The sequence below is a fragment of the Kribbella sp. NPDC026611 genome (genome assembly GCF_040638345.1).
Classification (GTDB): domain Bacteria; phylum Actinomycetota; class Actinomycetes; order Propionibacteriales; family Kribbellaceae; genus Kribbella.
In genome coordinates this window covers 112,011-224,833 of sequence record NZ_JBEZYC010000014.1, presented here as the reverse complement: position 1 = coordinate 224,833, position 112,823 = coordinate 112,011, and the positions used below count along the sequence as shown (strand labels likewise).

Below are 112,823 nucleotides of genomic sequence, written 5' to 3'. Positions count from 1 at the left end.
CGATGTTGCCCGTGCCCAGATCGACGAGCGGCACCGCGTCGCCGCGCAGGCGCGCCGCGCGCACGCCGTCCCGTCTGCCTGGCGCCGGCTGCTGACCCGTCACATCCGCCACAGCTGACCTCTTCGTCCGCGACCGGTGCACCCTCGGTGAGCCTCCCGAGGCCACCGGTCGCTGTTGTGTCGGTGGGTACGAGATAGGCTTCGCTTCATGTTCACGACCCTGGTGCCGCACGTGGTTGCTCTCGAAGGAGCCACCGAGGCTTCGCACATCTCCAAGTGGTGGTTCGGCGGGTTCGCCTTCGTGGTGTTCCTGCTGCTGCTGGCCGTCACGCTCATCATGGGCAAGGGCCGGCCGCACAGCTGAGCGGCATGAAGGGCTGACGTGGCTGCTGTGGACCGGGTTCGACGCATCGGCGTGATGGGTGGCACGTTCGACCCGATCCATCACGGGCACCTGGTCGCGGCCAGCGAGGTGCAGGCGTACTTCGACCTGGACGAGGTGATCTTCGTCCCGACCGGCCAGCCGTGGCAGAAGTCGGACCGGAACGTGTCCCCGGCCGAGGACCGGTACCTGATGACCGTGATCGCGACCGCGTCGAACCCGCGGTTCTCGGTCAGCCGGGTCGACATCGACCGGCCCGGTCCGACGTACACGATCGACACCTTGCGCGACCTGGCCAAGCTGTACCCGGACGCCGAGCTGTTCTTCATCACCGGCGCCGACGCGCTGGCCCAGATCCTCACCTGGCGGGACGTGGACGAGATGTTCAAGCTCGCCCAGTTCGTCGGGTGCACCAGACCCGGGACCGAGCAGCTCGAACTGCCGCTGGACCAGCTGCCGATGAACAGAATCACCCTGCTCGAGGTGCCGGCGCTGGCGATCTCGTCGACCGAGTGCCGGGCGCGGGTCGCGAAGGGCAACCCGACCTGGTACCTGGTGCCCGACGGCATCGTCCAGTACATCGCCAAGCGTGAGCTCTACACCAACCGTTAGGAACCGAATGCCAGCCAGTGAACGCGCCATCGAGCTGCTCACCGCGGCGGCCGATGCGGCCCACGACAAGAAGGCCGAGAACGTCCTCGCCTTCGACGTGTCCGAGCAGCTCGCCATCACCGACGCCTTCCTGGTCGCGTCCGCCTCCAACGACCGCCAGGTCCGCGCGATCGTGGACGCGATCGAGGAGAAGCTCCGCGTCGACTTCGACGCCAAACCGGTCCGGCGCGAAGGCGCCCGCGAGGGCCGCTGGGTCCTCCTGGACTACCTGGAGATCGTCATCCACGTCCAGCACGACGAGGAGCGAGCCTTCTACTCGCTCGAGCGGCTGTGGCGCGACTGCCCGATCATCCCGCTCCCCGGGCCCGACGGCACGATCTCCGGTACGACGTCTGCTCCCGGCTCGACCTCCGGCACTGCGTCCGCCGTACCTGGCTCCCCGCCTGCCGCCGTACCTGGATCTGCCTCGGAGGCCACGGCCGGATGAGCGCGGGCCGGCTGATCGTCTGGCGCCACGGCCGGACCGAGTGGAACCTGCAGGACAAGATCCAGGGCCAAGCCGACATCCCGCTCGACGCGGTCGGCCTCGGACAGGCTCGGTCCGCCGCCGCACGCCTCGCCGCGTTGGCCCCCACCCGCCTCTTCGCCAGCGACCTGAAGCGAGCCGCCGCGACGGCCGGTGAGCTGGCGGCGTTGACCGGCCTCGAGATCGAGTACGACGAAGCTCTCCGCGAGATCGACGTCGACGACTGGGCCGGCCTCACCATGGCCGAACTCGCCGCGATGAACCCCGAGGCAGCCGCCCGCATCCGCGCCGGCGAACCCCAACGCCGCGGTACAGCAGGCGAAACGGTCGAAGAGGTAGCCACCCGCTTCGCCAAGGCCCTCACCCGCATCGCCGAAGAAGGCACCCCCGAAGACACCATCGTGGTAGCCACCCACGGCCTGGCGGCCCGAGTCGGCATCTGCCTGTTCCTCAACATCCCCCAAACCAACTGGCCCGCCTTCGGCGGCCTCGCCAACTGCAACTGGATCTCCCTACTCCCCGGCCGCCACAGCTGGCGAATAGAAGAATGGAACGCCGGCTCCCTCCCCGAACCAGTAATGAGCGACGACCCCCAACGCTGATCTGGTACTGCGCTCTCCGAACACCGCCTCAGGACAACCGCCCGCGAAAGGACACCGCTTCGCGGCGGCTGTCTTTCTGCCGCCTCCGGCGGGCCCCCAAGCGCCTCCCGCCACCGCTCTCCCGGCGAGTGACGGCTGATACCGGCGCAACGGACGTCGCTTCGCGACGGCTGTCTTACTGGCCGCCTCCGGCGGCGCCGTGAAGCACATCTCGCCCACCGCACTGCCGCGGGCGAACGGTGATACCTGGAAACGCTGCTGGTGGCGGGGCTGACCCGCCGAGACTGGTGCCTACCGCCCCGCCCGCGACCGTGCGCGGCGCGGACTGAATCGCCGCGGACACAGACCGCACGCGTTAGACGGAGCGGCCTACCGGGTCGCGACATGCGTCCCTGCCAGGCCCAAAGGTGTCGCTTAGGCGCCGTACATGCAGCTGTCAGACACACCACCCCGGAACGCCTGGAACGCCCTCTTAGGCACCTGCGTAAGCACACCAACCGAGCCACCCAGCGGTGTCGCCCACCTCACCAGCCCCAGGGTCTAACCGATTTTTCTTTGCCGCCCTCCATCCGCTAAACTTCCGGAGTCCGCAAGACACCGCGGGGCTTTGGCGCAGTTGGTAGCGCGCTTCCATGGCATGGAAGAGGTCAGGGGTTCGAATCCCCTAAGCTCCACCAGCAGTAACCGCAGGTCAGGAGGCACTTTCGCCCCTGACCTGTTTTCGTTTGTGGGGTCTGTGGGAGAGATTTGGGAGAGAACCGCTCGGCTCCCACCACCTTGTCCGCCAGCTTCTCGGCCTCTTGCGGGGCCTTCTCGACGGTGTCCTTGATCACGGGCACCCACGCGAGCAGCTTCTCCCGCTCGCCGTCGTCCAGGGCGAGCACCGAGGACAGGAAGCGCTCGTCGAGCGCTTCCAAGATCTGCCGCTCCATCTCAGGTGTCACGTGGTCGTACATACGACCCATGCCCTTCATCTCGTGTCCGAGTCGCGCACGGCGCGCAACCTCCACAATGCCGTCCTCGGTCAACCAAGTCGCGTGAGTATGTCGACCTTCATGGAAGGTGAAACCGGACAGGGTCGTCGGACGATGACGCTTCGATGCCGGGTCGTCCGCGTCAACGCCGTCCGGCTCCATGCGAAGTCCACCCGACCGTGGTTCTATCGTCGGAGGGTCATTGTCGTCGAGACGCCGTCGCCAGCGTGCGGCTGTGGAGGTTCGGGTGAGGTACTACTACGCCGAGCACGAGGATGCCTATCGGCGGCTTCAGCAGGAGGGGATGACCCAGTGGAGCGAGCTCTTCGAGGAAGGGAGGGCTGCCGATTTCGGCGCCTTTCCGAACCGGGAGTTCCTCGAGCACGCGCTTCGTTGCCTCGACCTGCCCGCGACGTCGGAGGTCGACGTACTGGAGTACGGGTGCGGGACGGGGCCGGCAGCGTGCTTCCTGGCGGCACGCGGGTTCCGGGTGGACGCGATCGACCTCATTCCGCAGGCGATCACAGTAGCTCGCCGGTTCGCAGCGGAACGTGGTGCCGACGTCAGGTTCAGCGTGCAGGACGTCTGCGCGCTGGCCGACGAGCCCGTCCGGAAGCAGTACGACGTCATCGTCGACAGCTACTGCCTTCAGTCGATCGTCACCGACGCCGACCGAGGCCGCCTCTTCGCCGCTGTCCGCGCTCGCCTGAGGGACGAGGGCTACTACCTCGTCTCCACAGCCATGTACGACGCGGAGCGCGTGTACGAACCCGGGTTCCGATACGACCCGACCACGGGTATCTGCTACGAGGAGGCGCCGTACGCCGCTTCGAGGCAAGACATGATCGAGATCGACGGCACGTCGTACCTACCTCATCGGCGCCACCTGCAACCCATGGCACTTCGTGACGAGCTCGAGAGCGCCGGCTTCCACGTCGTATCCCAAGAGGGCCTGCTCAAGGGCGATGTCGTTGCCAGATGCTGACGACTGCATCCGCCACGTCGTCGATGGTCCGCCCGCCTGTGCGAACCGACAAGTCGCTGACGTCATCGGGTGGCTAGCTGAGCGGACAGCTCGGATGCGTGTGCTACGAGCTTCGCTACGTCGGAGTCCAGAGCACAACCGTAGATGCGCTGTGCGATTTCCGCGCTGACGGACGAGTGCCGCGCATCACCCAACAGACCACACGCCTGACCTGCTCTGGATCCGCGAACAAATCCGCGACATATCCGCCAACGGATGTGCGACCGGCTAGAAGTCTGCCGTCGACATGACGGAGCCACGCACTGATCTGCCGCGATCCGTGCATTCGCCTGTCGCAGATCACCTGGCGGACGAGTGTCGCGCATCTGTCGACGGAGGACACCTGATTGTCTGACGTCGCCTGACAAGTTTCTCTACGTCTTCAAGTTTCTCTACGTCTTCAAGACGGGCCCCTCCAGGGCCCGAAGCGCGCGATGATCGCCGCTCCCGTGCCGAGCCGGATGGCCAGGGCCACCTGCCAAGAGTGGCTGGCCGCACCGTCAGCCAATCGCGGTTCCACGCGACGGTCTGTGTTCACTCGCGAATCATCGCAGGCAGGCACCTGGGAGCGGAACTCGTTGCCACCCTCCCCACGTCCCCGGGCTCGGGCGTGCGCGGAACGCGGCAAATCAGTGCGTTCTTGGTTGCTATCTAGGACGGGCGAGGTCTGCGCGGGTGGTGTCCCGCCGAGGCCCTGCAAGCGGGTCGTGTGCTGTCTACGGCGTGATGGTGATGTCTAGCGGCGCCGATAGCAGGTTGCCGCTAGGGGTGTGTAGCGCGATGACCAGCCCCCATTGTCCTGGCGGGACTGCGTACCCCAGGTCGGGAACTATCGAGGCTGTACCGATCAAGACCGGGACCGTGCGGCTCTGGTGAGGTTCGATCGCCAACTCCACCCGGCGCGCGTTGTGCGGGCCGACGTACAGACCGACGATGCTGCCGGAGCCGTCGGTCACCGCTGAGGTCAGCGAACCGTTGGTGATGAGTACTTGCTCGTGCGCGGTTCGATTGGTTACCAGCACGTCCTCGTGCGCGTACCGGCCGGTTCGGACCGACAACGGCGTCGTGGCTTCCACCTCGAGGCCGGCGGGTTTGGCGGATGCTCCGCGTAGCTGGGGCAGGTCCTCGCTCACCCATAGCCGTCTGGCCGGAAAGGTCATCGCTCCGACGTATAGATCCAGGAGGCTCCTGTACTTCGCGTTCAGCGTGGCCGCGATGTCGGTTGCCCAGGCGGCTAGCTGGATGTGGATCGGCAGTTCGCGCCGCTCGCTGTCGGGGCTGGGTACGACCACGAGTGCACCTGGTGACTCTTCGAGCAAGCGGCGCAGATCCACACGCAAACTCTCCCAACCAGTCATAGCCAGACGGTATCGGAACCGCGCGCTCGCCCGGTCGCAGCGGAGGACGATCAAGACGCCGAAGGAACGTCCTGAATTCGGCAGATCCGTGCGTTGGTCGGCGCAAAGGTGATCGGCAGGCCAGCCTGTCGCGGATCTACCGGCTGATCAGAACCTGAGTGTCTAACTGAGTGACTATCGGTTCACAGGCAGCAGCATTTCCATCGCCTCGGTTCCCTCGGTCGAGACCGGCTGGAGTTGGTGGCGGTAGACGGTGACCTGGCTGCTCTTTTGTGGCCGGCCAGGAGCGAGATCTGCTCGATGCTCGGACCGCTCTCGGTGCGCAGTGACACGAAACTGTGGCGTAGCTCGCGCGGCGTCCAGTCTGCGCTGTTCAGACCGGGGGCAGGTCAACGACGCCGGCGGAAATCACGCCGTACGTTGGCCGCGGTCGAGTTCGGTTCGTGTCGATGTGCTCCGCCGGTCCAACGATGGCCAACGCTTGCCGAAGAACGCCGCTGGAACACGTTTGCCGCGCTGCCAGGTGGCGGCTTGCGCTTCGGCGCTGGGTCAGGTTGGGGGTTCGTGAGCCGGGAGTTGAGGGTCGCGCGTGTTTACCGGGCGGTGGATTCGATAGCGTTCTGGCAACTGACGGCACGGAGGGGCTTGGATATGGCTGTGCAGGCGATCGACCTCCAGGTAGACGACGTTCCCGGGGCAACTAAGTTGCTGTCCGAGGCATACGGATGGCGTGTCCTGACGGAGGATCCAGACTTCGGCGAGCTTGACGCCGGGGGCATCCGAGTGATGCTCTCTCGAGACGCCATGATCGCCTGGGGGAAGCTCGACGGCCTGATCATTCACCATTACGTCGACGATGTGGCTGCGGCTGTCTCCCGCGCCGTTGACGCGGGAGCAGAGTTGGTCGCTGGCCCTCTCCAAACCGATTGGGGTACTGAAGCCGCTTACCTTCGCGGACCGGGCCGGCTCATCGTTGATGTGTGTCGCGATGCCTGATCCGCGCGTGTACGCCGAAGGAATCCGACTGCTCGGTGGCGTTGATGCCCTCCCGTTAGCTGAACAAGTCTGGCTGTGCTACGACGCGGTCTTCGGCGATTCCGCCGATTTCGATACCTGGCGTTCGGATCTCTTCGAACGCCACGCCGCCCGCGATGGATACCGGCTTGCGATCGCGGCTGACGAGGGCCGCGTGGTGGGCTTCAGCTGGGGTTACGTCGGACAACGAGGTCAGTACTGGTCGGACCTCGTCTGCAAGGCGCTCCCGCGCGAGCTCGCCGACGAGTGGGTCGGGAACCACTTCGAGATCGTCGAACTCGCCATTCTTCCTTCGCACCGACAGCGCGGCCTGGGGCAAGCCCTCCACGACAGGATCCTTGAAGGCGTGGACCGGCGGTGCCTGCTCAGCACAAGTGCTGACGGCAACGACCCGGCGGTGCGCCTCTACCTGAGGTCCGGATGGCGCCACCTAGGCATGCTCCGCCCAGGCGTGCAAGTGATGGGAAGACACCAGACCTGACCCCATCGGTGGGCGCACCAGCCCTGGTAGCAGGGCATCGTTATGCGGCGCGGCTGGTGCGAGGAGGACGCTGCGCTGCCGGTGAGCTGGTGGCGATGGAGTTCTGTGGTTCAGTGTGCGCGGCGGTAGTGCATGGCTACTACGCCGTTGTGGAGCGGCTCGGCCGAGAGTAGGTCGAGTTGGCGGGTGCTGGGGAGGCCGCTCTGGTACAGCGTCGGGCCGTGGCCGGCGATCCGGGGGTGGATGAGGAGTTTGTACTCGTCGATCAGGTCCAGGCGGTCGAGCTCGGTGGCGAGCTTGCCGCTTCCGAGGAGGACGCCTGCCGGGGTTGCGTCCTTGAGGTTCTGTACGCCCTCGCGTAGATCGCCGGCGATGTGGTGGGTGTTGGCCCACGGGAAGTCCTTGCGCGTCGAGGACACGACGTACTTCGGTTTGGCCTCCAGCTTGGTCGCCCACTCGCGCAGGGCCGGCGGCGCTTCCTCGTCGCCGCGGGCGACGGCCGGCCAGTAGCTCTCCATCAGCTCGTAGGTGACGCGACCCCACAGCATGGCGCCGCTCTCGCCCATGAGACGGGTGAAGTAGGCGTGCGTCTCACCGTCGGCGATCCCCTCCTGGTGGTCGACGCAACCGTCCAGGGTGAGGTTGAGGCTGAAGGTGAGAAGTCCCATGGCCGGCGAGTTTAACGCCAGTACGGCGGCGCGTCCGTCGTACGCCGGACCGACTCGGTGAAGTCCGACGATGACCGTGGTGCGAAGACTGGTGCACGATCCGGTGGCTACGCCGTGAGGCGGTCGGCTTCGGTCAGTAGGAGATTGCCGAAGGGCTGGAAGCCGATGCTGCAGGCGTAGACGCCGCTCATGACGCGGTGGATCGTTCCCCATTCCCAGATGGCGGTCGCGTCGACGCCTGTGCGAGAAGCCAACTGTTCAGTCCGCGTCCGGAGGTCGTCGCCGAGGTCCGGGTTGCAACGGACGATGGTGCCGAGATCGCACGCCGGTTCGGCCCGCAGGCCGGCTGGATCGATGAGCTTGTAGCTGCCGTCACTCGCCTGCAGGGCGTTCAGCTCGTGGATATCACCGTGGACAAGAACCGCGGACCGATCGTCGTGGGCGGCGCGACGACGATCCATGCAGTTCAGCGCGTCCGCGACAGTGGCCGGCGAGCACGGTCGTCCCGCTTGCTCCCACAGTTTCGGCAGCCGATCGGCGTACTGCGCAGCCAACGTCGCGCCGGTTGGAAGATCGATGTCGGGACCGATCGGACGCCACAGGCGAACCGCCACGTCACACAGCAAGTTGTGGCGGCTCGCAGGGTCGGCCACGAGGTCGTACATCGGAGCTCCGAGGCGCTCCAGCAGAAGGGCTTGTTGGCCCCGGTCTTCGCCTAGCAGTTTGGCGCAGCCGTCTCCGTTCGCCAGGCGCAACACCGTGGCCTCCTGCGTGACGTCCCGACCTGGCACACCGATCTTGAGGACCGCCGGAGTTCCGTCAGCGCGCGTCACCTCGACAACCAGCGCGACATGACCGCCCGCGAAGCTGGCCCCGACCACCAGAGACCACTCCTGCGCCAGCGAGTCGACCACGTCCGGCAGTTCATCCAGCCAGAATTCGTTGCCGTCGGCTATGACCGTCTTGCGAACTTGGTCAGGAATGTCGAGTCTCATACCACCAGCCTAGTGAGAGCCGGCTCGGTCAAAGGCGTGTGGCTGTGAGGATTTGGTGGGCGAGGGCTTTCGTGGGGTGGGTGGTTGTGTCCAGTTCGAGGTTGTAGGGGATGCCTTGGTGGACTCGGGTGTGGGACCAGCGGGATAGGCCTGGGGGGTTCTTTCGGGTGGTTTCTCGGTGTTCTAGTTCGGGGAGGTCGCAGTGTAGGCCTATCCAGAGGACGTCTACGTTGGTGAGGGTTTTGGTCCAGTGGTCTCGGATTTCGGGGCCTAGCATCATTTCGTCGATGATGACGGGGTTGCCTGCTGCTACGAATTCGCGGACGGCGCGGTGGAAGCCTTGGAGGATGCGTAGGCCGATGGGGCCGTAGGAGATTCCGCAGACGGGGTGGCCATTTTCGGGCGGGTGGTCGACGTATGCGAAGCCTTGCGCTCGGTGGGCGCCCTTGGGGCCGCCGGCCCATTGGGCGGGGACGGTTGCGAAGCAGGTGTCCAGGCCCATCAGGAGATAGGGCACGTCGAGGGCGTCTTGGAGGGCTCTGCCCAGGGTTGTTTTGCCGGCGGAGGAGGGGCCGTTGAGGAAGATGACCGAGGGTAGGGAGGTTCGTGGCACTGCGCGAGTCTAGCGAAAACGCCTTGTAGGTAAGGGATAATTAAAGCTTGGCCGCTAGGGCTTGGTACGCCGGGACCAGTTCTTTCCAGCGTGTTTCGGTGTCGGCGCGTTCAAGGCCGGCGAGGTACGTGGCCAGGTTTTCGGCGTGGATTTGCCAGCCGGCGCCGTAGAAGGCGATCTTGTCGACGGGCATGCCCTGGATCTCGAGGACGAGGACGGTCTGGTCCTCGGCGGCGGTCAGGGTGGCCTCGATGATTCCGTCGTACGGCGCTGCGCCCTGGCCGCGCCGGTACGACTCGTCGGTCTCCCGGGTGGTGACTCGCAGGCGGTGTGGGGGTTCGCAGGCCTCGATCTGGCCGGCGCTCTCGATGTCGTTGGACGCGACGTACGCGCGGAACTTCCCGCCGGCCTGCAGGTCGCCGGAGATCTCGCCGTACCAGCGGGTGAGGCGGGCCGGGTCGGTGATCGCTTCCCAGAGGTCGTCGATCGTGGTGGCGTAGCTGTCCTCGATGCGGACGACGCCAGTACCACCGGCTGAGCGCAGGCTGCCCAAAATGCGGTCGTTCATCGGGAGCTCCTTCGTTGGCGTTTTCCGCGGGCTATCTCGGTGTGGAGGGCGTCCAGCCGCTGTTGCCAGAGGGTTCGGTACGAGCCGAGCCACTCGTCGATCTCGGCCAGGGGTTCGGGGCGCAGGCTGTAGACGCGGCGCTGGGCGTCGGTGCGTACGTCGACGAGCCCGGCCTCCCGCAGTACGCGGAGGTGCCGCGAGACGCCGGGTCGCGCGATCGGCAGCAGCTCGGCGAGCTCGCCGGCGGTGAGCGGGCCGCGTGACAACCGCTCGAGCATGATCCGTCGGCTCGGATCGGCGATCGCCTTCAGCGCGGCTTCCATGGAGCGAATGTACCCAGATGGTTACGTAACCGTCAAGGTACACAAGCTACTCCCGGCCGAGCCAGGTAGCGATGCAGGCCTCGTTGCCCTCGGGGTCAGCGAGGACCCACCACTTCGGGGCGTGGGTGTCGGTGACCAGGCGGCCGCCGGCGGCTAGGGCGGCGGCGATTCGGGCTTCGGCCTGGTCGTGGGGTACGGCGACGTCGAGGTGGATGCGGTTGCGTTGCGGGCGCGGGGCGTCCATGGGCTGGAAGCTGATGCCGGGGCCGCGGCCCTGCGGGTCGTACAGGTAGTCGTCGTCGAGCTGACCGTAGCCGAGGAGCGCGCGCCAGAACGGGAGAACGTCCTCGATGACGAGCGCGTCGATCGAGACGTTGAGGACTTGGACGGCGGTCGGGTCCGCTGGCAGGTCGAGCGCTCGCGCGGCGGCTGAGATCTTGCGGGCCAGGTCCACATCGCGGCGTAGCAGACTCACGGTGACACCGGCCGGCCGCAGATCGATCTTCAGCTCGGTAGCGCCGGCGAGCCGACCGATCTCGTCGACGAGTGCGATGCCTTTCCCGAGCGAGCTGGTCCAGAAGTACGCCGAGACCAGGTGATACAGGACCCGCCAGTCGTCCACACCCTCCGCCGAATGGAACGCCTTGGCTGTGATTCGCGCAGTCATGCCGCTCAAGTTAACCGGTCCGGCTGACGCTGCGGTTGGTAATGCTGGTGACCTGCAGGGCTGGAGCTGCCTAGGATGCGCCGGGTGGAGGAGTTTGGGGAGTTGGCGGAGGGCTCGCATCGGGAGGTTGCGACGCGGCTTGTTGCGAGTGGGTGGAATGTTTGTGGAGTGGGGGACTGGGCAACGGTTTGGCGGTCGCCGGATGGGCTGCGGGTTGCCCGGGTTTGTCCGTTTGAGCTGGTGTACGAGGTATTTGTCGGGCTCTGCCGGAGTCTTGCCGGGAGTGCGTTGCTGCCGACCATCGAGTTTGATGCTCCGCTGAGTGGTGGCGGGCGATTGACGGTGATGGAGTTTCTGCGGCCCGCGGAGGTGGCTGAGGTCGAGGCGGTGTTGAAGCGGTGGTACGCCGGGGAGTCAGGCGATCCCGTCTCCGCCGTACGGGCCGAGGCTGAGCGGCTCGATCGTGTGTGGGCCGACGTGATCCCGTACTGGGGTGGCGTTGACCTCAACCCCGCCAACGTGATGCTCGACCTGACCGGGCAGATCAAGTTCGTCGACCTCTTCGCGTCGGCCGGTCACAAGATGTTCGCTGCGCTTGTCGAGGATCCGGCGGAGTTCACCGCACGAGTTCCGGCGAATCGCCGCCAGTTCATGACCGAAATCGGCTATGCGACCCGGGTCTGGACCCCCGCACAGATCACGGCGTACCGCCAGGCCGCATCCGCACTGCCTTAGGAGCGGTGAAACTGTCGCCGGGGCCTGGTATTTGTTGGGGGTGCCTTCAGTCGTCGAGTTTCGGGAGATTCGGCCGTACGGCGTTCCTGGTGGGCGGGCGGACGGGTTCGAGGAGCTGACCTCGATCCTTATCCGTGACGGGCTGGTCGACTGGCCGGAAGGGACCGTGTTTCAGCGGTTCGGCAACCCGGATGGCGGGCGCGAAGGGCAAGGTGTGCTGCCGAACGGTGACGTGTGGGCGTGGCAGGCGAAGTACGTTTTCGGGTTCGGTGCGAGCGAGATCGGGCAGGTCACCAAGTCGGTGCTCCGCGCCCTCGACACCGAGCCGAACCTCAAGCGGTACTACGTCACGCTGCCGTACGACCTGCCCGCCGGCGACACCGCGACCAGGAAGTCTGCGCACACCAGGTGGCTCGAGAAGAAGGCCGAGTGGGAGGCGCTGGCGACCGCGCGTGGGATGACGGTCGAGTTCGTCTACCTCGGTGCTCACGACCTGCTGAGCGAGCTGACCAAGCCGCATCAGGCGGGCCGGCTCAGGTACTGGTTCGACGCGTCGACCCTGTCCCCGGACGCGATGAAGCAGCGGCTGGCGGACGTCGTCGCCAAGGCGGGCCGTCGCTACAGCCCCGCAGTGCATGTCGAGGTGGAGACGGTGCGGGCGCTGGAGGGCCTCGGCCGGACCGACGCCTACCTGATGCACGTCCAGGTCGCGCTCGCCGGACTCCGTGCGCTGCGGTCCGAGGGTTGGTACCCGCCCGACGACGAAGAGATGCTCCGCGAGGGCATCATGAAGACCCGGGAGCGTTTGCTGGCGGCCGAGCTCGCCGTAGCGGGTCTGCTGGAGGCGCTGCGGTCGGGGGAGCCGCTGCCTGAGATCTCCGAGGAGTTGACGGCGGCCGACGCGCAGGTGGAGGTTGTCACCCGGTTGCTGCGCGACCAGCACCTCCGAGACGGCCGGTACCTCGACCGGGCCGGCGCGTTGTACGGGACCCTCAACAGGTCGCGGCAGGCCGTTCGGACGACGCGTTCGTTGCTCAAGGCCCCTGAAACGCAAGCCGCGCAGTCCGGCCGGCTGCTGCTGACCGGTCGTGCCGGCACCGGCAAGACGCACCTCTTCTGCGACGTCGCCTCCCGAAGGATCGCCGACGGCTCACCGACGCTGATCGTTCTCGGCCAGGACTTCGACGGACGCCCGCTGCTGCGCCAGATCGGTGACCTCGTCCAGCTCGACGGCACGCTGGACGAGGTACTCGCGGTCCTCGACGCGGCCGGTGAAGTGGCCGGCCGGCGCGCGCTGCTGATGATCGACGCCCTCAACGAGGGCACAAACGCGGAGCGGTGGTCGGACGACCTCCGGGTCCTCGCACAAGCCGTCGACAGGCATCCGCACGTGATGCTTGCCGTTTCCTGCCGGACCGAGTTCGTCGCCCCAGTCGTTGGCGACGCCAACGGGTTCCCGCGGGTCGCACATCACGGGTTCGCGGAGGCGACCGCCGCGGCGGTCGACCGCTACACGGCGGAGTACAACCTCGAGCGCCTGACCTTCCCGGTGCTCAATCCGGAGTACGGCAACCCGCTCTTCCTCAAGCTGGCCTGCGAAGCGCTGTCGACGCTCGGCGTGGGCAGGTTCACCCTCGGATCAGCGAGCCTGACGACCGTGTGCGACGCATTCCTGGCCGCAGTCAACAAGCGGCTCGCCGGCCCGACCCGCTGCGACTACGACGAGGCGACCGACCTCGTGCAGACCGTCGTCCGTGAGCTGGCTACCGTCGGCCCCGGCCCCTACAACAGCGCAGTGGTACGTCGAATCACCGAGTCGCTGCTGCAGGGCCGGCCCTGGTCGAAGAGCCTGCTGCTGGGGCTCAAGCGCGAAGGCGTCCTGATGGACACCTTCGACAACCAACTCGCGTTCAGCTACCAACGGCTCGGCGATGTTGCCCGGGCGATGTTCCTTGCCGAGCAGTCCGCCGAGGAACTCAAGGCCTGGTACGCCGGACTCGGCAACCGCAGGTGGGCAGAGCAAGGCACCATCGGCGCGCTCGCGGTGATCGCACCGGAGCGGCTCGGTGCCGAGATCGTCGACCTGTTCAAGGACGGCCGCCGGATCGCGCGCGACCTCCTGGATGCGTTCGTGGAGAGCCTGGTACTGCGGGGCGCGCAGCACACGACCGATCGAACCGTGCGCATCGTGCAGCGGCTACTCGAGCTCGATGAGTGGACGGACCGGACGTGGGAGCAGCTCGTCCGGCTGGCCTGCGTACCGGGCCATCGCCTCAACGCGGACTGGCTCCACAGCCTGCTCACCGCCCGACCGCTGCCGGAGCGGGACGCGACCTGGTCGGAGTGGCTCGTTGGCGGGACCAGCCGGGGAGCTGACAGTGCGGTGATCGTCCTGCTCGACTGGGCGGGCCATCCGGACCGTGCGTTCACCGACGACACGGTCCGGCTCGCGAGTCTCGTGCTCGGCTGGATGCTGGCCGCGTCGGACCGAAGGGTCCGGGATCGCGCCACGAAGGCGCTGGCCGGCGCGGGCGAGCGGGCGCCGACCGGGTTCGCGGCCGCGGTCCGGTCGTTCCGCGGCTGCGACGATCCGTACGTCGTCGAGCGCCTGGCCGCCGCGGTGTGCGCGGTCGCGCTGCGTGCGTCCGACCCGACGACGGTCGTCGCGATGGCGGAGGCCGCGAGTGACCTGGTTGCCGACGGGTGGCCCGAGCACCTGTTGACGCGTGACTACCTTCGCCGGACGCTGCAGGCTGCGCGCGGCCACGGCTGGGACGGGCCGGACGGTTCGCCTCCGTACGGCGCGACCTGGCCGGTCGAGGCGATGTCCGCCGAGGCTATCGCGCAACGGACGGCCGGTTCGGCGTACCGGACGATCTGGAGGTCGCTGCAGCGAGAATACGGAGACTTCGGCCAGTACGAGATGGGGCCGGCGCTCGAGCGCTTTGGTGCGGTCGATCGGGACCTGGTCGAGCGGGCCGTGTTCAGTCGGGTCGTCGAGCTCGGCTGGACGGCCGAGCGGTTCGGTCGTCTGGATGCGGACCGGCGCGGCGGCCACGACGGTCCGGTCGAGCGGTACGGGAAGAAGTACCAGTGGATCGGCTTTTACGAGGTGCTCGGTCGGCTCGCGGACACGTACCAAGTAGACGGGCTGTCACCGTACGAGTTTCCGGAGCAGGTCGTGTGGCGCGACCTGGACCCGACGGTTCTCGCCCCGGCACCACAGGCCTGGTACCAGCCGGTCCGGGCCAGCTTTCCCAGCGAGGTGACGACCGAGTATCCGAGGGACCTGTCTGGTGTCCCTGACCCGCTTGACCTCATCGCGCACGACCCTGAGTGGCTCACGCTGGTGCGGCACTCCAGCGCGACGCAGGACCTTCCGCCCGAGATCGCCGCACTCCAAGCGCCGATTCTCAACATCTGGATCCAGGTCCGCGGTTACCTCGTCCCTGCGGAGACTGCAGCCGCCGTCCGCGACTTCGCAGCCGGCCAGGACTCGGACGGTCGCTGGATGCCGGAGAACGTCGATGTCCACTCCCGCCTGCTCGCCGCGCATCCATCCGCACCCGACTGGGGCCTGGCGGACGGGACCGCGGAGCCCGGGCGCCCCCGTCGTCGCGACGACCCGCAGCTCTTCCAGCCGATCGCCTGGTACGGCGGGACCGGTACGTCGCGGGGGAGCGCTGGTGGGGAGGAGCCGACCGGGTACGTGCCGAGCCGCCTGCTGTACGACGCCCTCGAGCTCAACCATGGCGTCGACTTCCGCTGGACCGATGACGGCGGGTTGGCCGTTGTCGATCCGACCGCGGGCAGTGCCGACGCGTCGACGCTGCTGATGCGGCGTGAGCTGGTCGGCAGGCTTGCCGGCAAGGGGTACACGCTCTTCTGGACTGTGTTGCTCAACAAGCAGCTCAACGATCGCAGCTACAACCGGCAGCGCGACAAGGTGCGCTGGATCAGCGCGAGCGCGTCGTACCTGCTGACGGGTGACACCATCGAGCTGGTGTCCGCGCAGGCCTCACGCCGCAGGCCCGGTGGTGAGGCGGAGCCGGTTGAGTGGGTGGTTCGTAACAGCGGCTGAGATGAGGTCCCAGCGGCATACCAGCGCTGTGTGCGCGGCCTTTGACATGTTGTTCAGGTGCCTTGGACAACAATGAAGGAGCCACATATGAAGCTGTACGACGTGGTGGTGGTCGGAGCCGGGCCCGTCGGGCTGTTCCTGGCGACCGAGTTGGGTCTGGCCGGCTGTTCGGTGGTCGTGCTCGAGCGGGACGCCGAGCCGTCGCCGCTGAAAGCGATGCCGTTGGGTATGCGCGGGCTGTCGGCGACGTCCGTGCAGGCGTTCTACCGGCGGTCGATGCTGGCCGACCTGCAGGCGGCGAACGACTCGCGCCCGGAGCCGGCGGCGGAACGACCGCGGCGGGTTGGGCACTTTGCCGGGATCATGCTCGACCCGGAGAAGCTCGACCTCGACGCGTTGCCATACCGGATCCCGGGGCCGGCGCAGGACGGCGAGATGACCTCGCTCGCGGCCCTGGAGGAGGTGTTGGCGGCGCGGGCGGTCAAGCTTGGCGTCGAGATCCGGTACGGCGCTGCGGTCACCGGGCTGCCGCAGGACGACGAGTCGGTCATCGTGCGGGCCGGCGAGGAGGAGTACGCCGGGCGCTGGGCGGTCGGGTGTGACGGCGGCCGGAGCGTGGTGCGCGGGCTCGCCGGGTTCGACTTCGTCGGCACCGAGCCGCTGCTGACCGGCTATGTCATGGACGCCGTGGTCGCCGACCCGGAGAAGCTGCAGCCCTGGTTCAACGTGACCCCGACCGGCATGTACATCCGGATGCGCCACATGCCCGGGTACGTCGGCATGATGGACTTCGACGGCGGTGCGTACGACCGCACCCAGCCGCCGACGCTCGAGCACCTGCAGTCGGTACTGCGACGCGTGTCCGGCACCGATGTAAGTCTCGAGAGTGTCCGGCTCGCCTCGAGTTTCACCGATCGCGCGATGCAGGCGACGACGTACCGCAACGGCCGCGTCCTGGTCGCGGGCGATGCCGCGCACATCCACTCGCCGCTCGGCGGGCAGGGGCTCAACACCGGTCTCGGCGACGCGATGAACCTCGGTTGGAAGCTCGCCGCGACGATCCGTGGCGACGCGCCGGACGGCTTGCTCGACACCTACACCAGTGAGCGTCATCCGGCCGGCGCGTGGGTGCTCGACTGGACGCGGGCGCAGGTGTCGGTGATGCAGCCGGGCCCGCAGGCGAGTGCGCTCCAGGGCCTGGTCTGCGACCTGCTGCAGACGCGCGACGGGACGACGTACGTGTTCGAGAAGCTGTCGGGCTACGGGCTCCGGTACGACCTCGGCAGTGAGGATCCGCTGGTCGGCCGCAACGCGCCGGACTTCGAGCTCACCGACGGCCGCCGCCTCGGCGACCTGATGACGGACGGCCGCGGCGTCCTCCTCGACTTCACCGGAACCCTCCGCGACCAGGCAACACCGTGGGAGAACAGCATCCGGTACGTCGGTCTTCCCGCGACCAACGACCTCGGGTACGACGCCGTACTGGTCCGCCCCGACGGCGTCGTCGCGTGGGCCGGCGAGCGCGACTTCGAGCACGCCGCCAGCACCTGGTGGCGGGGTCGTAGGGTAGTGGTATGAGTCGGGTGCCGGACCTTCGCGAACTGGTGGAGGTTGGGGTGCGTGTGCGGGGGACGCGGCAGTTGTTGCGGCAGAACCGGGCTGGATGGACTGATCTGTTGCCGTTGTGAGCTGACGGCGAGGTTCATTCTGGTGCGAAAGGTCTGGTTGTGACGACTGTTCTGTGTGTGCCGCAATGGCAAGGTTCGGCCGCGAAGAGTGCGCGGCAGTTGGTTGTGGGAGCGACGCGGAGTGCCGAGGCGCTTCAGCTCGGCACTGTGGTGACGGTGCCGGTGGTCGAGGGTGCCTTGGAGATCACCGACGGGATCCGGGCGTACGGCGCTCTGGTGGAGAACGTCCGGCTGACCGGCGAGCTGCTCGCCGGAATCGACGACTTCGTGATCACCGTTGGTGGTGACTGTGGCGTGGAGGTCGCCCCGATCGAAGCCGCCCGGCAGAGGTACGGCGATGAGCTACGCGTGCTGTGGATCGACGCGCACGCCGACTGCTACGGGCCGAATGACCTGCGATCGGGTGCGTTCCACGGGATGGTGGTGCGGACGCTGCTCGGCGACGGTCCGGCGTTGCTGACTCCGCATCATCCACTGAATCCGGAGCAGCTCGTTCACGCCGGGCTGCGGGTCGCCGCGGACGTCGAACGCGAGTTCATCCGCACGACCGGTGTCCGCGGGTACGGCGTCGACGACCTCGAGCGGGCGGCTGACGGGCTCGACGGTCCGACGTACGTGCATATCGACCTGGACGTCCTCGACCCTGCCGAGTTCGGATCGGTCGGCTATCCCGAGCCCGGTGGCGTCCCGGCCCAGAGGTTGATCGAGTTCGTGGCAGGTCTCGGCAACGTCGTTGGTGCCGGGATCACCGAGCACGCCCCGAGCACCGACAACGCCAATGAGACCGCGATCATCCACAACCTGGGCAGAGCGCTTAGCTGACGGCTTTCCGCACCAGCGCGACGAGTCGCTGCTCGACCGCTGGGGTCCACTCCTTCAGGGCGTAGGCGACCGGCCACAGGTCGCCTTCGTCCAGGGCGGCGGAGTCGTTGAATCCGATAGTGGCGTAGCGCGCCTTGAACTTGGCGGCGTCCTGGAAGAAGCAGACGACCTTGCCGTCCTTCACCCAGCCGGGCATGCCGTACCAGAGCTTCGGCGTGAGCTCCGGGACCTCGGCCTTGATCAGCTCGTGCAGCCGGGTCGCCATCGCCCGGTCCTCGTCGGCCATCGCGGCGATCTTCTGGAGCTGCGCCACCTCCGGGTCCTCCTTGCCGCCGCCCTTGAGCTCCTTGGCGCGGGCCTTCATCGCGCCGCGCTCGGCCCCGGTGAATCCGTCGTACGACTTGGTGGTGGTCATGTCCAGCTCCTGATCATCGGGTCCGTTGCCAACACCTCAGATGCTAGGAACGGACCCGTACCGACCGCTTCTCGAAAACTGATCGATTGGGAGGAGTCCCATGGAGTTCCGCTCTGCCGGTGCCGAGGATGCCGAGCAGGTCGCGATGCTGCACGCCGACAGCTGGCGGCGGCACTACCGCGGCGCGTACGCCGACGCGTTCCTGGACGGCGACGTGGTCACCGACCGGACCAAGGTCTGGTCCGAACGACTCTCCGCCCCGGCCGGAACCGCCACGGTCCTCGCCGAGGAGGACGGGCACCTCAAAGGCTTCGTGCACGTCATGTTCGACCACGACGAGCAGTGGGGGAGCCTGGTGGACAACCTGCACGTCCACTACAGCCAGCAGCGCACCGGCATCGGTCGGCAGCTGATGACTCGAGCTGCTCAGGCAGTGATCGAGGAGGCGACCAGCGAAGCGATGTACCTCTGGGTCCTGGAGCAGAACACCAGAGCCCAGGCTTTCTACCTCGCCACCGGAGCCACCAACGCCGGCCAGAAGGCTGTCCCCCCACCCGGCGGCGACCCCACGCGCCTCAACGGCACTCCGCAGGCCTTCCGTATGGTCTGGCCGGACGCCTCGCGGCTCAAGTGAGCACGGTGAGGCCCGGGCGGCGTTGGGTGAGGTAGGCGAGACGGATGATGGTCTCCTTGTAGCGGGCGGCCGCGCGGCCGGTGAGGACGGTCTTGCGTCGTGAGTCGTCGGCGTGCACGAACTGGATCAGGGCGTCGTTGCGGCCGAGGCTGATGCACTGATTGAGGTAGCGGAAGCGGAGCGGCTTCGCCTCGCGTCCGTCCAGCCGTGCGTTCAGCGACCGTACTGCGCACGCCGCAGCCGGCAGACCGGTCGCGCAGGCCATGCGCAGCTCCTGCCCGGTCGACCGGTGTACGGCGGCCGCATCACCGACGGCGTACACATCCGGATGCGAGGTCGAGCGCAAGGTCGCGTCCACCTGCATCCGCCCATGCGGGTCGACTGCAAACCCAGCCTCCGTAGCAAGCGGCGAGACCTCGAACCCGGTCGTCCACACCACCACATCTCCAGCTACCTGGTCGCCGTCCTCCAGCTTCAGACCATCGCCGTCGACCGCAGCCACGCGCGCGTTCTCGATCAGGTCGATGCCTAGGCGGGCGAAGGTTCTGCGTAGGTGTCGGCGGCCGCGGTCCGAGAGGTTTGCGCCGAGGGTGCCGCTGGTCACCAGTTTCACGACGCGATCGGGGTACGTCTCGGCCAGTTCGGTTGCGGCTTCGATGCCGGTCAGGCCGCCGCCTACTATCGCGACGGACCCGGGCCGACGCAGCCGATCGCGGAGTTTGCGGGCGTGGTCGACGTCCGCGACCGTGTACGCGTACTCGCTTGCCCCCGGCACCGACGTCAGATCGGCGCGGCTCCCGAGCGCGTAGATCAGGACGTCGTACCGAAGCTCCCGCCCGCTCAGCACGACTGTGCCCGACGCCGGATCGATCCGGACCACCTGGTCCGCGACGAACTCGACCCCGGTCCCGGTGACGAGGTCCTTGATCGGCCGCTCCGGCAACGCCTGCCCGGACGCGAGCTGATGCATCCGGACCCGCTCGACGAACGTCTCCCGAGCGTTCACCAGCGTGACAGTTGATCCGGTACGGCGGGCAGCCAGCTTGGCCGCGACCAGACCGGAGTACCCGGCCCCCAGTACGACGATGTGCGTCATCTGCACACTCCTTTCGACACCCACCTGACCCGCGGCATGCGTTCGAATGTGACGTGACAACGATCACGTCACCAACCGCACCGGATGCCGCCGCGACGCGGGCCGACTCGGACTCAGCCGTCGGTGTAGAGGCAGAACGGATGGCCGGCCGGGTCGAGCAGCACTCGCACCTCCTCCTGCGGCTGGAAGTCGGCGAGGGTGGCGCCGAGGTCCAGTGCGTGCGCGACGGCGGCGTCGAGGTCGCCCACCTCGATGTCCAGGTGCATCATCATCTGTTGCTGACCCGCCTCCGCCGGCCACGTCGGGCGCACCCATGGTGCCGAGTGCTGCAGTTGAAAGGCCAGATAGGTCTGGGAGTTGCCAGGCACTGCCAGCGTGAACTGATCGGGCTCGTTGGTCGCGATCTCCCAGCCCAGGACCGCGTGGTAGAAGAGCCCGAGCGCCTGCGGATCCGGCGCGTCGAGCACCGTGCCGAACCAGTGCCCGTGTTCAGAGCGTCCTCGAAGCGTCATGACCAGCACACTAGGACCGTGAACCGACAGGATGACCTGCTGGCCGACGGTGAGCCCGAGAAGGAGTTCAATCCTGGGATCGCCGCGCGGTTTCCGAAGAAGACCGTGGCCGGTGGGGCGCTGATTCGCGACCGGGCCGGGCGGATCCTCTTCCTCGAGCCGACCTACAAACCCACCCTCGACATCCCCGGCGGGATCGTCGAGTTCGACGAGTCGCCGTACGACGCCTGTCGGCGGGAGGTGCGGGAGGAGATCGGGCTCGACCTCGAGATCGGCGCGCTGCTGGTCGTCGACTGGGTGCCGGCCCGGGGCCCGTGGACCGACTCGATCGCCTTCGTCTTCGACGGCGGCGTCCTCGAGCAGACCGAGCTCACCCTGGACGCGACCGAAGCCCGTGCGCACTACTTTCTCACCCTCGACGCGGCCGCGCCTCGCCTCCGCCCGTCGATGACGCGCCGGCTCGCCCTCGCCCAGCAGGCCCTCGCCACCGGCCATCCGAGGTACTCCGAGTTCGGTCGCTGAAGTTGTTGGCCACGCCAACAAGAAAACACTAGCCATGTAAATAGTAGCCATGTACTGTATCTGTCATGAGCAACAACCCAGTGACCCCCGGCCACCTGGTCTGGCGGTTGTCGATGAAGTGGCGGGTCGCCGTCGACCGGGCGCTCGCGCCACGCGGCCTCACCCACGCGCAGTACGTCATGCTCGCGTCGCTCTACGGCCTGGAGCGTGACGGGCACGCGCCGAGTCAACGTGAGCTCGCCGACCACACCGGTCTGGAGCCGCTGTATGTCTCCAAGCTCGCCCGCAGCCTCGACGCCGACGGTCTGATCCAGCGCACCCGCGACGCCGTCGACACGCGCGCCGTACGCCTCGAACTGACCGCCAAGGGTCGCGAAACCATCCAGCCCGCGATCGCCGACGTCGCCGGTCTGCTCGACAAACTGCTGGCCCCGCTCGGCGGCCGCCGCGGCGCACGGACCGCCGGGTTCGTACGCGATCTGACCGAACTACTCGACACACCTCTGTGAGGACTCCGTTATGCCTGAGCTCGCCGTACTCGACTCCACCATCCACTACGAAGAGACCGGCAGCGGTACGCCGATCGTCTTCCTGCACGGCAATCCCGCCTCGTCGCACGTCTGGCGCAACATCCTTCCGGACGTCGGCCCCGGCCGGTTGCTCGCGCCCGACCTGATCGGAATGGGCCGCTCCGGCAAGCCCGAGCTCGACTACACCTTCGCCGACCACGCGCGGTACCTCGACGCCTGGTTCGACGCGCTCGAGCTCGACCAGGTCGTCCTCGTCGGCCACGACTGGGGCGGCGCACTCGCCTTCGACTGGGCCCGGCGCAACCCCGGCCGTGTCCGCGGTATCGCCTTCTTCGAGACGATCATCAAGCCGATGGCGTGGGAAGACCTGTCACCCCAAGCGGCCGAACGCTCCCGCCTGATCCGTACGCCGGGTCCCGGCGAGGACCTCGTCCTCGAACAGAACCTCTTCGTCCGCCAGGCCTTCACCGGAGGAGTCCGCACACCTGTCAGCCCGGACGACCTCGCGACGTACCTCGCTCCGTACCCGACGCCCGAGTCGCGGAAGCCGATCCTCGCCTGGGCGCGCCAGCTCCCGCTCGGCGGTGATCCGGCGGCACTGGTCGCGAGGATCGAGGCGTACGACGACTGGCTCGCCGCGAGCTCCGACGTGCCAAAGCTGCTGCTCACCTTCGAAGGCTCGCCCACCCTGCTGATCGGTCCCGACCTGCGCGACTGGTGTGCGGCACACGTGGGGGCGCTCGAAACCGTCCACGCCGGCGAGGCCGGCCACCACGCGGCCGAGGATCGCCCGAAGGAGATCGCCACCGAAATCTCCACCTGGCTGGATCGCAAGAACCTCCGCTGAGTTGACCTCAACGTAGGTTCAGGTTCTAGCGTCGAAGACCTGACCAACGTCGAGGAGGTTCGTGGTGCGGGTTGTGCGAGTGACGCAGTTCGGTGGGCCCGAGGTGCTGGAGGTTTTTGAGGCTCCGGCGGCGGAGGCGGGTGCTGGCGAAGTCGTCGTGGAGGTTGAGGCGGCCGAGGTCCTGTTCCTGGATACGCAGCTACGGGCCGGGTGGGGGCAGGAGTTCTTCAAGCTCGAGCCACCGTTTGTCCTGGGAGCAGGGGTCGCCGGAACAGTAGAAGGTCAGCGAGTGATTGCAGGGACCGGTGGCATCGGGACCTACCAGGGAGGTGGATACGCCGAACAGGCCGTCGTACCGGCGGCTGAAGTGTTCCCGATCCCGGATGGTGTGCCGACCACGGTCGCACTTGCAGCGTTGCATGATGGTGCGACTGCCTTGGCGCAACTGGAGCGCGGAAAGCTCACCGGTGGTGAGCGGGTGCTGGTGACAGCGGCGACCGGCAGCCTCGGCAATTGGCTGGTTCCGTTGCTCGCGGCAACCGGTACGACGGTGATCGCAGCGGCGCGTGGTACCGAGAAGTTGAAGCGGGCCAAGGAGCTGGGCGCGCACGAGGTCGTGGACTACTCGGTCGCCGGGTGGGCCGAGCAGATCGGTGCGGTCGACGTGGTGTTCGACGCGACCGGCGGCGAGATCGGTCGGGCGGCGTACGCGATCACGGCGTCCGGTGGGCGGTTCCTCGCCTATGGTTCGGCGAGCGGCGAGTTCACCGCGGGCGACCGTGACGACGTCGACGTCGCCGCGCTCTTCCAACCGGAGCCGGATGAGTGGCGGGAGCTCACCCGGCGAGCGCTCGACGTACTGGCGCGGGGCGAGCTCACGCCCACCATCGGTCAGGCCGTTCCATTGACAGCGGCCGCGGCGGCACACGCAGCGATCGAGGCGCGGACGACGCTCGGCAAGACGCTGCTACTGCCCTGATCAGAGCTCGTGTGACTCAGCCGGGTGGCGACGGGTGGGAAGGAGTGACGAGTCTGCGTTCGTAGGCGGCGATGACGAGTTGGGCGCGGTCGCGGGCGTGCAGCTTGGCCAGCAGGTTGCCGATGTGGGTCTTGACGGTCCCCATCGAGATGACCAGGGTCTGGGTGATCTCCTGGTTGGACAAACCGCGGCCGACGAGCGTGAGGACCTCCGCCTCGCGCTCGGTGAGCAGGGCCGGCGGCTCCGTTGCCCTGGGCACCGATCGGCCGAGGTAGTGCTCGACCAGCCGGGTCAGGATGCTCGGCGCGAACAGCGACTCGCCGGCGTGTGTCCGACGTACGGCGTCGACCAGGTCTGCGGGCTCGGCGTCCTTCAGCAGGAAGCCGGCGGCGCCCGCGCGCAAGGCCGCGTGCACGTACTCGTCCAGTTCGAACATGCTGAGCACCAGCACCCGGGTTGCCGTTAGCGCTGGGTCGTCGACGATCCGCCGGGTCGCGTCGATGCCGTCGCCGCCGGGCATCCGGATGTCCATCAGTACGACGTCCGGCCGCGACGCGCGGGCCTGCGCGACCGCCTCGGCCCCGGTCCCCGCTTCGCCGACGACCGAGAGGCCGTCCGCGCCGTCCACGATCAGACGCAGGCTGTGCCGGATCAGCGGCTGGTCGTCGACCACCAGCACCGAGGTGCTCATCCGCGGACCGGTTCGGGCAGGCGTGCGACGACCTCGAAGCCTGGACCGTGGGCCGCGGCCTCCAGGGTGCCGCCGAGGGCAGTGACCCGTTCGTGCAGGGTGGCGAGCCCGATGCCGGCGCCCGGGTGCGGCGACCAGCCCGCGGCGGGCCCGTCGTCGGTCACCGTGGTGAGGATCGTGTCCCCGTCCCGCCGGACGACGATCCGGGCGCGGGTCGGGCCTGCGTGCCGGGCGGCGTTCGCGAGCGCTTCGCGGACGACCGCGCAGACGGTCAGCTCGGTACCGGCGGAGACAGTGCCGAGCTCGCCAACCGACAAGGCCGCGGCCAACCCGCTCCGGCGGGCCAGGTCGATGAGCCGGGGCAGGTCGGCGAGCGACTCTGCCGGGCGCATCGAAGGGTCGTCGCCCGGCCTCCGCAGTACCGCGAGCATCCGGCGCAGCTCGGTGGTCGCCTGGCGCCCGGCGTGCTCGATGTCGGCCAGCGCGGCCGCGCGCTCGGCGTCCCCGGCCGGCCCGGTCAGCGTGCGCGCGGCGGCGGCGCGGACGGTGATCAGCCCGAGGCCGTGAGAGGCGAGGTCGTGCAGGTCACGGGCGATCCGCAGCCGCTCGGTGTGCCTGGCGCGCTCGGCGGCCCACGCGGTCAGCTCGTCCTCGTACCGACGTCGTTGCCGCCGGGTGTGGATCAAGGTCGCGATCACCACGACGGCGGCGCAGCCCAGGGTCGCGGCGGTGGCGGCCACCGCCGCGACCGGTGGGCTGGAGCCGATCGTCGCCAGCCCGAACACGAGGACGACGAGGACGACGCCCGCGACCGGCCACGCGCGGGAGCGCAGCACAGGACGATCGCCGGATCTCACCCGGTCAGTTTAGGTTCCCGGCCATGACTCGGCCTCCGACCTGGGTCTGACCGACCAGGGGCCGACGGACCGGACCAGGTTCGGACCAGCGTCCGATCCGGACGTGCCGACGAGCGGCTGAGATCGTCGGCATGATCTCGATCGACCAGCTCGTCAAGCACCGCGGCCACCGAACCGTCCTCGACCACATCGGCTTCGAGGCACGGCCGGGCCGGGTGACCGCCTTCCTTGGCCCCAACGGCGCCGGCAAGTCGTCCACGTTGCGCATCCTGCTCGGCCTCGACCGTCCCGACAGTGGCAGCGCGCTGATCGACGGCCGCCGGTACCGGACCTTGCGGGACCCGCTGCGGACGGTGGGATCCATGCTCGAGGGATCGGGCGCCCACCGGTCCCGGCGGGCCCGGAACCATCTCGCCTGGGTTGCCCGTAGCAACGGTATTCCGCAACGCCGGGTCGACGAGGTCCTGGCCACGGTCGGCCTGGCCGACGCCACCCGGGTCCGGGTCGCGAAGTACTCGCTGGGCATGGGGCAGCGGCTCGGGATCGCCGCGGCGCTGCTGGGGGAGCCGACGACTCTTGTCCTCGACGAGCCGGTCAACGGTCTGGACCCGGAGGGGATCCGCTGGATCCGCGGTCTGCTGCGCGACCACGCGGACGCCGGTGGCACGGTCCTGCTGTCCAGTCACCTGATGAGAGAAGTGGCCGACCTCGCCGACGACCTCGTCGTCATCGCCGCGGGCCGGCTGGTGACCGCGGGCACCGTCGCCGAGGTGACGGCCGGGTACGACGACCTCGAGGCAGCGTTCTTCGCGCTGACCGCCGGTCCGGAGGCGGTCCGATGAGACTGCTCGCCGCCGAGGTGCGCAAGGCCGCGACGCTGCCCGCGGTCTGGGTCGGATTTGCCGTCGTCCTGCTGGGGTCGGTCGCGCTCACCCTGATCAACGCCATCGACACCCACCGCACCTGGGACGCCGGCGAGCTGGATCCCCACCTGCTCGCTTCGCCGTTCAACCTTGCGTTCTCCATGACACCGCTCGGCACGCTCGGCGCGGTCGTGATGGGCGTCGTGGCGTTCAGCAGCGAGTACACCGCCAACAACGCCGACGCCGGTGGTGGCCGACAGGTTCTCACCACCCTGATCGCCGCCCCGAACCGCGGCCGGCTCTTCGTCGCGAAGGCGGGCACGCTCGTCCTCCTCGTGGTCGCGATGGCCGCGGCGACCATGTCCGTCACCGTCGGCATCGCGCACGCGATCCTCGGGTGGGCAGAGCCTGTGGCCTTCGGTGACGCCGTACTGCGGTGCCTGGCCGCGACGCTCTACTGGGCCCTGAGCGGGCTGATCGCCTTCGCGTTCACCGTGCTGCTCCGCAACGGCGTCGTACCGCTGATCGTGCTGATCGTGAACAGCTCGGTGGTCTCCGTCTCGTTCCTGCTGACGAAACTCACCCCGCTCGCGTACTGGCTTCCGGACCTGGCCGGTCGCCGCCTGTTCGTCGGCGTCCGCACGAGTGAGGGCGGACTCGGCGCACTCCCGGGCGGTCTCGTCATGACGGGCTGGGCCGTGGCCTGCTGCCTCGGTGCGGCAGTCCTCTTCGCCCGGCGGGACGCATGACAGCCGGCCGCTTCGGGTACGTCGTCCGCGCCGAGCTCGACAAGCTCCGGACGCTGCCGATCACGATCCTCGCGGCCATCGGGACAGTGCTCGTCGCCGTCGTCATCGCGGCCGCGCAGGTCGAGGCAGACCAACCGGTCGACGTCGTGCCGTACGTCGAGGCCGGCCTGGTGCTGGTCGGCGTGATCTCCTCGTCCCACGAGTACGCCGGCCGACAGGTGCGGATCTCGCTCATCGCCGTACCGGCTCGCCAGATCCTGGTTGCCGGGAAGACCGTGGCGGTACTGATCACCGTGGTCGTCGTCGCTGTTCTGAGCGTGACCGCGGCAGCGGCCACGCAGTACGTGCTCGATGGCCACCTCGTTCACGAGCGGTTGGCGGGTGCGACGGCATGCGCGAGCTTGATCGGTCTGCTCGCACATGCCTTCGCACTGCTCGTGCGTCACTTGGTGCCGGCGCTCGTCGGCATGCTGACGCTCGTCCTGGTCGTGTCACCCGTCCTTGGCGCGATCACCGACCAGGCCCGCTGGCTTCCGGATCGCGCCGCGGCTCAGCTGTACAGCTCCACCGACACCGTCCTGACCGCGGCGACCGGTTCGCTGGTCGCGTTGGCTTGGATCCTGGCCGTCGGCACCGCCGCCGTACTCCGGTTCGTCCGCTCCGACGCGGGGCACTAGGGGAACTTCAGCCGGACGATGACGTTGTCGATGGTGCTCGGGGTGCCGCCGTTCTTGTCGTCGTTCGTCGACGTCAACCAGAGGCCGCCGTCGGGTGTGCGTGTGACACTGCGCAGGCGGCCCCACCGTCCGGAGAACAGCGCCTGCGGAGTACCCACGCCGGTACCGGCGCTGTTGATCTTGGTCACCCACAACTGCTCGCCGGTGACGCCGGCGATGTAGATCCAGTCGTTGACGATCTCGATCCCGCTCGGTCCGGCCTGGGACGTCGACCAGGTGCGCTTCGGTGCGATGTAGCCGCCGCAGTCGCCGATGGTCCCCTCGCAGGCCGGCCAGCCGTAGTTGCCACCCTTCTGGATCAGGTTGAGCTCGTCCTGGCTGTTCTCACCGAACTCGGCGGCCCACAGCTGTCCGCGCGAGTCCCAGGCCAGACCCTGCGGGTTGCGGTGCCCCCAGCTCCACACGTACCGGGCGTTGCCTCCGGTGCTGAAGAACGGGTTGTCGCTCGGTGGCGTACCGTCCGGGTTCATCCGCAGGATCTTGCCGTTCAGCGAGCTCTTGTTCTGCGCGTTCCCGGAGTTCTTGGCGTCACCAACGGTCGCGTACAGCTTGCCGTCCGGGCCGAACGCGATCCGGCCGCCGTTGTGGTACCGGTTCTTCGCCAGCCCGGTGAGTACCGGCGACGAGGTGGTCGCGAGCTGGCCGTTCTCGTACTTCATCCGTACGATCCGGTTGTCGCCGGAAGCCGTGTGGTAGAAGTACACCCAGTGGTCGCTGGCGAAGTTCGGCGACAGCGCGATGCCGAGCAGACCGCCCTCACCACTGGTCGTGACGACGCCCGGCACCTTCCCGAGGGTCGTCTTCTGACCGCTCGCCGTGACCCGCAGTACCTCGAACCGGTCCCGCTCGGTGACCAGCGCGGACCCGTCCGGCAGGAACGCGACGCTCCAGCCGAGGTCGACCTTCGCGATGTCCTTGTCGTACGCCGGAATGCCGCCGGTACCAGTGGCCGAAGTACGAACCGTGACCGCGTTGCTTGCGGCGGACGCGTTGCCGTCGGGGTCGCGAGCCTTGACCGTGAAGGTGTACTCCATGTTCGCGGTCAGACCGGTCACGGTCGCGGTCAGCGAACCGGTTGTCGCGACCTTGGTCGAGCCCTGGTACACGTCGTACCCGGCGATGCTGCCGCTGTTGTCGGTGGATGCGTTCCAGGCCAGCGACACGCTGCTCGCGGTGACGCCGGTCGAGTGCAGGTTGCCCGGTGGTGTCGGTGGTTGGGTGTCCCCACTACCTGGTGTCGTGAAGGTGACTACGTTGCTCTGCTGCGAAGCGTTGCCCGCGGCATCGAACGCGCCGACCGAGACGTCGTACGCCGTGTTCGCGGTGAGCGTGTCCACGGTTGCCGAGAGGGTGTTGCCGTCGACGACCTTCAGGACGTTGCCGCCGCGGTTGATCTCGTACCGGACGACCTGGACGTTGTCGGTGGCGGCCGTCCAGGTGAAGGTGGCCGCGTTGGACTTGATGTTGCTGACCGCCAAGTTGCCCGGTGCGGACGGCGGCGTGGTGTCGTCGTTGGTCGGGGTGACGGTCAGCTTGTCCGCGTTCGGACCGCCGTCGGCGCTGGTCGCGCGGGCGCGGATCTTGTTGGTACCGGCGACGAGCTGCAGGCGCACGGTCTTGGTCGCCCAGGTCGTCCACGCGCCGGTGCCGGGGAACGTGATCCCGACCGCGCCGGACTGGCCGTTGACGGTGAAGTCCATCGGCCGGGTGGCCGTCGTACCGTTCGCGTACCGGAGCGTGACGTCGGCCGGACCGGCCGGGGCGGTGACGGTCCACTCGACGTAACTGCCAACGAGGTTGTCGTAATTGACGAACCCACTGCCGGTGTAGCCGGCGTGGTTCGACTCGACCGCGCCTTGGGAGATGGTCGCGTCCTCGGCCTGGTAGTCGGTCGACGCCGCGAGGGCCGGTGGGGGAGCGTTCAGCGTGAGGGCGGCGAGCGCGAGTGCGATCGCCGGCAGCAGCGCACGGGGTTTCATGGGGTCTCCTGGTGTTCCGGGGCGGAGGAGGTGCAGGGGACGAACTATTAGGAAAGCTTCCTAACCATCTCTCTGTCTGTCAACAGCCCGAAGCCCCCGCGGAGCGTCTCCGCGGGGGCTTCGGTCAGAAAGGTTGGCTAAACGGCGGCCAGGGCGGTCGTGCGGTAGAGGGTCAGGCCCGACGTCTCCTCGACGACGGCGACCCGGATGGACTCCGGCGTGGAGTCGTGATGCGGTACGGCGAAGACGGCGGTCGCCGGGCGGCCGTCGTACCTGGCGGTGTAGCTCACGTACCGCCAGTCCTCGTCGTCCCAGTAGTCGCGGATATCGGAACGCAGTAGTCCGTCGACCGAGCGGTACGCCGGACTGAGGATGAGCCGCCGCTGGGTCGCGGCGAGTGGAGCGGTGCTGGTCGCCGTACCGGCCAGGGGGTGGCTGAGCCGGAGGCGGAACCGCCGGAGGGGGAGCAGCCAGTAGCGGTCGAGCTCGGCGGACAGCATGACGAAGATGATTGCTTCGGGCACCAGGATTGCCAGGGCCGGACCTGCGGACCACCAATTGCCGTCGGCCACGAGGGCTGTTGCCAAGAGCAACATGGCACGGACGATTGCGCGGTAGCCGACTGGTTTGGCTGATTTGCCTGCGCAGCCGCAGGATGCTTCCGGGACGACGATCTTTGAGTAGACGAGGAAGGCGGTGAAGCCGGCGAACAGTGCGACAGCCGCAACCTTCTCGATTACCCAGGAAGGTGGTGCAAGCAGGGCGAGGGCGGTCAGGGCCTCGATTGCGCCGACGGCTAGGTAGGCGGGTTTGGCGTTGGTGGTGCCAACGAGCTTGGGGAGGGCGGTGCGGTCGGCCTCGGTGGGGGACTTGAACTTGTGGTAGGACGACCAGAGCAGGAGCAGGCCGATCAGGAGTGGCTGGGCGGCCGCGAGGTCGGTGCCCATGTCAGTTCGACGTGTAGATGGTCGCGATGTCGATCTCGTTGGTGCCCGGTCGCCAGGCGCCGATCACCTGGGCGTGCCGGCCGACCTTGAGCATCGACAGGTCGGACACCGCCGGCGTGCCGTTGTACACGGCCGCGGTGAGGCCCGGACGGACGTGCCCGACGACCTTCTGGCCATTGTGCTCGAACTGCACGCTCGAGCGGCCGATCGAGGTGATGCCGACGGTCAGGTTGACGATGTTGATCCAGACCGACTCGGCGGCCAGCGTCCCATCGGGGAGCTTGACGCCGCGGGCGTACAGGCCGTCGCCGACCATGGCCTGGTCGATCGTGGTCGGCTGCAGCTTCCAGACGCTGGTCACCCCGGTGAGCTGGATCCGGTGCAGCCGGCCGTCGGATCCCTGCACCTGCAGGAGATCCTGGTTCCGGCCGGTGATCAGGCCTTCGGCGAAGTTCGGGTCGGGCTGACCCGCGTCGGGGTACTGCGCGCCCGCGGCGAACGCGGTCTCCGGGGCGAGCGAACCCAGGGCGCTGGCGGCGACCAAGCCGGTCGCGCCGAGGGCGGCGCGGGAGAGCAGGGCGCGGCGATCCATGGTGGTGGTCATCTCGGTTCCCCTCTCAGCCCACGTCGATCGAGACCGGGATCAGGCCGCCGTTCAGGCTGCCGATCGCGGAGAAGGCGGCCGGGGTCAGGTCGATCACCCGGTTGGACGCGCAGGTCCCGCCGCAGCAGGTCCGCTCGCCGCAGAACAGGTCGGTCTGCGGACCGCAGTCCGCGATCGACGTGACGACTCGTTTCCCGTTGCACAGGTTGGTCGTTGCGTGCCGGAAGCCGCAGGTGCGCCGGGACATCCCGGTGATCCCACAGCTGTCCGGGTGAGTGATGGCGTAACACCCGTCCGAGGTGTTCGGCCACGCGTGCTGGAAGTTCCCCGAGTTGCAGGTGCCACAGGCACCGTGCCCTGCCGTTCCGCAGGGTCCCCATGCGTTCCCACAACAGAACCACGAGGCTTCGGCTCGAATACCGGCCATAACAATTCCTCCTAGGCCTAGGGGCGGTAAGACCTAACGGAATCGTTTGTACTCCGGTTTGGCGGAATCTCCCAGAGCTCGGCGAGAAATGGAAAGTTTTTGCCTAGTGTTCGCCGGCGGTACGACGGGGAGAAGCAGGCAACGTGATCTCGACGTCCAGACCGCCGTCGGTCCGGGCGTGGGCGGAGGCTCCGCCGCCGTGAGCCTCCGCGATCGCGCGGACGATCGACAGCCCGAGCCCGGAGCCTTTGTGGTCGGTGGTCGTCCGTGACGTCCCCAGCCGCCGGAACGGTTCGAAGAGCGACTCCACCGCGTACTCCGGAACCACACTCCCGGAGTTGCTCACCTTCAGCACCGCATGACCATCGCGGCTGAACGTCTCCACCGACAGCCAGCCGTCCGCGCGGTTGTAGCGAAGGGCGTTCTGGACGAGGTTCTCGACCAATCGACCCAGCAACACCGGGTCACCTTCGGTCGGGGCGGCGCGTAGTGATGAGCGCGCAGTGAGCTCGGTCGTGGTCGACTCCATCACCTCACCGGCGATCGCCGCCAGGTCGATCGGCTGCTTGTCGACGGCCACGCTTTCGCTCTCCGCAAGTAGTAGCAGCCCCTCGATCAACTGCTCATGCCGCCGGTTCACCTTCAGCAGCGAGTGACCCAGGTCCTTCGTCTGCTCCGGTACGGCAGGATCCCCGAGCGCGACCTCCACCAGCACCCGGTTCATCGCCAACGGCGTCCGAAGCTCGTGCGACGCGTTCGCCACGAATCGCCGCTGCCCGTCGAACGACCGGTCGAGCCGCTCCAGCATCTCGTCGAAACTGTCCGCCAGCAGCTTCACGTCGTCATCCGGACCATCCAGCGCGATCCGCTCGTGCAGACCCGATCCGACCCGGTTCGCCGAGGCGATCCGTTGCGCCGTCTCACGCATCTGCTGCACGGGCCGCAGGGCCCGGCCCGCGACCAGCCACCCCGAAAGCCCGGAGAGCAGTCCGACCCCGAGCAACGCGATCCCGCCCTGGGTCAGAACCGACCGGGACGCCGTCGTCCGGAGCTCCTCCTGCTGCTGCCTGATCTGGTCGATGAGCTTGTCGACATCCCGTCCCGGTGTCTTCGTGGCTTCCGCCCGCAGGCCGGCGACGCGCGCGTCGGTCTGACGGTCCAGCTGTGCCGCGAGGCTGTTCTGCACCAGGAAGTAGGTGACGGTGAGCAGGACGGCACCTGCGAACAGAAAGAGGCCGCCGTACAGGATTGTGAGCCGCGCCCGGAGCGTCATGACAGCCGATACCCCACGCCCGGCACCGTCTCGACCAGCGGCGGATCGCCGAGCTTCCGGCGCAGTTTCATCACCGTCACCCGGACCGCATTGGTGAACGGGTCGATGTTCTCGTCCCACACCTTCTCCAACAGCGTCTCGGCCGACACGACCGATCCCTCGGCCCGCAACAGCTCGACCAGTACGGCGAACTCCCGGTTCGCCAGGGCGATCGGCCGGCCGTCCCGCTCGACCGAACGCCGAGCCGGATCCAGCCGGACCCCGGCCCGCTCGAGCAGCGGCGGTACGGCGGGCTGCGACCGCCGGGCCAATGCGTGCACCCGGGCCGCCAGCTCGGCGAACGAGAACGGCTTGCCAAGGTAGTCGTCCGCCCCGATCGCCAGGCCGGCCACCCGGTCCCGGACCGCGGTCGATGCCGTCAGCATCAATACCCGCGCGGACGAGCCACCGTCGACGATCCGCCGGCAGACCTCGTCACCGTGCACCAGGGGCAGATCCCGGTCCAGTACGACGACGTCGTACGCGTTGACCTCGATCCGGCGCAGCGCGGCCGCACCGTCGTACACGACGTCGACGGCGAACGACTCCCGTCGCAGCCCCTCGGCCACCGCGTCCGCGAGGACGTCCTCGTCCTCGACCACCAGAATCCGCATGGATGTCCTCCGCTCCGCCCGTCGTCACCATCCTGCCGTCTGCGACATAACCACCGCATAACCAACGCGCTCGCGGTTACGCCCTGGTTATCGGCCACTCGCTTGACTTCTGGACATCAGGACGCCGGTCAGAAGGAGAACGATCATGCGACGAATCGCAGTACTGATACTGCTTGCCACGGCCTTGACCGCGTGCGGTTCCTCCGGCGGCGGTCAGGCAGTGCCGACCGCGGATCAGCCGTCCAGTACGACGAGCGCCCCGGCCGGACCGTCCTCGACGAAGGCCGCGACAACGTTCAGCGAATGCATGCAGAACCACGGCGTCGAAGTGGCCGAACCCGACCCCGGCAAGGGCCTGACCGGACTCGACCCGGCACTGACCGAGACACCGGCGTTCAAAACCGCACTCGAGGCCTGCAAGGACCTCCTGCCAGGCGGCGTCCGCGGTAGCACCGCGCCGATCGACCTGACCAAGTACCTGGCGTTCTCCAAGTGCATGCGGGCGAACGGCCTGCCGGACTTCCCGGACCCGAAGCCGGGCAGCAAGGACGGTCTGTTCGGCGGCGGCGCTGTCGATCGGAACAGTCCCACCTTCCAGAAGGCATCCAAGGCCTGCAGCCATCCTGCAAGGAGCAGCCGGATGACCGAGCGAAAGAGACGGCTGCTGCTGGTCGGCGGCGGAGCGGTGCTGGCCGCGATCCTGATCGCCGTCGTCGTCGGAGTCGGTGGCGGCGGCAGCGCGGCCGAGACAGGCAGCGCAGCGGCGACGCCGACCGCGAAGGTCGTGAAGACGGATCTGGTGCAGTCAGTGCATGTGAGCGGCACGCTGTCGTACGGCGTGCCGCAGCCCATGACGGCGCCACCGAGCAACGGCACGATCACCTGGATCGCGCCAGAGGGGTCGGCGGTGAAGGTCGGGCAGCCCGTCTACAAGATCGACAACGTCCCGGTCATCCTGCTGAAGGGCACCACACCGCTCTACCGTCCGCTGTCGACGGGTGCCAAGGGCATCGATGTGCTGGAGGTCGAGCAGAACCTCGCGACGCTCGGCTACTTCGAGCAGAAGCCCAACACCGGGTACGACGCCGCGACAACGACCGCGGTGAAGGCCTGGCAGCTCGCGACCGGTCAGCCCGGCACGGGCACCGTCGACCCGCACCACGTGGTGATGGCCCAGTTGGGACCGCCGGCCAACCTCGTCGGGGACGGCGACCTCCGGATCGCGCTGCACTCGCTCGAGGTAGGCGACCGGGTCGGCTCGAACGCGAACAACGAGATCCTGACCTACAGCGGCACCAAGCCGCTCGTGGTCGTCGGGCTGGACGTCGCCAAGCAGTACCTGGTGAAGAAGGGGCTGACGGCAACCGTCACGCTGCCGACCGGGAAGAGCTCGGCCGGCACCGTGGCCAGCGTCTCGACCGTGGCGACCGTGCCGGAGCAGGGCAGCGACAAACCACCGAACGTCCCGGTCGTCATCACCCTGACCGATCCCGCGGCAGCGGGCGGTCTCGACTCCGCACCGGTGGACGTCGCGCTCGTGTCGGCACACAAGCAGGGCGTGCTCGCCGTACCGGTCACCGCGCTGGTAGCACTCGCCGAGGGCGGGTACGGCGTCCAGGTTGTCAGTGACGGCAAGACGTCGTACGTCGCGGTGCAGACCGGCATGTTCGCCGACGGCAAGGTCGAGATCTCCGGCGGCGGCATCACCGACGGGACCGAAGTGGGGGTTCCGTCATGACGAGCCTGGTCGAACTCGATGCCGCGACCAAACGCTATGCCGGCGGCGTCACCGCGATCGCCGACGCGAACCTGCGGGTCGAGCGCGGCGAGCTGGTCGGGATCGTCGGACCGTCCGGGTCGGGGAAATCCACGCTGCTGAACCTGATCGGCACGCTGGACGCACCCACCTCGGGCACGGTCCGGATCGACGGGTACGAGATCGGCACGCTGTCGGATCGCGAGGTGTCGGCGCTTCGGTCGCAGCGGATCGGCTTCGTGTTCCAGCAGTTCTATCTCACCGCCGGCGTCATTGCCATCGACAACGTCGCGGACGGACTGCTGTACGCCGGAGTGCCGCGGACGGAGCGACTACGCCGGGCCGCGGCCGCACTCGAACAGGTGGGACTAGGCCACCGCCTCGACCACCGGCCGCACCAACTCTCCGGCGGAGAACGGCAGCGCGTCGCGATCGCACGCGCCGTCATCGGCCGCCCACCTCTGCTCCTGGCCGACGAACCCACGGGAAACCTGGACAGTGTCGCCGGCGCGGGCGTGCTGGAGCTCCTCCGGACGCTGCACCGCGCAGGGACCACAGTCCTGATCATCACCCATGACCGTGACATCGCAGCTCAGCTGCCGCGACAGGTGCAGATCCACGACGGCCGGATCCTCGCGGCATCGGCAGCCGGGACCGAGCAGCGGGTCGGCGGTGATCACCATGGCTACTGAGCTGGTGCCGCCGCGGCTCAGCGGCACGGATCTGGTGCGGGTCGGTCTGGCCGGGCTGCGGGCGCGGCCGCTGCGGGTGGTTCTGTCGGCCCTGGGTATTGCCATCGGGATCGCGGCGATGGTCGCGGTGGTGGGCATCTCCAGCTCGAGCCGAGAGGATCTCAACCGGCAACTGGATTCGCTCGGGACGAACCTTCTCACCGCGGGACCGGGCAAGAACCTGTTCGGCGAGGATGTTCATCTGCCGATCGAGTCCCTGGCAATGGTCGGCCGGATCCAGCCGGTGACCTCGGTGTCCGCGACCGGTCTGGTGAAGAACGTGAGCGTGTACCGCACCGACAAGATTCCGGCCGGACAGACCGGTGGCATCCAGGTCATCGCGGCGAAGGTGGACCTGCTCCCGACCGTCAGTGGCGCCATGGCCGACGGGGTGTTCCTCAACGCGGCGACAGAGAAGTATCCGGCCGTCGTCCTGGGAGCGCAGGCTGCGGGGCATCTCGGGGTCGCCCCAGGCCGGCCGGTCTATCTCGGCAAGCAGTGGTTCACCGTGGTCGGCATCCTCCAGCCGGCGCCGCTGGCACCCGAGCTCGACAATTCCGCGATCGTCGGCTGGCCGATCGCGCAACAGGTGTTCGATTTCGACGGCTTCCCGACCAACCTGTACGCGCGAGCGGACGACGACCAGGTCGCCGCCGTACAGAAGGTGCTAGCGGCAACGGCCAACCCCGAGGCGCCCAACGAGGTAGACGTCTCCCGGCCATCGGACGCGCTGGCGGCTCAGGAGGCCGCCGACGCCACCCTGAACGCACTACTCCTCGGCCTCGGCGCGGTCGCGCTCCTTGTCGGCGGAGTGGGCGTCGCCAACACGATGGTGATCTCGGTGCTCGAACGCCGCGGCGAGATCGGCCTGCGCCGATCGCTCGGAGCGACCCGTGGACAGATCCGGTCCCAGTTCTTGGCCGAGGCGCTGTTGCTCTCCACGCTGGGCGGACTCGGCGGCGCGGTGATCGGGTCCCTGGTGACGATCGGGTACGCGTTCTCGCAAGGCTGGCCGGCCGTCGTACCACCGTGGGCCCTGGCCGGCGGGATCGGCGCCACCCTGCTCATCGGCAGCCTCGCCGGTCTGTACCCAGCGGTCCGGGCGTCCCGACTCTCGCCGACGGAGGCCCTGGCGACGCCCTGAACGGATCGACTGGCGTGGCGCCTGTATGCGGTATACGATCATTCTAAACGCTCTGCTTGTGACCTGTTGCACGGTGGTATGCATCGCGACCGGATACAATCGGAGAGTTGAGGAGGGGAGTATTCCTCTCGGGCCGCTGGTTGCACTGAGTGGCCCGGAACGGCAGCGTCGTCATCACGGGAGGCCTGGACGGCCGAACCGGTGCTGCCGGCCCAGGAATCCTGGGCGGAAGAGACCTCCGGACCACGCTGGAAATCTGCAGACGTCCGGAGGTTTGTCATGGTCTCGGTCATGTCCCCACTCGTGTGGGTGCTGACGATCATCGGTCTGCTCGCCATCGTCGCGTTCGACCTGGTCGTGATCGCACGCCGCAACCACACGGTGACGATCAAGGACGCGACGCGGTGGGTGCTGTTCTACGTCGGCCTGGCCGGGCTGTTCGCGCTCGGCCTGTTCCTGTTCAGTCCCGGGCAGGCGGGCAGCGAGTTCGTGGCCGGGTACATCACGGAGTACAGCCTCAGCGTCGACAACCTGTTCGTCTTCGTGATCATCATGGCCCGGTTCGCCGTCCCGAGCCTGGCGCAGGACAAGGTGCTCTACATCGGCATCGTGGTCTCGATGCTGCTCCGGGCGATCTTCATCCTGGCCGGCGCGGCGGCGATCTCGGCGGCCAGCTGGGTGTTCTACATCTTCGGCGCGTTCCTGGTCTATACCGCAGTCCGGCTGGCCCTCGAGGGCGAGAACGACGAGGCCGACTTCCAGGAGAACGCCGTACTGCGCGGACTCCGCAAGGTCCTGCCGCTGACGCACGACTACGACGGCGCCAACCTGACCACCCGCTCCAACGGCAAGCGGATGTTCACCCCGCTGGTGATCGTGATCTCCGCGATCGGGCTGGCGAACGTGATCTTCGCGCTCGACTCGATCCCGGCGATCTTCGGCCTCACCCAGGACGCCTACATCGTGCTGACCGCCAACGCGTTCGCGCTGATGGGCCTGCGCCAGCTGTACTTCCTGATCGGCGGCCTGCTCGAGCGGATCGTCTACCTGAACGTCGGGCTGTCCGTGATCCTCGCGTTCATCGGCGTGAAGCTGATCATCGAGGCGCTGCACGGCTCGCACATCGACGACATCGGCGCGATCCACCTGCCGCACATCGGCATCCTCACCTCGCTCGGCTTCATCATCGGCACGCTGTTCGTGACCACGGTCGTGAGCCTGGTGAAGTCGTCGTATGACAATCGCCGGGCCGAGGTTCGCGTCAAGGTCAACGACTGAACCCCGGCCCTGCTGTCCGGCTCAGGCGACTTCCGCGGTACGCCGGGTCTCCTTGAGGCGCAGGTACAACGCCGGGATCGGCGCCCAGATCAGGCCGGACGCGAGCAGGGCGCCGCGCAGCGACGTCCGCCCGAGCGCACCGAGCGGCGGGCCGCCGGCGACCTGACCGATCGCGTTCGCCTGCGACACCATCGAGATCACGGTCGCCCGGGAGCGCGACTCGAGGTGCCGGTTGAGCCAGGCCGATTCGATCGGGTACGTGACCGTGTCGGCGACCGTCCGCAGCCAGAGCGCCGCGAGCGCGAGCCACAGGTTGCCGGCGAGGGCGAACGTGACCACGCCGGCGACCTGCAGGAAGGCCAGCGTCGCGAGGATGCCGGTCGGGTGCGATGCCTGCAGCCGGTTCGGAGCGAACCGGGTGAGCGCGAGCGACGTACCCAGCGAGAGCAGGGTGCCGGCCAGGGCGAGGACGGTGAACCAGAACGCCGGGTCCGACGTACCGAGCACGGTCGGGAAGGTGAAGGTCAGCATCTTCACCGACCACAGCCGGTCGAACGCCTCGCTGGACAGGCCCGCGATCAGGCTGATCACCACCAGGGTGCGGACGACAGGACGGCGGCGGGCGGTCTCGATCCCGTCCTTGAGGGTGTCCAGCATGTGCTTGAACGTCTCCCGCTCCGCGCGCGGCGTGCGCTGGAAGTTGTCCTCCCGCATCGCCAGCGTGAGGATCAGGGCGAGGAGAACCATGCCGGCGCCGGCGAGCACCATCGGCAGCCCCAGGCTGAGCAGCCCGAGCGCGCCCGCGGTGAGCGTGCCGGCGATCGTCCCGGCCAGGCCGAACTGCTGGCCGCGGACCATCACCTTCGCGGCCCGCTCGGTGCCGATCTCGTCGGTGATCCAGGCCTGGTCCGCACCCGAGGTGAAGGTGTAGCCGGCACCCCACAGTACCTGGGCGGCGAGGATCGCGAGGAACGCCGGTACCAGACCCTGCAGCAGGAAGCCGGCGCCGATCAGCGTGAAGCCGATGACGATCGAGAGCCGCCGGCTGTAGAGGTCGGCGACGATGCCGGTCGGTACCTCGAACAGGAAGCAGGCCAATTCGAGGGTGGTACCAACGAGCACCATCTGCAGCGGGTCGAGGCCGGCGTCGCGGACGTAGTAGACCGCGCTGAGGGTGAAACAGAGGGCGAAGAGGAACGATGAGGCGCAGCCGTAGGCGTAGTAGGTCCGGACCGGATCCGCGGACCGATAGGTAGACATCTGAGTGTGCTCCAGAAAGCGTGTGCAGGCATGACGAAGCGTGACCGGGACTGGTCAGGCTCGACGTGACGCACAACGGCGGCGCGGGGGCCGCGGCGGTGCGCTTACTGGAACTGGCTACGCATGCCACTCAGGGTAGAGCAGCCCCGGCGAGTCCGCCGCCGAATTAGAGACCACAGCGGGTGAGCAGGAGTACCATCGAAGAGCCTGGCCCGGCCGTTCCCCCGTGATGGTCGGGTCAGGTTTTTGCCCGCTGCCGGGCACGAACTCACCCCGGACGCCGAGGAGACGCAGAGATGCACGCGGTCCTCGCGGCTCTGGGGGTCGATGCGGCCGGAATCGAGCCGACCCGTGCCGGTGACGACGAGTCGATCGGCAACGGGAACTGGCTCGTCCGGGGTGCCGGCGGAGAAGAGCTGATTCTTCGGCGCTACCACGTGCTGCGGACCGAGGAGGACCTTCGGTACGAGTCCGCGGTGCTGGATCATCTGACCCGGCTCGGGTGGATGGTTCCGGCGCGGGTGGCGGGACCGGCGTGGTACGGCGGGCGGTTGTGGGCGGTCACGAAGTACGTGCCCGGGTTCCGCGCGGTTGATGGATGCCGCGAAGCGCTTGGTCGCCGAGCATCGGTTGCTGGAGTTGCCGCAGACGATCGTGCACGGCGACTTTGCCGAATGGAACCTGCACTTCGACGAGGACGGCTGGCTGGCCGGGATCATCGACTTCGACCTCTGTCACCGGGACTCGCGGGCCTGGGAGTTCGTCATTGCCCGGGTGCATCGAGCGCCTGAGCTGGTGGCCGGCTATCAGCGCGCGACGAACCATCCGCTCACCGATGGCGAGGTGGCCGCGATCGAGCCGCTGCAGGTCGTGCTTCGGGTGCTGATGGTGATGGCCGAGCTCTGGGCGGGGCAGCAGACCGGCGTCTTCGACCTAGACGAAATCAACCGCCAGTTGGCCAAAGGACAGCGCTGGCTGTGACGTGCCGGCCGCGGAAATCCAGGTCTTGACATAGCCGGTGGCAGGCGGTTGACTGCCAGATAGTTCACAGAGTCAATAAATTCTGGTGCGGTCCGGTGTCGGTGGCTCAGAGCGACCCCGGGGCTGCGCTGCCGCACGCCCAGGTCCGCCGGAACCCCGTCGGGCCACTTGGCATTCCCTTAGTCAGTTGCCATTGGCAACGTCACTTTCGCCTTGTAAACAAGGCGAAACGGCGAATGGTCAAGGTGGGGTATCGACGTGGGCGGTAAGTCTTCCGCTGTCCCGCATTCTGTGTCATCCTCCCGGTGAGCGAGGTTCCGAGATCCTATCGGATATCGGTTTCGCTCCGGACGGTGACGAAAGGACGCGGAGTGAGTGCAACCGAAGTGAAACCGGCGCCGCCCGCGCCGGCCCGGGCGAAGGCGGTGCCGCCGGCCCGCATCGCGCGGCCGAGCCGCTGGACCCAGGCGCGACGCAGCGCCCGCCGGCACTGGCAGCTCTACCTGCTGGTGATCGTGCCGCTGGCCTACTTCGTGATCTTCAAGTACATCCCGATCGCCAACGCGGTGATCGCGTTCAAGAACTACAGCCCGGTCAAGGGCCCGTGGGGCAGCGACTGGGTCGGCTTCAAGAACTTCGAACTGTTCTTCCAGAACCCGGTGTTCTGGACCCTGGTGAAGAACACGTTCCTGCTCTCGGTCTACACCGTGCTGGCGAGCTTCCCGATCCCGATCATCCTGGCCATCGCGCTGAACGAGATCCGCGCGGGGCGGTTCAAGAAGGTCGTCCAGCTGGTCACCTACGCGCCGTACTTCATCTCCACCGTGGTGGTCGTCTCGATGACGATCCTGGTGCTGTCGCCGCGGCTCGGCTTCGTCAACGACGCGATCGGGCTGTTCGGCGTCCCGCAGATCGACTTCCTCGGCAAACCGGACTACTTCCGGCACATCTACGTCTGGTCCGACGTCTGGCAGACCACCGGGTACTCCGCGGTCATCTACCTGGCTGCCCTGGCGGGTATCGACCCCGCGCTGCACGAGTCGGCCCGGATCGACGGCGCCAGCCGGCTGCAGCGGATCTGGAACGTCGACCTGCCCGGGATCATGCCGACCGCGGTGATCATCCTGGTCCTCGGCGTGGGCAACATCATGTCGATCGGCTTCGAGAAGGCGTTCCTGCTGCAGAACCAGCTGAACCTGTCGCAGTCCGAGATCATCGCCACCTACGTCTACAAGACCGGCCTGCTGAACGCGGACTTCAGCATGGCGACCGCGATCGGGCTCTTCAACTCGGTCGTCAACCTGTTCCTGCTGCTCGGCGTGAACTTCGCCGCCAAGCGCATCACCGGAAACGGACTCTGGTCATGAGCATCACGTTGCAAGGATTCCGGCGTACGTCGGCACGTCGGCACGAGTCGCAGCGGACCTCGATCGAGGAGACCCGGACCGACAAGATCTTCCTGCTCGGCGTGAAGATCATGCTCTGGATCGCACTGGTCGTGGTCGCGATCCCGCTGATCTACGTGGTCGCGAACTCGTTCAGCAGCGCCTCCGCGGTGAGCGCGGGCCGGGTCCTGCTCTGGCCGGTCGAGCCGAGTATCCGCGCGTACAAGGAGGCGTTCAGCGATCCGCTGATCATGAAGGGGTACCTGAACTCGTTCATCTACGCGGCCGGCGGCACGGTCATCAGCGTCACGCTGACGATCGCGATCGCGTACCCGCTGTCGCGCCGGACGTTCTTCGGCCGGAACGCGATCATGAGCGTGCTGATCTTCACGATGCTGTTCTCCGGCGGGCTGATCCCGACGTACCTGGTGGTCCAGGACCTCGGCATGCTGAACACCCGCTGGGCGATGGTGATCCCGAGCGCGATCGGGGTCTGGCAGGTGATCATCGCGCGGACGTTCTTCCGCTCGACCATCCCGGACGAGCTCTACGAGGCGGCCACCATCGACGGCGCGAGCGACCTGCGCTTCCTGTGGTCGATCGTGATCCCGCTGTCCAAACCGGTGATCGCGGTGATCGCGCTGATGTACGCGATCTTCCAGTGGAACAGCTACTTCGACGCCCTGATCTACCTCAAGGACCCGGGCCTCTACCCGCTGCAGATCGTGCTCCGGAACGTGCTGATCCTGAACACCCTCACCGGTTCCACCACGGCCAACAACCTGGCGCAGCAGCTCGAACAGCAACAGCTGGCCAACGTTCTCAAGTACGCGCTGATCGTCATCTCGACGCTGCCCGTACTGATCATCTACCCGTTCGTCGCCCGCCACTTCACCAAGGGCGTGATGGTCGGCGCGGTCAAGGGCTGACAGCCCTCCTTCCAAGGGTTCCGGCCCACTGCAGAGAGGAACACAGCAATGCGCTCATCCGTGAGCAGGGTCGTGGCGATCGCCACGGCCGGCGCACTCGCCCTGGCGGCGTGCAGCTCGGACAAGTCGGGCAAGGGGGCGGCGAACGAGACCACCGCCGACGGCAAGGTGATCATCGACACCTTCAGCCCGGCGGACTCGACCACCAACATGGACACCAACCTGGTGACCAAGATCATGAGCGACAAGTTCAAGATCCAGTTCCGCTGGCAGACCACGACGCTGGACGCCGGGCCGGCCAAGGAGAAGCGGCAGATCGCGCTCGCCAGCGGCGACTACCCCGACCTGTTCTTCCTGATCCCGTGGGTCGACGGGTTCACCAACGCCGAGGTGCTGAAGCTCGGCCAGCAGGGCGTCGCGCTGCCGCTGGAGCAGCTGATCAAGGACAACGCCCCGAACATCCAGAAGTTCCTGGACGAGAACAAGGACTACAAGCAGGAGGCGACCGCACCGGACGGTCACATCTACGCCCTGCCGCAATGGGCCGACTGCTTCCACTGCTCGCGTCCGGACAAGCTGTGGATCAACACCGCCTGGCTGAAGAAGCTGGGTCTGCAGATGCCGAAGACGACCGAAGAGCTGCGGACGGTGCTCCAGGCGTTCAAGACCAAGGATCCGAACGGCAACGGCAAGGCCGACGAGATCCCGATGACCTCGGACGTCCAGGACAGCGCGCTGATCCCGTACCTGATGAACGCGTTCGCGTACGACCCGGTCGGCGCCAACAACGGCGTACGGTCGCTGCTCACGCTGAACGGCGACAAGGTCGTCACCCCGGTGACCTCGCCGGAGTGGAAGGAGGGCCTGAAGTACATCGCGTCGCTGTACAAGGAGGGCCTGATCGACCAGGCCGCCTTCACCCAGAACGCCCAGGCGCTGCAGGCCCAGGGCAACAACCCGAAGGCCGAGACCCTCGGCTCGGTGCCGGTGCTGCACCCGTACATCTTCGTCCAGGCCGACTCGAAGGACGGCCGCGACAAGCAGTACGACGCCGCGCCGCCGCTGACCGGCCCGGCCGGCAAGAGCTACACCGGCTACCAGTACCTGACGTCGACCAACTACACCTTCATGCTGACCAACAAGGCCAGCAAGGAGGCTCAGGTCGCGGCGATCAAGATGCTGGACTACATCTTCACCGACGAGGGCCAGGAGATCGGCGGCATGGGCCCGCTGGGGGTCGGCTGGACCAAGCCCGGCCCTGGTGATGTCGCGCTGGACAAGGACACCAAGCCGCTCTACAAGCCGGCCCAGAACGCCCCGAAGAACTCGAGTTGGGGCGCGCTGACGCAGTACCACAACGTCCTGGCCTACCGGAACGCGCAGGTCGTGCCGCTGGACATCTACTCCGGCGCCGGTTACGAGCGGCGGCTGTTCCAGGCCACCAAGATGTACGAGGGCCACGAGGACAAGTCGCAGCTGTACCCGCAGGCCGTGGTCTGGCCGGACCCGAGCCTCAGCGGCGAGCTGGCGACGCTGCAGACGAACCTGAACAACTACGTGAACCAGAACCAGCTGGCCTTCATCACCGGTACGAAGAACCTCGACACCGACTGGGACGCCTACGTGAAGGGTCTCGACAGCACCGGCCTGCCGCGGTACCTCGAGATCAACCAGCAGGCGTACGACAAGTACAAGTCCGCGAACAAGTAGCGCCCGATGTCTCACGACCTGTGGTTCCGTGCTCCGGCACCGGACTGGTACGAGGCGTTGCCGGTGGGCAACGGTCATCTCGGTGCCAAGGTGTACGGGCGGGTCGGCGACGAACGTATCGCCCTCAACCTGGACGACGTCTGGTCCGGCGACGGTCCGCGCAAGCTGACCGTCCCGGACGGGCCGGCGGTGCTGGCCGACGTACGGCGGTTGTTGCTGGACGAGGGTGATCAGCTGGCGGCGACCGAGCGGACCCGTGCGTTGCAGGGGCCGCTCGTGGAGTCGTACCAGCCCCTGGCCGACCTGGAGATCAGGTCGGCCGGTACGGCGTCGGAGTACCGGCGCGGTCTGGACCTGCGGACCGGGATCGTCGCCGTCGAGTACACGATCGACGGCGTACGGTTCCGGCGGGAGACGTACGTGTCCGCTCCCGACCAGGTGCTGGTGTGGACGATTAGCGCCGATCGGCCCGGGGCGATCAGTCTCGAGCTCGGGCTGTCGAGTCAGCATCCGGTGGTCGCTGCCGAGGGCACCTTCGGAGTGGTCGGGCGGGCTCCGTCGGATCTGACGATCGAGTACCGGTCGCGGTCGGATCCGGTGCGGTACGAGAACGGGCGCGGGATCGGGTTCGGCGTTGCGGTGCGGGTGCTGAACGACGGTGGCGCGTTGACGGTGTCCGAGCAGGGCGCGATGGTACGTGGCGCGGACAGCGTCACGGTTCTGGTGGCGGCGGCGAGCACGTTCTCGGGGTGGTCGGTGCCGCCGGGCCGGGACCCCTTGGTCGCGTTGCGAGCTGCGGTCGACGTGCTGGATGCCGTTGCCGTGGACAAGGTTCGGGAGCGGCACGTCGAGGATCATCTCGCGCTCTACGACCGGGCCGAGTTGTCGCTCGGGTCTGCGGTGGAGCTGCCTACCGACGTTCGGCTGGCGGAAGTTGGTGCTGGTGGCAACGATCCGGACCTGGTCGCGCTGATGTTCAACTTCGGCCGGTACTTGCTGATGGCATCGTCCCGGCCGGGGACGCAGGCGGCCAACCTGCAAGGCATCTGGAACCAGGACCGCCGGCCGATGTGGGCCAGTGACTGGACCAACAACATCAATACGCAGATGAACTACTGGCTCGCGGACCTGACCGGGCTGAGCGAGTGCTTCGAACCCCTTCTTTCGCTGATCGAGGACCTGGCCGCGGCCGGCGCTTCGACGGCGCGGGTCTTGTACGACGCGCCGGGATGGGTGTGTCACCACAACTCGGACATCTGGCGGGCGACCTGGCCGGTGGGTGAGGGTGGGGACGACCCGGTCTGGGCGATGTGTGCGACGTGCGGGGTGTGGTTGACCGCGCATCTGTTCGAGCACTACCGGTTCACGCTGGACGCTGCGTTCCTGGAGCGGGCTTATCCGGTGATCGCCGGTGCGGCGGAGTTCGTGCTCGCGATGCTGGTCGAGGATGCGGACGGGGTGCTGCAGTTCATTCCGTCGACGGCGCCGGAGCATCATTTCGTGCTGCCGTCCGGCGACAAGGCTTCCGTCGATCTGACCTCGACGTACGACTTGTGGGTGATTCGCGGGCTCTTTGCGGACGTGCTCTCGGCTGCTGCGGTTCTCGACGTCGAATCAGGCCTGGTCCGGCGAGTTGCGGCTGCTCGGGACCGGCTGCCGGCGGTGCGGATCACTTCGGACGGGCGGTTGCACGAGTGGCCCACGGACTGGGAGCCGTCAGAGGTACATCACCGTCATCTGTCGCACCTTTACGGCCTGCACCCGGGCGCGGAGATCGATCCGGTGCGTACGCCGGTGCTCGCGGCAGCTGCTCGTACGTCGTTGACCGTCCGAACCGATGGTGCGACCAACGGTGGATGGACTGCGGCGTGGCTGGTGGCGATGTGGGCACGGCTGTTCGAGCCGGAGAAGGCTTCCGCGGTGATCCAGGACTACCTGAGCCGGCTGGTGTCGGACAACCTGCTGCACCGGGACGGCGACATCTTCCAGATCGATGCGAACCTCGGGATGACCGGGTGCATCCCCGAGCTGTTGCTGCAGAGCCACACTGACGTGATCCGGGTGCTGCCCGCGCTGCCTGCCGACTGGCCGGATGGGTCGTTTCGTGGGCTGCGTGCTCGGGGCGGGGTGGTGTTCGACGTTTCCTGGCGTGACGGGGTGCTGACCTCGGCTGAGGTGGTTGCTGCGCGCTCTGGTACGTATCGGATCGCCTTGCCCGGGCGGGAGCTCTCCATTGCGCTGGAGGCGGATCAGAAGGTGGACCTGGTTAGGCAAGCCTAACTATGGTTGTTGTAGGCTCAACGTTCGTGAAGAAGCTGATCGGGATCGTGGCAGCGGCCGCCGTTCTCGTCCTCGCCGGGTGCGGCGGGGGCGACAACGGGAAGAGCGCGGACACCGGCGTCGGGGACAAGGACGTGGCGACCGGCGGACGGCTGTTCAGCACCGCCGACGCGGAGACGGCCAAGCTCGGGTCGGACGCTGCACCGGGCGCGTTCCCGCGGACGGTGAAGGGCGCGCTCGGCTCCGTGCAGCTCGAGAAGAAGCCGTCGCGGGTCGTTGTGCTCGACAGCGGTGAGCTCGACGATGTGCTTGCCCTGGGCATCACACCGGTCGGGATGGCCACGACAGCCGGGCAGAACGGCGTACCGTCGTACCTCGCCGGCAAGGCGCAGGGGATCAAGACCGTCGGCGGGATCAGCGAGCTGAACCTGGAGACGATCGCGTCGCTGAAGCCGGACCTGATCCTCGGCAGCAAGCTGCGCGCCAACGACCTGTACGACAAGCTGAGCGCGATCGCGCCGACTGTCTTCAGCATCCGGCCCGGGTTCCCGTGGAAGGAGAACTTCCTCCTGGTCGCGGACGCGCTCGGCGAGGAGACCAAGGCCACGGAGCTTCTCAACGACTACCAGAAGCGCGCCGACGAGGTGAAGTCGAAGGTTCAGGGGACGCCGACGATCTCGCTGGTCCGCTTCCGGCCCGGGGAGATCCGCCTGTACGGGAACCTCTCCTTCATCGGCGTCATCCTGAAGGACATCGGCCTCCCACGGCCCAAGATCCAGGATGTCCAGGACCTCGCCGTCGAGGTCTCTCAGGAGAACATCGGCAAGGCCGACGGCGACTGGCTCTTCTACTCCAGCTACGGCAAGCCCGACACCACCGCCGAGAACACAGTCGTCAACGGCACCCTCTGGAAGTCCCTGGCCGCGGTGAAGTCCGCCCACGCAGCCCGAGTCAACGACGAAGTCTGGTTCCTGGGCCTAGGCCCGCTAGGCGCCATGAACGTCCTCATCGACCTCGAAAACCTACTGGGCCCCAAGGGCTAGGCAGTTAGTTCTCAACCTCGTACTGCAGGTGGACGAAGCCGCTCGGGAAGTGGTGGGTGGTTTGCAGGTTTAGGTGGGTGGTGAAGTTGGTGGGGAGGGCTGGGAGGCCGGCGCCGATGGCGGTGGGGACGAGGAAGAGGTGGAGTTCGTCTACCAGGCCGGCTTGGAGGGCGGTGGTGGCCAGGGTGGGGCCGCCGATGCTGAGGGGGGCCGTGGACTGGGTCTTCAGGGTGCGGATGGCTTCGGGGGTGAAGTCGCGTTCCACGCGGGTGCGGGGGGTGCTGACGGAGTCCAGCGAGTGCGAGTACACGATCTTGTCGGCCGCGCGCCAGATGGCGGCGTACTCCTGGCTGACGGGCGAGTCGTCGTCGGCGGTCTCCCAGTACGCCATGGTTTCGTACATACGCCGGCCGTAGAGGTACGTCCCGATCGGGCGTTCCAACCCGTTGATGTAGGCGTGCACCTCCTCGTCCGGCGCCGCCCAGTCGAAGTTGCCGTCGGCATCGGTTGTGTAGCCGTCGACGGACATGATGGCCGAGTAGACGAGCGCGGCCAAGTCACGCCTCCTTGACCGGCAGGAGGTCGCGTTCGGCGAAGACCTTCTTGGCTACGGTGATCGCGTTCAGTGCCCGCGGGAAACCGGCGTACCCAGCGGCGTGGACGAAGGTCTCCACGATCTCGGTCGGTGTCAGGCCGACGTTGAGCGAGGTCTTGATGTGGACCTCGAGCTGCGGCTCGCAGCCGCCGAGCGCGGTGAGGATGCCGAGCGTGACCAGCTGACGTTGCTTCGGCGCCAGACCGGGCCGCGAGTAGATGTCGCCGAAGCCGAAGGCGACGACGTGGTGGGCGAGCGCGGGGGAGATGTCCGCGAGGCTCTCCATCACCGCAGGAGCCGATCCGCCGTCGACGGCGTTGAGTACTTCGAGGCCGCGCTGATAGCGAGCCTGCTCGACCTGGCTGTTGATGTCCGGGGCAGTCATACCCCGACGCTAACCGCAATCAGGCTCGCTGGGCGCACGCAGCGACCGCCAGCCCGTCCACGAAGTCGTTCATCTCATGCCCGGAATGCCCCTTCACCCACTGAAACGCGACATCCCCCCGCAGCGTCACCAGCTCGACCAGCGGCTCCCAGAGATCCCGATTCGCCACCGGCTTCTTCGCCGACGTAAGCCACCCCCGCTCGAGCCACCCCGCGTGCCACCGGTCCCGGAAGCAGTTCACGACGTACGTCGAATCCGACACGACCAGCAGCGGCCCGTCGTTGGCCTGCACAGCTTCGAGCGCAGCCCGGATCTCCATCCGCTGATTGGTCGACGGATCCTCGGACCCAGCGGCGTACTCCGTCATCGACAACGCCCACGCCCAACCACCGGGACCGGGGTTCCCCGAGCAAGCACCATCGGTGAACACGGACCGAGCACCGTCCGGCACGATCATGTCAGCCGGCCGAGGACGACGAGCACGCAAAGAAGGCACAGCCCAAGACCCTACCCCGCCGGATCACCGGTCACGCCGCGGCGGCGGGCTCTGGAGTTGCGCAGGTTGGCGAGGTTGCCGCAGGTGCGGGAGTCGTGCCAGACGGCGCTGGAGTTGCGGGAGCTGTCCCAGAACGCGACCCGGCATTCCGGGTTCCGGCATACCTTGAGGCGCAACCAGTCCTTCGTGAGCTGCGCCGCGTACACGGTCAGCAAGATGCGCTCGGCCAGCCCCTCGCCCGGCGGAGGTCCGACGGACACGGTTCCGTCGGAGCCCAAGCGGGCGGTCACGGACATCGAGATCTCACCATCCATCGCGGTCTTCACCGACGGTTCGTGGTCACGGCTGATGAGCGCCGCGCGCAGCGCATCCCGGAGGCGGTGCAGCTCCCGGAGGCCGGGTTGATCCGTCGGAGCGCCGACGGAAGCCAACCAGGCAGCCGCCGTATCCGGAGCGTCCAACAGATCCGGCGAGGCCGCGCCGTTCTTCGGCACCGCTGCCGTGTTCAGCAAGCTCTGAACTACCGCCAGTTCGCCCGGCGCCTCCACTACCGCGAACCTACTGACCACAACCCACCTCGATTCTTGGTGACATGACCCACGACGAGTCACTGACCGGTCGCACAGCTCATGCTATCCGAACACCTTCTAGCATGACAGAGGCAAAAGATGTACGGTCATGTCATGTCGACATTTCGAAAGGATGGATGATGACGACCTATCTGGGCAGCGGTGACGTGAGCACGCACCGCACCGACTACACGCCGGAGTGGCTCGGCAAGCTTGCCGATGACGTAACGCTGGAAGCAGCCGTGATGAACGGCATCGCGACAGGGCCGGAGGCGGTGCGGGCGATCCTCGGTTTTGCCCGCACGCTGTACGACTATCAGGAGTTCAACGTCCTTGGGCGGTACGGCGAGAGCGACTTCGTCGAAGACTACGTCGCCACTGTCCACGGGGAGCCGATCGGCAGCGTCGTGGTGATCCGGTACAACGACGCGGGCCTGGTGGAGAACATCGTCATCAACCACCGACCGTTGCGGTCGGTGCTCTTGTGGTCAGAGATCATGGCCGAGCACTTCGCCGGCACCGAGTACGGGCACTTCTTCCTGCAGCCCGAGGATCTGCGAGCTGTGAGCCGGCCGGAGGTGGCCCGATGAGCGGCACCCTTCGCTATCACGTTCACGTGTCGGGCATGCTGCCGACCGCCGGGCAGCCGCTCGCGGACGGCGCCCTGTCGCAGTGGTCTCCCCTGTCACACACCCTGATTCACGGCGACACCGAGGCGCTGCTGACGGACCCGCCGATCACCCGCGGCCAGGCGGACGAACTGATCACCTGGGTCAAGGGCCATCGGGTAGCGCTGAGGTACATCTACCTCACCCACGCTCACGCCGATCACTGGCTCACCACCAACTACCTGCAGGCTGCGTTCCCGGATGCGGAGGTCCTGACCAGTCAGGCGATCCTCGACCGGATCGCCGCGGAGACCCCCGGGGGTGCCGTGCCAGGGCTGTGGAGCAGCTTGTTCGGCGACGCCGTCCCCGCGGCTCCGATCACCGTGCACGGCACCGCCTTCCCCGTCGAAGGGCTGAGGCTCGACGGTCAGGAGCTCTTCGCGCACGAGGTGGGGCATTCCGACACAGACGACACATCCGTCCTGCAGGTGCCTTCGCTCGGCCTCGTGGTCGCCGGGGACGTGGTCTACAACAACGTCCACCAGTACGTCGCCGAGGCCCGCGACGGCGGCCTGGAAGCCTGGCACCACGCGCTCGACAGGGTCGCAGATCTCGCCCCGCGCCTCGTTGTATCCGGGCACAAGGACGCCGGCCGTCCGGACGCCGCCTCCGATATCGGCGAGACCCGCCGGTACCTCGATGCCGCCGCCGAGGTCATCGGGCGCAGTACCGACCGGGCCGGGTTCTACGCCGCGATGACCGCGAGCTATCCGCAGCGCGTCAACCCGTACACGGTGTGGCTGAGCGCGCTGCGGCTGTTCGAGAACTGAGGTCGACGATCATGCGTGTTCTGGTTGTCGGGGCCGGCGCGGTGGGCGGATTCTTCGGCGCCCGTCTGATCGAGTCCGGCTCTGACGTCACCTTCCTCGTCCGCAACGGGCGCGGGCACCAACTCACCGCGGACGGTCTCCGCATCGCGAACCTGGACGGGACCGTCGCGGCCGTCCGGGCGAAGATTGTGAGCGCGGACGAGTTGCACTCCACCTTCGACCTGATCCTGCTGGCGGTGAAGGGCACTGCCGTCGACGCGGCCGCAGCCGACGTGGCCCCAGCCGTGGGAGAAGAAACAGTGATCCTGCCGCTGCTGAACGGCATCCGGCACCTCGACGTTCTCGAACATCGGTTCGGCCCGGGGCGCGTGCTCGGCGGCGTCGGACTGGTGGCGACGGAACTGGAACCTGACGGGCTGATCCGGCAGCTCGGACCGGCCGCGACTGTCACGTTCGGAGAGCTCGACGGAACGATCACTCCCCGGGTGTCGGCCATCCAGGCGACGGTCGCGCCGGCCGCGTTCGAGTCGCGGGTATCGGACACCATCGTGCAGGAGATGTGGGAGAAGTGGTTCTTCATGGCCGCCGGCGGTACCGCGACCGTGCTCCTCGGCGGCCCAGCCGGCACGATCCTCTCCGTTGACGGCGGTCCGGCATTGATCGGGCAGGTCATCGAGGAGGTCACTGCCGTGGTCGCCGCCGAAGGGCACCCGGTCCGGCAGGCCGCGCGCGCCCAGGTTGCGGGCGCGCTGACCACACCGGGCTCCTCGTTCGCGACGTCCCTCTACCGCGACTTCGCCGCCGGCCGGAAAACCGAGGTCGAGCCGATCCTCGGCGACCTTCTCCAACGGGCGCTCACGAGAGGCGTACAGACGCCACTGCTAGGCGCGGCCACCGTCCGGCTACGCGTCCACAACGCGGCCACCGGCTGATCGGCACCGGACGTAAGCTGCTGTGCATGTGCTGCGCTCATCCCGAGGAGCTGCCTTCCGGGGTCCTGGACGACGTGGCCAGGGTGGTCGGGGCAGAGGTCACTTCTTTTAGTCGCCTACCCGGAGGCTTCGATGTGGGTGCCATGCGCATCCAGTTGGACGGAAGGGCCAACGCAGTGCTCAAGGCATGGCCGCGGGCACGGCCCAACCAGCTGGACGAGACGTTGCGAACCCAGAGAGTCGTCGAGCACATGCGGAGGCGCGGCTATCCCACCCCGGCCTGGCTCGGAGTGGGGGCCACCGCCACTCATGTCTGGCAACTGATCGACTTCGTTGACGCGGCTCCCGCGCCAGAGCTGACCCCGTCCGTCGTTGAGCAGCTGATGGAGATCAACGAACTCCAGGCCGGCCAAGCATCCGAGCCCTACGACCACTGGTCGTACGCCTGGCGGCTCGCCACCGGTCAGGAAGCCGGCCAAGACTTAGCTCCGAGTTTGTCGAGAGCTGTCGCCGGGCTTTCGGGGTATTCCGCTGTGGTGTCGGCCTTGGTCGAGCGCCTCCGGCTCATGTGTGCCGACGTCCCACCACCACCAGAGGCCCCGGACATGGTCCATGCCGATTTCAAGCCCGACAATGTCCTGGTCCGTGACGGAAGGGTAGTGGCAGTCGTCGACATCGGAAACGCAGGCAGCGGCACGCGAGCGACCGATCTCACGACCCTCCTGTGGCACACCTTCCAGGATCCGCTGGACGATGTCCGAAGCCGGCTCTGGACGAGAATCCTCGACCTGGTCGGCTGGGAGGGCGCGGCGGTGCTCGCAGCAACACAAATCCTCGTGCAGCTCGAATGGCCCATCCGCCACGGGCGCCACGATGTCGTCCCAGGCGTAGTCAAGCGCGGCCACCGCACCCTCGACGAGCTTGAGGCAATGCGCTAACTGTCGCCGGCGGAGATGGTGCAGCGCCAGTACGTCGACGGCCTCGGCGCACCGCGGGGAGCGCTCGGGGTTCACAGCGGTACCACTCATCAGCAGTACGTCGAGGTGGTACGCCGGCCTGGGTAGTCGCCCACGAGCGGCAGCTCGCAACAGCGAGCGCAGCGAGCAACTCCGCGAGCGATGCGAGCATCCCGCGGCGGCAGCCGCGAACACGCGAGCGCCAGCTCGCAACCCCGCGAGCGCAGTGAGCAACTCCCGGCGCCAGCCGGAAACCGTGAGCGGCAGCTCGCAACACGCGAGCGCAGCGAGCGAACCCCCGGCACTCGCCGGGAACAGCGGGGCGCCAGTCCCGAACAAACGGGGTGGGTGGGCGGCGCGTAGCTGGGCGACGAAGGGGCCGTGCGTAGCACCGCGATGGGACTACCGGCAGCACCATGCGCAAGTGGTACGGCGCCAGTAGCCGATCCGCGCGAGTTACCACGCCGGCTTTCCTCCACTCGGTGAGATCTCCGGAACAAAAATGCCACCTGGTGGCACTTAATCTCCGAAGATCTCCCGCGGCCCCAGGCTGAGTCGAACCACCTCAGCCCATCACCAGCAGTACCGCGAGTGGTGCGCCAGCCCGCGCTAGCCACCCGCGAGCGGCAGCTCGCGACACCGCGAGCGCAGCAAGCGAACCCCCGGCGGCAGCCGGATGCACCGGGGCGCCAGCCCCGAACAAAGGGGTGTGGGGCGGCGCGTAGCTCGGCGACGCAGGAGCCGTGCGTAGCACCGCGATGGGACTTACCAGCAGCACCCGACACCAGCGGTACGACGGGGGGTGCGCCCGCCCGGGGTAGTCGCCCGCGAGCGGCAGCTCGCAACCAGCGAGCGAAGCGAGCAACTCCGCGAGCGAAGCGAGCGAACCTCCGGCACTCGCCGGATGCACCGGGGCACCCGCCCCGAACAACAGGGTGGGTGGGGCGGCGCGTAGCTCGGCGACGAAGGAGCCGTGCGTAGCACCGCGATGGACTACCAGCAGCAGCCGGAACAGCAGTACGACGACTAGGACGCCAGCCCGGGGTAGTCGCCCGCGGGCGGCAGCTCGCAACCGCGAGCGAACCGAGCAACTCCGCGAGCGCAGCGAGCAACCCGCGGCGGCAGCCGCGAACCTGCGGGCTGCAGCTCGCAACGCGCCAGCGGTAGCTGGCAGACAAGCCGGCGTTGAGCCGGAGGGTGGGTGGGAGCGCGTGAAGCACACGCGGTGAGGAGCGGAGCGACGAACGTAGCGGCTGCGTAGCGCGCGTGGGTCGGCTGCTAGGTGATGCGGCCGCGGTTGGTTACGGGAATTTGGGGTGCGTGGGTGGCTACGGCCGTGACGAGAGCGTCGTACGGGAGGGTGGGGCTGAGGAGGTCGTGGGTGCCGGGCCACGGACACGACGGCCCCCAGGTGCGGGGATTGCGGGGGAGGGCGGCCTCGTCCAACAGCATGACGACGAGCTGGGGTTCCCAGGTTTCTTCGCCGGACTCGTTGACCAACGGACGTTCCAGCCGGCAAATCCCCCGGACCTCGCCCCACGGGATCGTGCGCGGCGACTCGCCGCCCAAGTAGATCCCTGCGTCGTCGACGGTCAGCAGTACGTCGTCCAAATCCGCATCGCGCGACTCCTCAAAAGCTGTGATCGCCCCGACCAGCAGCAGGATCGGCAGGCCGACGGCGAAGATGAGCGGCGTACCGCCCCAGGCCAGCCACACCGACTCCAGCGGCGACCGGATCGACGCACCGCGGAGGGCCTGCACGACCACGATCCCCAGGGTCAGAAGGACCATCAGACCGAACACCAGGGTGCCGAGCAGCAGCGCGGTCTTCGTGGTCCCCAGCCCCCGGCGCTTGACCACGAACGGATCCATACCCGGCATTGTGGATGCTGTCCTGCGAAGGCACCAGCGTTCTCGCGGATTCCTCATCAGAACGGTCGCGGCAGGTCCTCCGGACGGATGAAATCGGCGTACCTGATCGCGGATGGACTTTGGTACGGCGCCAGTGTCCGCAACAATCGCTGCATGCCGGACCGCCAGACCGCTGTCGCCACCCGCCAGCCGCCGTCGCCGCGAAGCAGGTCGCGCCGTAAGCGGGGCGGCGGGATGTGGCGGCGTGGCTGGGTGATTGCGGTGCTCGCGATCCTCACTGCGCTGCTGCTGATCTTCCACCGCTACGTGCCGAATTCGACCGGCAACCTCGGCAGCCTGCTCGACACGTTCCTGCCATGGGTCGGCGTACTCATCCCGATCCTCGCCGTCGCCGCGATCGTCCGGCGCTCCGCGACCGCCGGTGTCGCACTGCTGGTGCCTGCGCTCGTCTGGGGCCTGATGTTCGGCAACCTCCTGGTGCCGAACAAGGGACCCGGTGGCCCGTACGACCTGCGGGTGCTGAGCCACAACGTCGACGCCGACAACCCGGACCCCGAGCAGACCGCGCAGTACCTGATCGACGCCAACGCGGACGTGATGGCGCTCGAGGAGATCACCCCGGCCGACATGAAGGTCTACAAGGCCGAGTTCGCCAAGCTGTACCCGTACCGCGTGACCCGCGACACGGTCGCGCTCTGGTCGAAGTTCCCGGTGGCCGAGCAGAAGTCGGTCGATGTCGGTTTCACCTGGACGCGGGCGCTGCGGGCCGAGGTCAGCACGCCGGAGGGCAAGGTCGCGGTGTACGTCGCCCACCTCGCCTCGGTCCGCGTCGGCACCGGCGGGTTCACGTCGGACCAGCGCAACGACACGATCAAGGCGCTCGGCCGGCAGATCGCGGACGAGAAGCTGGCCGGCGTGATCGTGATGGGCGACTTCAACGGTACGGCGACCGACCGCAGCCTCGCGCCGTTGACCGCCGGTCTCCGCAGTGCCCAAGGAGCGGCCGGGACCGGCTTCGGATTCACTTGGCCGTCGAAGTTCCCGATGGCGCGGATCGACCACATCCTGGTCCGCGGGGTGACGCCTACCAAGGCATGGGTGATGAAGCCGACGGGCAGCGACCACCGCCCGGTCGTCGCCGAGCTACGGGTCTGACGCGATCCCGCGCCGGTACGCGTACCGCACAGCCTCCGCCCGGTGCCGCGCACCGATCTTCGCGAACGTGTTGTTGATGTGCGTCTTCACCGTCGCCTCGCTGATGAACAGCTGGCCGGCGATCTCCGGGTTGCTCAGCCCCTGCGCGATCAACCGCAGTACTTCGGTCTCCCGCGCCGTCAGCCCGTCGGAGTCGGCAACCACCGGCGAGAGCCCGGCGACCAACCGTTTGGTTACCTCGGGATCGAACGTCGACTGCCCGGCCGCCGTCGACCGCAAGGCCGCCCCGATCTCGACCCGCCCCGCATCCTTCGTGAGATAGCCCCGCGCCCCGGCCCGCAGCGCCTGCGCGATCGACGCGTCGTCGGCGTACGTCGTCAGCACGAGCACCGCGACCGAAGGAAAGTCGGCCGTGATCCGCGCCGTCGCCGCGATCCCGTCCAGCAACGGCATCCGCAGATCCATCAGTACGACGTCAACGTTGCCGCCAGCAACCAGCTCGACGGCCTCGACGCCGTTCGCCGCCGCGCCCGCGACCTCGACGCCGTCGATCAGCCCGAGCAACGCGACCAGTCCCTCACGGACGACCTGCTGGTCATCAGCCACGACCACCCGCACCACATCAGTCACCAGCAACCTCCGCGACCACCAGCCAGTCGTCCCCGTCCGCACCTGCCGTCAGCGTGCCACCCACCAGGGCCAGCCGCTCCCGCATACCGGCCAGCCCGAACCCCTCGCCACTAGTGGCCCCCCGGTTCCGCACAGAGGCCCGTACGCCGTCCTGATAGGCAAGCCGCAGCTCGACCGCCTGGCCGGGCGCATGCTTGGCCGCGTTGGTCAGCGCCTCTCGCACAGCACCCAGCAACGCCACCGTGACTCCCGACTCGAGCCCGACGGCCTCACCAACCACAGTGAGGTTGACCGCGGTGCCGTGGTCCTGTGAGTGTTCTTCGGCAAGTGCAGCCATTGCGGAGGGCAGCGAAGGCACCTCATCGGCCCGCAGCGCGGCCACTGCGCTCCGTGCCTCGACCAGCCCCTGTACGGCGAGCCGCCGCGACCGCCGTACCCGGTCCAGCGCACCAGCGACGTCACCACGGTCCTCCAGCAACCCCTCCGCCACCTCGAGCTGCACGGTGAGCGCACCGAGCGAGTGGGCCAGCACGTCATGCAGGTCCCGAGCGATCCGCCCACGCTCCTCCAGCGCGGCCGCACGGGCATGCTCACTCTGCGCCAGCCGTGTCTGCTCGAGCAGAAGCTCGGTCTGCCGCGCCTGCACCTCGTACTGCCGCCGGTTGAGTCCAAAAGCGACCAGTACGGCGGTCCACATCAGCTGGGTGAAGTACCAGGTCTGCGACTCGCCGAACTGCCAGGCGGACACCGCATAACCAGCAGCTACCGCGACGGCCGCAGCCACGACCTGCCGGTTGCCGCGCCGCGGGAACTGGATCACAGCGATGTCAGCCATCGCTAGCAGCACCAGCACCAGTGAATTGGACCTGTCGACCCCACAGATCAGTGCGTTGACCACTGCGACCGTCAGAAGCAGACCGAACGCGACACTGGGCCGCGCCGACATCAGGAACGTGCCGGCCAAGAACATGACGAAGGTGACCGCGAGCACGACCCACACCCAGGCGTCCGCAGGCCGCGCGGTGGAGAGTACGGCGATCGCCACACCGCTGGCGAGCAGGCGGCCGACCCAGCCGCTCTCACCGTGCGGCCTACTAGGCAGCAAACCTCTCAGACGACTCACCTGCTGGTGTACTCCTCCACGGCGTGGCTCGCCTTGCTCTGGATGACCATCGACTGCGTCAACAGGTTCGCACCCACGGAGAGCATCAGCGAACCACCACCGGAGACGGAGGCGCCCAGCAGGTGCCCGACGCCCGCCAGCCCGAGCCGGATGACCAGGTAGGCCACCATGATGCCCAGCCCCGGCATACCGAGCCGGAAGAACACCTTCCCGGCGCGCCGCTCGACCTGTGCGACCCGGCCGGACCCGACACCGGCCACCAGGGCAACCGCGGTGCCTACGACCAGTAGGACGACGTCCGTGGCGCCGAGCTGCAGGTGCCGGTCGTACAGCTGGTAGACGCCGACGCCGGCGAGGACCAGCGGGCCACGCCAGACGTCGGCGTCGGAGTTCTCCAGCTTGGACCACGACATCCGGCGGGCGATGACGATCACCACGACGGCGATCACGACAAGTGCGTTGGGCAGGGTTCCGAAGCTCATGTCACGGACGGTAGGTCTGGCCGGTCTCTCCCAGGGACCGACTACGGGTGGAGATCCGGGTGGAGACCGCACGCGGGGTCGGGGTACCCGCGATTGAAAGTAGTAGTAACGTTCCTGAGCGGTAACAACACGATGCGTCATACCGACCAGCCGGAGGGCCGATGCTTCCGCAAGATTCCATCCTGAGACTGGATGCCACGGCGATCGACTACATCATCATCGCCACGTACTTCGTCTTCGTCCTCGGCATCGGCTACCTGGCCCGGCGTGCGGTGTCCAGCAGCCTCGACTTCTTCCTGTCCGGACGGTCGTTGCCGGCGTGGGTGACCGGCCTCGCGTTCATCTCCGCGAACCTCGGCGCGATCGAGATCATGGGCATGTCCGCGAACGGTGCGCAGTACGGCATCCCGACCGTGCACTACTTCTGGATCGGCGCGGTCCCGGCGATGCTGTTCCTCGGCGTCGTGATGATGCCGTTCTACTACGGCTCGAAGGTGCGCAGCGTGCCGGAGTTCATGCTCCGCCGGTTCGGCAAACCCGCGCACCTGGTGAACGCGATCAGCTTCGCCGTCGCGCAGGTCCTGATCGCGGGCGTGAACCTGTTCCTGCTGGCGACCATCGTGAACGTCCTGCTCGGCTGGCCGATCTGGGTATCGGTGATCGTCGCCGCCGCGATCGTGCTCAGCTACATCACCCTCGGCGGTCTGTCCGCGGCGATCTACAACGAGGTGCTGCAGTTCTTCGTGATCGTCGCCGCGCTGCTGCCGCTGACGCTGGTCGGCCTGCACAAGGTCGGCGGCTGGCAGGGTCTGGTCGACAAGGTGAGCGCGTCCCCGGGCGGCAGCGAGCAGATGTCGGCCTGGCCGGGCAACGCACTGAGCGGCTTCCACAACAGCTTCCTGTCGGTGATCGGCATCGTGTTCGGCCTCGGCTTCGTGCTCTCGTTCGGCTACTGGACGACGAACTTCGTCGAGGTCCAGCGGGCGATGGCGTCGAAGAACATGTCGGCGGCCCGGCGGACCCCGATCATCGGCTCGTTCCCGAAGATGTTCGTCCCGTTCATCGTGATCATCCCCGGCATCATCGCCGCGGTGATCGTGCCGGAGCTCTCGCAGTTCAAGGCGAACGGCGGCCAGGGCGGCCAGGTCGACTACAACGACGCGATCCTGCTGCTGATGCGTGACCTGCTCCCGAACGGCATGCTCGGCCTGGCCATCACCGGCCTGCTGGCCTCGTTCATGGCCGGGATGGCGGCCAACCTGAGCTCGTTCAACACGGTCATGTCGTACGACATCATCGAGCGGTACATCCTGAAGGACCGGCCGGACGACTTCTACCTGCGCACCGGTCGGATCGCGACCGTGGCCGGCACCCTGATCGCGATCGGGACGGCCGCGATCGCCTCCGGCTACAGCAACCTGATGGACTACCTGCAGCAGCTGTTCTCGTTCTTCAACGCGCCGCTCTTCGCCACGTTCATCCTCGGCATGTTCTGGAAGCGGATGACCGCGACCGCCGGCTGGGTCGGCCTGGTCAGCGGTACGGCGACCGCGATCGTCGTCTTCGTGCTGTCCGAGAACGGCGTCATCAACCTGCCCGGTCAGGGCGCCAGCTTCGTCGGCGCCGGCGCGGCCTTCGTGGTCGACATCCTGATCAGCGTCCTGGTCAGTACGGCGACCAGGCCGAAGGACGACTCCGAGCTGGTCGGTCTGGTGTACTCGCTGACGCCGAAGGAGCAGCGCTCCGAGGTGGCCGTCGCCGGTGACGGCGGCTGGTACCGCAAGCCGGTGCTGCTGGCCGGCATCTCGCTGGGCCTCACCATCGTCCTGAACATCATCTTCGGCTGAGCGGAGGACCGTCATGGCAGACAAGAAGAAGGCCGGAGCCTTCGACATCCGGATCGTCATCGCGGCGCTGGTCGGGATCTACGGCCTGGTGCTGACCGTTCTCGGGCTGGTCGAGAAGCAGACGGAGATCGACAAGGCCGCCGGGATCAACATCAACCTCTGGGGCGGAATCGGGATGCTGGTGTTCGCCGCCCTCTTCGTGCTCTGGGCCCGGCTGCGGCCGATCGCCGTACCCACAGAGGAACCGACCGAGCAGTAACCCGGCACCATGCGGCTCGTTGTGGGACCAGTAGGACATCTGGTCCCACAGTCGGAGGATGGCCCATGGTCCGAGCGACAACCCTTTCCAGACGGGCGTTCCTGGCCCGGGTCGGCATCCTCGGCGCGGCGGTCGGCGGCGGTGGGCTCCTTGCGCGCAGCTTGCTCGCGCCGGCCGACGCGGCCACGAACCCGCTGCTGCCGCCGGCGGTGGACCTGATCAAGCCGGTACTCGCGGAGCTCGCCCGGGACACGCTCAACGGGCTGACCGTGTTCGCGATGCCCGGCCCGGATGCGTACTCGCGGACCCAGGGCACGCCCAGCCCGACGCCCGGCGCGATCGAGGCCGGCGCGACTGACTTCATCATCAACTCGCTCGACAACTTCGTCCCGTTCCCGGACGAGCTGGCCCAACCGATCGGGGCCGCTCTGGTGAGCGGCCTCGCGGACTCGGGCATCGACCTGCCCGGCATCGACGTACTCCCGGTCAAGCTCCACACGCTGGATCAGGCGCTGGCGGCATACCTGCAGAGTGATGAGGCGCTGCCGCTGTCGTTCCCGATCGCGGGCCTGCTGAACCTGATGGCCACGCAGGTGAACCCGCTCGCCGTGAACGGGCCGCACCTCTCGCCGTTCGCGCGGCTGTCGTACGCCGAGAAGGCGCGGGCGTTCGAGCTGATCGAGCAGACCGACGCCGACCTGGTCGCGCTGCTCGACGTGCACTTCCCGGAGCCGTTGAAGGACTCGGTGTCCGGGCTGCTGAAGTTCGTCGGCGGCGCGCTGATCGAGTTCGCCACCTTCGGCGCGTACGGCGAGTCGGCCGTCTACGACAAGGTGACCCGGACGCTCGGGAAGCGGCCGGTCGGATGGAACCAGACCGGCTACCAGCCACACGGCCCGGTCGAGGGCTGGGACGACTTCATCGGGTACTACCAGGGGCGCCAGGAGGTGCACGACTGATGCGGGACGTCATCGTGATCGGAGCCGGTGGTGGTGGACCGGTGGTGGCGAAGGAGCTCGCCGCGCAGGGCCTCGACGTACTGCTGCTCGAGGCCGGGCCGCGGAACGCGCACCCGCGGGAGAACTGGACGACGTACGAGGACGACGCGAACAACCCGCTCACCGGCTACCTGCGCTGGGGCCCGTCGGACCGGTCGAAGCCGGCCTGGTTCCGGGAGTGGCCGCAGAACTCGTTCGTCTGGCAGCTGTCTGGCGTCGGCGGGACCACGCAGCACTTCTACGGCAACTACCCGCGCGCGTACCCGGGGGTCTTCGAGGGGTACGACGGCGCCGACAAGTCGCACTACGACGTCAACCACCGCTTCCCCATGACGTACGGCGAGCTGGTGCCGTACTTCGAGTGGGTCGAGGCGACCATGCCGGTGCAGACGGCCGCGATGGGGCACAAGGAGCAGACGTTCTTCCGCGGGGCGGAGACGCTCGGGCTGCCGGTGCAGACGACCAAGACCACGCACCGGCCGGCGTACCGCCCGCAGGAGAACGCGATCCTCCAGCCGGGCGGCTACGCGGGCAAGACCGTCGACGAGACCCTGCTGGTGCACCCGAAGGCGACCGGGTGCACGTTCTGTGGCTACTGCTTCCAGGGGTGCATGCGGCCGAAGGGGGCCCCGCGCAACCAGTTCGCCAAGCGGTCGACCGACAACAGCTATGTGCCGATGGCGCTGACCGCGGAGGTCTGGTCGAAGGGCCGTCCGGTGGAGCTGATCGCGGACGCGTTCGTGACGCGGGTGCACGCGGAGAAGCGGCATGGCGTGCTGACCGCGTCCGGTGTGACCTGGCGGTCCGGCGATGCCGAGCATCGTGAAGACGCGCGGGTCGTGGTGATGGCCGGTGGCTGTACGGAGAACCCGCGGCTGTGGATGAACAGCGGCCTCCCGAACCCGAACGGCTGGGTCGGCCGCGGGTACACCGACCACTTCTTCGACTGGGTCTTTGGCGTCTTCGACGACTACACCGGCAACCCGAAGGGCGTCGGATCGAGCGCGCGGCTCGATTTCCCGCCGTACGGCGGCCTCGAGAACGTCGGGCTCCCGCCGGCGCTGGCGGCGTTCGCCGGCACGCTGTCGGACAGCGGGATCCGTGGCCAGTACAAGAACGGACGTGGTGCTTCAGGGCCGTGGGACGGGCCTGCAGGCCGGGTCATGGGGCCGGAGCTGAAGGAGGTTCTGTCGCACGGGTTGGACCGGCTGCTGAGCGTGCTGGTGATCACGGACGACGACGTCGAGGCGCAGAACCGGGTCACGTTGTCCGCGCTGCCCGCCGACGAGAACGGGCCGATCCCGAAGGTCACCTTCAAGCAGCGGCAGCGGACCGCGCGGACGCTGCGCAACCGCGAGTTCATGGCGCGCAAGGCGGCCGAGCTGCTGCGTGGGGCCGGCGCTCGCAAGGTCTACCGGATCGACTGGGCGCCGCTGATCCTGCACGTCCAGTCGTCGATGCGGATGGGATCCTCCGAACGCAACTCCGTGCTCGACCCGCGCGGCGAGACGCGAGCGGTGAAGCGGCTGTTCATCGCGGACAACTCGGCGCTCTCCAACGGCCTGGGCGGTCCGAATCCGACGCTCACGTCCCAGGCGCTGGCGACGCGGACCGCGGAGCACATCTTCTCGACGTACTTCGGCGGCGACCCCTGGGTGCGCTCGAGCGCACCGGTCGTCTCCACCGATCCCCGGATCAGCGTGCGGCTGGGAGAGCTGGGTCTCTAGCTTTTCTTGAATTGATCTGAACCAGTCACCGGATCCCTGCGTGTGGTGGGGCGAGAACGTCAGTTTCGCTCCACTCCAAAGGGGATTCCGATGTCTGTACGTCAGTTCGTGCTGCCCGTCGTCGCTGCCGGTGCCGGTTTGGCGGTCGTGGCCGCGGGGGTTGCCTTCGCCCACGATGACAAGCCGGTTCCACGTGCTCAGGCGACCCACGCGCACGCCGCCGGGCCGCCGGTGACGGCCACGGGGTACGAGACCAGCTCGAAGGCGCCCGCCAGGTACTTCGCAGCGAGTCTGAGCGGTCGCAACGAGATCCCGACGAGCGGCGGGCCCGCTGTCGGCGACCCGGACGGACGGGCGATGGCCGTGGTCCGGATCAAGGGCGACCAGGTCTCGTACGCCGTGCGCTGGCAGGACATCGCCGCGCCGACGAACTTCCACATCCACCAGGGTGCCGCCGGCGCGAACGGAGGGGTGAAGCTCGACTTCCTCGGCTCGGGCATCCCCGCCGGAGTGCAGGCGATCACCGGCAGCGTGAAGGCCGACACCGCGTTGCTCGACGCGATCCGTCAGCAGCCGGGCGGGTTCTACCTGAACCTGCACACGGCTGAGTTCCCCGGTGGGGCGGTCCGTGGCCAGCTGCACGCGTTGCAGCGGGCCGTCGACCTGAACGGCGTACTCAACGGCAGTGTCGCGGACAACCTGCAGGCGGTTGCCGATGGCAAGCAGGAGGTGCCGGGGCCGAAGCCGGTGGGAGACCCGGACGGACGCGCGGAATGGTTGTTCAAGGCAAGCGGTAGCACGGTGTCGTTCGCGACGGTCTGGTCCGGGATCGGTGCGCCCACCAACGGGCACGTCCACGAGGGCGCGCGCGGAACCAACGGCCCGGTCGTGGCGGACTTCTTCGCCGACGCCGACGGGCTGCCCGCCTCCGTGACGGGCGTCGCGGGGACCGTGAACGTCGGCGCCGACCTGGCCGGGCGGATCGCCCGGAACCCGGCGGGGTTCTACGCGAACCTCCACACGACCGAGTTCGGCGGCGGTGCGGTGCGCGGGCAGCTGGCGAGGAACCGCGGCGGACAGCCGCGAGCGGTACAGGCCGCGGTGGTCGGCGGACAGCAGATCTACCGGTGCGCCGCGCAGCCGGGTGGTGGGTTCGCGTTCGGCCAGTTCGGCGTGGCCGCCGTACTGCGCGAAGGCATCCTGCACTCGTTCGCCAGGCCGGTCGACGGGCCGCCGCAGTGGATCGCGCCCGACGGTACCGCGGTCACCGGCACGGTGCTGGAGAAGTCGGCGAACGGTGCCGGCAACATCCCGGAGCTGCTGCTGGACGCGCGCCAGGCCGGTGGCCGCAGTGGGATCCTGGCCGACGCCACCGAGGTCCTGCGGCTGAACACCGTCGGCGGTGTCGCGCCGGCCGGCAGCTGCGACCCGGTCACGCAGGCGGTGGCCTCGGTTCCGTACCAGGCCGACTACCTGTTCCTCGGCTGAACATGTCCGTTTGAGAAACATCGGCGTCCTTTGCGATCCTGCACCTGGGCGCCGATGTTTCCTACGCTCGAAGTACCCGATCAGGAGGAACTTCGAGATGACGATCACCACTGACCGTCCGGACCTCTCGTCCGCGGCGGCGCAGTACGCCGAAGAGGGCTTCGTACTGGTGAAAGGCCTGCTCAGCAAGGAGGAGGCGGCGTACTACCGGCAGCGCAGCCATGACCTGCTGGCCCAGCTGAACCGCCACGACGACCCCACCTGGCAGTCCGCGACGGGCCTCGCCGACGGTGCCACCCGGCTGCAGCACCTGCACGACGCGCAGTTCTACGACGCGGAGTTCTCGAAGCTGCTGGTGGATCCGCGGTTCACCGACGTGGCCGCTGCGGTGATGGGGGTGGACAACGTCCAGCTGCACCACACCAAGCTGTTCGTGAAGCCGCCGGAGAACGGTTCACCGTTCCCGCTGCACCAGGACTACCCGTTCTTCCCGCACACCTACCACCGGGTCGGTGCGGCGATCTTCCACTTCGACGACGCGCCGGTGGAGAAGGGCTGCGTCCGGATCATCCCGGGCAGCCACAAGGAGGGACCGCGGGAGCACGAGGCCGAGGGCTCCTACCACCTGCTCGAGCCGGCCTTCGAGGCAGCGACGCCGCAGCCGGCCGAGGCCGGCGACGTGCTGTTCTTCACCTACCTGACCGTGCACGGCTCCGGCGTGAACACCAGCGACGAGGCGCGGACCACCTGGCTGATCCAGTACCGCGACCCGGCGGACCCGCCGACGGTCAAGACCCACGACCACTCGCTCGGGCAGGGCATGATGCTGCGAGGAGTCGACCCCACCGGCAGGAGCGCTGTTTGAGCCTCGCGTCCGTTGCGGCAGCGGATCGTTTCGTCGACCTCGCCGGACTGCTCGAGTCCTGCGAGGTCGACGGGTTCCGCGCGGACTTCCTGAGCTGGGGGCACTACCGGGCGGAGTACTGGCGCAACTACTGGCACAGCCACTCCTTCCACGAGGTCTGCCTGGCGTACAGCGGTGAGGGCCGCTTCAGCTCAGGCGCTGTGCAGTACGACGTGGTACCTGGGTCCGTGTTCCTCGCCCGCCCGGGGGACGTGCACGAGATCGAGTCGTCGCGTACGTCGCCCCTGGGGATCACGTTCTGGGGTTTCACCTTCCGCCCCGGGTCCGACGAGCGAGGCTGGTGGTCCGGCCTCACCCGCACTGATGGCCCTGTCATGTCCGACAGAACAGGCTCGTTGCCGGCCCTGGTGACTGCACTAGCTGCTGAAGCTGAGGCGCCTGTCTCCGGCTATGGCACTGCACTGTCAGTGCTGGGGTCGGCACTCGTTCTGGAGACAGCCAGGGCATTCGCCCTCGACGAAGACCTCGCCGTCGAACCAGTGCGCCGGGACAGAGGGCCGCTGGTCGTGGAGGCGATGCAACGGCATCTAAGAGACAACCTGTCCAGGCCCATCACCGTCAGAGACGTAGCAGCCGCCGCGCACCTCTCAGAACGCCACGCCGAGCGCTTGTTCCACCAGCAGACCGGTGCATCGATCATGTCCACGCTCCGCCGCCTACGCCTCGAGTTGGCCGCCCAGCTCCTGCTGGACCACAGCCTCAGCGTGACCGACGTGGCCCGCGCCTGCGGCTACTCCGATGTACGCCCCTTCTCCACCGCCTTCAGAAGGCACTACGGGCGCACTCCAGGCGACCACCGCCGCTCCGGCGGAACAGAGTTCGTCTAGTGCTACGCTGAGAGCATGCGAGTGAGCCTGCTCCTTACTTAGCCGTACTGGCATCCAGGCGCCTGATGAGCGCCGGTCAGTGCGGCGACCCCTCCTGTGCGAGGGGCTTTTTTATTTCCCGGGCTGCCTTCTGGCACATTAAGGCTCAACAAGACTCAAGAATGCGGAGTAGGACCGTGAGCGAGCAGGTGGATGACGCCCCCATTGACCGGGGCGGCTACGACTTCAACGCCATGCAGGTGAAGTGGCGTCCGGTGTGGGAGAAGCTGGACCCGTTCAAGGCGAAGGACGACGGCTCGGCCGAGCGTCGCTACGCGCTCACGATGTTCTCCTACCCCTCCGGCGACCTGCACATGGGCCACGCCGAGGTGTTCGCCCTGCACGACGTGCTGGCCCGCTACTGGTTCCAGCAGGGGTACGACGTGCTGAACCCGATCGGCTGGGACTCCTTCGGGCTGCCGGCCGAGAACGCGGCCATCAAGCGCAACGAGCACCCGGCGACGTTCACGTACGCCAACATCGAGACCCAGGCCGAGTCGATCCGCCGCTACGCGATCAGCTTCGACTGGTCGCGCCGGCTGCACACGTCCGACCCGGAGTACTACCGCTGGACCCAGTGGCTGTTCCTGCGGCTGTACGAGCGCGGTCTGGCGTACCGCAAGGCGTCGTACGTCAACTGGTGCCCGTTCGACCAGACCGTGCTGGCCAACGAGCAGGTGATCCAGGGCCGCTGCGAGCGTTGCGGCCACGAGGTCACCAAGCGCGAGCTGACCCAGTGGTACTTCAAGACCACGGACTACGCGCAGCGGCTGCTGGACGACATGTCGCTGCTGGAGTGGCCCGAAGAGATCCTGCTGATGCAGCGGAACTGGATCGGCCGGTCCGAGGGCGCGTTCGCGAGCTTCGAGGTCGAGGGCCGCGACGAGCCGATCAAGGTCTTCACCACCCGGCCGGACACGCTGTTCGGCGCCACCTTCATGGTGGTCGCGCCGGACGCGAAGCTGGCCGCTGAGCTGGTCACGCCGGAGCAGCAGACCGCTTTCGAGGAGTACCTGACCAAGGTCAAGGCGACCACCGAGATCGAGCGGCTGAGCACCGAGCGGGACAAGACCGGGGTGTTCCTGGGATCGTACGCGATCAACCCGGTGACCGGGCAGCGGATCCCGATCTGGGCCGCCGACTACGTGCTGGCCGACTACGGCACCGGCGCGATCATGGCCGTGCCGGGTCAGGACAGCCGGGACTGGGAGTTCGCGGAGAAGTTCGGCCTGCCGATCGTGCGGACCGTGCAGCCGGCGCCGGACTTCGACGGCAAGGCGTTCACCGGCGACGGGCCGGCCATCAACAGCGCCAACGACGAGATCAGCCTGGACGGGCTGGAGGTCGCCGAGGCCAAGTCGCGGATCATCGACTGGCTGGAGGCCAAGGGCCTGGGCGAGCGGACGATCAACTACCGGCTGCGCGACTGGCTGCTGAGCCGGCAGCGGTACTGGGGTTGCCCGATCCCGATCATCCACTGCCCGTCCTGCGGCGAGGTGCCGGTGCCGGAGGACCAGCTGCCGATGGAGCTGCCCGACCTGCGCGGCGCCGATCTGCAGCCGAAGGGCGTCTCGCCGCTGGCGGCTGCCCGCGAGTGGGTCGAGGTGGACTGCCCGAAGTGCGGCGGCAAGGCCGAGCGCGACACCGACACGATGGACACCTTCGTCGACTCGTCGTGGTACTTCCTGCGCTACCTGTCGCCGACCTACGCCGACGGCCCGTTCGACCAGGACGTGGCGGACCGGTGGATGTCGATCTACCAGTACGTCGGCGGCAAGGAGCACGCCGTACTGCACCTGCTGTACGCGCGGTTCTTCGTCAAGGCGCTGTACGACATGGGCCTGCTGAAGGTCACCGAGCCGTTCACCCGGCTGCTGAACCAGGGCCAGGTCATCAACCAGGGCAAGGCGATGAGCAAGTCCCTGGGCAACGGCGTGAACCTGGGCGACATGATCGACGAGTACGGCGTGGACGCGGTCCGGCTGACCATGGTCTTCGCCGGTCCGCCGTCGGACGACATCGACTGGGCCGACATGTCGCCGGGAGGCTCGCTGAAGTTCCTGCAACGGGCCTGGCGGCTGGCAGGATCGGTCGAGGCGCCGCTGGGCTCGGATCCCTCGACCGGTGACGTCGAGCTGCGCCGGATCACCCACCGGACTGTGGCGGACGCGGCCGAGCTGATCGACACGCACCGGTTCAACGTCATGGTCGCCCGGATCATGGAGCTGGTGAACGCGACCCGGAAGGCGATCGACTCCGGGCCGGGTGCTGCCGACCCGGCGGTCCGCGAGGCGGCCGAGACCGTGGCGATCCTGCTGAGCCTGGTCGCGCCGTACACGGCCGAGGAGATGTGGGAGGAGCTGGGCCACGAGCCGACCGTCGCGAAGGTTGGCTGGCCGAAGGTCGACCCGGCGCTGCTGGTCGAGGCCACGGTCACCTGCGTGGTCCAGGTCGCCGGCAAGGTGAAGGACCGGCTGGAGGTCGCGCCGGACGTCTCCGACGCCGACCTGGAGCAGCTGGCCCTGGCCTCCGACGCGGTCCAGAAGGCGCTGGACGGCCGCGGTACCCGCAAGGTGATCGTGCGGGCGCCCAAGCTGGTCAACATCGTTCCGGCCTGATGGACTCCGTCGTACTGGACATTCACACCGGTTCCCGTGAGGTCGTCGTCGACCTCACGGCCCGGTGTGAGCAGTTCGTGTCCGGCCGGGGTGACGGCCTGCTGCACGTGTTCGTGCCGCACGCCACCGCCGGGATCGCGGTCCTGGAGACCGGCGCGGGCAGCGACGACGACCTGCTGGCGGTGCTCGAGGAGCTGCTGCCGCGGGACTTCGACTGGCGGCACCGGCACGGATCGCCAGGGCACGGCCGGGACCATGTGCTGCCCGCACTGGTCCCGCCGTTCGCGACTCTCCCGGTTCTCGCCGGGCGGCTGACGCTGGGGACGTGGCAGTCGATCTGTCTGGTCGACACCAATCGGGACAATCCCGACCGGCACGTTCGGCTGTCGTTCGTCAGCGGTTAGTGGACTACCCGGTAACAATGCCGGCCGGGATTTTGGTGACTTATCGTGATGTTGCCGATGGCGTTACGTTTGCGAAACACGACTCGGCTTGAATTACCCGCATGGCAGCCCTGGACACCCTGCGCGATGTCACCGTTGACCTCCTGGTCCGCGCCACTCGGGGCATTTCCGACGGCAGTGTGCTGAATGCCGACTCCGGCCGCGCGGACACCCGCGCCCGCCTCGACGACTGGGCCGGAGTGCTTTCCCTCTATGCGGACGAAACTGAATCGGCCTCGGTTCGAGCATCTGCTTGAAACCGGTATTTCTGTCCGCGCAGCAATTCAATTCTGTTGCCTTGATCAACGAATTGTGTGATCCAGGCCGCATCCCGCACGCCGGTCCGGTCCGCCGCCGCGCCTCCCGTCACGCTATGTTGTGTGCGGGAGTGTCCGGGATCCTGCGCCTACTGCGCGGCACTCGGCGGGCACCTCGGCGTACTGGAGGGAAGGGCACGATGCTCCGCATCGAACCCTCCCCTCCAGCACACCGAGGCACTCCGCCGAGCACCTGCTCGCTACGGCGCAGGATCCCGGACCCTCCCGAAGGTACGTGAGGCCTCAAGAGGGGTGACGGGCTGTGTCGGACACGGGTGGCCGGGCGGACGGGCGGCGCGTTTTCGCCGGTCTGTTGCTCGACCTGAGGGTCCGCGCCGGCCTCTCCCAGGAGGAGCTGGCCGATCGCGCCGGGCTGAGCGTCCGGTCCATCCGGGAGATGGAGGCCGGCCGGGTGGCGCGGCCGCGCAAGGACTCGATCCGGCTGCTCGCGGCGGCCCTTGGACTGCAGGACATCGACGACTTCCTCGCAGCGGCCGGCCATGGCGTTCCGCGCCGCGTCGTACAGCAGGCAGCTCCGATCCCGGCGCCGCCCGTCGTCTCGGTCGCCGATCCGGCCCCGACCGGATTGCGGTGGCGGGGGACGCGTCCGATCCCGGACGGCCTCGTCGGCCGTGAGCAGGAACTGCTGGAGCTCGAGGGTCTGCTGCGCCAGAACCGGTTGGTGACTCTGGTCGGCCCAGGTGGCGTTGGCAAGACCGAGCTCGCGTTGGCTGCCGCTGATCGCTTCTCCGGAGCGGACACCACGGTCGTGGTCGTCGACCTGACCACGGTCCAGCGCGACGCCGCCGTACCGTCGGCCATCCTGGACGCGTTCGGGACAGCGCCGGGTACGTCGGACCTCGACGACGTACTGTCCGGTCGCCGTCCGGGCGATCTGGTGATCGTCGAGGACAACGCGGAGCACGTCCTCGACGGCGTCGCGACTGTGGCGAACCGGATGGTGCGCAGCTTCCCGGGGGTCGGGGTGCTGGTCACGTCGCGCATCCCGCTCGGCCTGCCGGACGAGGTCGTACGGCGCGTGCAGGTGCTCGGCGTACCGCAGAACGACGACGACTTCGAGGAGATCGCCGCTTCGCCGGCCGTGGTGATGTTCTGCCGCCGCGTGGCGCGGGTCCGGCCGGACTTCTCGCTGACGCCGGAGAGTGCGCCGACCGTGGCTCGGCTCTGCCGCCGGCTGGACGGGCTGCCGTTGGCGCTGGAGCTGGCGGCCGCGCGAGCCGGGTCGCTGTCGGTGGAGACGATCCTGACTGCCCTGGACGACCGGTTCCGGTTGCTGTCCGGGCCGCGGCGGTTCGGTGCGCCGCACCAGCGGACGCTGGCAGACACGATCGCGTGGAGCGTCGACGCGCTGTCGGACGCGGCGCGGCAGCTGCTGTACCGCACGTCGGTGCTGGGGTCGCCGTTCACGTTGGAGGCCGTCGCGGGGGTCTGCACGGGCGATCCCCTCCACGAGATCGACGTACCCATGCTGCTGGCCGAGCTGGTGGAGAAGTCACTGCTGCAGCCGGTGCACGAGTTCGAGGCGCTGTACGGCGCTCGCTACAAGCTGCTGGAGACGATCCGGGAGCATGCGTACGCCGGTCTGTCGTCCCAGGGCTCTGACCTGACCGAGTTCCGGGACCGGGCGGTCGCGTGGTGCTCGACGTACGTTTCCGGGTTGGAGGGCGCGTGGTCGTCGCCGGACAGGGACCGGCGGTACCGGGCCGCGCATGCGAACTCGGCGGTCTTCGAGGTCGCGCTGGAGCGGGCGGCCGAGCTGGGGCAGTGGGACGTGGCTGCCCGGATCGTGCTCGGGTTCCGGATCGCGTGGCAGTACCAGGCGAGCGTGGCGGAGAGCGGGATCCGGTGGGCGACGCTGTGCGCGGCTGAGGTGACCGACAAGGAGGTCAGTGGTCAGCTGCTGGCCATCGCCGGGCGGTTGTCCGGTCTGACCGGCGACATCCGCGGCGCGCGGCGCCACTACGAGGAGGCGCGGACGCTCATCCCGGGGGAGACGGAGATGAGCCTGGTCGCCCGGGGCGGCTGGGTTTCGTCCGGGTCGCACTTGCTCGACACCCAGAGCCTGGCCGAGATACCTGCGCTGGTGGACGACGCGCGGAAGCATGGCGACGTCCAGCGGTCGGCGACTGTTCAGGCAATCTGTGGGCTCGCCCTGCTGCGGTGGGGTCGGCTGCCGGCCGCGAAGGAGCTCCTGCTCGCATGGGAGGCCGCGCTGGTCAACCCAGGCGTCTACCCGGACGAGATCGCCTACATGGCGCTCTGCCGGGTCGAGCTCGAGCTCGGCAACCTCGCTGAGGCTCGGCACTGGGCTGAGCTGGCTCGGGACAGCCAGGCGTCGGACGACCCGGAGCGGACCAAGGTGGCCGGTTGCCTGGCCATGGTCGAGTTCCACGCCGGGCGGTACGACGAGGCGCGGGCGCTGCTCGACGCCGCCGACGCCGACATCCGCGGGCACCGCGGGTACTTCGACTACCTGGTCATGCTCTACCGCTCCCGGCTCGCCCGCGCGGCCGGCGAGATCGAGCAGTCCCGGATCGCGATCCGGGACGCCGTCAACCGGCTCCTGGTCGAGGGGCGGGTTGTGTACCTGCTCGAAGTACTCCCGGAGGCCGTCGCTGTGCTGCACGCACTCGACCGGTCCGACGCGGCCGACGAGCTGTGTGGGCAGCTGCTGGCCTGGCAGCGATCGATGGACCCGCCCATGCTCCCGACAGCCTGGGCCGTCCTGCAGGAATCCTGCTCCCGCGCCTCGATGGCCCCGGGCTGGCCGAAGCCCGACCCAGCCGCCGCAGTACAGCAACTGGCGAACGACGCGCTAGCTGCCCTTTCCTGACGCTGAATCGTGGGGCGTGTCGCTCGGCCCCACGCCTACTGCGCGGCACTCGGCACGGCACCTCGCCGCACGGGTGCAAAGGGCACGATGCTCCGCATCGAACCCTTCGCCCCCGCACGCCGAGCTACCGCACCGAGCACCTGCTCGCTACGGCGTGGGACCGAGCGACACACCCGAAGCTGCCGGGTAACTGCCGGTGGATCTGCCTCGTCCGGACATGCCTTCGGGACGAAGAATTACAGCCGTAGGGCAGGTTCCACGAAGCAGAGACCGACACCGGGCGGTACGGCAGCGAAGGGGCGGTGAACCATGAAGAGGCCATGGTGCAGCGCCGGTCTGCCGAGCACGGAAGAGGCGACGCGGAGGGCATCCGGCGGCCGGTTGGTGGGGGCGCCGATCGGCTGTCGAGAGCTCCGGAGTGCTGCGACGTGTGGATCTGTCCTGCCTGAACCGGGCGTGGTGCGCCGTCAGGGCACTACATCCGGGGCGGGGTCCCAGCAACGGGTCAGGCACACGACACAGGGGACGAGTGTCGCGATCCGATCGGCACGGGGAAACCGGTGGGTTTGGTCACCCGCCGGTGGGCCGGGTGCTGGGGCCTCCCGGGACCTCGACGAGCTCGCGGTCAGACCGGCCCTCGCGGAGCCGGATACGGGGAGTAGCTCGCCGAGGCCCCATCAACTTGCACCGCCGACAACCAGGGGGAGCCGGCGGTAGGTCGCGCCGGGCAGGTGACGCACGAGGGGGACGTCACCGGCCCGGCCGAAACCAAGGCGAGGTGAAGGCTCCGGAGGGGTGGCCTTCACCTCGCTGTCTCGTTCACAGCTTCGTCTTGTCGAACGCGTAGCCGACCATCCAGGTGGGCTGCAGCCGCAGGTAGACGATGTCGTCCGCCCAGCTGGACGGCGAGCTGCCGTAGTGGTTGACGAGGTGCTCCTCGATCTCCTGGAAGTCCGGGTGATCGGTGCCGAGGAACTCGACCGCGCCGTGGCTGAACACGCCGATCCGCTCGCCGTCGACGTACGACACGCTCGCCGCCGACCGCCGCTTCAGCTGCCGCGCCTTCGCCGCCGACCCGGACGTCGTGAACACCCACCGCGCGTGCAGGAAGTGCCCGTCGACCGCGCTGATCCGCGGCTCGCCTTTGGCCGTGACCGTCGCCAGATTGAGCGTGCACATGCCGGTCAGGAACCGCGTCAGCTCCTCCGCGTCGAGCTTGCGCGGGCCTTTGATGATGTTCTTCAGGTGCTGCGTGGATTGTGCGTACGACGCGTCCAGCAGGTCCTGCAGCGCCGTGACTTCCGCCACTGTCTCCCTCATGTTGGGCAGTCTGACACCAGGCGCGGACATAAACCGTCCGGTAACCTCGCTGCATGTCAGCCCGCGTGCACGTCGTCACCGACTCCACGGCTGGCCTGTCCACGCACGAGGTGCTCCGGCACCCGCTGACCGTCGTACCGCTCCAGGTCGTGATCGGCGGGACGTCGTACGACGACGGCGCCACCTCGGCCGACGCGGTCGCGGAGGCGCTGAAGACGTTCACGCCGGTCTCGACCAGCCGCCCGGCGCCGCAGACCTTCGCCGACACGTACGCGAGCTGCGCGAAGGAGGGTGCCTCGGCGATCGTCTCGGTGCATCTGTCCGGTGACATGTCCGGCACCTTCGAGGCGGCCATGATCGGCGCGAAGGAGTCGCCGATCCCGGTGCGCGTGGTCGACTCCCGCTCACTCGGCATGGGTCTCGGCTTCCCGGTCCTGGCCGCGGCCGCCGCAGCCGCCGCGGGGGAGGACCTCGCCGGCGTCGAGGCGGCAGCACGCGCCCGGATGAAGACCGTCTCGACGTACTTCTACGTCGACACCCTCGAGTACCTGCGCCGCGGCGGCCGCATCGGCGCCGCCCAGGCCCTGTTCGGTACGGCGCTGGCCGTCAAACCCCTGCTCACCATCAAGGGCGGCCGCATCGTCCCGCTCGAAAAGGTCCGCACCTCGTCCCGCGCCATCGCCCGTCTGGCCGACATCGCGGTCCAACGCGCCGGCGACACCCCCGTCCACCTGGCCGTCCACCACCTGGCCAACCTGGAAAAAGCCCAGTCCCTGGCCGACGACCTGGCCACCCGCCTCCCCCAGGCCAAAGAAGTCTTCGTCCGCGAAGTAGGCGCCGTCATAGGCGCCCACGTAGGCCCCGGCCTCCTAGCCGTAGTAGTAGCCCCCGACTAAGCCTTCGGGCGGTTCTCCACAGGTTGAAAGTGGGGGGCGGTTGGCGGGTTGCAAACTCGTACTTTCTTGGGCGTGAAGGTTTTTCGGCGTGGTCCGGTGGACGAACCGGGCGCGCGGGAGCGTGCACTCGCACGCCTCGGCGCCCGGCCACCGGAGCACGCCCTCGGCGAACTCCCGGAGGTGCGTGATGAGGAGCGTGATGAGGTGGTGCGAGGCGGCTGGATCCCCGAACCCGTCCGGCCCGAGCGACTACGAGACGCCCGCTGGACCCTGTCCCCACGCCATGTCGTCGTCCTGGCCGCCGTCCTCGCGATCGGCATCGCCTGGGCCGCCTGGTCCGTCTTCCACAGCCGCCCCGAGACCCTCCCCGACACCCGCCCAACCACCGCCGCCACCGGCACACCCGTCACCCAACCTGGCAATCCACCCACCACCGGACAACCCGGCAACGCGACCACGCCTGGGCAACCCGGCAAGGCATCGACCCCCGGCTCCAACACCGGACAACCCGGCAACCTGTCCACGCCCGGCTCCACCGGCCAGCCCGGCACAGGTCCGTCCAACCCGACTCAGCCGTCCTCGGGAGGTCCACAGGCAGTTGTGGTCGTGGACGTCGCCGGCAAGGTACGCCGTCCCGGTCTCGTCCGCGCCCCGACCGGCTCCCGCGTGGCCGACGTACTCGCGCTCGCCGGCGGTCCACTCCCCGGCGTGGACCTCACCACCCTCAACCTCGCCCGCCAAGTCACCGACGGCGAACAGATCCTCGTCGGCCTCCCGAACGCACCCCCGCCCACACACCCACCCGGATCCAGCACGACCAACAGCAGCCCGACGCCAGCCGCCACCGACCCCGTCAACCTCAACACCGCCACCCTCGACCAACTCGACGCCCTCCCCGGCGTCGGTCCCGTCCTCGCCCAGCGCATCCTCGACTACCGCACCCAGAACGGCCCCTTCACCACCATCGACCAACTACAGGAGGTCCCAGGCGTAGGTCCCAAGAAGTTCGACTCCCTCAAACCCCATGTCCGCCTCTGACCCCGACGACCGACTCGACGCCCGCCTTCTCATCCCAGCTGCCACTGGCTGGCTCACCGCAGTACTCCTCCTCAACCAGCGGCCCCTGACCGCCGCAATCGCCGCCACCACAGCCCTGGCGCTGGCCATCACCGTCGCCCTCATCCTCCGCAGGAAGCCCACGACCTGGGCCAGCTCCGGCTGGACCGCAACCGGCTCGCTGGTCGTCATCGCAGGCCTGGCAACAGCCGCCGCCCTGCAAACCACTGCCCTCCGCGCCGGGCCTGTCCACGACCTCGCCGCCGACAACGCAACCGTCACCGTCCGCCTCAAGATCGAAGGAGACCCGTCCCTCCGCCAAAGCACCACCAGCCGCCGCCCGCCGTACGTCGTCCTCAAAGCCACCATCGAGGAGGTCCGCACCCGCACCGCCACAACCCGAGTCCGTACGCCGGTCCTCGTCATCGGCACCATCAAGTGGCAGACCGTCAGATTCGGCCAGCACGTCAACGCCAACGGCAGACTCCAACAAGTCGAGGACGGCTCCGACGTCGCCGCCATGCTCTCCACACGCTCGCCCCCGCGACCCGTGGACGAACCACCCTGGTGGCTGCGAGCCGCCGAGCACGTCCGCGCCGGCCTCCGCGAAGCAGTGGCCAAAGAGCCCGACGACGTACGCGGCCTGGTCCCAGCACTAGTGATGGGAGACGAATCCGCCCTATCCACCGATCTCAACCAAGATTTCCAAACCACCGGCCTGACTCATCTGTCCGCGGTGTCCGGCACCAACCTCACCCTGCTCCTGGCGTTCCTCCTCCCGGTGGCCAGGCTGCTCGGAGTACGGGCGCGCGGCTTGACCGTGGTCGGTGTGATGACGGTCGTGGTGTTCGTCATCCTCGCCAGACCACAGCCGAGCGTGCTCCGAGCGGCTGCGATGGGTCTGATCGCGCTGGCAGCAATGACGACCGGGGGAGCGCGGCGACGAGCTGTGCGCACTCTCTCGTTCGCCGTGATCGTGCTGCTTCTCCTCGATACTTCCCTGGCGCGCTCGGCCGGGTTCGCGCTCTCGGTGCTCGCGACCGCGGGCATCGTGCTACTCGGCCCGGGCTGGCGGGACGCGTTGGCGAAGTGGCTGCCGCGTTGGTTGGCCGAGGCGATCTCGTGCCCTTTGGCTGCTCAGCTCGCGTGTACGCCGATAGTCGCGTGGCTGTCCGGCCAGGTCTCGATGGTCGCGGTCGGGGCCAACCTCCTGGCCGGACCGGCGGTCGGACCGGCCACGATCGTCGGCTTCACAGCGGCCGGGGTCGCCTTGCTGAGCACGTGGTTGGCGCAACTCGTCGGCTGGGTTGCGGGCTGGCCGGCGCGCTGGATCATCGTCGTCGCCCGCGAAGGCGCCGGTCTGCCGGGAGCAGCGAACGCCTGGCCCGCGACGGCGGTCGGCGTCGCCGTTCTCACCCTGCTCTGCGTGGCGCTCGTGCTCGGCCTGCACCGCATCCTGGTCCGCCCGATCGCCATGGTCCTCGCAGTTGTTCTGCTCGCGGTCGTCCTACTGCGTCCGGTCGGTTCGCTCGGCCGGGCGCCGCGCGACTGGCTGTTTGTGATGTGTGACGTCGGACAAGGAGATGGTTTGGTGTTAAGAGCTGGCGATCGTACGGCGGTAGTCGTCGACACAGGCCCGGATCCGGCCGCGATGGATCGGTGCCTGCGGGATCTGCGGGTTGAGCACATCCCGGTTCTCGTGCTCACTCATTTCCACGCGGACCATGTCGGCGGTCTGGCCGGAGTCCTCAACGGCAGACGGGTCGACGAGATTGAAGTGACGCCGTACTTCTCGCCGCCGGCGGAGTACCGGCGGGTGGTCGAGCTCGCGGCGCGGCACGGGATCGGTCTGCGGATCGTCGCGTACCAGGAGCGACGCGTGGTCGGTGCGTTGAGCTGGACCACGCTGTGGCCGGCGCGAGTACCGGCGCTGCCGCCAGCCGGTACGTCGTCCGCGACGCCGACCGACGAGGGGTCGCCGGAGAACAACGCGAGCATCGCGATGATGGTCGAGCTCTCCGGCCTGCGGATCCTGCTCACCGGCGATCTCGAACCCGAATCCCAGCGCGCCATCCTCGCGACCGGCGCCGACCTGCGCGTCGACGTACTGAAGGTCCCGCACCACGGCTCTGCACGGCAGGACCCGACGTTCATCGCAGCAACCAATGCACGACTCGCGCTGATCTCGGCCGGCCGCGACAACGACTACGGTCATCCCGCGCCGAGGACGCTCGATCTCCTGTCCCACGACTCGTTCCGCACCGCCACGACCAACACCACCGGGACCCTGACCGTCGCCAACCCGCAGAACCACCTGACCCTCACGACCTCCGGGCATGCGCCATGACCTCAGTGCGAGTCCAGGTCACCACTCGCTGCCTGCCGGCTGTCAGCAGATCACTGCCCGCCGTCGGCCCCGGCCGTCAGCAGGTCACTGCTCGCCGCGGCCCCCGCCGTCAACTGAACGTGACGGCTGAGGTAGGGACGGTGTTTTCGGGTTGGTCGCCGAGGGCCCAGGCGGCCACGCGGGAGACGATCTGGGCCGGGATGGCTTCGATGACGCCGGGAACTGCGGGAGCCTCATAGGTAGCGTGGGCGTCGTGGGGCAGGACTACTCGGTAGCCGCGGGCCAGGGCCGTGCGGGCCGTGGCTTGGACGCACATTTCGGACATGACCCCGCAGATTGCGAGGGAGCGGACGCCGGCGGCGACCAGGATCTGGCCCAGCGGGGTTCCGTCGAACCCGTCGTCGCGCGGTTTGCGGATGACGTGCTCGCGTGGACCCGGCTTCACCGGGAGGTAGAGCTCCCAGCCGGGGGAGTCAGGCTCGTCGTCGGCGCCAGGCGGTCCGTCGTTCTGGAGGTGCACGATCACCGCGTCGGCCTCGCGGGCGCGGTCCAGCAGTTGGGTGACGTGCTCGAGGAGCGGACCTGCTTCAGGCACGGCTCCCTCGCCGGAGACGAACGCTGTCTGCACATCGACCACGATCAACCCGTCGACGGGCCGTACTTCTGAACTCATCCCGCCATCCTCGCTGGTGCGGCCAGGGGTTGGCACGGGATTTGTCGGGGTGGCGTGGGATGCTGGCTCGGTGGCTGGTCGTAAGGGGTCTGCGCCGAAGCTCGGCGACGTGTTGCTGGTGACGGGATCCGAGTCGTTCCTTGCCGACCGGGCGGTGCGATCGGCGATCGCGGCGGTGTCGAAGGGCAGCACGGATGTCGAGGTGACGGACGTCGAGGCGTCCACGCTGGACATCGGTGTGTTCGCGGAGCTCACCGGTCCGTCGTTGTTCGCCAGCGAGCGGGTGCTGGTGCTGCGCGCCCTGGAGAACCTGCCGAGCGAGATGGCGCCACACCTGATCGAGTACGCCGGGAAGTCCGCGGACGACGTACTCGTCGTGCTCGTGCACTCCGGTGGGCAGAAGGGCAAGGCCGTCCTCGACAAGTTGCGGAAGGCATCGGTCAACGAGGTGGTCGCGACCGCGCCGAAGACGTGGGAGCTGCCGCAGTTCGTGGCCGGGGAGATCCGCCTGCACGGCGGGTCCGTCGACGAGGGCGCGGCGTCCGCGTTGGTCGACGCGGTCGGGCACGATCTGCGGGCGCTCGCCGGCGCGTGTTCACAGCTGGTGTCGGACTCTGGCGGTCAGGCGGTGACAGCCGAGCTGATCGGGCAGTACTTCGGTGGTCGCGCGGAGGTGACGAGCTTCGCGGTCGCCGACGCGGCGATCGCAGGCCGGACCGAGCCGGCGCTCGAGCAGCTGCGCTGGGCGCTGGATTGCGGGGTCGCGCCGGTGCTGGTGACGAGTGCGATGGCGGGCGGGTTGCGCGGGTTGGCGAAGTACGCGAGTGCGCCGAGCGGGATGCGGGAAGGGGACCTGGCGCGCGAGGTCGGCGTACCGCCGTGGAAGCTCAAGCAGCTGAAGCAGCAGTCCCGGGGCTGGACGCCGGGCGGACTGGCGGCCGCGATCAAGGCCGTCGCCCAGGCCGACGCCGACGTGAAGGGCGCGTCCGGCGACGCCGGCTACGCCCTGGAACGAATGATCATCACGGTCAGCCGAGCCCACGGCCGCCGCTGACCAACCCGCCAGGAGCCAGTCCCCGAGCCCGAGCAGGGGCCCGGGACCTCGTCCCTGAGCCCGAGCAGGTGCACGGGACCTCGTCCCCGAGCTCAAGCAGGCGCAGCCGGGCGGCCGGTTTGGGCACGCAAAAACGATCGGCCGGTCGGAGACGGGCCGATCGTTCGGGGGTGCGTCAGCAGACGCGACCCGGATGCGTCAGAGCGACGCGGCCTTCTTGAAGATGGCCGACTTGCGGTTCGCAGCCTGGTTGGCGTGGATGACGCCCTTGCTGACGGCCTTGTCGAGCAGGCGGCCGGCCTTGCGCGCGGTGTCCTGCACCTTGTCGGCCTCGCCGGCGTCGACGGCCTCGTGGAAGCGGCGAACAGCCGTCTTCAGGGTCGACTTCACCGACTTGTTGCGAAGTCGCGCAGCCTCGTTCTGGCGGTTGCGCTTGATCTGGGACTTGATGTTCGCCACGTGAGCAGAGCCTCGATCAGGAGTATGCGGTCAATACAGGATGGTGTTGCGGCGCACGGCTGAGCACCACCCGTGAGCGCGCGAAGAACCAGATTACCAACAAGCCCCACCCACCTCCAAACCGGCAGTCCTGCCGGGCCGGGGGAGCGCGCAGGCGAAGGTCAGGCCCGGGTGGATGCCTCGGCCGCGGATTTCAGGCGGGTGAGGGTGGTGTGGATGCCGTCCGCGTTACGCGGCACGCGGTCGCCGAAGAAGGGGCGGAAGAGGTGCCTCAATCCGCGCGGCCGGTGGTCGGTCCAGGATTCGGTGACCTCGCAGCCGTCCGGGGTCGGCTGGAGCTTGTACTCCCAGAGGGAGATCGGGATGGGCCCGAAGGTGATGTGGAAGGTGAATCGGCGCCCGGGTTCGGCGGCGACGACACGGCCGAAGGTGAACCAGCGGATCAGCCCGACGCGGTTGTGACCGATGAAGCGAGCCCCCAGCACCGGCCCGGAGCCGGCGGACCAGGTGACCCGCGTGCACTCGGGGCTCCACTCGCTCATCCGGGGTAGATCGCTGACCAATGAATAAAGGGCGTCGGTGGAGGCGTCGACCGCGATCGTCTCGGTCAGGTCCGGCATCGGGTAATCCCTTGCTCTCGGCACACAAGCGGTATGCCGAGCGTGACAGCAGGGACCGCTGACGGCATACTCGGGCTGCCCGTGACCCTTGTCACGGGCAGCGAGCCACCGCCGCCCTGGAGGACATTCAGTGACCCGCAAGCGCCCTGCGATCCTGGTCGCCACCGCACTCGTCGCCGCAGCCGCCGGCGTACCCGTGCTGGTGAACGCCGCTCACGCCGACCAGAAACCAGCCGATCCGCAGGTGAAACGCTCCGCGACCGGGTCGTACATCGTCCAGCTGGACGACTCCCCGGTGACGGAGTACGACGGCGACATCGCGGGCCTGGCCGCGACGAAGGTCCTCCCCGGCGGCAAGCTCCTGAAGACCGCCACCAGCGTCGTCGACTACGTCCAGCACCTGGCCACCGAGCGGACCGACCTCCTTGACCAGGTCCCGGACGCCAAGAAGCTCTACGACTACAACTACACGTACGCCGGTTTCTCCGCCGAGATGTCGTACGACGACGCCGTCAAGCTGGCCAAGTCCTCCGGCGTGAAGAGCGTCGAGCCGAGCGACATCGAGCACGCGGATACCGTCGACACCCCGCGCTTCCTCGGGCTGTCCGGCAAGGGCGGCGCGTGGCAGCAGGCGGGCGGGGTCGACAAGGCCGGCGACGGCGTGATCATCGGCATGATCGACTCCGGGTACACGCCGGAGCGGCCGAGCTTCGCGCCGATCAAGACCAGCAAGCACTCCGACGCGCTCGTCGCGAAGAAGTGGAAGGGCACCTGCCAGGCCGGCGAGGAGGCGCCAGTCACCTGCAACAACAAGGTGATCGGCGCCCGGTACTTCGACAAGGGCATAGGCACCCGCCCGATCCCGGAGGAGTACAAGTCGCCGCGCGACTACGGCGGCCACGGCACGCACACCGCGAGTACCGCGGCCGGCAACTACGGCGTCGACATGACCGTCATGGGCCGTGACTACGGCAAGGGTTCGGGTATGGCGCCGCACGCCCGCCTGGCGATCTACAAGGCGCTGTGGGCGGTCGACGCGACCGGCGCCGGCAGCGGTACGGACGCCGACATCGTGGCCGCCATCGACGCCGCGGTCTCCGACGGCGTGGACGTGATCAACTACTCCATCTCCGGCAGCGGATCGTCGTACGTGAACGCCACCGGTCTCGCCTTCCTGCGCGCGGCCAAGGCGGGCGTGTTCGTCGCGACCAGCGCCGGCAACACCGGTCCGGGCGACGCGACCGTCGGCAAGCCGTACCCGTGGGTGATGACCGTTGCCAACGGCACCCATGACCGCGACATCCAGACCACCCTCACGCTCGGCAACGGCAAGACCTACACCGGCGCGGGCATCGGCGCCGGTACGCCGCAAGCTCCCGTGATCCTCGCCAAGGACGCCGGACTCGACGGCGCCAACCCCGCCAACCTCACCCTCTGCCAGGCCGGCACGCTCGACCCGGCCAAGGTGAAGGGCAAGATCGTCGTCTGCGACCGCGGCGTCAACGCCCGCGTCGACAAGAGCCTGCAGGTGAAGAACGCCGGCGGCGTCGGCATGATCCTGCTCAACCTCACGCCCGGCACGCTGGACTCCGACCTGCACACGGTTCCGACGGTCCACCTCGACGACACCAAGTCGGCCGAGATCAAGGCGTACGTCGGCGGGACCGCGAACCCGACCGCCACGATCAGCGCCGGTACGCCGGTCCGCGTCGTCGCGCCGAAGGTCGCCGCCTCGTCCAGCCGCGGGCCGTCCGTGGCCGGGAACGGTGACCTGCTCAAGCCGGACATCATGGCGCCGGGCACGAACGTCCTGGCCGCGACGACCGCGTTCAGCGCGGCCGGTGGCGAGTACGCGTTCATGAGCGGTACGTCGATGTCCACGCCGCACGTCGCCGGGATCGCGGCCGTGCTGAAGAGCAAGCACCCGACCTGGTCCCCGATGGCGATCAAGTCCGCGCTGATGACGACCGCCACCGACCAGGACACCGCGGGCAAGCCGATCCAGAACGACTCCGGCTCACCGGGCAACCCGTTCGGGTACGGCGCCGGTCTGGTGCAACCGAAGCTGGGCATGGACCCCGGCCTGGTCTACGACTCGTCGTACCCGGACTGGACGAAGTTCGTCTGTGGCAGTGGGCAGGTGCCGAGCACGCACGAGCTGTGCGCCAACGGCAAGATCGACCTGAGCGACCTCAACTACCCGACGATCGCCATCGGCGACCTGGCCGGCAAGCAGACCGTGACCCGGACCGTGACGAACGTCGGCAAGCTGCCGGAGGTCTACTTCCCGAAGGTCGAGGGTCTGAAGGGTCTCAAGGTGACCGTGTCGCCGCGGATCCTGGTCACCCTGCCCGGGCGCAGCACGACGTACAAGGTGACGATCGAGAACGACGGTGCGCCCCTCGAGCAGTACGACTTCGGCAAGCTCGTGTGGAAGTCGGCGAGGCATACAGTCAGCAGCACGCTGGCGATCAAGCCGCTGACGGTGAAGGCGCCGACCCAGGTCAACGGCACTGGGACGAGCGGATCCGTCGAGGTCCCGCTCAGGGCCGGGTACGCCGGGACGCTCAACACCACCGCCCTCGGCCTGACCCCGGCGACCGTCAACGACGCGACGCTCAAGAACCCGGGCGGGGTGTCGTTCCCGACCACCGCGCCCAAGGCCAACGACCACGTCGCGAAGTTCACCGCGGACATCCCGGCCGGTACGACGTACGCCCGCTTCTCCACCTTCGACGCGGACTACCCGGCTGGCACCGACCTGGACGTCTTCGTCTACAAGGCCGGCACGACGACCCTCCTCGCCAGCAGCACCGGCGGCACAGCCGAGGAAGAGGCCAACCTCCCACAACCCGCCGGCGGCCCCGTCGACATCTACGTCGACCTCTTCGCCGGCGCCACCGAGCAACCAATCAAACTCAACCACTGGCAACTCCAGAACCCCGAAGGCAACCTCACCGTCACTCCTGCCACCCAGCAGGTCCAGGTAGCAGGCGAAACCGCAGTCACCGCCACCTGGTCCAACCTCACCCCCACCACCCGCTACCTCGCCCAACTCCACTACACCGACGGCGCAGACGGCTCCGGCAACACCATCCTCCGCGTCGACAGCTAACCGACGAAAGGCGGCCCCGAACCCCAGGGCCGCCTTCGACAGAGAATGGTCAGGGCTTGACCGCGCCCAGCATCTCAAGGCCCCCCGCGGTGCGGAGGACCTTGCACTCACCCGTGGCGACGCTGCAGCGGTACATCCGCTGGACTCGCTTGTCCTCGGCCACCGCGATGAGGTTCGTCGGATCCTCGAAGACAGCGGCGGAGAACACTGACTCGACCCGGCCCGGCAGCCGGAGCGCAGTGGTCGCGCCGGTGTACAGGTCGAGGGCGACCTTCATCTGGTTGCTGAACAGCGTGCGGCCGTCCGGTGAGACCGCCGCGTGAAAGCTCGAGTCGGACGCGCCGCAGTACTCGTGCTCGGCGACGAACGCGTTGTCCCGCAGTACCCCGATCCGGGGGCAACCCTTGGGGGTGTAGTCGAGGAGCTTGCCGGTCGCCGGCACGGCCTGGACGAACAGCGGGCTCTGGATGCCATGCACCTCCTGCGGCTGGCCTTTGCCGGGCTGCCACAGGAAGGACTTGTTCGTACTGTGGCTGAAGTCGCCCAGGATGATCCCTTCCTTCGCCCAGGTGATGACCCCTGCGCCGTTGACCGGCGGCTCGAGGGCCGTAACCTCCCTGCCGGTGCCAAGATCCAGCACGACGATCTTGTTGTGGGCTTGGGGCGTGCCGAACCGGAGCCACACCTCGGCCGCGAGTTGTTCGCGGTCGGGCGAGTACTTTGGGCCGTCAGCGCCCTTCGGGCCGAGCGGACGGACCTTGCCGGCGGAGTCCAGTACAGCCAGCTGGCTGTACTTCGGATAGCCGGTCTCGATCAGCCAACTGTCGTCCCCGAAGCGGCCGAGCACGTTGCCGTGGGTGCCCGGGTTCTTCACGGTCTGCCCGTGGTCGTAGAGAGTCCGCCACCAGGTATCGAGCGGATTGTCGGTGTTGTCCTGAACGGTGACCGTGTACGGGATACGCGGTGCCGCGCCGGACACCGGGCCCTTGGTCGGCGCCGCCGGTGTCGGGGTGGCGGCCGAGTTGGCTCCGCCCTTGTGGGCCAGTCCGGTCAGGAACGGGACCAGCAGGACCAGGACGGCGCCGATGCTTGCCGCGGCCAGTGTCATCGGGAGCCAGCGGGGGCGGGTGGAGGTGGTGGTGGTGTCCAGGTGGAGGGCGGGGGCGGGGGTGGTGTCGGGGATGGTGTTGGCTGCGGCGTGCAGGTAGTCGCGGAGGCGGGTTTCGGTGTCGGTCATCGGAGTTCCTCGAGTTTCTTGGTGAGCGCCGTGAGGCCGCGCGACGCGGTCGAGCGGGCGGTGGATGCGCTGATGCCGAGGATCTCGGCGATCTCCTCGAACGGGAGGTCGAGGTAGTAGCGCAGGACGAGCACCTCGCGGGGGCGGGTGGACAGCCCCTGGAGCGCCCGGCGTACCTCCTGGCGTTGCTCGCCGAGGACGGCGGTGCTCTCCGCGGAGTCCTGTGGCGCCTGGTGCGGTGGGGTGTAGAGGCGGGCCACCCGGCGGCGCCGCAGCGCGGACCGGCTCGCGTTGAGCACGGTCGAGCGCAGGTACCCGAGCGCCTTGTCGGAGTCCTTGAGCGGCCATCGCCGGTACAGCTGGGCGAACGCCTCCTGGACTATGTCTTCGGCTGTCTGTCGGTCATCGATCACCAGGACGGCCAGGCGCACGAGACCGCGCCACTCCCGGCCGTACAGCGCTGTCACGGCGTCACGTGCCTCGCCGCCGGCCGCCACCTGGTGAGGATGCTGCTCGATACTCACCACTGGATTCGTCACACCCTGAGAGACGTCCGTCCGGCCGGAACGCTGCATCAGAGCCGATCGCGTACCCAGCCGAGGTGGGCGAGGGCGCTCTCCCGCTGCCATGCCCTAATAGTGGGGAGCCCAGGGGGCGCCGGCTGCGCCGAACCCCACCACAGCCCGCCTCCCACGGCCGCGATGAACCCGGTGATCGCCTCATCGTCAGGCAGCTCCGGCAGTACGACGGACTCGCGCATCTCGGCGTGCAGGATGACCGTGTCGGTCCAGCGGGGCGCCAGCCCCGGATGCGCCCAGTCGATGAACACCACCCGGTCGTCGGTCAGGATGATGTTGTCCGCCCGGAGGTCGTAGTGCGCCAGCGCCTTGCCCTCGGCGAGTGCGCGGAGGCCAACGCGAGCCAGCTGGGCGAACTGCTCAGGGTCGACCCAGGACGGTACGGCGAGACCGTCGGCCAGCACGCTGTCCCACCGGCTCAGGAACTCCCGGCTCCGCTCAGCCACCACAGGTGCGTCCGGCCAGGGTGACGGGTCCAGGGCGTCCGTCAGCTCGGCCACCGCCTCCAGGACTCGGTCCGCCTCGTCCTGCACCCAGGGATGCGACGGCAGGCGGCCGGCGATGTCCTCGAACAGCAGGCCGACCCAGTCCCCGTCGTCGTACACGTCGTACAGCTGAGGAGCCATCGGCAGCGGGCCGATCGCCTGCATCGCCACGATCTCCTGGCGGAACAGGCTGGGCGTCTTCGGGTTCAGCGACGTACCCACGGCCTTGACGAAGGCGCGGCGGCCGGACGCGGTGACCAAGCGGGCCGCAGTACCGGGGGAGAAGCCGCCCTGCTGTGTCGTGGCCGAGACGACGACGGAACCGAGGGTGCGCTCCACCCAGGTGGTGAGTGCGGTGGGCAGGTCGGAGTAGGGCAGCCTGACCCCAGCAGCGTGCGCCATACCTCACCACGCTATCGGGCCGTCGCCAGTGATTTTCGAATCTGCTGGACCCCCATGGGATGATTGACCGGATATCACCCGAGACGAACTGGACCCCTCCGTGCCCGCTGGCTCCACGAATGTGCCGCAGCCTGGTCGTACCGACCCCTCGCTGATCCGGAACTTCTGCATCATCGCCCACATCGACCACGGCAAGTCGACGCTGGCCGACCGGATGCTGCAGATCACCGGGGTGGTCGACGACCGGTCGATGCGGGCGCAGTACCTGGACCGGATGGACATCGAGCGCGAGCGCGGCATCACGATCAAGTCGCAGGCGGTCCGGCTCCCGTTCGCCCCGGCCGCGGACACGCCCGGTGGCCTGCTGGCTCCGGACGGTACGACGTACATCCTGAACATGATCGACACGCCCGGCCACGTCGACTTCACCTACGAGGTGTCGCGCTCGCTGGAGGCGTGCGAGGGTGCCGTGCTGCTGGTCGACGCCGCGCAGGGGATCGAGGCGCAGACGCTCGCGAACCTGTACCTCGCGCTGGACGCCGACCTGCACATCATCCCGGTGCTGAACAAGATCGACCTGCCGAGCGCGCAGCCGGAGAAGTACGCCGCCGAGCTCGCGCACATCATCGGCTGCGACCCGTCCGACGTGCTGAAGGTGTCGGCCAAGACCGGCGCCGGCGTCGAGGACCTGCTGAGCGAGATCGTCGCCCAGGTCGACCCGCCGAAGGGCGTCAAGGACGCTCCGCCGCGGGCGCTGATCTTCGACTCGGTCTACGACACCTACCGCGGCGTGGTCACCTACGTCCGGGTGGTCGACGGCGAGCTGAACCACCGCGACCGGATCAAGATGATGTCCACCGGCGCGGTGCACGAGATGCTCGAGGTCGGCGTCATCTCGCCGGAGCCGATGAAGGCGCCGAGCATCGGCGTCGGCGAGGTCGGCTACCTGATCACCGGCGTGAAGGACGTCCGCCAGTCCCGGGTCGGTGACACCGTCACCGCGTCCGTGCACGGCGCGACCGAGCCGCTCGGCGGCTACAAGCACCCGCAGCCGATGGTGTACTCCGGCCTGTTCCCGATCGACGGCGACGACTACCCGACGCTGCGCGACGCGCTCGAGCGCCTGCAGCTGAACGATGCCGCCCTGCAGTACGAGCCGGAGACCTCCGGCGCGCTCGGGTTCGGGTTCCGCTGCGGGTTCCTCGGGCTGCTGCACATGGAGATCGTCCGGGAGCGGCTCGAGCGCGAGTTCGACCTCGACCTGATCTCGACGGCGCCGAACGTGGTCTACCGGGTGGTGATGGAGGACGGCAAGGAGTTCGTCGTCACCAACCCGAGCGAGTTCCCCGAGGGCAAGATCGCGGACATCTACGAGCCGGTGGTCCGGGCCACGATCCTGAGCCCGAAGGACTACATCGGCGTGATCATGGACCTCTGCCAGACCAAGCGGGGCAACCTGCAGGGGATGGAGTACCTGTCCGAGGACCGGGTCGAGCTGCGTTACACGCTGCCGCTGGCCGAGATCGTCTTCGACTTCTTCGACCAGCTGAAGTCGAAGACCAAGGGGTACGCCTCGCTCGACTACGAGCCGACCGGCGAGCAGTCGGCCCAGCTGGTGAAGGTCGACATCCTGCTGCAGGGCGAGACCGTCGATGCGTTCTCGGCGATCGTGCACCGCGACAACGCCTACGCGTACGGCGTCGCGCTGGCCGGCAAGCTCAAGGAACTGATCCCGCGGCAGCAGTTCGAGGTGCCGATCCAGGCCGCGATCGGGTCCCGGATCATCGCCCGCGAGTCGATCCGCGCGATGCGCAAGGACGTCCTGGCCAAGTGCTACGGCGGTGACATCACCCGGAAGCGCAAGCTGCTCGAGAAGCAGAAGGAAGGCAAGAAGCGGATGAAGATGGTCGGTCGCGTCGAGGTCCCGCAGGAGGCCTTCATCGCCGCCCTCCGGACCACCGACTCCGCGGAGAAGGCCGGCAAGAAGTAGTGCGCCGGCCGAGGTCCGCCTAGTGCCCGTCGAGATCCCGGCGGGGCTCCGGGTCGTTGCCACCCGTGGGCCGGAATGGGTCGACTGGCTGGATCGTCTGCAACGGCTGGTTCGGGACTTGCTCGATGAGTGGAAGCTGCGGGTCGACGGCCCATCGGCTTATGGAAACTGCGCGCTGGTGGTGCCGGTAGTTGCTGACAATCAGCGGGCGGTGCTGAAGGTGCAGTTCCCGCACGTCGAGGCTGAGACCGAGCACCTCGCGCTCCGGGCCTGGGGCGGGAACGGCGCCGTACAGTTGCTGCGCGCCGACCCGCGGCGGTTCGCTTTGCTCCTGGAGCGGCTCGAGACTCGGGACCTGACCACGATCGATGCGCTGGACGCGTGCGAGATCGTTGGGTCCACCTACAAGCGGCTGCACGTCCCGGCCGGTCCGCAGTACCGGACGCTGTCCGGTGAGCTGAAGGGCTGGCTGGAGCGGTGGCGGCAGCTGCCGATGTCGGCGCCGGTGCCGCACCGGTACGTCGAGCAGGCGATCTCGCTGGCCGAGGACTTCGCCTCCGACCCCGCGACCGACGGGCGGCTGATCCACACCGACCTGCACTACGAGAACATGCTGGCCGCCGAGCGCGAGCCCTGGCTGGTGATCGACCCGAAGCCGCTGTCCGGCGATCCGCACTACGAGGTCGCGCCGCTGATCTGGAACCGGTGGGACGAGGTCGTTGCCGCCGGCGACCTTCGGTTCGCGGTCCGGCAACGGTTCTACACCGCGATCGACGCGGCCGGCCTGGACGAGGACCGTGCCCGGGACTGGGTGATCGTCCGGCAGCTGGTCAACGTGCTCGGGGCGATCCGGACCACCGACGAGTCGCTGCCGCAGGACTGGCTGACCCGCAACATCGCCATTGTGAAAGCGATCCAGGACTAAACTCAAACCCGTGACCGTTGCCAATCGTCGTGCCCGGAGCCCGCGAGGGTCGGGTGAGGACCTGCGCGAGGCGTTGGTGACGGCGACGGCGAAGCTGCTGGAGACGCACGACCTCAACGAGCTGTCGGTGCGGACGGTGACGTCGGCGACCGGGGTGAGCCCGACCGCGTTGTACCTGCACTTCGAGGATCTGCAGGGCCTGCTGCGGGCGGTGAAGGCGCTGTTCTTCGCCGAGCTGCGGGACACGCTGCTCGAGGCGAAGGGCGACGTACGGGCGCTGGCGCTGGCGTATCTCGGCTACGCGCGGGAGCATCCCGGGCGGTATGCGGTGATGTTCCATGCGCACCGGCGTACCGACACACCCAGCACGCCGGCTCCGGAGTTGGTGGAGCTTGGGTGGGCCGCCTTCCAGCCGCTGATCGACGCGGTGGGTGCCGTGAGGACGGACGACGTACAGGAGACCTCGCTGGAGCTTTGGCTCGCCCTGCACGGCCGGGCCCAGCTCGTCGTCGCGATGCCGTGGTTCGACCTGCCGGACGAGGTCAGGTACGTCGATCGCCTCGTCCGGCACCTCGTCGATCATCCTGCGTAGGCAGTCTTTCCGCCGTCGATGACCAGCTGCGAAGCGGTCAGATACGGGAAGTCGTCGGACGCGAGCGCCAGCGCGAAGGTGGCGATCTCGTTCGGCGTCGCCATCCGCTGGAGGCCGTGGACGTGCGACTTGCCCCAGTTGGCGGCGAGCGCGTTCCAGACGCTGTCGGGGACGTTCATCATGCCGGCGAGCCGGCGGACGAAGTCGGTGTTGGTGGTGCCGGGGATCAGGGTGTTGATCCGGATTCCCTGCGCCGCGTAGTCGTGGGCGGCGGACTGGACGAGGCCGACCAGGCCGCGCTTGGTCGCGGTGTACGCCGAGCGCCTCTCGGTGGTCGCGATGGCGTTGGAGGACGAGGTCACGACCACGGTGCCGCCGCCGCGCTCCAGCAGGTGCGGGACCTCGTACTTGAGCGCGAGGAAGTTGCCGCGCAGGTTGGTGTTGGTGACGTCGTCCCACTCCGCGGTCGTGTACTCGTGCAGCGGGCGCTCGACGCTGATCCCGGCGTTGTTGAAGCAGACGTCGAGTCCGCCGTACTTCGCCGCGACGCCGTCGACGAACCGCCGTACGTCGTCCTCGACGCGGACGTCGGCGCGGAGGTACGTCGCCTCGCCGCCGGCCTGGCGGATCTCGGCCTCGACCTGCCGGCCGAGCTGTTCGCGGCGACCGCAGAAGCCGACGTTGCCGCCCTCGGCGGCGAACAGGAGCGCCGCGGCACGACCGATGCCGCTGGTGGCGCCGGTGATCAGGACGACCTTGCCGGTGAATCGTTTGCGCGCCGACGCCTCGATGGTCGGGGGTTTGGCCGCGCCTTGCACGAATCCGATACCGGCGGCCGCGCCGGCTGCTACTCCGGCGACGCCGGCGACCGCGCCGGTCGTGATCACGCGGCGGCGGGTGAACTGCTCTGTCATCTCGTCAGCTCCTTAAGTGTACTGATGTAAATATACACTCGTAAATGTAATGCACGAGACAGGTCGGCAGGGTTGTAGTTAGTAGGTAGTAACTACTAACTTCGAGGCCATGCCGACACGGATGACAGGGCAGGAACGGCGGGAGCAGATCCTCGCGATCGCCGAGGAGGAGTTTGCGGCGGGCGGGCTGGCCGGGGCGTCCACCGAGACGATCGCGCGCCGGGCCGGGATCACGCAGGCGTACGTGTTCCGGTTGTTCGGGACGAAGAAGCAGTTGTTCCTGGCGTGCGTGGACGCGGCGTTCTCCCGGATGACGCTGGCGATGCTCGCGGCCGCGGGTGGTACGAGCGGGATCGAGGCGCTGACCGCGATGGGTCAGGAGTACAACGACATGCTCGCCGACCGTACGACGCTCCTCCTGCAACTCCAGGGCATCGCTGCTGCGGCCGCGGGTGACGGCGAGGTCCGGGATGCGGTGCGAGTGAGCTTCGGCAAGCTCTGGCAGGCGGTCGCGGACACGGCCGCCCTGGACCCGGTCACGATCAAAGCCTTCCTGGCGTTCGGCATGCTCCTCAACACCAGCGCCGCCCTCGACCTCCACAGTTTCGACACGGAGTGGTCGCAGCAAGCCAGAACCCGAGTAAAACCAGGCCTCTTCCACCACATCACCACGGAGACCAACCAGTGAGCGCGAATCTGGGAGGTCGAGACGAAGTGGGTGACGCGTCCACCGCACGTCGGCAGGTGGCTGGCTCTACTACAGGTGGGGAAGAGGCAGCGGCCCCACCGGTCCCACCGGGCGCGCTGGGGCCAGGTGCCGTGCCTGGGGCAGCGGCCGTGCCGGGCGCGAATGCAGCGCCGGGCGTGACCGCCTCACCGGGCGCGCCGGGCGTAGCGGGCAGGACCGACGCGTCTGGGGTGGTCGAGGGGGCGTCCTCGTCCTCACGTTCTCTTGCTGGGGTGTTGGTGTTTGTGGGGTTGGGGGCGGCGGTTATTGGGAGTTTGGGGGCTCCGTTGATTACTGCTGTTGCGGGGGAGTACGGGGTTTCGTTGGCGGCGGCGCAGTGGACCTTGACGATTGCGTTGCTGGTGGGGGCGGTGGCGACTCCGGTGCTGGGGCGGTTGGGGTCGGGGCCTCGGCGGCGGACCGTCGTGCTGGTGATGCTGGGTGTGGAGGTTGTCGGGAGTCTGCTGACGGTGGTGACACCGTCGTTTGCGGGATTGCTGGTTGGTCGGGCGATGCAGGGGTCCGGGCTCGGGTTGCTGGTGCTGTTGATGGCGACCGCGCGAGACCATCTCGACCAGGAGCGGGCAGCACGCACGATCGCGTTGCTGTCCGTTGCGTCGACCGCCGGGATCGGCATCGGGTACCCGCTCTCCGGACTGCTGACAGACCTTGCCGGCGTCCGCGCGGCCTACGTGCTCGGCCTCGTCGTCACCGTTGCCGCTTTCGCCGCGGCAGCCGTCGTACTGCCGCCGGCCCCACCGCGTCCCCGCACCCGCCTCGACGTCCGCGGTGCGGTCCTGCTCGCGATCGCCCTACCCGCGGTCCTCCTGGTGATCAGCCAGAAGCACCACACGATCGTCTCGGCAGTCGTACTCGCGGCGGCACTGGCGCTGCTTGCCGTCTGGGCGTACCTCGAGACTCGCACCGACCAACCGCTCGTCGACCTCAGGCTCCTCCGGCACCCAACCGTAGCCGCCGCAAACCTCGTCATGCTCACCGGCGGCGTCGGCATGTACCTGCTCTTCAGCCTCATCACCCGCTACGTCCAAACCCCAGCGAAAGCGGGCTACGGCTTCGGTCTCGACACCTTCCAGGCCGGTCTGGTCCTGGTCCCGTTCTCGATCCTCGGCTTCGTCGCCGGCCGCCTCGTCCCGCGCTGGCGCGACCGGCCCCGGTTGTTGCTAGCAGCAAGTACTGCGGTAGTCCTCGTCGCCTTCCTACTCTTCGCAACCACCCGCAACCACCTCGCCGAACCCGTTATCGCCATGGCCGTCCTCGGCCTCGGCGTCGGCGCCTTCTCGGCCGCGATGCCCGCCGCAATCCTCGCCGCGACCCCGCCCGCCGAGACCGCCAGCGCGATGAGCGTCAACGCGGTCGTCCGCAGTGTCGGCTTCTCCACCGGCAGCGCCCTCGCCGGCCTGATCCTCGCCGCCAAGACCTTCCCGACCGAGGCCGACTACACCACCGCCGCCTGGACCGGCGCCGCCATCACCACGGCGACGTTGCTGATCATCGCCGTACTAAAACCAGTAGAACCGGCGGCCCACCCGGCCTGACGATGGAGGTATGCGGCTGCTGACGGTCAACGTGGTGGAGGAGCTCCTCCCGGGTCCCAAGGACACCGGCTGGACCGCGATCGACAAGCGCCCGCAGTCGGGTCGCGTCCGCGTGGGCGAGCTCGGTCTGGCCGGCGACCGCGTCTGCGACACCGACAACCACGGCGGCCCCGACCAGGCCCTCTACGCGTACGCCGAAGAGGACGCCACCTGGTGGTCCGGGCAACTGAACCGGGCGATCCCGACCGGCCTGTTCGGCGAGAACCTCCGCACCGAGGGTCTCGATATCAACGGCGCGCTCCTCGGTGAGGTCTGGCGGATCGGCCCCGAGGTCGAGGTGATGGTCCGCGCGCCGCGCACTCCGTGCATCACCTTCCAGCACCGCATGCAGGAGCCGCGCTGGGTCAAACGCTTCCATCAAGCCGGGCGTCCGGGCGCCTACCTCAAGGTTCTCCGCACCGGCACCATCGCGGCGGGCGACGACATCGAGATCCTCAGCCGCCCGAACCACGAGGTCACGATCAGGGACATGTTCGCGGCCCAGGACGGCCGGAAGATGCGCGGCATGCTCGACTCCGGCGTGGACCTCATGGAGGAGCTCCGCGCCACCGCCGAGCGCGTGATCGCCCGCGGCTAGTTGCGACCTAGTCGCATATGCCTCACGATGACAGCGTGAGGAAACTGCTCCCTGCTCCGGGTCCAATGCGCCCGTTGGCCCTGGCGACGCTGCTCAGCCGGGTCGGCAACGGCCTGCTGATGACGATCAGCGTCCTGTACTTCAACCGCGTCGTCGGCCTCTCCATCGCGCAGATCGGTCTCGGCCTGACTATCGCCGGCCTGTTCGGGCTGGCGGCAGGCATCCCGTTCGGCCACCTCGCCGACCGCCGCGGCCCGCGCACTCTCTTCGTGATCCTCAGCCTGCTGATGTCGCTGCTTGCCGTGCTCTACCTGGTCATCGGCACCTTCTGGCAGTTCCTCGTCGTCGCGACCGTGGTGACCGTCCTCGACCGCGGCTCCAACGCGGTCCGGTTCGCGTTGATCGCCGGCGTCACCGCGGGCCCGGAGCGGGTCGCGGCCCGCGCGTACCTCCGGTCCATGACCAACATCGGTGTCACCGCCGGCGCCGGCCTCGGCGCGATCGCGCTCTCCTTCGGTACGGCGACGTCGTACCGGCTGATGTACGGCGTGTACGTCGTCCTCGGCGTCGCCGCCGCCCTGGTCGTCATCGCCGTACCGCGGGTCGAGCCACGCCCGCGCACCGACGGACCGGTGTGGGTCGCGCTGACCGACCGCGGCTACCTGGCGGTGTCGGCGCTCAACGCCGCGATCTCGATCCACTACTCGGTCATCGACATCGCGATCCCGCTCTGGGTCGTGGACCACACCGACGCGCCGCACTGGGCTGCCGCCCTGCCGCTGATCGTGAACGCCGCCGTCGTCGCCCTACTCCAGGTCCGCGCCTCCCGCGGCATCGTCGACACCGCGACCGCTGCCCGCGCGACCCGCACCGCGGGATTGTTGCTCTTGGCATCCATGGTGCTGTTCGCCACTGCCTCGGCCGGTGACGCCGTGATCGCGGTCGCGGTCCTGGCGATCGCGGCGCTGGTCCAGGTAGCGGGCGAGTTGCTGCAGTCGTCCGGCTCATTCCTGCTCGGCTTCGACCTTGCCCGCGAGCACGCCCAAGGCCAGTACCAAGGCGTCTGGAACACCAGTACGTCGATCAGTTCGATGGTCGCGCCCGCCGTACTCACGCTGCTCCCGCTCGGACTCGGCGTCCCCGGCTGGATCATCCTCGGCGTGTGGTTTGCCGTGATCGGGGTCCTGTTCGTGCCGGTGGTCCGGTGGGCTGCGGCGCGTCAGTTGGTCGGTTCGCGGTAGCCGAGCGCGGCTGAGATCTTCCGCGCGGCCTCAATCGCGGTCGGGGCCATCAGTGCGACCTGTGCGATCGACTGCTCGAGGGAAAGCGTGGAGATGCTGACCGCGGCAACGGCCGCGCCGGTGTGGTCGTGGATGACCGCGGCGACGCAGCGAATGCCAGGCTCGTTCTCCTCGTCGTCGAGTGCGTAACCGCGGGCGCGGGTCTGCGTGAGGTCGGCCTTCAGCGCAGCGGCGGTCGTGTGCGTCAACGGCGTACGCGCCGGCAAGCCGGTCCGGGTGATGTGGACGTCGAGGTCCTCTTCGTCCTTCTCCGCGAGCAGCGCCTTGCCGATGCCGGTGCAGTGCAGCCAGATCGCCTTGCCCACACGCGACGGCATCCGGTACGGCTTCGGGCCGTCGAGGCGCGCTACGTAGATCGCCTCGTCGCCGTTCAGTAGGCCGACGTGCACCGTGCAACGCGTCTGCGCGACCAGGTCCGCGAGCACCGGACGAGCAACAGTGGCCAGATCCACGTTGGTCAACGCATGCCCGGCCAGGCGCAGCGCCTTCGGCCCGGGGTGGTACGAACCGTCCTCGGCCTGCGCGACGAACTCGTGCTCGACCAGCGAGGCCATGATCCGGTGCACGGTCGACTTCGCCAGACCGGTCGCATTCACCACGTCGGTGAACCGCGAGTGCTCCAGCACGGCGTCCAGCACCATCAGCGTCTTGTCGATGGCCGAGGGCGAGCTCATGTCCGACATCCTGCCACTCCTATCTGGCCAGCCAGCCGCCGTCGACCGCGAGAACGTGTCCGTTCACGTAGTCGGACGCCGGCGAGGCGAGGAACACCGCAGCGCCGACGAGGTCTTCCGGCCGCCCCCAGCGACCGGCCGGGATCCGTTGCCGGATCGCCGTTTCGCGCGCCTCGTCCGCCCGCAGGTCGGTGGTGTTGTCGGTACTGATGTACCCCGGAGCGATCGCGTTCACCTGGACCCCATCCGGGCCCCACTCTCCGGCCAGCGCCCGGGTCAGTCCCGCGACCGCGTGCTTGCTGGCCGTGTAGGCAGGGACGCGGATCCCGCCCTGGAAGCTGAGCAACGACGCGATCGTCACGATCTTCCCGGTCCCGCGGGCCGCCATCGCGGCGCCGATCGGGCGCGTGACCGCCCAGGTGGAGTTGAGGTTGACGTCGATCACGTGCTGCCAGTCCGCGGCTGTGGTCTCGGCTGCCGGGGCGCGCCGGATCGTGCCCGCGTTGTTGACCAGGATGTCGATCTGCCTGGCCAGTGCCAGTTCTACGGCCGCTGCTTCGACAGCTGCCGGGTCGGCGAAGTCGGCGGTCACCACCGACGCCTCGCCGCCGCCGTTCTGCTTGATCGCCTCCAGCGTGTCCTCGAGCGCCGCGTCCCGCGCCATCAGCACCAGGTCGGCGCCGGCGGCGGCGTACCCGGCGGCGATGGCCGCGCCGATACCCCGTCGCGCTCCCGTGACGAGCGCCGTTCGTCCTTCAAGGCTGAACAGGCTCACCGAAGATCCCGTACATCGACACCGTCCATGTCCCCGAACGCCTGGTTCTCGCCGGCCATCGCCCAGACGAAGCTGTACGACGAGGTGCCGGAGCCGGAGTGGATCGACCAGCTCGGCGAGATGACCGCCTGCCGGTCCGCGACGATCAGGTGCCGGGTCTCCTCGGGCTCGCCGAGCAGGTGGACGATCCGCTCGCTCTCCGGGAGACCGAAGTACAGATAGCACTCTGTACGCCGATCGTGGGTGTGCGCGGGCATGGTGTTCCAGGTGCTGCCGGCGTGCAGCGTGGTGACGCCGAGCACAACCTGGCAGCTGCGGACGCCGTCGGCGTGGATGTACTGGTCGATCGTGCGCCGGTTCGCGGTCTGCTGGTCGCCGAGCTCGAGCCGGTTGCCCTCGCCGGGGTTGACCTGCGCGGTCGGGAAGTCGGTGTGCGCGGGCGCGGAGAAGATGTAGAACGCTGCCTCGGGTCCGTCGAAGACCACCTCGCGGACGCCGCGGCCGACGTACAGGCAGGCACCCGTGGTCAGCTCGTACTTCGTGCCGTCCGCGGTGATCGTGCCGGGTCCGCCGACGTTGACGATGCCGGCCTCGCGGCGCTCGAGGAAGTACTCGCTGCGCAGCTCCGGGTAGGTGCTGAGGGTCAGCGGGCCGTTCGCGGGGCGGGCGCCGGCCAGCACGATCCGGTCGTGGTGGGTCAGCACCGCGGTGATCGCGTCCGGCGTGAAGAGGTCGTCAACGAGGTAATGCCCGCGGAGTGCGGCGGTGCCGAAGCCTGGTACCTGGGACGGGTGGGTGGCGTGGCGGACCTGAAGGAGCGGGTGTGCATTCACGGAACTAGGTTCTACTCGACAGAACCAGGTGTCAATCGAAACTGCTGGAACTGCGGGCTGAATTGTTCCGGGTTCCGTGTCTTGACACTAGGTTCTATTAGATGGAACCTTCCAACCACTCGCCCATCGCCCCTGGGAGGATCCCCATGACCGCACTGGACTGGTCAGTCCTGGTCGGCTACTTCGTGTTGATGGTGCTGATCGGAGTCTGGTCGCGCACCAAGATCAAGACGGTCGTGGACTACTTCACGACCGGCGGCCGGATTCCCTGGTGGTTGTCCGGCATCTCGCACCACATGTCCGGCTACAGCGCCGTCATGTTCGTCGCCTTCGCCGCGGTCGCCTACACCTACGGCATCACCGTCTACGTCTGGTGGGCCGTGTCGATCGGCGTCGGCGTCGGCATCGGCGCGTTCCTCTTCGCCGCGCGCTGGAACCGGTTGCGCGCGAAACATGGGGTGGTGTCACCCCTGGAGTACCTCGTCCGCCGGTACAACCTGCCGACGCAACAGGCCCTCGCGTACTCCGGCGCCGCGCTCAAGGTCGTCGACATCGCGTCGAAATGGGTCGCGATCGCCGTCCTGCTGCACGGGTTCACCGGCGTACCGATGCGCTGGGGGATCCTGCTCACCGGCGTGGTCACGATGGCGTACGCGACGCTCGGCGGGCTGTGGGCCGACGTACTCACGGACTTCGGGCAGTTCGTCATCCAGTTCGGGGCCGGCGTCGCGATGTTCGTCGGCGTGCTGCACCACCTGGACGGCGTACCGACGCTGTGGAAGATGTGGGACCAGTTGCCGGCCGGTCACGGGCATGCGCTGAACGGGCCGTACACGCCGATCTTCTTGATCGCTTTCCTGTTCATCAAGACGTTCGAGTATAACGGCGGCATGTGGAACCTGGCGCAGCGCTACATGGCCGCGCCGTCCGGGACCCAGGCGAAGAAGTCCGCGCTGCTCTCGTCGATCCTGTGGCTGGTCTGGCCGCTGATCCTGTTCATCCCGATGTGTGCGGCGCCGCTGCTCGTGCACCCGGGGAAGCCCGAGCAGTCGTACGTCCAGTTGGCGCAGCTGCTGCTGCCGGGCGGTCTGATCGGACTCGTGCTGGCCGGGTTCTTCTCGCACACGATGGCGATGGTGGCCTCGGACGCCAACGCGATCTCGTCCGTGATCACCCGGGACCTGGCGCCGGTGATCGTGCCGCGCGTTCGGCGGCTGACCGACAAGGCGACGCTGAAGATGGCGCGGATCGTCACTTTCACCTTCGTCACGGTCAGCATGCTGATCGCGATCGCGACGAACGGCGAAGGCGTCGTGCTCAAGATCGTCGTCGACCTGGTCGCCGCGACGATGGGACCGATCGCGATTCCGCTGATGCTCGGCCTGCTGCCGTGGTTCCGGCGGAGCGGACCGCGGGCGGCGCTGGCGTCCTGGGCGATCGGGCTGATCGCGTGGACGATCGTCAAGTGGGGCATCGGATCGACCGATACGACCCTGGTCGTAGCGTTGCCGCTGGCAACCTCTCTGGTGGTGTACGTCGGCCTCGGTCTGCTGGCCCCGGAGCACCGGCCGGGCGTCGACGAGCTGGTCGACTCGCTGAACACGGACCCGGACGAGACGTTGGTCCGTCGCCCCGCCGCAGTGTCCTGAAAAACTACTAGTTGCTGGAGAACCCTTCATGCCGAACATCACCGTCGAGCTGCTGTCCGGTCGTACCCTCGACCAGCGCCGCGAGTTCGTCGCCGCGGTCACCGAGTCCGCGATCAGCATCCTGAACGCCAAGCGCGAGTCCGTCCGCATCGTCTTCCAGGAGATCGAGACGACCGATGTCGCGAACGGCGGGGTCCTGGTCTCCGACTCCTGACCTGCCCGGACCGCCAGGCCATCACAACCGGCCGCCTACCTGCCGTCCCCGCCCCGACGCGCTCGAGCCGCCGGATTGTGATGGCCTGCGCGTCCGCTCCCCGAAACATCCGGGCGGGCGCGGCGAGCACCAACTACTGTCGTGCCCATGCGAGTAGGTGTTTTCGGTGCGACGGGTCAGGTCGGCGGGGTCATGCGGGAGCTGCTGCTGGAGCGGCGGTTCCCGGTGGACGAGGTGCGGTTCTTCGCCTCGGCGCGGTCGGCGGGTCAGACGTTGCCGTTCGGGGACCGGTCAGTGGTGGTCGAGGACTCCGCGACGGCCGACTTCGCGGGGCTCGAGCTGCGCTGTTCTCCAACGGGAAGACGGCTTCTCGCGAGCTCGCACCGCGGGTCGCGGCGGCCGGCGCCGTCGTCGTCGACAACTCGTCCGGCTGGCGGATGGATCCCGACGTACCGCTCGTCGTCTCCGAGGTGAATCCGGAGGACCTCGACTCGATCGCGAAGGGGATCGTTGCGAACCCCAACTGCACGACGATGGCTGCGATGCCGGTGCTTGCGCCGCTGCACCGCGCCGCGGGGCTGACCCGGCTGGTGGTCTCGACGTACCAGGCTGTGTCGGGCTCGGGTGGGGTCGGGGTGAGCGAGCTCGAGGACCAGGCTCGTGCGCTGGCTTCTGTTGGCGGGCGGCTGGCTCGCGGTACGGAAGGTGTGCTGCTGCCAGAGCCGAAGGTTTATGCCGGGCCGATCGCGTTCAACGTGCTTCCGCTGGCCGGCTCGATCGTTGCCGATGGCACCGGTGAGACGGACGAGGAGCAGAAGCTGCGGAACGAGAGCCGGAAGATCCTGCACCTCCCGGAGCTGCCGGTGGCCGGGACGTGTGTCCGGGTTCCGGTCTTCACTGGTCACTCGTTGAGCATCCACGCCGATTTCGCTGAGGCGCTGACCCCTTCGCAGGCCGTCTCGTTGCTCGACGGCGCACCTGGGGTGGCACTCGCGGACCTCCCGACGCCGCTGCTCGCGGCCGGCCATGACCCGTCGTACGTCGGCCGGATCCGTCAGGACCAGTCCGTCGCCGGCGGTCGCGGGCTCGTTCTCTTCGTATCCAACGACAACCTGCGCAAGGGGGCGGCGCTGAACGCCGTACAGATCGCGGAGCTGCTCGCCCAGCGCTGAGATCTTCGCCACTTGCGTTGCGGAAACGTGATGTAGAAGGTTCAGTCGGGCGCGCGGGTGGCATGGTCATCGACGGCTGGTTGCTATTACCCTCCGGTACAGGTCGTGTCTCCCGGCCCCACGCCTACTGCGCGGCACGCGGTACGGCACCTCGGCGCACGGGTGCAAAGGGCAAGATGCTCCGCATCTAACCCTTCGCCCCCGCGCGCCGATGCACCGCACCGCGCACCTGCTCGCTACGGCGTGGGGCCGGGAGACACGACCTATTGACCCCCGATGGAGGCCAGTTATGAAGCCTGTCGCCGATTCCGGCCTGCTCGCGCTCGCGACCAACCGCAAAGAGACCATGGCCCAGATGTTCCTGGACCGGGTCGACGCCACGCCTGCCCGCGAGGCGTTCCGCTTCCCGCGCGGTGAGCAATGGACGTCGGTGACGTGGCGCGAGACCGACGAGCTGGTACGGCGGCGCGCGGCCGGCCTGATCGCGCTCGGCCTGGAGCCGGAGCAGCGGGTCGGGATCGCGGCGAACACCCGGATCGAGTGGATCGAGTGCTACCTGGCCGCCGTACTCGCCGCGGCCGCGACGACCACGATCTACCCGTCGACGATCTCGGACGATGTCGCGTACATCGTGGCGGATGCCGACGTACAGGTGGTGTTCGCGGAGGACGCGGGGCAGGTCGACAAGCTGCGCTCCGCTTCGGCTTCGGTGCGGAAGGTGGTGCTGATCGACGGGTCGCCCGCGCCGGACGACGGGGACTGGGTGATCAGCCTTGGGGAGCTGGATACGCTGGGTGATTCCTATCTGAAGGAGCATCCGTCGGCCGTGGACGAGCGGGTCGCGCGGATCTCGCCGGACGATCTGTGCACGTTGATCTACACGTCCGGGACGACCGGGCGGCCGAAGGGCGTGCGGCTGCCGCACTCGGTGTGGACGTACGAGGGCGCGGCGGTCGAGGGGATGCGGGTGCTCTCGCCGGACGACCTGCAGTTCTTGTGGCTGCCGTTGTCGCACGTGTTCGGCCAGGTGCTGCTCGCGGTCCAGTTCCAGATCGGGTTCGCGACGGCGGTGGACGGGCGGATCGACAAGATCGTCGACAACGCTGCCGTCGTACAGCCGACGTTCATGGCGGCGGCGCCACGGATCTTCGAGAAGGCGCACGCGCGGATCGTGACGATGATCAAGTCGGAGGGCGGGGCGCGGGCTCGATTGTTCGATTGGGCTTTTGGTGTCGGAGCTCGGGTGTCGGCGTTGCGGCAGGCCGGGCGGGAGCCGTCCGGGTTGCTCGCGGCGCAGTTCGCGGCGGCGGACCGGTTGGTGCTCTCGAAGATCCGGGACCGGTTCGGCGGGCGGATCCGGTTCTTCGTGTCCGGGTCGGCGGCGTTGGACAGGACGTTGGCGGAGTGGTTCCACGCTGCCGGGTTGCTGATTCTCGAGGGGTACGGCTTGTCGGAGACGGCGGCTGGGTCGACGTTGAACCGGCCTTCGCAGTACAAGCTGGGGAGTGTGGGGGTGCCGTTTCCCGGGACCACGGTCGTGATTGCGCACGACGGTGAGGTGCTGATCAAGGGCGGCGGGGTGATGAGCGGGTATCACAACCTGCCGGCGCAGACCGATGAGGTCCTCGATGGCGACGGGTTCCTGCACACCGGGGACATCGGGCACTTCGAGGACGAGTTCCTGGTGATCACGGACCGGAAGAAGGACCTCTTCAAGACGTCCGGCGGGAAGTACGTCGCGCCGCAGGTGATCGAGGGGCGCTTCAAGACCATCTGCCCGTACGCCAGCCAGTTCATCGTCCACGGCAACCTGCGCAACTTCGTCTCCGCCCTCGTCACCCTCGACCCGGACGCGATCGAGGGCTGGGCCGCTGACCACGGTCTGGCCGGCAAACCGTACGCCGAGATCGTCACGTCGGACGCCGCCCGGGAGATGGTCCAGTCGTACGTCGACGAGCTCAACTCGACGCTGAACCGCTGGGAAACCATCAAGAAATTCACGATCCTCGACCGCGACCTCACCATCGAATCCGGCGAAATGACGCCCAGCCTCAAACTGAAACGCAAATACGTAGAAACCCAGTACGCGGACCTCCTCGACAAAATGTACGAGTAACCCCACGCGAGCTACGCGGACGCTCTGTCGTCGCAAGCTCCTCCGACGCGCCCGCTCCACCCGCTCCCACCCACCCTCCGGCTAAACGCCGGCTTCCTGCGAGCTGCCGCTCGCGTGCTGCTCGCTGCGCTCGCGGTGACCACGGGGTGGTCGCGGGGTGCCGCTGGTGACTTGGTGATCAGGTGGTGAGTGGTGTCATTCCCACGCGGTGCTACGCGCGGCTCCTTCGTCGCCGTGCTGCGCGCCGCTCCCACCACCCTCCGGCTTAGCGCCGGCCTCCTGCGAGCTGGCGCTCGCGTTGTGCCAGCTGGCGCTGGCGTGTTGCGGGCTGGCGCCCGCGGGTTGCTCGCTGCGCTCGCGGGTGACTACAGCGTGGTCGCGGGGGTGTTGCTGGTGGCTCGGGACGAGGTGGTGAGTCGTGTTGTTCCCGTCGAGTTGCTCGGTTCCATCGCGGTGATTGCTACGTGGTCGCGTGCAACGGAAGGGGCGTCCTGCGGTGCGGTGGAATGTGGTCAGCGACTGCTGTCCGGCGTGGCATCGGCGTACCCGTCGCGGTGTGCGCTGCAACATTCTTCTCGGTGGTGCAGGTGGCCCCCGGGTGGTCGCTCGTACTCGAGAAGGTCTTTCTGGCAGCGGTTTTCTGCCGCTTTAGTCCTGGAAACCGGTGCGCAGTCAATCGTTGCCTGCGCATTGACCATCGTGGAGCGTTGCGGAAGTGTTCGGGCATGAGTGCGTGGAGTGATCATGAAGTAGAAGCCAAAGTCATCCAGGTGTTGTCTGCCGTTCCGGTCGTGAACGCCGATGGACACCACTACGGGAAGGCGTTTGTCACGACGTACCAGTTGGCCATCAAGCTGGATCAGCGGTATCCCGAGCTGAAAGGCCAACTTGGTCGGAAGCTTGGTGGTATGGGGACGGGCGAGCACGTGAGCCTGTCGCAGTACCTCGGCAAGCAGTTGTCGGCTCAGATCAAGAAGCATGGCGACGCCTACCCGATCGAGGGTGCATTCCTCTCTGGGCTTGCCCTCACTGAGCTTTCCTTCAAGACGGCCGACGGGGAGGCGCTCGTAAGCAGTGTGACGGGTACCGGCTATGACCTTTCGCTGTTCCGCAAACGACCCGACGCCAGCGGCGCGACTGTCGGCTGACGACGGCTCCGAAGCCGTTATGGATTTACCAGCGGGAGGTGGACAGTGACACTGTTGTTGATGCTTGGGGAACTGGAGGGCGAAGGCCCGATCGAATGACGCAAGGGAACCGCATTGCGGATGCATCAATCGATCGAGTCAGGGGGATGGGGCTGGTTGACGTCAGTTGACGGCGGACCAGACCGGGTGCGCCTTGTCGTACGTCGACAGGACCTTGCCCTCCGGCGAGAGGAGGACGGCGAGGTCGCGCGAACCGGAAAGCATGACCGCGACGCCGACGTCGAGATAGATGTGGTTGTCGCGGGCAACCTCTTCGGCGCGGGTCAGGAAGGTCGGATAGTCCGGGCCCAGGACGGCTGCCGCAGCTTCCGGCCAGGCGACGATCTGCGCGCCGGCGGATGCCTCGCGTCGGGTCTGCGCGAACAGGTCCGCGTTGAGCGCCTCGAAACCCTCCCGGTTGCTTCCGAGCTCCGGTTTCCGCGCCTCGGCGGCCTGAGACACGCTGACACCCGCGTCCCGGACGAGATCCTGCACCTGCGGAGCAAGCGCGAGCCGCACCCCACCACCGACCAGCACCAGGCCGAGGACACCGGCGTACGCCGCCACGCTGGGAAGGACAGGGCGATGCTCGAGGAACGGATTGACGACCGGAGCCGCCCACGCCATCAGGAAGCTGATCCCGGCCAACGGACCCAGCCGTGCCACCAACAACCGATCCGCCAGCAATAGCAAGCTCAGCATCACGCTCAGCACCAAGCACCCGACAAGGCTCAAGCCGAGCCCGCCCACCAGCCACAACCACCGAAGCTTTCCCATACCCCCGAGCCTCGCCGCGATCACCCACCCGTTGACCGCACCTGGCTCCCCACCCACCCTGCACTTTTGTCTACCCCGTTGGCCGAACTATGAGACGGATCGGGCCGGGACAGGTCGGCGGGCCGCCAGCGCGAGGAGCACGGTCGCGGTCGTGGCGACGAGGGTGATGGGTAGGACGAAGCGCGGGACCACGTGTCCGGAGTACTGGGTTCCGTTGTTCAGATGGCAGTTGAAGTGCGGTGGGAAGTATCCCGCGTCGTAGCCCGTGATCGTGGCGTCGCGGTCCGGGAGGGCCGTCTGGCAGGCGTGCGGAGGCGAGGAGTCGGTGCCGCCGTCGCCCAGTTCCATTGCGACGAATGCAGTCGCGCTCGCATAGACCACGACAGCGATGGAACCGGTGACCATCGCCAGACCGCGCAGGCTGCGCCTCGGCCGGCGGCGGACCAGGCCGGAGACGGTCGTGCCCAAGCCCCAGAGCCCGACGATCAGGGCGATGATGAGCGCGAACAGCAGCAGAACTGCGATCATGCGCCCCAGTGCAGCACACGCTGGGGCGAGGAGCGGGCGCGGAGGTCCCGTGAAGGAGTCCGTAAGCTGGGGGTGTGCCGTCGACATTGCCCGAGGGGGAGGTTGCGCCCCGGGATGGGGTGCTGCCGGAAGCTGCTGTTCGTGAGGCCGTTGACCGGCCGTTGGGGTTCTACCTGCACGTCCCGTTCTGTGCGGTCCGGTGTGGGTACTGCGACTTCAACACGTACACCGCCAAGGAGCTGGGTGGTGGCGGTTCGCAGGCGTCGTACGCCGATACCGCGGTCAACGAGGTGCGTCTGGCCCGCCGGGTGCTGGGGGACCTGGACCGTCCGGTCGACACGGTCTTCTTCGGTGGCGGTACGCCGACCCTGCTGCCTGCGGCGGATCTAGGGAAGATGCTGGCCGCCGTCCGGGACGAATTCGGTCTCGCGCCCGACGCGGAGGTCACGACCGAAGCCAACCCTGAGTCGGTCGACCCGGCCTACCTGGACGAGCTGCGAGCGGTCGGCTTCAACCGGATCAGCTTCGGCATGCAGAGCTCCTCGCCGCACGTGCTCAAGATCCTCGACCGCCAGCACACTCCCGGGCGCGCGCTGCAGGCCGCCAAAGAGGCGACCTCCGCCGGCTTCGAGCACGTGAACCTCGACCTGATCTACGGGACCCCGGGCGAGACCCTCGACGACTGGCGCGCCTCTCTGGAGTCCGCTTTGTCGGCCCAGCCCGACCACGTCAGCGCCTACGCGTTGATCGTCGAGGACGGTACGCAGCTCGCCCGCAGGATCCGCCGCGGCGAGCTGCCGATGCCGGACGACGACGACCTCGCGGACAAGTACGTGCTCGCCGACGAGCTGCTGACAGCCGAGGGCCTCGACTGGTACGAGGTCTCCAACTGGGCGCGCACGGAAGCCGCCCGCTGCCGGCACAACGAGCTCTACTGGCGCGGCGACACCTGGTGGGGCATCGGACCTGGCGCGCACAGCCATGTCGGCGGCGTCCGGTGGTGGAACGTGAAGCACCCGAGCGCGTACGCGGAGCGAATCAGCACCGGCGACAGCCCTGCTCACGCCCGCGAGACACTCGACGACGAGACCCGGCGAGTTGAGCGGGTCCTGCTCGAGGTGCGTCTCCGAGCGGGACTGCCGCTCGACGTACTCGACGCGGACGGCCGAAAGGCCGTCGATCAGGTCGTCGAGGACGGGCTGGCGACGGTCGTCGGCGAGCGGCTGACGCTCACCGATCGCGGCCGGTTACTGGCGGACGCCGTGGTCCGGGATCTCTTGCCCTAGACCGGTTACGCACAGCGAACTGACAGGTAGCAAAGCCGTCGGTGACGGTCATGACTCACAGCGTGACCAGCACCGACACTATGTCAGGACCTGCTGGCCTTCGTGTCTCAGTGTGACGGCGAGGCGCTTGACAGACCCACGGTGAAGCACTGAGACTCAGCTCACTTTCGCGATCCGAAAGCGCTCTCAACACCGTCCAGTTGCAGGGAGCAGTACCCATGCGGCCCAGTGCCCGCTACCGCCTCGTTGCCGCGGTCCTCGCCTGCGGTGCCATCCTGCTCGCCACCGCCTGCGGTGGCAGCGAACCGGCCTCATCCGATGCCGGAGGCAACAAAACCGACGGTCCCCAGATCGAGCTGACCATCGCGACTTTCAACGAGTTCGGGTACGCCGACCTGTACGCCGAGTACGAGGCCGAGCACCCGAACATCAAGATCGTCGAGCAGCGCGCCAAGACCGTCGACGACCACATCAAGAACCTCGAGGCGAACCTGAAGCGGGGCGCCGGGCTGGCCGACATCGAGGCGATGGAGGTCAGCTGGATCTACAAGTACCTGGCCAAGTCGGACCAGTTCGTCGACCTCCGCGACTACGGCGCGAACGACCTGTCCAACCGCTGGCTGGACTGGAAGGTGGCCGGCGCGACCACGCAGGACGGCAAGGTGATCGGGTACGGCACCGACATCGGCCCGGAGGCGATCTGCTACCGCCGCGACCTGTTCCAGAAGGCCGGGCTGCCGACCGACCGGGCCAAGGTGGCACAGCTGCTCCAGGACTGGCCGTCGTACTTCGCCACCGGGCGCAGGTTCAAGGCCAAGGTCCACGGCTCGGCGTGGTACGACTCCGCCGTACTGACCTGGGAAGCGATGCGTAACCAGCTGGCCCAGGCCTACTACTCGAACCAGGATCGCTTCCTCGCCCGTGAGAACCCGCGGCTGAAGCAGACCTGGAACGAGGTCGTCCAGGGCAGCAAGGACGGTCTGTCCGCAGGGCTGCCGGCCTGGAGCGACGCGTGGAACGCGGCCTTCCAGACGGACAAGTTCGCGACGATGGCGTGCCCGGGCTGGCTGCTCGGCGTCATCCAGGACAACGCGGGCGGTTACGGCAAGGGCAAGTGGGACGTCGCCGACGTATTCCCCGGCGGTGGCGGCAACTGGGGCGGCTCGTACCTGACCGTGCCGAAGCAGTCGGCGCAGCCGGAGGAGGCGGCCAAGCTGGCGGCCTGGCTGACCGCACCGGAGCAGCAGGTGAAGGTGTTCAAGAAGATCGGCTCGTTCCCGTCCACGCTGGACGCGTACGACGACCCGCAGGTGAAGTCGCAGATCAACCCGTACTTCAACAACGCGCCGGTCGGACAGATCTTCATCAACCGGGCCCGCAACGTGATCCTCAAGCAGCACAAGGGCCCGCGCGACGGCGAGATCAACCAGATCTTCAGCGCGATCCTGGCGAAGGTCGACGCCGGCAAGCTCTCCCCCGAGGCCGGCTGGAAGCAGGCCCTCGACCAGTCCGAAACCGCCGCCAACACGCGACGAGGAAGCTAAAAGTTAGCCCTGCATCGACCTGGGACGTACTACGGTGTGAACGCGAGCCAACCGACGACCAGGAGGACCGATGAACGTTTCAGGTTCTCCGACTCTCGAGCAGGTCGCGGCGCTGGCCGGAGTGTCCCGGGCCACCGTGTCGCGGGTCGTGAACGGGTCGCCGAAGGTGCTGCCGGAGACGGTCGCCCAGGTCGAGCGCGCGATCGGGCAGCTGGGCTACGTGCCGAACCGGGCCGCGCGGGCCCTGGTGACGCGGCGGACCGACTCGGTCGCGATCGTCGTACCGGAACCGGACAGCCGGGTCTTCTCGGACCCGTTCTTCGCCGGGATGCTGCACGGCGTCAGCAGGACGCTCGCGCCGACGTCGTCCCAGCTCGTGCTGCTGATCGAGCCGGCGGAGGCCGACGACCAGCGCCTCCTGCGGTACCTGCGCGGCGGTCACGTCGACGGCGCGATCATCATCAGCCACCACGGCCGCGACAACGTGCTGCAGGAGCTCGCGCAGATGCCGCTCCCGATCGTGTTCAGCGCCCGGCCGCTGGGAGTCGACGTACCCGTCGCGAGCGTGGACGTGGACAACGTCGCCGGTGCGCGGACCGGTGTCGAGCACCTGCTGTCGATCGGCCGGCGAAAGGTCGGCACGATCGCCGGGCCGCTGGACATGACCGCCGGCATCGACCGGCTGACCGGCTACCAGGACGTGATGCGCGAGGCGGGCCTTCCCGAGGCGGTCGCGTACGGCGACTTCACGGCCGACGGTGGCGAGCAGGCGGCGCTGCGCTTGCTGGATGAGCACCCGGACCTCGACGGACTCTTCGTCGCCTCGGACCTGATGGCGACAGCGGCGCTGCGGGTCCTGTCCGGCAAGGGACGACGCGTCCCGGCCGACGTCGCGGTGGTTGGCTTCGACGACTCGGTGCTGGCCACCACGACCACTCCCAAACTCACCACTGTCCGCCAGCCGGTGGAGAAGCTGGGTGCCCGGCTGGCCGAGATCCTGCTGGCCAAGATCGCCGGCGCCGACCTCACCGCCGCCGAGATCTACGACACCGAACTGATCGTCCGCGACAGCGCGTAGCAGTACCTCGACCGACCTCGACGGGATCTCGACGGACCTCGACGGCTCAGTCCGCGGCCGGGGGTTCGCTGGGGAAGAGGATCGGGCTGAGCAGGTACCGGGTCCGGTTCGGAGCGGACGGGTTGGCCAGCCGGGGGATGATCGCGTCGCGTAGTTCGGTGACCAGCGCGACCAGTTCCTCGTGGCTGAGCCAGATCGCGTGCTGCTGATACCCGACCGCGTCGGTGGACAGATCGGTGCTGTCGCGATCGAGGTACGCGTTGAACTCGGCGATCAACGCGGCCGTGGCCGCGGCGAAACCGCGCCGGTGGTCGTCGGGGGTCAGGGAGGCGGCCGTGTGCGGGTCGATCGAGGCACGGTCCTGGCGGAGCCGGTAGTGGCGTTCGACCGCGCCGCGCACGCGCCGTTCCTCGGCGACTTCGAGGATGCCGCCGGCGGTCAGCAGGTCGACGTGCCGGTACACCGTGGCCTTCGAGACGTCCGGCAGCAACGCTGCGAGCTGAGCGGTGGTGAGCGTCCGCTCGCCGCGCAGGGCATGGACGATCCGCAGCCGCGCCGGGTGCCCGAGCAGTTCCAAGGTGTCCACTGCGCAACGATCTCATGACGTGATACCTTTCTCAAAAATTGAGAAAGGTGAGGGTGGATGACAGCAGGCAAGGATCCGGCCGCGGTCGCCGTGGCCGTCGTCGAACTGACGGCCGACGGACGGTTCGCCGAGGTCGAGAAGTTGTTCGCGCCCCGGCTGCTGGCGGCGGCGTCCGCCGAGACCTTGCGGATCGGGTGGGAGACCGAGCTCGCCAAGATCGGTCCGGTCGCCGCTCTCGGCGATCCGGTGGCGCAGCCGGTCGAGGAGGGTCTGGTACGGGTGAGCGTCCCGGTGACCTGTGAGCGCGGCGGGCTGACGGTGGCCATGTCGGTCGGCGAGGACGGCAGGTTGCACGGCCTCCGGCTCGCGCCGCCGGCGAACTCGTCCTGGGAACCGCCGGACTACGCCAAACCCAGACGGTTCACCGAGGAGGAGATCACCGTTGGCGACAGTCCGCTCGCAGTGCCCGGCACGATGACGCTGCCGCGGAAGGGTGGCCGACGGCCGGGGATCGTGCTGCTCGCCTCGGGACCGTCCGACCGCGATGTGACGACCGGGCCGAACAAGCCGTTCAAGGATCTGGCGTGGGGGTTGGCCAGTCGCGGCGTCGCCGTGCTCCGCTTCGACAAGCTGACGTACGTCCATCCCGCGGCCGGCTCCGAATCCGGCTTCACGATGGTGGACGAGTACGTGCCGCACGCGCTTGCCGCCGTACGGCTGTTGCAGCGGCATCCCCAGGTGGATCCGGCGCGGGTGTTCGTGCTTGGTCTGAGTGGAGGGGGTAAGGCAACTACCCGGGTCGCGGCCGCTGACGCGTCGATTGCCGGGATGGTGAGTCTCGCCGGTGACACCGCTCCGCTGCCCCGGGCAGCTGTCCGGATCGCTCGCTATCTGGCCGAGTTGGACCCCGGTCCGCACACGGCGGCGGCGCTCGATGCGATCACGGCGCAGGCTGCGCTCGTCGAGAGTCCTGACCTGTCACCGTCGACCCCGGCCGCGGAGCTCCTGTTCGGCTGGCCGGCGTCGTACTGGCTCGACCTGCGGAGCTTCGACCCGGTTGCGACGGCCGCGGGATTGGACAAGCCGATACTTGTCCTGCAGGGCGGGCGGGATTATCAGGTGACGGTTGCCGATGACCTCGTGCGGTGGCGAGCTGGGCTGGCGGGGCGGCCGGACGTGACGATTCGCGTGTTCGACGCCGACGATCATCTGTTCTTCCGGGGTGGAGGGCCGTCGACACCGGCCGGCTACGAGGCGCGGCAGCACGTCGATCCGGCGGTGGTCGCCGCGATCGCCCGGTGGCTCGGTGGTGGCCGGAGCTTGGTCAGGCGGTTGGTGTCCGGCCGCTAGGGCGGGTCGTTCTCGAACTGGAACTGGACGCGGATGTTGTTGTCCAGGGGGAGGACGATCGTGGTGTTCGAGGGTGTCCAGGTTTGGGGGACGAGGAAGAGGCGGTTCTCGCCTACCACCAGGAGTCTTAGGCCTCGGTAGCGGTAGTTGAAGGTCTGGCCGGCACCCTGGCGGAGGGCGGTTTCCTCGAGGCCGGGTGATCTCAGGGCCAGCTTTTCCTTGGTGTCGAGGATGACTACTGGGAAGCGGTTGAGGTGGCGGGCGTCGGACTTCGCCAGGCCGCGGCCGGAGTACTGCGCTGTGGTGGCGGTCGCCCAGAATGTGCAGACGACGGTGACGAATGCCAGCAGAATGATGAGGACGCGCTGCTGACCCAGGACCGGGGTGGAACGGCTGGTCGCAGGCCTGGTGGGTTCGGGTGGGACGGCCTGGGCCGGGTCGGGCCGGGCGGACTGGGTGGAGTCGGGTGGGACGCGTTGGGGTGGGGAGGTCCGCTGGCGTAGGTGGGTGAGGTAGGCCAGGGCTGCTGCGGACAGGCCGATCACGGCTGGGATGACCAGTGCGTAGTACGGGAGGTGGCCGATCACGGGGTACGCGAGCAGGCCGGCCACGCCCAGGAGCAGGACCGCGACGGCGACACGGGCAGCGCGGCGGACGGCGACGGCCGTCGGGTGGATCGCGTTGTGCAGGAGCAGGGCGGCGACGGCGAGCAAGGTGACGCCCAGGAGCGGGAGCAGCAGCGGCTGGGGGCTACGCATCACGTAGTCCTGGGTGCTCAGGCCGATGGTGTCGACGTCGATGCCGAAGTACTCGTACTGCGAGCGCGCGGAGACGTAGCCGAAGTAGAACAGCAGCGTGCTGATCAGCGTGATCGGCGTGACGATGCCCGCGGCGAAGCTGACCCAGCGTTCGGCCTGCGACCGCTCGTCAGCCATTCGTCGTCTCGTGGGGCTGCGCGGTCAACCCGATCTGGCTGCCGCCCAGCTTCGACAACTGGTCGCAGACGTCCTGCGACTCGCACGTCGCCTTGGCCGGCAGGGTGAGCGTCACGCTGCCGGTTTCCGCGACCTGCAGGAAGCCGACCCAGCACTGCGGCTGGTCCTTCGAGGTCCACTCGAGACCTTCGCAGGACCGGGCGTCGCCCGGGCACCCGGACTGGTCGACGGTGAAGATGCCGGGCGGGTCGAAGCTCGGCGTACCGAGTTTGATCGTGACGCCGTCCGGGATGT

At 68.2% G+C, this 112,823-nt stretch carries 110 protein-coding genes, 1 tRNA gene and 2 pseudogenes (2 of these 113 cut by a window edge); 69 read left to right on the top strand and 44 right to left on the bottom strand.

Translation table 11 applies throughout. The features are described 5' to 3' along the window. The 6 genes from AB0E69_RS39480 to AB0E69_RS39455 all read left to right on the top strand — a co-directional run. On the top strand, positions 1-118 hold the 3' portion of the coding sequence (locus AB0E69_RS39480) for a hypothetical protein (RefSeq protein ID WP_360158987.1). It extends 11 nt beyond the left edge of the window; 118 of the gene's 129 nt are visible here — the last part of the coding sequence; its start codon lies beyond the left edge, outside the window; the stop codon is at positions 116-118. Between the two features lie 90 nt (positions 119-208). Next, entirely contained in the window at positions 209-364 is a 156-nt protein-coding gene (locus tag AB0E69_RS39475; protein WP_360158984.1) for a hypothetical protein, read from the top strand. Between the two features lie 18 nt (positions 365-382). After that, positions 383-994, top strand: coding sequence for a nicotinate-nucleotide adenylyltransferase (nadD, locus tag AB0E69_RS39470; protein WP_360158981.1), 612 nt, complete (start codon positions 383-385; stop codon positions 992-994). 7 nt (positions 995-1,001) lie between these two features. Then, complete coding sequence (gene rsfS, locus AB0E69_RS39465) at positions 1,002-1,481, top strand: ribosome silencing factor (protein ID WP_360158978.1); 480 nt, start codon at positions 1,002-1,004, stop codon at positions 1,479-1,481. Continuing rightward, positions 1,478-2,122, top strand: a complete 645-nt coding sequence (locus AB0E69_RS39460) for a histidine phosphatase family protein (protein WP_360158975.1) — start codon at positions 1,478-1,480, stop codon at positions 2,120-2,122. The genes rsfS and AB0E69_RS39460 overlap by 4 nt, the downstream gene beginning before the upstream one ends. A gap of 601 nt (positions 2,123-2,723) precedes the next feature. After that, positions 2,724-2,799: transfer RNA gene (locus tag AB0E69_RS39455), tRNA-Ala, on the top strand. Here the strand turns inward: AB0E69_RS39455 and AB0E69_RS39450 are convergent. After that, positions 2,770-3,258, bottom strand: a complete 489-nt coding sequence (locus tag AB0E69_RS39450; RefSeq protein WP_360158972.1) for a hypothetical protein — start codon at positions 3,256-3,258, stop codon at positions 2,770-2,772. The genes AB0E69_RS39455 and AB0E69_RS39450 overlap by 30 nt on opposite strands. Positions 3,259-3,331: 73 nt before the next feature. Between AB0E69_RS39450 and AB0E69_RS39445 the strand changes: the two genes are divergently transcribed. Continuing rightward, positions 3,332-4,081, top strand: a complete 750-nt coding sequence (locus tag AB0E69_RS39445) for a class I SAM-dependent methyltransferase (protein ID WP_360158969.1) — start codon at positions 3,332-3,334, stop codon at positions 4,079-4,081. A gap of 755 nt (positions 4,082-4,836) precedes the next feature. Here AB0E69_RS39445 and AB0E69_RS39440 read toward each other — a convergent pair. Continuing rightward, positions 4,837-5,478 carry a hypothetical protein gene (locus tag AB0E69_RS39440; protein WP_360158966.1) on the bottom strand — a complete coding sequence of 214 codons (642 nt, stop codon included), beginning with the start codon at positions 5,476-5,478 and terminating at the stop codon, positions 4,837-4,839. 564 nt (positions 5,479-6,042) lie between these two features. On the opposite strand from AB0E69_RS39440, the gene AB0E69_RS39435 reads away from it, so the two are divergent. Next, positions 6,043-6,474, top strand: coding sequence for a hypothetical protein (locus AB0E69_RS39435; protein WP_360158964.1), 432 nt, complete (start codon positions 6,043-6,045; stop codon positions 6,472-6,474). After that, positions 6,467-6,994 (top strand): GNAT family N-acetyltransferase, encoded by a 528-nt coding sequence (locus AB0E69_RS39430; protein ID WP_360158961.1) that lies wholly within the window; start codon positions 6,467-6,469, stop codon positions 6,992-6,994. Before AB0E69_RS39435 ends, AB0E69_RS39430 begins: the two co-directional genes overlap by 8 nt. Positions 6,995-7,104: 110 nt before the next feature. On the opposite strand, the gene AB0E69_RS39425 is transcribed toward AB0E69_RS39430, so the two are convergent. From AB0E69_RS39425 to AB0E69_RS39400, 6 genes are all read right to left on the bottom strand, one after another. Then, positions 7,105-7,662: a dihydrofolate reductase family protein gene (locus AB0E69_RS39425; RefSeq protein WP_360158958.1), complete on the bottom strand. Its 558-nt coding sequence runs from the start codon at positions 7,660-7,662 to the stop codon at positions 7,105-7,107. A 107-nt stretch (positions 7,663-7,769) separates the two neighbouring features. Next, on the bottom strand, positions 7,770-8,657 hold the full coding sequence (locus tag AB0E69_RS39420; RefSeq protein WP_360158955.1) for an aminoglycoside phosphotransferase family protein: 888 nt from the start codon (positions 8,655-8,657) through the stop codon (positions 7,770-7,772). A gap of 28 nt (positions 8,658-8,685) precedes the next feature. Continuing rightward, positions 8,686-9,270, bottom strand: coding sequence for an AAA family ATPase (locus tag AB0E69_RS39415; protein WP_360158952.1), 585 nt, complete (start codon positions 9,268-9,270; stop codon positions 8,686-8,688). 40 nt (positions 9,271-9,310) lie between these two features. Beyond that, positions 9,311-9,838, bottom strand: a complete 528-nt coding sequence (locus tag AB0E69_RS39410) for an SRPBCC domain-containing protein (RefSeq protein WP_360158949.1) — start codon at positions 9,836-9,838, stop codon at positions 9,311-9,313. After that, positions 9,835-10,161, bottom strand: coding sequence for a metalloregulator ArsR/SmtB family transcription factor (locus tag AB0E69_RS39405; RefSeq protein ID WP_360158946.1), 327 nt, complete (start codon positions 10,159-10,161; stop codon positions 9,835-9,837). The genes AB0E69_RS39410 and AB0E69_RS39405 overlap by 4 nt, the downstream gene beginning before the upstream one ends. Positions 10,162-10,207: 46 nt before the next feature. Next, positions 10,208-10,828, bottom strand: a complete 621-nt coding sequence (locus AB0E69_RS39400) for a VOC family protein (RefSeq protein WP_360158943.1) — start codon at positions 10,826-10,828, stop codon at positions 10,208-10,210. Between the two features lie 240 nt (positions 10,829-11,068). Here AB0E69_RS39400 and AB0E69_RS39395 point away from each other — a divergent pair, with 240 nt between their 5' ends. The 4 genes from AB0E69_RS39395 (at position 11,069) to AB0E69_RS39380 (ending at position 18,154) form a co-directional block, all read left to right on the top strand. Next, entirely contained in the window at positions 11,069-11,563 is a 495-nt protein-coding gene (locus tag AB0E69_RS39395) for a hypothetical protein (protein WP_360158940.1), read from the top strand. 40 nt (positions 11,564-11,603) lie between these two features. Further along, positions 11,604-15,644 (top strand): hypothetical protein, encoded by a 4,041-nt coding sequence (locus tag AB0E69_RS39390; protein WP_360158936.1) that lies wholly within the window; start codon positions 11,604-11,606, stop codon positions 15,642-15,644. A gap of 87 nt (positions 15,645-15,731) precedes the next feature. Next, positions 15,732-17,222, top strand: a complete 1,491-nt coding sequence (locus tag AB0E69_RS39385; protein WP_360158933.1) for an FAD-dependent monooxygenase — start codon at positions 15,732-15,734, stop codon at positions 17,220-17,222. A gap of 149 nt (positions 17,223-17,371) precedes the next feature. Then, complete coding sequence (locus AB0E69_RS39380; RefSeq protein WP_360158930.1) at positions 17,372-18,154, top strand: arginase family protein; 783 nt, start codon at positions 17,372-17,374, stop codon at positions 18,152-18,154. Here the strand turns inward: AB0E69_RS39380 and AB0E69_RS39375 are convergent. Then, positions 18,147-18,569, bottom strand: coding sequence for a DUF1801 domain-containing protein (locus AB0E69_RS39375; protein WP_360158927.1), 423 nt, complete (start codon positions 18,567-18,569; stop codon positions 18,147-18,149). The genes AB0E69_RS39380 and AB0E69_RS39375 overlap by 8 nt on opposite strands. A 100-nt stretch (positions 18,570-18,669) precedes the next feature. On the opposite strand from AB0E69_RS39375, the gene AB0E69_RS39370 reads away from it, so the two are divergent. Beyond that, complete coding sequence (locus AB0E69_RS39370) at positions 18,670-19,203, top strand: GNAT family N-acetyltransferase (protein WP_360158924.1); 534 nt, start codon at positions 18,670-18,672, stop codon at positions 19,201-19,203. Here AB0E69_RS39370 and AB0E69_RS39365 read toward each other — a convergent pair. After that, complete coding sequence (locus AB0E69_RS39365) at positions 19,196-20,299, bottom strand: FAD-dependent oxidoreductase (RefSeq protein ID WP_360158921.1); 1,104 nt, start codon at positions 20,297-20,299, stop codon at positions 19,196-19,198. The two genes, AB0E69_RS39370 and AB0E69_RS39365, sit on opposite strands and share 8 nt — an antisense overlap. 113 nt (positions 20,300-20,412) lie before the next feature. Then, positions 20,413-20,811 carry a VOC family protein gene (locus AB0E69_RS39360; protein ID WP_360158918.1) on the bottom strand — a complete coding sequence of 133 codons (399 nt, stop codon included), beginning with the start codon at positions 20,809-20,811 and terminating at the stop codon, positions 20,413-20,415. Between the two features lie 18 nt (positions 20,812-20,829). Here AB0E69_RS39360 and AB0E69_RS39355 point away from each other — a divergent pair, with 18 nt between their 5' ends. The 4 genes from AB0E69_RS39355 to AB0E69_RS39340 all read left to right on the top strand — a co-directional run bounded on the left by AB0E69_RS39355 (position 20,830) and on the right by AB0E69_RS39340 (position 23,689). Beyond that, positions 20,830-21,333, top strand: a complete 504-nt coding sequence (locus AB0E69_RS39355; RefSeq protein WP_360158915.1) for an NUDIX hydrolase — start codon at positions 20,830-20,832, stop codon at positions 21,331-21,333. A 65-nt stretch (positions 21,334-21,398) separates the two neighbouring features. After that, the gene (locus tag AB0E69_RS39350; protein ID WP_360158912.1) at positions 21,399-21,842 is read left to right on the top strand and encodes a MarR family transcriptional regulator; all 444 of its coding nucleotides are present in this window, start codon (positions 21,399-21,401) and stop codon (positions 21,840-21,842) included. A gap of 10 nt (positions 21,843-21,852) precedes the next feature. Continuing rightward, entirely contained in the window at positions 21,853-22,710 is an 858-nt protein-coding gene (locus AB0E69_RS39345) for a haloalkane dehalogenase (protein WP_360158909.1), read from the top strand. Between the two features lie 64 nt (positions 22,711-22,774). Next, the gene (locus tag AB0E69_RS39340) at positions 22,775-23,689 is read left to right on the top strand and encodes a zinc-binding dehydrogenase (protein ID WP_360158906.1); all 915 of its coding nucleotides are present in this window, start codon (positions 22,775-22,777) and stop codon (positions 23,687-23,689) included. 16 nt (positions 23,690-23,705) lie between these two features. Here AB0E69_RS39340 and AB0E69_RS39335 read toward each other — a convergent pair whose 3' ends face one another. Together AB0E69_RS39335 and AB0E69_RS39330 are read right to left on the bottom strand one after the other, a co-directional pair. Continuing rightward, entirely contained in the window at positions 23,706-24,380 is a 675-nt protein-coding gene (locus AB0E69_RS39335; protein WP_360158903.1) for a response regulator transcription factor, read from the bottom strand. Then, positions 24,377-25,237, bottom strand: a complete 861-nt coding sequence (locus AB0E69_RS39330; RefSeq protein ID WP_360158900.1) for a histidine kinase — start codon at positions 25,235-25,237, stop codon at positions 24,377-24,379. Before AB0E69_RS39330 ends, AB0E69_RS39335 begins: the two co-directional genes overlap by 4 nt. A gap of 131 nt (positions 25,238-25,368) precedes the next feature. On the opposite strand from AB0E69_RS39330, the gene AB0E69_RS39325 reads away from it, so the two are divergent. Genes AB0E69_RS39325 through AB0E69_RS39315 form a run of 3 tightly spaced genes read left to right on the top strand, consistent with a single transcriptional unit; the run spans position 25,369 to position 27,526 of the window. Further along, positions 25,369-26,079 (top strand): ATP-binding cassette domain-containing protein, encoded by a 711-nt coding sequence (locus AB0E69_RS39325; RefSeq protein WP_360158897.1) that lies wholly within the window; start codon positions 25,369-25,371, stop codon positions 26,077-26,079. After that, entirely contained in the window at positions 26,076-26,849 is a 774-nt protein-coding gene (locus tag AB0E69_RS39320; protein WP_360158894.1) for a hypothetical protein, read from the top strand. The genes AB0E69_RS39325 and AB0E69_RS39320 overlap by 4 nt, the downstream gene beginning before the upstream one ends. Next, a complete protein-coding gene (locus AB0E69_RS39315; RefSeq protein ID WP_360158891.1) occupies positions 26,846-27,526 on the top strand; it encodes a hypothetical protein in 681 nt (226 codons plus the stop codon). Before AB0E69_RS39320 ends, AB0E69_RS39315 begins: the two co-directional genes overlap by 4 nt. Here the strand turns inward: AB0E69_RS39315 and AB0E69_RS39310 are convergent. The 6 genes from AB0E69_RS39310 to AB0E69_RS39285 form a co-directional block, all read right to left on the bottom strand. After that, positions 27,523-29,565 (bottom strand): PQQ-dependent sugar dehydrogenase, encoded by a 2,043-nt coding sequence (locus AB0E69_RS39310; protein ID WP_360158888.1) that lies wholly within the window; start codon positions 29,563-29,565, stop codon positions 27,523-27,525. The two genes, AB0E69_RS39315 and AB0E69_RS39310, sit on opposite strands and share 4 nt — an antisense overlap. A gap of 137 nt (positions 29,566-29,702) precedes the next feature. Next, positions 29,703-30,512: a MauE/DoxX family redox-associated membrane protein gene (locus AB0E69_RS39305; RefSeq protein ID WP_360158885.1), complete on the bottom strand. Its 810-nt coding sequence runs from the start codon at positions 30,510-30,512 to the stop codon at positions 29,703-29,705. Position 30,513: 1 nt separating this feature from the next. Then, complete coding sequence (locus AB0E69_RS39300) at positions 30,514-31,116, bottom strand: cell wall protein (RefSeq protein ID WP_360158882.1); 603 nt, start codon at positions 31,114-31,116, stop codon at positions 30,514-30,516. 13 nt (positions 31,117-31,129) lie between these two features. Further along, positions 31,130-31,363 (bottom strand): septal ring lytic transglycosylase RlpA family protein, encoded by a 234-nt coding sequence (locus AB0E69_RS39295; protein WP_360158879.1) that lies wholly within the window; start codon positions 31,361-31,363, stop codon positions 31,130-31,132. A 283-nt stretch (positions 31,364-31,646) separates the two neighbouring features. After that, entirely contained in the window at positions 31,647-32,816 is a 1,170-nt protein-coding gene (locus AB0E69_RS39290; RefSeq protein WP_360158876.1) for a HAMP domain-containing sensor histidine kinase, read from the bottom strand. Beyond that, entirely contained in the window at positions 32,813-33,469 is a 657-nt protein-coding gene (locus AB0E69_RS39285) for a response regulator transcription factor (protein WP_360158873.1), read from the bottom strand. The genes AB0E69_RS39290 and AB0E69_RS39285 overlap by 4 nt, the downstream gene beginning before the upstream one ends. A 145-nt stretch (positions 33,470-33,614) precedes the next feature. Between AB0E69_RS39285 and AB0E69_RS39280 the strand changes: the two genes are divergently transcribed. The 4 genes from AB0E69_RS39280 to AB0E69_RS39265 all read left to right on the top strand — a co-directional run bounded on the left by AB0E69_RS39280 (position 33,615) and on the right by AB0E69_RS39265 (position 38,378). Continuing rightward, a complete protein-coding gene (locus tag AB0E69_RS39280; RefSeq protein WP_360158870.1) occupies positions 33,615-35,207 on the top strand; it encodes a peptidoglycan-binding protein in 1,593 nt (530 codons plus the stop codon). Continuing rightward, positions 35,204-35,917, top strand: a complete 714-nt coding sequence (locus AB0E69_RS39275; RefSeq protein WP_360158867.1) for an ABC transporter ATP-binding protein — start codon at positions 35,204-35,206, stop codon at positions 35,915-35,917. The genes AB0E69_RS39280 and AB0E69_RS39275 overlap by 4 nt, the downstream gene beginning before the upstream one ends. Beyond that, positions 35,907-37,100, top strand: a complete 1,194-nt coding sequence (locus AB0E69_RS39270) for an ABC transporter permease (RefSeq protein ID WP_360158864.1) — start codon at positions 35,907-35,909, stop codon at positions 37,098-37,100. The genes AB0E69_RS39275 and AB0E69_RS39270 overlap by 11 nt, the downstream gene beginning before the upstream one ends. A 291-nt stretch (positions 37,101-37,391) precedes the next feature. Next, positions 37,392-38,378, top strand: a complete 987-nt coding sequence (locus AB0E69_RS39265) for a TerC/Alx family metal homeostasis membrane protein (RefSeq protein WP_360158861.1) — start codon at positions 37,392-37,394, stop codon at positions 38,376-38,378. A 21-nt stretch (positions 38,379-38,399) separates the two neighbouring features. Here the strand turns inward: AB0E69_RS39265 and AB0E69_RS39260 are convergent, their stop codons facing one another. Continuing rightward, positions 38,400-39,638, bottom strand: a complete 1,239-nt coding sequence (locus tag AB0E69_RS39260; RefSeq protein ID WP_360158858.1) for an MFS transporter — start codon at positions 39,636-39,638, stop codon at positions 38,400-38,402. A 296-nt stretch (positions 39,639-39,934) separates the two neighbouring features. On the opposite strand from AB0E69_RS39260, the pseudogene AB0E69_RS39255 reads away from it, so the two are divergent. From AB0E69_RS39255 to AB0E69_RS39225, 7 genes and pseudogenes are all read left to right on the top strand, one after another. After that, positions 39,935-40,174, top strand: a pseudogene (locus AB0E69_RS39255) (hypothetical protein); the annotation flags it as partial. Between the two features lie 58 nt (positions 40,175-40,232). Next, complete coding sequence (locus tag AB0E69_RS39250; RefSeq protein ID WP_360158855.1) at positions 40,233-40,619, top strand: aminoglycoside phosphotransferase family protein; 387 nt, start codon at positions 40,233-40,235, stop codon at positions 40,617-40,619. A 371-nt stretch (positions 40,620-40,990) separates the two neighbouring features. Further along, a complete protein-coding gene (locus AB0E69_RS39245) occupies positions 40,991-41,986 on the top strand; it encodes an ABC transporter permease subunit (RefSeq protein ID WP_360158852.1) in 996 nt (331 codons plus the stop codon). Next, entirely contained in the window at positions 41,983-42,933 is a 951-nt protein-coding gene (locus AB0E69_RS39240; RefSeq protein ID WP_360158849.1) for a carbohydrate ABC transporter permease, read from the top strand. The genes AB0E69_RS39245 and AB0E69_RS39240 overlap by 4 nt, the downstream gene beginning before the upstream one ends. A 48-nt stretch (positions 42,934-42,981) precedes the next feature. Further along, positions 42,982-44,643 carry an ABC transporter substrate-binding protein gene (locus tag AB0E69_RS39235; protein WP_360158846.1) on the top strand — a complete coding sequence of 554 codons (1,662 nt, stop codon included), beginning with the start codon at positions 42,982-42,984 and terminating at the stop codon, positions 44,641-44,643. Positions 44,644-44,649: 6 nt separating this feature from the next. Beyond that, positions 44,650-46,923, top strand: coding sequence for a glycoside hydrolase family 95 protein (locus tag AB0E69_RS39230; protein ID WP_360158843.1), 2,274 nt, complete (start codon positions 44,650-44,652; stop codon positions 46,921-46,923). A gap of 26 nt (positions 46,924-46,949) precedes the next feature. Continuing rightward, complete coding sequence (locus AB0E69_RS39225; RefSeq protein ID WP_360158840.1) at positions 46,950-47,966, top strand: iron-siderophore ABC transporter substrate-binding protein; 1,017 nt, start codon at positions 46,950-46,952, stop codon at positions 47,964-47,966. 4 nt (positions 47,967-47,970) lie between these two features. On the opposite strand, the gene AB0E69_RS39220 is transcribed toward AB0E69_RS39225, so the two are convergent. From AB0E69_RS39220 to AB0E69_RS39205, 4 genes are read right to left on the bottom strand one after another with little or no spacing between them, the layout of a single operon-like run. Continuing rightward, positions 47,971-48,522 (bottom strand): dihydrofolate reductase family protein, encoded by a 552-nt coding sequence (locus AB0E69_RS39220; RefSeq protein WP_360158837.1) that lies wholly within the window; start codon positions 48,520-48,522, stop codon positions 47,971-47,973. Between the two features lies 1 nt (position 48,523). After that, a complete protein-coding gene (locus tag AB0E69_RS39215) occupies positions 48,524-48,946 on the bottom strand; it encodes a carboxymuconolactone decarboxylase family protein (RefSeq protein ID WP_360158834.1) in 423 nt (140 codons plus the stop codon). 19 nt (positions 48,947-48,965) lie between these two features. Beyond that, on the bottom strand, positions 48,966-49,403 hold the full coding sequence (locus AB0E69_RS39210) for a ribonuclease H (protein WP_360159057.1): 438 nt from the start codon (positions 49,401-49,403) through the stop codon (positions 48,966-48,968). Positions 49,404-49,453: 50 nt separating this feature from the next. Then, complete coding sequence (locus tag AB0E69_RS39205; protein WP_360158831.1) at positions 49,454-50,011, bottom strand: CGNR zinc finger domain-containing protein; 558 nt, start codon at positions 50,009-50,011, stop codon at positions 49,454-49,456. Between the two features lie 140 nt (positions 50,012-50,151). Here AB0E69_RS39205 and AB0E69_RS39200 point away from each other — a divergent pair, with 140 nt between their 5' ends. The 4 genes from AB0E69_RS39200 to AB0E69_RS39185 are packed head-to-tail and all read left to right on the top strand — an operon-like array spanning position 50,152 to position 53,319. Then, positions 50,152-50,601, top strand: a complete 450-nt coding sequence (locus tag AB0E69_RS39200; RefSeq protein ID WP_360158828.1) for a hypothetical protein — start codon at positions 50,152-50,154, stop codon at positions 50,599-50,601. Then, the gene (locus tag AB0E69_RS39195; RefSeq protein WP_360158825.1) at positions 50,598-51,449 is read left to right on the top strand and encodes an MBL fold metallo-hydrolase; all 852 of its coding nucleotides are present in this window, start codon (positions 50,598-50,600) and stop codon (positions 51,447-51,449) included. Before AB0E69_RS39200 ends, AB0E69_RS39195 begins: the two co-directional genes overlap by 4 nt. Positions 51,450-51,460: 11 nt before the next feature. Continuing rightward, positions 51,461-52,381, top strand: coding sequence for a 2-dehydropantoate 2-reductase (locus AB0E69_RS39190; protein WP_360158822.1), 921 nt, complete (start codon positions 51,461-51,463; stop codon positions 52,379-52,381). 26 nt (positions 52,382-52,407) lie between these two features. Continuing rightward, positions 52,408-53,319, top strand: a complete 912-nt coding sequence (locus AB0E69_RS39185; protein WP_360158819.1) for an aminoglycoside phosphotransferase family protein — start codon at positions 52,408-52,410, stop codon at positions 53,317-53,319. 1,296 nt (positions 53,320-54,615) lie between these two features. On the opposite strand, the gene AB0E69_RS39180 is transcribed toward AB0E69_RS39185, so the two are convergent. Continuing rightward, a complete protein-coding gene (locus AB0E69_RS39180; RefSeq protein ID WP_360158816.1) occupies positions 54,616-55,209 on the bottom strand; it encodes a hypothetical protein in 594 nt (197 codons plus the stop codon). Positions 55,210-55,362: 153 nt separating this feature from the next. Here AB0E69_RS39180 and AB0E69_RS39175 point away from each other — a divergent pair, with 153 nt between their 5' ends. Further along, complete coding sequence (locus tag AB0E69_RS39175) at positions 55,363-56,364, top strand: endonuclease/exonuclease/phosphatase family protein (RefSeq protein WP_360158813.1); 1,002 nt, start codon at positions 55,363-55,365, stop codon at positions 56,362-56,364. On the opposite strand, the gene AB0E69_RS39170 is transcribed toward AB0E69_RS39175, so the two are convergent. Genes AB0E69_RS39170 through AB0E69_RS39160 form a run of 3 tightly spaced genes read right to left on the bottom strand, consistent with a single transcriptional unit; the run spans position 56,353 to position 58,599 of the window. Continuing rightward, the gene (locus AB0E69_RS39170; protein ID WP_360158810.1) at positions 56,353-56,994 is read right to left on the bottom strand and encodes a response regulator transcription factor; all 642 of its coding nucleotides are present in this window, start codon (positions 56,992-56,994) and stop codon (positions 56,353-56,355) included. The two genes, AB0E69_RS39175 and AB0E69_RS39170, sit on opposite strands and share 12 nt — an antisense overlap. Beyond that, positions 56,987-58,117, bottom strand: a complete 1,131-nt coding sequence (locus tag AB0E69_RS39165; protein ID WP_360158807.1) for a histidine kinase — start codon at positions 58,115-58,117, stop codon at positions 56,987-56,989. The genes AB0E69_RS39170 and AB0E69_RS39165 overlap by 8 nt, the downstream gene beginning before the upstream one ends. After that, on the bottom strand, positions 58,114-58,599 hold the full coding sequence (locus AB0E69_RS39160; RefSeq protein ID WP_360158804.1) for a hypothetical protein: 486 nt from the start codon (positions 58,597-58,599) through the stop codon (positions 58,114-58,116). Before AB0E69_RS39160 ends, AB0E69_RS39165 begins: the two co-directional genes overlap by 4 nt. 161 nt (positions 58,600-58,760) lie before the next feature. Here AB0E69_RS39160 and AB0E69_RS39155 point away from each other — a divergent pair, with 161 nt between their 5' ends. From AB0E69_RS39155 to AB0E69_RS39105, 11 genes are all read left to right on the top strand, one after another. Beyond that, on the top strand, positions 58,761-60,446 hold the full coding sequence (locus tag AB0E69_RS39155; protein ID WP_360158803.1) for a sodium:solute symporter family protein: 1,686 nt from the start codon (positions 58,761-58,763) through the stop codon (positions 60,444-60,446). A gap of 13 nt (positions 60,447-60,459) precedes the next feature. Next, complete coding sequence (locus tag AB0E69_RS39150; RefSeq protein ID WP_360158800.1) at positions 60,460-60,705, top strand: hypothetical protein; 246 nt, start codon at positions 60,460-60,462, stop codon at positions 60,703-60,705. A gap of 65 nt (positions 60,706-60,770) precedes the next feature. Next, positions 60,771-61,664, top strand: coding sequence for a twin-arginine translocation signal domain-containing protein (locus AB0E69_RS39145; protein ID WP_360158797.1), 894 nt, complete (start codon positions 60,771-60,773; stop codon positions 61,662-61,664). Then, complete coding sequence (locus AB0E69_RS39140) at positions 61,664-63,430, top strand: GMC oxidoreductase (protein WP_360158794.1); 1,767 nt, start codon at positions 61,664-61,666, stop codon at positions 63,428-63,430. Before AB0E69_RS39145 ends, AB0E69_RS39140 begins: the two co-directional genes overlap by 1 nt. Positions 63,431-63,520: 90 nt before the next feature. Next, complete coding sequence (locus AB0E69_RS39135; protein WP_360158791.1) at positions 63,521-64,918, top strand: CHRD domain-containing protein; 1,398 nt, start codon at positions 63,521-63,523, stop codon at positions 64,916-64,918. A 97-nt stretch (positions 64,919-65,015) separates the two neighbouring features. Then, entirely contained in the window at positions 65,016-65,783 is a 768-nt protein-coding gene (locus AB0E69_RS39130; RefSeq protein ID WP_360158788.1) for a phytanoyl-CoA dioxygenase family protein, read from the top strand. Continuing rightward, complete coding sequence (locus tag AB0E69_RS39125; protein WP_360158785.1) at positions 65,780-66,670, top strand: AraC family transcriptional regulator; 891 nt, start codon at positions 65,780-65,782, stop codon at positions 66,668-66,670. The genes AB0E69_RS39130 and AB0E69_RS39125 overlap by 4 nt, the downstream gene beginning before the upstream one ends. A gap of 161 nt (positions 66,671-66,831) precedes the next feature. Further along, a complete protein-coding gene (leuS, locus tag AB0E69_RS39120; protein ID WP_360158782.1) occupies positions 66,832-69,327 on the top strand; it encodes a leucine--tRNA ligase in 2,496 nt (831 codons plus the stop codon). Then, positions 69,327-69,731: a YjbQ family protein gene (locus AB0E69_RS39115; protein ID WP_360158779.1), complete on the top strand. Its 405-nt coding sequence runs from the start codon at positions 69,327-69,329 to the stop codon at positions 69,729-69,731. The genes leuS and AB0E69_RS39115 overlap by 1 nt, the downstream gene beginning before the upstream one ends. A 101-nt stretch (positions 69,732-69,832) precedes the next feature. Beyond that, the gene (locus AB0E69_RS39110; RefSeq protein ID WP_360158776.1) at positions 69,833-70,027 is read left to right on the top strand and encodes a hypothetical protein; all 195 of its coding nucleotides are present in this window, start codon (positions 69,833-69,835) and stop codon (positions 70,025-70,027) included. A 322-nt stretch (positions 70,028-70,349) separates the two neighbouring features. Then, positions 70,350-72,941, top strand: coding sequence for a helix-turn-helix domain-containing protein (locus AB0E69_RS39105; protein WP_360158773.1), 2,592 nt, complete (start codon positions 70,350-70,352; stop codon positions 72,939-72,941). Between the two features lie 819 nt (positions 72,942-73,760). On the opposite strand, the gene AB0E69_RS39100 is transcribed toward AB0E69_RS39105, so the two are convergent. Next, on the bottom strand, positions 73,761-74,261 hold the full coding sequence (locus tag AB0E69_RS39100) for a pyridoxamine 5'-phosphate oxidase family protein (RefSeq protein ID WP_360158770.1): 501 nt from the start codon (positions 74,259-74,261) through the stop codon (positions 73,761-73,763). Positions 74,262-74,314: 53 nt separating this feature from the next. On the opposite strand from AB0E69_RS39100, the gene AB0E69_RS39095 reads away from it, so the two are divergent. From AB0E69_RS39095 to AB0E69_RS39085, 3 genes are all read left to right on the top strand, one after another. After that, on the top strand, positions 74,315-75,157 hold the full coding sequence (locus AB0E69_RS39095; protein WP_360158767.1) for a DegV family protein: 843 nt from the start codon (positions 74,315-74,317) through the stop codon (positions 75,155-75,157). A gap of 72 nt (positions 75,158-75,229) precedes the next feature. After that, positions 75,230-76,195 (top strand): ComEA family DNA-binding protein, encoded by a 966-nt coding sequence (locus AB0E69_RS39090; protein ID WP_360158764.1) that lies wholly within the window; start codon positions 75,230-75,232, stop codon positions 76,193-76,195. Next, positions 76,182-78,560 carry a ComEC/Rec2 family competence protein gene (locus AB0E69_RS39085; RefSeq protein WP_360158761.1) on the top strand — a complete coding sequence of 793 codons (2,379 nt, stop codon included), beginning with the start codon at positions 76,182-76,184 and terminating at the stop codon, positions 78,558-78,560. The genes AB0E69_RS39090 and AB0E69_RS39085 overlap by 14 nt, the downstream gene beginning before the upstream one ends. Positions 78,561-78,669: 109 nt before the next feature. On the opposite strand, the gene AB0E69_RS39080 is transcribed toward AB0E69_RS39085, so the two are convergent. After that, positions 78,670-79,233, bottom strand: a complete 564-nt coding sequence (locus AB0E69_RS39080) for an isochorismatase family protein (RefSeq protein WP_360158758.1) — start codon at positions 79,231-79,233, stop codon at positions 78,670-78,672. A gap of 70 nt (positions 79,234-79,303) precedes the next feature. Between AB0E69_RS39080 and holA the strand changes: the two genes are divergently transcribed. Then, positions 79,304-80,287 (top strand): DNA polymerase III subunit delta, encoded by a 984-nt coding sequence (gene holA, locus AB0E69_RS39075; RefSeq protein ID WP_360158755.1) that lies wholly within the window; start codon positions 79,304-79,306, stop codon positions 80,285-80,287. Positions 80,288-80,485: 198 nt separating this feature from the next. Here the strand turns inward: holA and rpsT are convergent, their stop codons facing one another. Next, complete coding sequence (gene rpsT, locus AB0E69_RS39070) at positions 80,486-80,746, bottom strand: 30S ribosomal protein S20 (RefSeq protein WP_360158752.1); 261 nt, start codon at positions 80,744-80,746, stop codon at positions 80,486-80,488. 161 nt (positions 80,747-80,907) lie between these two features. Then, the gene (locus tag AB0E69_RS39065) at positions 80,908-81,366 is read right to left on the bottom strand and encodes an SRPBCC family protein (protein ID WP_360158749.1); all 459 of its coding nucleotides are present in this window, start codon (positions 81,364-81,366) and stop codon (positions 80,908-80,910) included. A gap of 130 nt (positions 81,367-81,496) precedes the next feature. Here AB0E69_RS39065 and AB0E69_RS39060 point away from each other — a divergent pair, with 130 nt between their 5' ends. Beyond that, positions 81,497-84,481 (top strand): S8 family serine peptidase, encoded by a 2,985-nt coding sequence (locus tag AB0E69_RS39060; RefSeq protein WP_360158746.1) that lies wholly within the window; start codon positions 81,497-81,499, stop codon positions 84,479-84,481. A 49-nt stretch (positions 84,482-84,530) separates the two neighbouring features. On the opposite strand, the gene AB0E69_RS39055 is transcribed toward AB0E69_RS39060, so the two are convergent. The 3 genes from AB0E69_RS39055 to AB0E69_RS39045 are packed head-to-tail and all read right to left on the bottom strand — an operon-like array spanning position 84,531 to position 87,183. Continuing rightward, positions 84,531-85,718: a hypothetical protein gene (locus AB0E69_RS39055; protein ID WP_360158743.1), complete on the bottom strand. Its 1,188-nt coding sequence runs from the start codon at positions 85,716-85,718 to the stop codon at positions 84,531-84,533. Further along, positions 85,715-86,257, bottom strand: coding sequence for a sigma-70 family RNA polymerase sigma factor (locus AB0E69_RS39050; RefSeq protein WP_360158740.1), 543 nt, complete (start codon positions 86,255-86,257; stop codon positions 85,715-85,717). The genes AB0E69_RS39055 and AB0E69_RS39050 overlap by 4 nt, the downstream gene beginning before the upstream one ends. 35 nt (positions 86,258-86,292) lie before the next feature. After that, entirely contained in the window at positions 86,293-87,183 is an 891-nt protein-coding gene (locus AB0E69_RS39045; protein ID WP_360158737.1) for a hypothetical protein, read from the bottom strand. A gap of 100 nt (positions 87,184-87,283) precedes the next feature. Here AB0E69_RS39045 and lepA point away from each other — a divergent pair, with 100 nt between their 5' ends. From lepA to AB0E69_RS39030, 3 genes are read left to right on the top strand one after another with little or no spacing between them, the layout of a single operon-like run. Beyond that, positions 87,284-89,173, top strand: coding sequence for a translation elongation factor 4 (gene lepA / locus AB0E69_RS39040; RefSeq protein WP_360158734.1), 1,890 nt, complete (start codon positions 87,284-87,286; stop codon positions 89,171-89,173). 22 nt (positions 89,174-89,195) lie between these two features. After that, complete coding sequence (locus AB0E69_RS39035) at positions 89,196-90,098, top strand: aminoglycoside phosphotransferase family protein (protein ID WP_360158731.1); 903 nt, start codon at positions 89,196-89,198, stop codon at positions 90,096-90,098. A 10-nt stretch (positions 90,099-90,108) separates the two neighbouring features. Next, a complete protein-coding gene (locus tag AB0E69_RS39030) occupies positions 90,109-90,690 on the top strand; it encodes a TetR/AcrR family transcriptional regulator (RefSeq protein WP_360158728.1) in 582 nt (193 codons plus the stop codon). Here AB0E69_RS39030 and AB0E69_RS39025 read toward each other — a convergent pair. Then, positions 90,678-91,604 carry an SDR family oxidoreductase gene (locus AB0E69_RS39025; RefSeq protein WP_360158725.1) on the bottom strand — a complete coding sequence of 309 codons (927 nt, stop codon included), beginning with the start codon at positions 91,602-91,604 and terminating at the stop codon, positions 90,678-90,680. The genes AB0E69_RS39030 and AB0E69_RS39025 overlap by 13 nt on opposite strands. Positions 91,605-91,713: 109 nt before the next feature. Between AB0E69_RS39025 and AB0E69_RS39020 the strand changes: the two genes are divergently transcribed. Genes AB0E69_RS39020 through AB0E69_RS39005 form a run of 4 tightly spaced genes read left to right on the top strand, consistent with a single transcriptional unit; the run spans position 91,714 to position 95,765 of the window. Further along, entirely contained in the window at positions 91,714-92,292 is a 579-nt protein-coding gene (locus AB0E69_RS39020; RefSeq protein ID WP_360158722.1) for a TetR/AcrR family transcriptional regulator, read from the top strand. Then, the gene (locus tag AB0E69_RS39015) at positions 92,220-93,887 is read left to right on the top strand and encodes an MFS transporter (protein WP_360158719.1); all 1,668 of its coding nucleotides are present in this window, start codon (positions 92,220-92,222) and stop codon (positions 93,885-93,887) included. The genes AB0E69_RS39020 and AB0E69_RS39015 overlap by 73 nt, the downstream gene beginning before the upstream one ends. A 10-nt stretch (positions 93,888-93,897) precedes the next feature. Further along, the gene (locus AB0E69_RS39010) at positions 93,898-94,524 is read left to right on the top strand and encodes an MOSC domain-containing protein (RefSeq protein ID WP_360158716.1); all 627 of its coding nucleotides are present in this window, start codon (positions 93,898-93,900) and stop codon (positions 94,522-94,524) included. A 35-nt stretch (positions 94,525-94,559) separates the two neighbouring features. After that, positions 94,560-95,765 carry an MFS transporter gene (locus AB0E69_RS39005; RefSeq protein ID WP_360158713.1) on the top strand — a complete coding sequence of 402 codons (1,206 nt, stop codon included), beginning with the start codon at positions 94,560-94,562 and terminating at the stop codon, positions 95,763-95,765. Here AB0E69_RS39005 and AB0E69_RS39000 read toward each other — a convergent pair. The 3 genes from AB0E69_RS39000 to kduI are packed head-to-tail and all read right to left on the bottom strand — an operon-like array spanning position 95,744 to position 98,107. Further along, positions 95,744-96,499 carry an IclR family transcriptional regulator gene (locus AB0E69_RS39000; RefSeq protein ID WP_360158710.1) on the bottom strand — a complete coding sequence of 252 codons (756 nt, stop codon included), beginning with the start codon at positions 96,497-96,499 and terminating at the stop codon, positions 95,744-95,746. The two genes, AB0E69_RS39005 and AB0E69_RS39000, sit on opposite strands and share 22 nt — an antisense overlap. A 19-nt stretch (positions 96,500-96,518) precedes the next feature. Continuing rightward, positions 96,519-97,274, bottom strand: a complete 756-nt coding sequence (locus AB0E69_RS38995) for an SDR family oxidoreductase (protein ID WP_360158707.1) — start codon at positions 97,272-97,274, stop codon at positions 96,519-96,521. Continuing rightward, positions 97,271-98,107, bottom strand: a complete 837-nt coding sequence (kduI, locus tag AB0E69_RS38990; protein WP_360158704.1) for a 5-dehydro-4-deoxy-D-glucuronate isomerase — start codon at positions 98,105-98,107, stop codon at positions 97,271-97,273. The genes AB0E69_RS38995 and kduI overlap by 4 nt, the downstream gene beginning before the upstream one ends. A gap of 146 nt (positions 98,108-98,253) precedes the next feature. Between kduI and AB0E69_RS38985 the strand changes: the two genes are divergently transcribed. The 5 genes and pseudogenes from AB0E69_RS38985 (at position 98,254) to AB0E69_RS38965 (ending at position 104,406) form a co-directional block, all read left to right on the top strand. After that, positions 98,254-99,756 carry a sodium:solute symporter family protein gene (locus AB0E69_RS38985; RefSeq protein WP_360158701.1) on the top strand — a complete coding sequence of 501 codons (1,503 nt, stop codon included), beginning with the start codon at positions 98,254-98,256 and terminating at the stop codon, positions 99,754-99,756. Between the two features lie 28 nt (positions 99,757-99,784). Next, the gene (locus AB0E69_RS38980) at positions 99,785-99,970 is read left to right on the top strand and encodes a tautomerase family protein (protein ID WP_360158698.1); all 186 of its coding nucleotides are present in this window, start codon (positions 99,785-99,787) and stop codon (positions 99,968-99,970) included. A gap of 147 nt (positions 99,971-100,117) precedes the next feature. Further along, a pseudogene (locus AB0E69_RS38975) lies at positions 100,118-101,142 on the top strand (aspartate-semialdehyde dehydrogenase). Between the two features lie 289 nt (positions 101,143-101,431). Continuing rightward, positions 101,432-103,258, top strand: coding sequence for a long-chain fatty acid--CoA ligase (locus tag AB0E69_RS38970; protein ID WP_360158695.1), 1,827 nt, complete (start codon positions 101,432-101,434; stop codon positions 103,256-103,258). Between the two features lie 725 nt (positions 103,259-103,983). Continuing rightward, entirely contained in the window at positions 103,984-104,406 is a 423-nt protein-coding gene (locus AB0E69_RS38965) for a hypothetical protein (protein WP_360158692.1), read from the top strand. Positions 104,407-104,568: 162 nt separating this feature from the next. Here AB0E69_RS38965 and AB0E69_RS38960 read toward each other — a convergent pair whose 3' ends face one another. Together AB0E69_RS38960 and AB0E69_RS38955 are read right to left on the bottom strand one after the other, a co-directional pair. Beyond that, positions 104,569-105,222, bottom strand: a complete 654-nt coding sequence (locus AB0E69_RS38960; RefSeq protein ID WP_360158689.1) for a hypothetical protein — start codon at positions 105,220-105,222, stop codon at positions 104,569-104,571. Positions 105,223-105,309: 87 nt separating this feature from the next. Then, complete coding sequence (locus AB0E69_RS38955) at positions 105,310-105,750, bottom strand: hypothetical protein (protein WP_360158686.1); 441 nt, start codon at positions 105,748-105,750, stop codon at positions 105,310-105,312. A gap of 74 nt (positions 105,751-105,824) precedes the next feature. Between AB0E69_RS38955 and hemW the strand changes: the two genes are divergently transcribed. The 3 genes from hemW (at position 105,825) to AB0E69_RS38940 (ending at position 109,658) form a co-directional block, all read left to right on the top strand. After that, positions 105,825-107,036, top strand: a complete 1,212-nt coding sequence (hemW, locus tag AB0E69_RS38950) for a radical SAM family heme chaperone HemW (RefSeq protein WP_360158683.1) — start codon at positions 105,825-105,827, stop codon at positions 107,034-107,036. 218 nt (positions 107,037-107,254) lie between these two features. Continuing rightward, positions 107,255-108,580: an ABC transporter substrate-binding protein gene (locus AB0E69_RS38945; protein WP_360158680.1), complete on the top strand. Its 1,326-nt coding sequence runs from the start codon at positions 107,255-107,257 to the stop codon at positions 108,578-108,580. Positions 108,581-108,650: 70 nt separating this feature from the next. After that, the gene (locus AB0E69_RS38940) at positions 108,651-109,658 is read left to right on the top strand and encodes a LacI family DNA-binding transcriptional regulator (RefSeq protein WP_360158677.1); all 1,008 of its coding nucleotides are present in this window, start codon (positions 108,651-108,653) and stop codon (positions 109,656-109,658) included. A 46-nt stretch (positions 109,659-109,704) separates the two neighbouring features. Here the strand turns inward: AB0E69_RS38940 and AB0E69_RS38935 are convergent, their stop codons facing one another. After that, positions 109,705-110,244, bottom strand: a complete 540-nt coding sequence (locus tag AB0E69_RS38935) for a helix-turn-helix domain-containing protein (RefSeq protein WP_360158674.1) — start codon at positions 110,242-110,244, stop codon at positions 109,705-109,707. A 57-nt stretch (positions 110,245-110,301) separates the two neighbouring features. Here AB0E69_RS38935 and AB0E69_RS38930 point away from each other — a divergent pair, with 57 nt between their 5' ends. Next, complete coding sequence (locus AB0E69_RS38930) at positions 110,302-111,594, top strand: hypothetical protein (RefSeq protein ID WP_360158671.1); 1,293 nt, start codon at positions 110,302-110,304, stop codon at positions 111,592-111,594. Here AB0E69_RS38930 and AB0E69_RS38925 read toward each other — a convergent pair. Together AB0E69_RS38925 and AB0E69_RS38920 are read right to left on the bottom strand one after the other, a co-directional pair. Further along, complete coding sequence (locus AB0E69_RS38925; RefSeq protein ID WP_360158668.1) at positions 111,591-112,529, bottom strand: hypothetical protein; 939 nt, start codon at positions 112,527-112,529, stop codon at positions 111,591-111,593. The genes AB0E69_RS38930 and AB0E69_RS38925 overlap by 4 nt on opposite strands. Then, a protein-coding gene (locus AB0E69_RS38920; protein WP_360158665.1) for a hypothetical protein crosses the window boundary here: on the bottom strand, positions 112,522-112,823 show its 3' portion. Its footprint extends 268 nt past the window's final position; the window shows 302 of its 570 coding nt (coding positions 269-570); its start codon lies off the right edge, out of view — the gene reads right to left on this strand; the stop codon is at positions 112,522-112,524. Before AB0E69_RS38920 ends, AB0E69_RS38925 begins: the two co-directional genes overlap by 8 nt.

Bases quoted from the DNA above. Each gene is read 5' to 3' on its own strand.
- AB0E69_RS39475 (WP_360158984.1), top strand. From the start codon at position 209: ATGTTCACGACCCTGGTGCCGCACGTGGTTGCTCTCGAAGGAGCCACC.
- rsfS (WP_360158978.1), top strand. From the start codon at position 1,002: ATGCCAGCCAGTGAACGCGCCATCGAGCTGCTCACCGCGGCGGCCGAT.
- AB0E69_RS39460 (WP_360158975.1), top strand. From the start codon at position 1,478: ATGAGCGCGGGCCGGCTGATCGTCTGGCGCCACGGCCGGACCGAGTGG.
- AB0E69_RS39450 (WP_360158972.1), bottom strand. From the start codon at position 3,258: ATGGAGCCGGACGGCGTTGACGCGGACGACCCGGCATCGAAGCGTCAT.
- AB0E69_RS39440 (WP_360158966.1), bottom strand. From the start codon at position 5,478: ATGACTGGTTGGGAGAGTTTGCGTGTGGATCTGCGCCGCTTGCTCGAA.
- AB0E69_RS39430 (WP_360158961.1), top strand. From the start codon at position 6,467: ATGCCTGATCCGCGCGTGTACGCCGAAGGAATCCGACTGCTCGGTGGC.
- AB0E69_RS39425 (WP_360158958.1), bottom strand. From the start codon at position 7,662: ATGGGACTTCTCACCTTCAGCCTCAACCTCACCCTGGACGGTTGCGTC.
- AB0E69_RS39420 (WP_360158955.1), bottom strand. From the start codon at position 8,657: ATGAGACTCGACATTCCTGACCAAGTTCGCAAGACGGTCATAGCCGAC.
- AB0E69_RS39410 (WP_360158949.1), bottom strand. From the start codon at position 9,838: ATGAACGACCGCATTTTGGGCAGCCTGCGCTCAGCCGGTGGTACTGGC.
- AB0E69_RS39405 (WP_360158946.1), bottom strand. From the start codon at position 10,161: ATGGAAGCCGCGCTGAAGGCGATCGCCGATCCGAGCCGACGGATCATG.
- AB0E69_RS39400 (WP_360158943.1), bottom strand. From the start codon at position 10,828: ATGACTGCGCGAATCACAGCCAAGGCGTTCCATTCGGCGGAGGGTGTG.
- AB0E69_RS39385 (WP_360158933.1), top strand. From the start codon at position 15,732: ATGAAGCTGTACGACGTGGTGGTGGTCGGAGCCGGGCCCGTCGGGCTG.
- AB0E69_RS39375 (WP_360158927.1), bottom strand. From the start codon at position 18,569: ATGACCACCACCAAGTCGTACGACGGATTCACCGGGGCCGAGCGCGGC.
- AB0E69_RS39370 (WP_360158924.1), top strand. From the start codon at position 18,670: ATGGAGTTCCGCTCTGCCGGTGCCGAGGATGCCGAGCAGGTCGCGATG.
- AB0E69_RS39365 (WP_360158921.1), bottom strand. From the start codon at position 20,299: ATGACGCACATCGTCGTACTGGGGGCCGGGTACTCCGGTCTGGTCGCG.
- AB0E69_RS39360 (WP_360158918.1), bottom strand. From the start codon at position 20,811: ATGACGCTTCGAGGACGCTCTGAACACGGGCACTGGTTCGGCACGGTG.
- AB0E69_RS39350 (WP_360158912.1), top strand. From the start codon at position 21,399: ATGAGCAACAACCCAGTGACCCCCGGCCACCTGGTCTGGCGGTTGTCG.
- AB0E69_RS39345 (WP_360158909.1), top strand. From the start codon at position 21,853: ATGCCTGAGCTCGCCGTACTCGACTCCACCATCCACTACGAAGAGACC.
- AB0E69_RS39335 (WP_360158903.1), bottom strand. From the start codon at position 24,380: ATGAGCACCTCGGTGCTGGTGGTCGACGACCAGCCGCTGATCCGGCAC.
- AB0E69_RS39325 (WP_360158897.1), top strand. From the start codon at position 25,369: ATGATCTCGATCGACCAGCTCGTCAAGCACCGCGGCCACCGAACCGTC.
- AB0E69_RS39320 (WP_360158894.1), top strand. From the start codon at position 26,076: ATGAGACTGCTCGCCGCCGAGGTGCGCAAGGCCGCGACGCTGCCCGCG.
- AB0E69_RS39315 (WP_360158891.1), top strand. From the start codon at position 26,846: ATGACAGCCGGCCGCTTCGGGTACGTCGTCCGCGCCGAGCTCGACAAG.
- AB0E69_RS39310 (WP_360158888.1), bottom strand. From the start codon at position 29,565: ATGAAACCCCGTGCGCTGCTGCCGGCGATCGCACTCGCGCTCGCCGCC.
- AB0E69_RS39305 (WP_360158885.1), bottom strand. From the start codon at position 30,512: ATGGGCACCGACCTCGCGGCCGCCCAGCCACTCCTGATCGGCCTGCTC.
- AB0E69_RS39300 (WP_360158882.1), bottom strand. From the start codon at position 31,116: ATGACCACCACCATGGATCGCCGCGCCCTGCTCTCCCGCGCCGCCCTC.
- AB0E69_RS39295 (WP_360158879.1), bottom strand. From the start codon at position 31,363: ATGTCCCGGCGCACCTGCGGCTTCCGGCACGCAACGACCAACCTGTGC.
- AB0E69_RS39290 (WP_360158876.1), bottom strand. From the start codon at position 32,816: ATGACGCTCCGGGCGCGGCTCACAATCCTGTACGGCGGCCTCTTTCTG.
- AB0E69_RS39285 (WP_360158873.1), bottom strand. From the start codon at position 33,469: ATGCGGATTCTGGTGGTCGAGGACGAGGACGTCCTCGCGGACGCGGTG.
- AB0E69_RS39280 (WP_360158870.1), top strand. From the start codon at position 33,615: ATGCGACGAATCGCAGTACTGATACTGCTTGCCACGGCCTTGACCGCG.
- AB0E69_RS39275 (WP_360158867.1), top strand. From the start codon at position 35,204: ATGACGAGCCTGGTCGAACTCGATGCCGCGACCAAACGCTATGCCGGC.
- AB0E69_RS39270 (WP_360158864.1), top strand. From the start codon at position 35,907: ATGGCTACTGAGCTGGTGCCGCCGCGGCTCAGCGGCACGGATCTGGTG.
- AB0E69_RS39265 (WP_360158861.1), top strand. From the start codon at position 37,392: ATGTCCCCACTCGTGTGGGTGCTGACGATCATCGGTCTGCTCGCCATC.
- AB0E69_RS39260 (WP_360158858.1), bottom strand. From the start codon at position 39,638: ATGTCTACCTATCGGTCCGCGGATCCGGTCCGGACCTACTACGCCTAC.
- AB0E69_RS39250 (WP_360158855.1), top strand. From the start codon at position 40,233: ATGGATGCCGCGAAGCGCTTGGTCGCCGAGCATCGGTTGCTGGAGTTG.
- AB0E69_RS39240 (WP_360158849.1), top strand. From the start codon at position 41,983: ATGAGCATCACGTTGCAAGGATTCCGGCGTACGTCGGCACGTCGGCAC.
- AB0E69_RS39235 (WP_360158846.1), top strand. From the start codon at position 42,982: ATGCGCTCATCCGTGAGCAGGGTCGTGGCGATCGCCACGGCCGGCGCA.
- AB0E69_RS39230 (WP_360158843.1), top strand. From the start codon at position 44,650: ATGTCTCACGACCTGTGGTTCCGTGCTCCGGCACCGGACTGGTACGAG.
- AB0E69_RS39215 (WP_360158834.1), bottom strand. From the start codon at position 48,946: ATGACTGCCCCGGACATCAACAGCCAGGTCGAGCAGGCTCGCTATCAG.
- AB0E69_RS39210 (WP_360159057.1), bottom strand. From the start codon at position 49,403: ATGATCGTGCCGGACGGTGCTCGGTCCGTGTTCACCGATGGTGCTTGC.
- AB0E69_RS39200 (WP_360158828.1), top strand. From the start codon at position 50,152: ATGACGACCTATCTGGGCAGCGGTGACGTGAGCACGCACCGCACCGAC.
- AB0E69_RS39195 (WP_360158825.1), top strand. From the start codon at position 50,598: ATGAGCGGCACCCTTCGCTATCACGTTCACGTGTCGGGCATGCTGCCG.
- AB0E69_RS39190 (WP_360158822.1), top strand. From the start codon at position 51,461: ATGCGTGTTCTGGTTGTCGGGGCCGGCGCGGTGGGCGGATTCTTCGGC.
- AB0E69_RS39185 (WP_360158819.1), top strand. From the start codon at position 52,408: ATGTGCTGCGCTCATCCCGAGGAGCTGCCTTCCGGGGTCCTGGACGAC.
- AB0E69_RS39180 (WP_360158816.1), bottom strand. From the start codon at position 55,209: ATGGATCCGTTCGTGGTCAAGCGCCGGGGGCTGGGGACCACGAAGACC.
- AB0E69_RS39175 (WP_360158813.1), top strand. From the start codon at position 55,363: ATGCCGGACCGCCAGACCGCTGTCGCCACCCGCCAGCCGCCGTCGCCG.
- AB0E69_RS39160 (WP_360158804.1), bottom strand. From the start codon at position 58,599: ATGAGCTTCGGAACCCTGCCCAACGCACTTGTCGTGATCGCCGTCGTG.
- AB0E69_RS39155 (WP_360158803.1), top strand. From the start codon at position 58,761: ATGCTTCCGCAAGATTCCATCCTGAGACTGGATGCCACGGCGATCGAC.
- AB0E69_RS39150 (WP_360158800.1), top strand. From the start codon at position 60,460: ATGGCAGACAAGAAGAAGGCCGGAGCCTTCGACATCCGGATCGTCATC.
- AB0E69_RS39145 (WP_360158797.1), top strand. From the start codon at position 60,771: ATGGTCCGAGCGACAACCCTTTCCAGACGGGCGTTCCTGGCCCGGGTC.
- AB0E69_RS39140 (WP_360158794.1), top strand. From the start codon at position 61,664: ATGCGGGACGTCATCGTGATCGGAGCCGGTGGTGGTGGACCGGTGGTG.
- AB0E69_RS39135 (WP_360158791.1), top strand. From the start codon at position 63,521: ATGTCTGTACGTCAGTTCGTGCTGCCCGTCGTCGCTGCCGGTGCCGGT.
- AB0E69_RS39130 (WP_360158788.1), top strand. From the start codon at position 65,016: ATGACGATCACCACTGACCGTCCGGACCTCTCGTCCGCGGCGGCGCAG.
- leuS (WP_360158782.1), top strand. From the start codon at position 66,832: ATGCGGAGTAGGACCGTGAGCGAGCAGGTGGATGACGCCCCCATTGAC.
- AB0E69_RS39115 (WP_360158779.1), top strand. From the start codon at position 69,327: ATGGACTCCGTCGTACTGGACATTCACACCGGTTCCCGTGAGGTCGTC.
- AB0E69_RS39110 (WP_360158776.1), top strand. From the start codon at position 69,833: ATGGCAGCCCTGGACACCCTGCGCGATGTCACCGTTGACCTCCTGGTC.
- AB0E69_RS39100 (WP_360158770.1), bottom strand. From the start codon at position 74,261: ATGAGGGAGACAGTGGCGGAAGTCACGGCGCTGCAGGACCTGCTGGAC.
- AB0E69_RS39095 (WP_360158767.1), top strand. From the start codon at position 74,315: ATGTCAGCCCGCGTGCACGTCGTCACCGACTCCACGGCTGGCCTGTCC.
- AB0E69_RS39085 (WP_360158761.1), top strand. From the start codon at position 76,182: ATGTCCGCCTCTGACCCCGACGACCGACTCGACGCCCGCCTTCTCATC.
- AB0E69_RS39080 (WP_360158758.1), bottom strand. From the start codon at position 79,233: ATGAGTTCAGAAGTACGGCCCGTCGACGGGTTGATCGTGGTCGATGTG.
- AB0E69_RS39065 (WP_360158749.1), bottom strand. From the start codon at position 81,366: ATGCCGGACCTGACCGAGACGATCGCGGTCGACGCCTCCACCGACGCC.
- AB0E69_RS39055 (WP_360158743.1), bottom strand. From the start codon at position 85,718: ATGACCGACACCGAAACCCGCCTCCGCGACTACCTGCACGCCGCAGCC.
- AB0E69_RS39045 (WP_360158737.1), bottom strand. From the start codon at position 87,183: ATGGCGCACGCTGCTGGGGTCAGGCTGCCCTACTCCGACCTGCCCACC.
- AB0E69_RS39025 (WP_360158725.1), bottom strand. From the start codon at position 91,604: ATGACAGAGCAGTTCACCCGCCGCCGCGTGATCACGACCGGCGCGGTC.
- AB0E69_RS39020 (WP_360158722.1), top strand. From the start codon at position 91,714: ATGCCGACACGGATGACAGGGCAGGAACGGCGGGAGCAGATCCTCGCG.
- AB0E69_RS39010 (WP_360158716.1), top strand. From the start codon at position 93,898: ATGCGGCTGCTGACGGTCAACGTGGTGGAGGAGCTCCTCCCGGGTCCC.
- AB0E69_RS39000 (WP_360158710.1), bottom strand. From the start codon at position 96,499: ATGAGCTCGCCCTCGGCCATCGACAAGACGCTGATGGTGCTGGACGCC.
- AB0E69_RS38985 (WP_360158701.1), top strand. From the start codon at position 98,254: ATGACCGCACTGGACTGGTCAGTCCTGGTCGGCTACTTCGTGTTGATG.
- AB0E69_RS38980 (WP_360158698.1), top strand. From the start codon at position 99,785: ATGCCGAACATCACCGTCGAGCTGCTGTCCGGTCGTACCCTCGACCAG.
- AB0E69_RS38970 (WP_360158695.1), top strand. From the start codon at position 101,432: ATGAAGCCTGTCGCCGATTCCGGCCTGCTCGCGCTCGCGACCAACCGC.
- AB0E69_RS38965 (WP_360158692.1), top strand. From the start codon at position 103,984: ATGAGTGCGTGGAGTGATCATGAAGTAGAAGCCAAAGTCATCCAGGTG.
- AB0E69_RS38960 (WP_360158689.1), bottom strand. From the start codon at position 105,222: ATGGGAAAGCTTCGGTGGTTGTGGCTGGTGGGCGGGCTCGGCTTGAGC.
- AB0E69_RS38955 (WP_360158686.1), bottom strand. From the start codon at position 105,750: ATGATCGCAGTTCTGCTGCTGTTCGCGCTCATCATCGCCCTGATCGTC.
- AB0E69_RS38945 (WP_360158680.1), top strand. From the start codon at position 107,255: ATGCGGCCCAGTGCCCGCTACCGCCTCGTTGCCGCGGTCCTCGCCTGC.
- AB0E69_RS38940 (WP_360158677.1), top strand. From the start codon at position 108,651: ATGAACGTTTCAGGTTCTCCGACTCTCGAGCAGGTCGCGGCGCTGGCC.
- AB0E69_RS38930 (WP_360158671.1), top strand. From the start codon at position 110,302: ATGACAGCAGGCAAGGATCCGGCCGCGGTCGCCGTGGCCGTCGTCGAA.
- AB0E69_RS38925 (WP_360158668.1), bottom strand. From the start codon at position 112,529: ATGGCTGACGAGCGGTCGCAGGCCGAACGCTGGGTCAGCTTCGCCGCG.